The sequence below is a fragment of the Sphingobacterium sp. SYP-B4668 genome, from assembly GCF_027627455.1.
In the GTDB taxonomy this organism is placed as follows: domain Bacteria; phylum Bacteroidota; class Bacteroidia; order Sphingobacteriales; family Sphingobacteriaceae; genus Sphingobacterium.
The window spans coordinates 4,729,059-4,844,401 of record NZ_CP115483.1; the positions used below are offsets into that span (position 1 = coordinate 4,729,059).

Here is a 115,343-nt window from a genome sequence, read left to right on the forward strand (position 1 = left end):
GGGATACCTACTGAAGGGGCTACAGTTATTAAAGAAATCATCCTATCTGTTAATTTATTGTAATAGATAAGGCTGAATTTAATACGTTCATTCCATACATTACTCGTAACTCCGATATTCCAGGACCTAATCTGAGGCCACTTCAGGTTAGGGTTGCCTTCATAATTATATCTATAGGCATTTTCTTTGAAATAAGCCTGCCCCTGAGGAAAGATATACGATGAGGAATTCATATTTGCAATAAACGCTTCTGTACCATTAACTCCTGTATTAACAAAAAATCTTAATTCTTGTATATTTTTTTCTTTCAGAAAAGCTTCTTCGTGAAGATTATAACCTAAACCAACACTCCAAAAATAGCTGTACCTATTATTTTTCCCAAAATTAGAGGCGCCATCAATTCGATAAGAAAAATCACTAATATATTTATTCTTATAAATATAATTGCCCGTAAACAATATTCCGGCAAGGCGGCTAATTCTACTATTCTCTGAGTTTATTTTTGATTTGGCATTTGCTTCAATCCAATCAGGGACTATAGCATTAATACTATCACTAGCAAATCCTTTCCTGAAAAGTACTTTTTCATCAAATTGATCTGACTTAATCTCACCAATTAAATTGGTGTTCCATTTATGGTTGAGACTTTCTTTTTTAAACGACAAATTAATGTTGGAAGAATACCGAAGTCCCTTTTTCCGAAAATGACTATACTCTCCAGCACTATCTGCTTCCATATCTGTAAAGCGTGTATGCTGGGCTGAGGTATATTTCTCATCTATTAATCGATTTCTTTCCAGAATTCCGTTAGCTCTCAAGACGAATTGTTCACTTAAATTCCACTTTAATGAAAGCCTATTTGACCAAAAATTACTTTTCTTTTGATCCCGATGTGTTAAGTCGACATTATATAAGGGGTTGAATTTTACCTCTGCCAAGGCCTCATCAGCATACTCCTTCATTAGGTTTCCATTCCCATCATATAAGGGCTGATAGGGATTCATTTGCGCATAGAACGCAAATGAACCGTACGGGGAATTATAGGATTTAACAGCTTGGACATTTGTATAGTTGGTAAGCAGTAATTTTTCTGAAATACGGTATTGAAGAGTGAGAGCGGCATCCTTACGTTCCCGGCCTGATTTTTTCATCGCTCCTTTGAGATCTGTAAGGTTTCCCTCTAAACTGTAATGTAATCTATTATTCCTTCCTTCAAAGCGTACTGATTGTCCTACGGATAATGAGGTCTGCACGGGTTGTGATAACCAATAGGTGTCAATTCCTTGCAATACTTTGATTCGTTTATTATTATAGAGCTGATCATACAACACTTGCTGTTCTTCTATAAGTTGCTGTTCTTCTATAGTTTGCGGATCAGGATAAAATGTAGAAACATCGTATAATCCTGAGGACTTCTCATAATCCAGTTTTTGTATAGCGTTCATTAAATTATAATCTCTTAAATCTGGCACCGTAATAGCTGCAGTAGTGCTATAAGTGACGGATGCCTTTTGTTGATTGGGCATCCAAGTCTCCACAACCAAAACCCCATTTCCCCCTCTAGAACCATAGAGAACAGTGGAGCTTACATCTTTAAGTAAGGATATACTTTCTATCCGATTAATATCTAAATCATAGAGCCTTTCCAATGGTACTTCAAAACCATCCAGTATGGCCAGTGGTGTGTTTAAGGAATAGGTTCCTATATTGTTGATGCCGCGTAAGTATATTTCAGGAATCACATTTGGATTAGCACCAGAGGCTATATCATAGTCTAAATGCAAGGCCGGATCAAGACTTTGTATAACTGTAAAAATATTCCTATGACTAAATTTTTCCAATTCTCGTCTTGTAATTACAGAGGAAGCACCCGTCATAGAAGGTGCAGGCCTACGGGTATAGCCCGTATTAACTACAACCTCATCGATGAGATTAGCTTGACGCTGTAATGTGATATCAATCCTAGTCCTGCCTTTCACTTCTACGCGCTGCTGACTGTAACCTAACATGCTAACCAAAAGGATTTCATCTCCCCCTGCAGTAATTTCATAACTCCCGTTTTCCTGGGTGCGGACAACAGCTCCTTTGCCTCCCAAAAGCCGAACCGAAACGCCCAAAAGCCCATGGCCCAACTGGTCTTTCACCACCCCCCTTAGCTTAAAAGCTGTTGTTATCTTAGCAGGTTCTTTTAATTTTGGTAACGAGTGAGCAATAGTTTGACCTGAAACGCGGGGTTTAGCGATAATTGTATTTCTTAAAAGGACGAACTCCACCGGCTGTCCCGCCGAGATTAGCTTCAATACATCTTTTAGATCTCTGTTCTTGACACTAATTGTTACTGCTCGCGTATTATTTAGTAAACTGAGATCGCCCACTAAATCCACTTTTGCTTGCGATCGAATCTGCTCCAAGATTTCATACATTGATTTATTTTTAGCCGTCAATGTAATCCGTTGTTGTGCTAAAACAAACGAAACCTGAAACAAAAAACACACTAAAATTGGAACAATTTTTAGTGCAATAAGGAATTTTCTCTCATAGCGTAGTTGGTTCATCGGGACAGGGGTTAGACGTCCCTTAAAAATAGTTAAAATTACTTCAAAAAAAATACGGTAAAAACCGTATTTTTTTTTGAAGTAACTTAACGTCTAATTTTTAGTCTGTAGTTCTTTTCGGATATAAAGGGTATTGTCTTTCCATTCATATTGAATAGGTATAACTTCATCTAATATTTCCAAAACTTGCTTTAAATCTTGATGTCTATTGATCCGCCCAAATAGCTGCTTTTCTGACAACCCCTCCTCCACCTTTACAGCTATACGGTACCAATTACTTATTTCCATTCCAAATTCGTATATATTCAATTTACGAAGGTCGAAATATCCATCTTTCCAATCAATATATCGTTCTATTTCAGTGCTGGTAGTCACCTTATTACTTTCATATACTTGTCCTTCAGTCATCACTATCGGTTTGCTTTGAGCTGCACTTTCTTCTGCTCTGCTCAACGCCACTTTTCCTTCTAAAAGCGCTACCCTATTTTTAGCTGTAAAATCAGCATTAAACTTAGTTCCCAATACTTGAATGGTTTGTTGACTTCCATGAACTGTGAAAGGCGTCTTTTGATCTCCTTCATACATAGTACTTACTTCAAAATATCCTTCTCCTTTTAGCTGCACTTCACGATCATCCGATTTTCCGATTGGATACCTCAGTTCCGAATCTGAGTTTATCCAGATTTTTGTTCCGTCCGTGAGCTGGACAGTGGCCAAGCCACCTTTTTCTGTTTTCAGTATATGTATGGCAACGTCATTTCCAGCTGTGGCTAGATAATTAAGCTCACCGGTTGATAAACGGGTGATTTCATATCCCTTGGCCTTAAGCGTGTCACCAGGGTGAATATCATCCAGCGGATATGCTGAATTGTCTTCCATTATCAATACCGCGTAAGAAGAAACAGGCGCTTTGATACTCTGTATGTTTGCAAATGTATCAAACCTTGAGTTATTTGCATTTTTGTAGAAATAAAATGTCACCCCCACTATCGCTATTGCTGCAGCTACAGATGACCATTTAACAAGTGGCGTTATTTTGGAGGTCCTTTTGATTTTCTTATCCAATAATTCGACGACTGCATCCACTTCGGTTTCGGAAAAAGGCCTGTTGTTTTCATCGCTATCGAACCATTCCTCCACTAGCATGCGCTCCTCTTCCGTGCATTGTTCTTGCGCGTATCTATGCAATATATCTTTATCTACTTTCATGTGACTTTCTTAACTAACCATTACTCAAAAAAACTATTTCATCATGATTAACAGTATGAATAACAACATATAGGGGAACTTCGCTTTGAGAAATTTGAGAATGGAGGAATGTTGATTTCGAATGGTCTTTTCCGAAAGGTTTAACTTTTCGGCGATCTCATGATTATTATACCCTTGCATTCTTAGCCGCACAATAGAATGTGCTTTATCACTATATTTGTTCAGCACTTGTTCAATTTGTTTCATAAACATTTTTTCTCGCAATTGATAATCTGCTTTATCCCCTCCTAAGCTTGATCCTTCTAATTCTACAGAAGCCAAATATCGTTGGGAGTGGGCGGATTTCGCCATAAAATCTATTATCCTATTGCGTACAGCTTTAAACAAATAAGAGACGACTGTTCCTTTGATATCTAAAGTTTCCCGTTTTTCCCAGATTCTTAACCACAAATCATGAATAAGATCATAGGCTTCATCTTCATTCATCTTTTTCAAGGCGTAAGCTACTAATGGTCGCTTATATCTGTCATACAGCTCTTCATATGCTCTACGATCTCCTTCCTTTACAAAATCGAAAAGTTTTTCATCTGAAATCTTTTTTATTGACATTGGCATTGACATAAGTTAAGCTATTCAAAGATAATGTCAACTTCTTACTTTTCCTAATAATCTTTGTCATCTTCATCAACCTGATAGAGAACCGCCAGAACGGGGAGTTCTGGACGGTTCGGCTTACTTATGAAAAAACATCTACCGAATGAAAGAAAAATAAATATCCCTAGTCCCTCCGCTTTATTTCCCTTCAATGGTCAATTATTCATATTAACGAGTGAACGAGACGATTGTCCCGAAAAAAATAAAAAAAGTTTCTCTCCAATTTCAAACAATGATTTTTAACACAATACAAAGTCTATTCTCTTCGGAAAACAATTTTTATTTCGAGAGCTTATATGTTAATCCGAATTGTGTTACACCTATTCCTTCAAATGCTTTACCTCCTCTTTCGCCATCAAAACCATCACCTAAAAGATTTGCCCGTACATCAATCGTAAAAGACAGCCTATCGTGAAGACGAAATGTTTGCAATACACCTACATTAGGACTGATATAGGTTGAAGTAGGTTTATCTAATCCAAGGGCCACACCAACACCGGCAAAAGGAATTAAATGATAAAACCTGTTACTGTTGTACCCATATGCATCATTAGTCCAATTGAATAGAAGATCACTATGTACATATAAATAATTGAAAGACTGATGCTCTAAACTTCGAGAGGCGTCGAAGACTTTACCTGTACTGTGACTTTTATTCTGTGTCAGACCTTTTACATTTAGGCCACTTACTCCGCCGCGTACACCAAAACTTCCTGTAAACCAATTTCCTGCAGCAATCTCAAAATTTGGTGTGATACGCTTCCCAAAAGAGAGCTGCTTGTTGTGATCTCCATAATAGGCCTGTACACCAACTCCTGCTCCGACAAACCAATGCGGTCGAAATTTTGTACCTAAAAAACTTTGGGGTTTAATTGGCGGATTGCCTTCACCGTCTTTTGATGAAGCCATCACTGTCGACCCCAATAAGAGGATTGACAAAAGAACACTTGAAACTCTAGTCATAATAATTATATTTTATTTAATTAATTTTTATTTATTGTTTATCATTACTATTTCTATCTGACGATTACCTCTTAGCGAGCATAGAACCAGCGGGTAAAAATATTCTTCTTCGGTTCTTCGCCGTAGCCGTAGCCTCCATAACTGTAGCCATAGCCACCGTAACCGTAGCCTGACCTGTTTAATGTCACTCCATTAAGTAAAACAGCAAGATTAGTAAGTTTACGGTCTCTATAGATTTTTTCGATTTCCGGCAATTGTCGTCTATCCATTTTCCCTGCTCGCACGACAAATATTGTCATATCTGAAATTCTATCAACAATATTAGCGTCAGCCACGATTCCAACCGGTACTCCGTCTACGATTACATAATCGTACCGCTCCTTTAATTCACGAATCAAATTATCCAATCGCTTACTTAATAATAGCTCTACAGGATTAGGAGCTACCATACCAATAGGGACACAATGCAGGTTATCAAAGTCTGTCACCGGATGCAAGATATCGTCCAACGTTATATTTTCATCTGCAAGATACTGTGTACTTCCTCGTTGGTGTGACAAACCTAAACGAGCGCTCAAAGTCCCCTTGCGGAGATCTAAGTCAACAACCACTACTTTTTTATCTAAAAATGAAAGTGTCGCCGAAAGATTAATGGATGAGAATGTTTTTCCAACACCTGCTGCAAATGAAGTTAACGTAACCACCTTGGGCGGCTTCCCCTCTCTACTCATCAATCCAATGTTGGTCCTTAATATACGGAACGTCTCTGTCAACGGATCTCTACCTATCCTGTTGACTCCGATAGCAGTGGTATTATTTTTATTTTCCTTTGAGAGTGGTATTTCCCCAAGAAAAGGAGCCGTGATTGTATCTTCAATATCTTTTTTACTACGTACCTCTGTATCCAACATAAGTATCAATAGCAGTACAATTGCTGGCAATACCCCCCCAATCCCGGCTCCTGTAATGACTTTACGTACCTTACTCGGATATTTTGGAGAATAGTCTACGGAAGCTGGATCGATGACACGTATATTATCATCAGTCATCGCTTGGTTTAACGCATTTTCCTCTCGCTTATTTAATAGATATAAATAGAGCTCTTCTTTCACTTTCTGCTGACGCTCTACAGAAAGCATAATCCGCTGTTTCTGTGGCATCTGCATAGCCTTTCCTCTTGCAACCCCCTCTTCACGCCGTGCATTTCGCACCTTGACTTCTAATCCACCTAATGCATTTTCGACTGCCCGGTCTATGTTATTACGCATAGAAGTAAGGGAGGCATCTAAATCTCTAACGACAGGATTTGATGTACTACTCCCCTCTATGAGCCTATTTTTCCGTAACAACATAGTATTGTAAGCTTCAATTTGAGACTCCACGTTTACATCTACCAGCCCTGTATTATTCGGAATCAGTTCTCCTTGTTTGTTACTACTATTAAGATGTTGTTGCATCATTTGGGCCAACTTCAAATCCGTTTCGATCTTCGTCCGTTCGGTCTGAAATTGTCGACTATCAGTGAGATACATCTCTCCGGCAACATCAACATTTACACCTTGATTATTTCTTCTTAGCTGCTCTATATCGGTTTCGACTTCTGCCAATTCGCTTTGGATAATACTTAACCTATCTTCAATAAAAGAAGCTGTATTTTTTGCAATTTGACTTTTGCTATCCAAAGACATCTCATTATATACATTGACCATCTCCGTAATCAAGTCTGCACCTCTCTGCGGATTTCGGTCATCGATTTCGATCCTCAATAACGACGCATCCTGCTCCATTTGGGTAATCTTTAAATTTCCCATAAAGTATGATACCAGCGATTCAAGATTACCCCGACGTGCTGTAATTTCCTTACCGTAATAATCTTCCTTGTAATGAATCGTCGACACTACAGTAAGTTTCCCTATCGGTGTACTCACTTCAGTATTCAACTTAGCTTCCGTTGCCTTATTATCCCTCCCGTCCCATGTCAGCATTACGGTCTGTTTATCAACAGGCACAACCTTCACTTCAAACTGTTGTGTGGCATTGTCGTTCGAAAGTCGTATTTGAATGGGACTACTCTTGTATAGCTCAACGTTTCGTAAACCCTTGGTCATGGAGTAGCTTGTCAGTCCATCAATTCGCCGGACTGTTTCCCGCATCAACTCCTTAGTCTTCAGTTGTAATATTTCAGAAGCTACGCTAACAGAATTAAACGATGTAGTAGCTCTATTAAGACGTGCAGTAGTCGGGGTGTTCATCGGCGTCTTGATCATCACCGTTTCGAAACTACTGTATACAAATGGTGCTTTTGCATACTGATAATAATATAAAGCTGAAAAACACAGTATAGAAAGCACAAACCATTTCCAGTGAAATAAAAGATATTTTAGGATATCTAGTATGTTTATGGTCTTTCCTTGCTCAGAACCAGAGCTTGTTCCGGTTATAATACTACGCATAATTGTATTATTTTGTAAGATTTATAACTGAAAGAATAAGGGTGAGCGATCCCAATACCGTCCCTATATAACGCCATTTCCGTTCTTCACGAGGTGTATTTTCTGCGGTTTTAGGTTCCACATACACCACATCATTTTGTTTAAGATGATACACTGGCGAGTCAAATAGTGTTTGGGATTCAATATTGTTAATGATGCGTGATCGCATCCCATTTTCTTCCCGAATGACAGTGACTCGATCCGCTGCAGCATTAACGCCCAGTCCGCCGGCTTTAGCAATTGCTTCTAAAATTGAAATCTTTCCGTCTGGCACCTCTAAAACAACTTCTTGACGTACTGCACCGGATACAATAATTTTAAAATTCAAGATATTTGCTTTTACGATAGGGTCACTGATAAGTTTATCTGCTATTAACCGATTTTTTATCAAGTTTTGGATTTGATCTAAGGTTAGCTTTTCGACGTTGAGTGCACCCAGAATGGGAAACTGAATATTGCCTTGCTGGTCTACTAAGTAATTTTGACCACTCATTTTATCATCATTCGTTAACATTTTACCATCAGCACCTATTACGTAACTTCCGGCATTAAATGGGACTGAAAGCTCAGGATCTTTAGCTGTTACCAAAATATTCAGTCTGTCTCCTTTCTGGATATTCAACTCTGGATTTTCTTTAATTGGCTGCAAAGATTCTGTAGACATATCCTTTACATAGACCGTCTTTTTTGCTACGACACATGCATTGAGCAGCATCAATCCAGCACAACATAGTATTATTGATATTTTTGTTTTCACGGTATTCATTCGATTTTAATTTTTCAACTATTTAACACTATAAACAAAAGGCAAATTTTTGACGTCGATATCCGCCCCTGTTATATTTTCTTTATCAAAAGCATGTTTATACGATATTCTGACAGCCTCTTCATCTGGTTTACAACTAAGTTTGCCCACATTCACGTCTTTAATTATTAACTCTAAACTGCTTAGCATACTTTCGAACAAAATGCTATTCCAACGCAATGCTGAGAAACTGGGCATAAGCCATAGTAGGCTCAATTTAGGAGTCGAGGGCGTCCAATAATTCTTTGCAGCTTGTTCTAAGCGAACTGCGCCTACCAGACGGGCTTTTTCTTGTTTATAACATGCTGTTTTGCCACTCCACGGTGTACCATAAATCCATGTTGTACCATCTTCTTTGATTCGTATCGCTGGATTATCATCATTTAGAAGCGAGCAGTTCTCTATATAGTTGCACCATAGTTTACTATGTGTACTTTTGCCCGTTCCGCTTTTACCTAGAAAAGCTACCGCATTCCGACCTATTTGAACAACCGAAGCGTGGACCAAGAGCGTATGATGAATCAATGCTGCCTGTCCGAAAGCAACCATAAAAAGCCAACTCAATATGTTTGTATTTTCCAGCTCTTTTTCAACACCGTAAATAGTTGAAACTTTGAAGTCTTTGCTACTAAACATTTTCCACTGCTTCAAACCGCCTTCACTTTGTATAGACGTTATATATCCTTGTTCCCATTCTTCAAAACGAAAACGGTCTCCCCATGCTATCGACTGATTATTTAGCAGCTTGACATTTGTCACCTCCGGGAGTATACTATCGAGCTGTAAATCGATTGTTAAAATAGGATCTCTCACTGGAATATTATGGGATAGGAAAGCTCCAAAGCTCGGCAAACAATTTTCTACGACATTATTTCGGGGCATAGTAATCGTACAGTAATGCTCTGCTATTTGAAAGCCATAAACAAACCTTTTGGTCGATTGGTGAGTGTGATTGTTCATAATTACTGTATTAAATAAAAATTGCTTTGCTACACTGTTCTGCCACATAACTATCGTGTGTGACGAAAAGAATTAACTTATCTTTTCCACGCATTAACAACCTATTAACCAAAATTTTACCTGTTTCAACATCTAGACCAGACGTAATCTCGTCCAGCAGCCAAATGCCACTATCACGCATGAGCATCCGTGCCACTGCAAGTCTTTGTACTTGGCCTTCAGATAAGCCATGGCCTCCTTCCCCAATATAAGTATCGATTCCATCAGGCAATTCGTAGACAAACTCTGCACAGGCACAAATCAATGCTTCTCTCATCTCATTATCATCAGCTTCGATTGGATTGACCTGTAGATTTTGGCGTATCGTACCACTAAAAAGTTTTTCTCCTTGTGGCACATATCCGACATTCACCCTATGCTGGGACTGCAACCGTTTAACACCATTATCTGTAAACAATACAATGTTTCCCTTTTTTGGATATACTAGGGCCAATAAAAGCCGAATCAATGTTGTTTTTCCAATTCCGCTTCCCCCCATAATCGCCAGGGGCTCACCCTTTGATACAGTAAGATTAAGATTTTGAAAAACCGGTAACGCATCGTAACTGAATTGCAGATTTTCTACTTCTAATTTTTCAATTTTGACCATCGGCTCTTGCTCTACTTCTGTTTCAATGGCCGCGTTATCCATTTCAATCAACCTGTTAGCTGTTGTTCTAAAGCGAATAAAAGTAGGAGCAAATCCCATCAATGATACCAACGGGCTTTGTATACGTCCGACTAATTGTAAGAAGGCGGTCATAGTTCCGAATGAAATTTCTTGTGTATGTAAACGATAGATTCCCCAGCCAAACGTGATCAAAAAACCTAAGTTGACAACAAGTTGCAATGCGCCCTGTGACAATTTGGAGAAGCCAAGCAATTGCACCTTTAATGTTAATAGATCATTTTGTGCGTCATTTGCTTTACGATGTCTTAACGTTTGTAAACCTAGTCCTCGAATCGACATTCTTAACCTCAGATTTTCGTATAAGATATGTCCAAAAGTACTTTCAGCAGACTTTAAAGCATCATTTATTCGCCTTAATCTCCTATAGTACATCTTTGAAAGAATAAACAAAGGAAGCATAGCTAATAAAACAATAGCTAACATGGGGTCCATGGTCCATAAAAAGACGCTACATGCTAACAATCGAATCCCAGTCAATAAAAAATTAGGAAATATGTTTCCGACAGTCTGAACTACTTCTTGACAGTCGCTACTGAAACGAACCATCAAATCTCCTGTAGCTAATTTATTCCGCTCTGACCAAATAATATTCATCTGCTTTTTTAACAACCTATTTTGCAATTTCGCAAATAGATCAATCACGGTTCGTCCGTTCAGCCAACTTGCCATTAGCCCACATAATAAGGATAGGACAATAGACAATGTAGTCCAACACATGGCTAAAATGATCTGTTGTTTGCTTCCTGCAATTGCAAAATCAATGGTCTGCTTTGTCCAGTAGACAAAGGATATGGACAAACCGATGGACAAAACTTCAATCAGCATATAAAGTACTAGCTTACCACGCTGACGTTCTGTTATCGACCAAGCCCATTTCATTTGATATGACAATTCTGTAACCATATGACATTTATTGATGTAACCCAAAATATTTTCCGTTTTTGGGTAACTATAGATGGATACGGTTGGGACCCTAGAATGTCCCGAATCAAACTAAAAAATATGCGTATATAATGTATTTTGGAGACCTAGCCTATAAGGAGACTAGTGAAACCACCTGGAATATAATTGAAGAAAAGGAAAGCTAATGGCCTCCATTGGAGCATATGGCAAATAAGTAATTAATCTCTTGATTATTGCTGTTGTACTGGCTTCACGCTTTACTGGCTGTTGCTGCTTCATGTTGTTTACATCATCCGTGGTAAAGCCAAAGTTTCCAGATTGCCAGATATCTTCCATGACTGATGTTGCACGCTTAGAATCTGCGTTTGCAAATGGCAATTCCTCTACTGGAAGTCCTATATATTCAACCAAAATCTGGTGCAATGTATTGATCCAATTCAACACGCCTAACTTCCGATAAGTTTTCCTTAACCGTACCCCATCCATATTTTGGGAGTAAGTATAGTATATCCGTGCGGCATCACACAACTGTCGAAGTCCTATTCCAAAAGAAAGCAAATGCTTAAGGATGTGAATATTGACCTGGATAGATTGCAGAATGGGTGCTGAAAGACGGACAGGAACTTCATCAATGAACATGATTTGTTCGGAAGTGGCATACTCCTTTTCTAAATCTTGTAAACACCTCTTTAAAAAGGGATTAGAAATATCAAATTGTCTCTGGTGTTGATCCGTCTCAAAGCCCTTCCATAAGAAGTTTACACTATATCCTGCAGAACGGTGTATCCTTATTCCTATCTTTTCCAAACTCTCAGTTGCCTTTTCATAATCCTGATAATCTTCAAAACACCAATCGATATCTCCACAACTACGTCGCTTTGGGTTAGGATAAGTAGTTGCAACCCCTCGTCCTTTTAGTAGAACAGGGCTTAGATTATATTGGTGAAAGAATTGGACTTGGTCTTTGATAACCTCGTCCATCCGAGCGTTCCTTTGTGCTATTTTTTCCACACGGACTACCCATACTCTTAACATTGATTTAGGCGGCAAAATCTCGTTATCTAATGTTTGTACGGCGTCAAATAGCACACCTTCTACAGTATGCCGGATAGCATGGCTATATATCCTCTTCCATTCAAGATCGGATAATGGGAAACAGTCTAACTGATCTATTGGATGCCTCCACAATCCTGTTCGCAACAATGTAAAAAAGGCTCGAACCTCTCTTTTCCCTAACATAACCTATTTGCAAACAAGCCCTTGTTTATCCAATTCTTCAACTAACACCGACGCGTCTTGAGTTGCTATTTCTTTGTTAACTTCAAAGTGCGACGTCAAGATTTCTACAACCGTATCCAGCTCGAACTCTTTACCTTGTAGAGCTTGCCATACTTGTGCTGCCGTATCGTTGAGGGTATACACTTTAGACATATCGATCATGTCTTGTCCAGGATCGACAATTAAGTATTCATCTCCCAATTTCCGTAATGTTAAATCTGTTCTAAGTCTCATAATCATTTTCTTTATTAAGTTTAGTTTTTAATATTCCACATCGCATGACGACAATTCTTACTGGCCGTAATACATACCAGCAAAGTCCAAAAAGCCGCCATTTCAAATTTGTTCTCTCAATTTCTAGGTTTTCTCGGTATGTACCTACTACCCGAGCCCAGATTTCTGTTTTGCTAACGAACTCAATCTGACCGACATTGCCGTCACCTACTAATCGTACAGCAGACCTATTCCATCCGACTACACGATGTAAGACATAAGTCTTATTATAGGTGGCCAATACAACATCCCCCAACTGAACCTTAGAAACAGGTGCTAAAAGGACTTTATCTCCGTTTTTAAAGGTCGGAAACATACTGTGTCCTACTACCGGAATTTTCACCTTTTTGCTTTGTCTCAACCAGTCTTTCACTTGTTCAAAAAACAAGTCATTCACGACTATCCTGACCCCCTTTTCGTCGCCCATTATCTTAAGGGTTTTTATAAACTTGAAGGCATTTATCGATCATTTTATCCCGCGTAAAGTTTTCTTCGAACCTTTCAAAACTGCCTTTTTTTAATTTATTCTTTGAGTCAGGATACTCACAAACTTCCTTGATTGCATTGGCTAATGCCATTTCATTTTGTGGAGGGACTACTAGCCCGGACTGCCCATGCTTATTTACCCAGCTTACCCCTGATGCCGCAATAGAAGTAGAAACGACGGGTATCCCTAAACTCATCGCTTCGATCTGTACGATGCCGAATGCCTCCGTTTTCCAAATGGAGCTCATGCAGAATACATCGGACGCGGCGAAATGGGACAAAGTTTCTTCATCGGTCAAGAAGCCCAACAAAAAGACTCTGTTCGCTAAGCCTAGAGTATTGATCAGCATATGTAATTCCTCCTTTAGCGGTCCTTTTCCTCCTATCAATACTTGGTAACGCTCATCTAGGTGCTGCGCTGATCGAATTAAGTACTCATACCCTTTATATTCCACTAGACGTCCCAAAGAAAATATAATATACTTTGCAGAATACTTAGCACGAATACATGCGGCATCGATGTCTTTACGCTCCATGGGTAATATGCCGATAGGAATATAATCGATTTTGTACTGTACTTTCTTTAAAAAGGGGGATTGCTCCACATATACAGGCGTTGTACCTACAATCTTATCGGCTCTTTTGATTAACCATCTTTGCAAGGGGCTATATAACTTTAACAAAAGCTTTTGTTTGAGGATATCAGCATGCCAATGCAACACAACAGTACCTTTAAATCCTGACAAAAATAATGCTAAGCAAGCCATTGGATCGGGATGATGAATATGTACAATCTGGTAATCCTTTGCAATTTTACGTAATACGGTAATCATCCTTGGCGCCAACATCGTTGCGGACAGCTTCAACAAAGTAGGCATCACCATCAGCTTTGCGTAAGAATTGAGTACCGTAACACCCGCAGCATGTCCTTCTGTAGCTGCACAAAGCATATCACATTGTATCTTTCTTTCAGATAATCCAAGCATTAACTCGTACATCACTTTCTCCACACCACCTCTGATGGGATAAAATTTGCCTAACTGCAATACCCGAAGTGTCTCTTTATTATCCATGTGAAATGCCTATTATGCTACTACTTACACCTTCTGAACTTCCCAATGCTAAAGCTTGATCTTCCTGTCTTACTCGCCCCTCGCCTATAGATGCGTTGTTTTCCTCTTTCAGTAAAAGTTGAAAAGTTTCCTCCCAATTGTGAGAAACAGGATCGGATATTCGGACCGAAGGTATCGGGGCTAAAAAAGAAGTATCCTTTTCCAACATCCTTCTCATCTGTTCCGCCAATTGAATAGGATTATCAGCATCAAAAAATGAAATGCGATTACTTCCAGCTGCTGTTTCTCTGGCATAAGATGTATCACTAAGCAACATAGGCTTGTCAAAGACGGCGAATTCGGAAATAGGAAGCCCCCAAGTCTCTACCTTTGACGGAAATATCAGGCATTCACTATCTTTATAGTATGAAAAAAGGGATTTTCGATTTTGGAATCCGATGAATTTAAGTGCTTTTACAGAACGTCCCCATTTGCGGTATAACCATCTTGCGTAATTATTTTCATCACCTGAAATCGTCAAGCACACCTCAAAATCTATCGATAAAGCCCGCTGTTCTAAAATTTTCGTAGCTTGGCACAAGCATTCAAAATTCTTATGGCTATTTGCAGAAGAAGCACATATAAAACGAAAGTTCTTTGTACGTTTTTTTTCACTATCGATAGACGACACATCGATTTGAGGCACATCTGGCAAAGCCAAAATCACTCTATCCGCTGATAGTCCATACCGATGAAAAAACTCATCTCTAAGCCACTGTTGTTGTACGATTACGGCCTTATTCTTGCGTATTCCCTTTTTGTATATCCAACTTGAAAACAGCGAAAACATTACAATCTTAGGTGCCAGCAAGCACTCACGCCAACTCCATTTGTAAAAAGGAAAAGGATTATGACAATACACGGCTTGACTCTTTGCGAATACATTAGGCGTAGTATCATGTAATGAAAGCCACAGGGTTATATCACCGATCTGTCTAGACACCTTTTTTAGAGATACATATTCAAACCATAATCGATTTATCCATCGCTTCTTTGGCCACTGGTTTTCGATATATTCAATATAAGGGTAATCTGCTAACTCTTTTTTATGGACAATAGCGATAACACGATAACCTTCCTGCCTAGCCAACAGCGACAAATACTGCAAACAATCTCGCAGAATGGTCAATGTTCCTCCGACATTCAAATTAACTGCTGATACGACAATTGTCTTCATCTTCTTCTATTTTTTGAATTTACGCTGTTAGCTACTATATTATTAAATAAGTCACTCCATCGCAGCATCACCTGCTTTTCTGAAAAACGGGATGACATCATTTTCCCTAACACTCCCATATCCTCTCTTAATAACTCATCATCTATAAGTTGCGCAATACGACTTTCCATTTTTTGTCCATCACGATCTTCAATCAAAAAACCATTCACCCCGTCCACTATGATATCGCGTGGTCCACATTTACAAGCATAAGCTATAACGGGTAGTCCACACACCTGAGCCTCCGTCAGCACCATTCCAAACCCTTCGTATCGAGAAGTCATCACTAGAAAAGAGTATTTCAAATATGTCTTTTTAATATCCTTTTCTGGAGGCCGCAGAAACACAGCATTTTGAAGTCCTAACTTTTCTATCATCAAGCTGTAAGACGCTTCTAAGGGTCCTTCCCCAACGATATCAAGACACCAACCAGGATAGCTATTCTGAATTTTTTGCCAAATTTGAATTAGCTCATCAAATCCCTTTTGATAGTCGAATCGTCCAACAGCAATAGCTCTTTTGTTCTTTAGAACTGCTGTTTCTACTGTCTCAAAGCTATTACTATTAGGTATTACGGCTAGGTTGCGCAATTGTCCCCAATAGTTTCGATCTTCTTCAGTCAATACGACAAATTTGTCATAGCGCTTGGCCAATCGCAAATCCTGCCAACTGCGCCACTTATTGACCAGCGCCCATACCCCCTTCTTATCGTATTGCAAACGCTTAAATCTTGAAAAATGGATTTCCAGCACTTTACTACTACCATCTTCAATCTGATGTAAAAGGGTCACCTCATGATCAAACATGGAGATTACGATATCCGCTTGCCACTCCTTCAAAATAGCGGTTAACTTTTTACGATGTTGTTTTTGTTTGAGTACGTACGAAAGCACTTTCCTCCAGAGCGATTTCCCTTCATTATCACTGTAATTTATTCCTAAATCATGCTGGATAATTCTTGGATCCATAAAAAAGTAAGGTAGCTTTTCCTTTTGGTCCGTCGTGATTACCCCTACGTCATATCCATTATTCGCTAAATAATTGGCCTTATTACTTAGGACTCGTTCCATTCCACCAGAATTGAAGGTTCCTTTAATGCAATACACGATTCTCATTTTCGTTGGCCCTCCTTATCCATACATAAAAACAGCGCATATATTAAAAATAAGTCGGTAGATACCTTGAACCAAATGATAAAACTAAGTGCTAAAAGCATGAAGAAAAACATTCTATATGTAGGAAACTGCTGTATACCTACCCAAGCGTTGTACACAAAAAAAAACGAAAAGGTAAACAGCCCCAAAAGACCGCTGTAAAATACAAACCTACAATAGCCGATATCCGTACCTACGTCATGCCAGTTGGAAAAAAGTGCTTTTCCGATAATCCAGGTTTTATAGTCGTCTGCGTCTGGCCATATCCACATCACTTCGTTAAGTCTTTCTGTCGAGGTGGTGGTCCACTCGCCTTTTTCGAGCCAATTAAAAAAACCTTCGAAGCCAAATCGAAGCTGCTCTCTAATCACTGCATCCGTATGATAATAATACATCGCAATACCTGCTAAAAGACCAGTAACAAGAATAATCGTACGCCATAATCTCAAATTTTCAATAGGCATCTCATTGTACAGGATGTGTGCGTTGCCTAAGATATACACCAAGCCCATGACCATTCCTATCGTTGTGGTTCTGGAAATCATGTTGCCCACGATTGCAATAAAAACAAATGCAGCCCAATATAGCATGACGTAAGTCGCACTATTCGGTCGATCCTTGGCTTTAATCAAGACTGCGGCAAGAGCAATAAGTACGATTGAAAAACGGGTACCGGCTACGTCTACCGCAGCTCCAATACCATACAGTCGATTTACTTTCTCTAGAAACTCGACTTCGATAATGGTTTTTTGGGATATATAAGTATCCACGACGTTTTTTACGGCAGGTATATAATCTATAAGCAGCGCTATCATGCACTGTGCTACACATACAGCGACCAGGTAATCGATGAGCAGGTTAAAATGTACATAGCCGTGCATATATCGAATAAGGGAGATTACGGTATATGCTCCTAAGAGCCAAGTCGAGAAGGATATCCAATAGGATGCATAAGCATCGTCATGAGAATGATTGATGTCCATAGCTATATACCCCCACATACTGAAAAGCAAGGCCAACAGCATGAGCGGTAAAAGTGTGCTTTTTAAAACCAAACTTCTACGCTGTATAACATCAAATCCCAGAAGAGCAATTCCAACCGCAGCCAACATGATCTTCGTATTAAGTCCCTCGGGTAATGCGTAAAGCTCAAAAGGAAAAAAATAGCAGCTTACGATTATTCCAACCAAAAAGCTGGAAAGAATAGAGCTTGATTTTTTACTGGTGTGAAACAAGTCACCAGATTCTACTTTATCTAAATATAATTCCATAAACAAATCTTATTACCAATTGGTTGTATAATTTCACTAGCCAATCCATACGTTTTAATGCGGCATACTGAATAAACTTAGCCCGTAAGGAAAATGCTGGATTGTTTTTTATAAATAGGTTTGCCTCTGGAAACCAATTCCGCCACAGTGCATACATTTTTGTATCTAAAGATATAAGTAAGGGAAGTTTCATATTGAGTTTAAAGTATGCTACCTCTCTGTTTAAATCCATAGCGACATGTTGCTCAATATATCGAACCACATCTTCTAAATTGCGTTGTATCTCCACCAATTGTCGTTCGGAGAAGCGTTTGGTATGAGCATTTGGATTGGTTTGCATATAATGGTAATAACCATTAGGTATATATTTTACCGTATTTGCTTTACAAAAAAGTTTAATAATGGTCATATCTTCGCCCATACTTTGTCCCGTAGGAAATACGATTCCGTGATCTACATAGAGCTTCCTCTTTATTAATTTATTCCATACATTAAATTTCATACTGCCGCACAACATACCTTGAAGACAGTCCATGGGCATTTTAAATTCTGGCTGTCGCATATAACGCTCATTCGTGTGAAAGGATAGATAAAAATCCGTATATATAATATCTACATCTTCTTGTTGGGCAACAGCAATCAGTTCGCTTATCATGCATTCATCTACCCAATCGTCACTATCACAGTGAAAAATATAATCGCCATTAGCCACCCGCAAGCCTGAATTCCGGGCTGTCGGCAGGCCTTTATTTTCATCGTGTGTAATGATTTGGATCGATTCCCTCCTCTCCGGATAGTCTGTCAGTAATTTCTCCAATCGCGCCATACTTTTATCAGGAGAGGCATCGTCTACAAATATGTATTCTATATTCCGATAACTCTGCTCCATAAGGGAGCGCGCACAGCGCTCAATATGCTCTTCTACCCGATATATGGGAACTATGATGGAAACTTTCATCGTATTCATGAATTAACGATTACGGTGATAAAAATAATTAACCAATAATTTGAGCCGGTTTTTGAAGGACATGCTGTCTTGTTCCCTTCCCTTATTCATGTAAAAATCAAAGTAATACCGTGAATCGTAAAAAGGAGATTTACGGTAGTATTCCCACCAAATATCAAGATTAGGACACCACTCCTTCCAAGGCTTTGGACCATTATAATGAACAATTCCGTCTACATCCAACTGGTCTAAGTCTTGTTGCGTATATACGGCAGTCTCTACACGATGTGCTTTTAATTTGAACATCTCGATGGTACCGCAAAATGTTGGGGGAAGATATTTTATAGACCCTCTACACACCAAATTAAGAATATCCATATCTTGGTATCTATACGAAGACTCAGACACCATCTTCCGAAAAAGATGGACGACCCCATCGTCACGCATTTTCTTTACATTCATTATGATATTGCCAGCCAGTACATATGCGACTGGGTTCAATCCCAATCCTTTAATATAGCTCTGCATCTCCAGGTCCATAAAGGAAGGAGCTACTACACCTGCTAAATAACTGTCTGTCAAATCGGTCTGTTCAAATACATGACTGAGGTCTGTTCGAAATATCACATCTACATCATGATACATCAACTTGTCATATCCGGTCACAATATCCGGTATCAGTAAACGGTAATAGGTAGCCTGTGTAATGCCGCGAACCTGAAAGGCCTCTTTAAACTCTGGACCTACGCACCGATACTCGATGGCACAGTTGGGATATACACTAGACAGCAGATCGAGGTAACCTGCCTGTGGAAAAACACAATCGCTATCATGCAAAATGAAAATGTGGTAAAAAGTGTTTTCATGAGCGTGCATCAATAAGGAATTAATACATACACCTGCAGGCATTAACAACTTATCATCAAAACAAAGTACAACCGGAATTCTTTTCATAATCTTCATTTCATTCTTTTGAGTTGCATCCATAATTTCGGTATGAACCATATTTCATTCATGACACAGACTGCTATAAGCTTATAATACCACGGTAGACTTCCTTTCCATATATATCTATTGGATTCTGGAAAAATACTATTCCAAGCTTTGTAGTGTACAATTTTGGTAGCGCGTACCAAGAGGTTTTGCTTTGGTATCAGTTTGAGTAGTTGGATATCTTTCTTCAAGTGATTCATGTGTTTATCCATTATAAAACCTTCAATTGCTGCTATGTTTAAAATCCAGCTTTTATTAACGACGGGTTGAAATTCACTAGATACACTCAGTGAGTCTTCCCTATATTTGGTATAATGGTACGGGGCTTGCTTTAAATAGGCTACTCGATCAGCATAATAGAATAGCTGTACATTCACCCTAAGATCTTCGCACATATTCAATCCTTCTGGAAACTGGATATGGTGCTTGGTAAATAAATCATGAGCAACTAGTTTGGTGCACATCCCGCCTAATATTTTACCTTGTATCAATCCCTGAATACCATCCAAATGCTCTTCTTTAAAATCTTGCTTAACGTAGACCTGCTGCTGTGGATACTCATTAAAATAATCGCACCAAACGATGTCCGCATTGTTTTCTTCTGCCGTTTTAAGCATGTTCTCAAACATATCTAAGTCTGCCCAATCGTCTGGATCTATGGCTCCCAAATACTTTCCTTTTGCTAATGACAAACCGGTATTACGTGTAGCAGCTACACCTTTGTTTTGTTCGTGTCTACTAATTTGGATACGGTTTTGTAGGGTATGATTTCTCTCCAATATATCTAGCAAAAGTTCGTAGCTTCCGTCGGTGCTACAATCGTCCACCAGCACAAACTCCATGTCTTGCAGCGTTTGATTAAATAGACTTTCCAAAGCTCTTTCCAAATATCCCACGACATTGAAAACAGGGACGATGACACTTATTTTAAACTGAAAATTTTTCATAAGCCTTGTGGTCATTTAACAAATTCGCCAGATTTTGCTGCAGAAAAACAGCACACTTTCCTCTCCATTGGGTCAATTTTTCATTAACGTGTTGGTAATTAATATCCAGTTTCCCCGTATTTAGTTTAAAAGTGTCTATACAGGTTATTAACCTATGTTCCAGATCAAACATCTGCAGTAGCGAGTGAAACCGAGCTGCTCCGCGCGCATCATTTACGATAGCGTAAAAAGGTTTGTTAAAGAGGATGGCAAAAACAGTCCCGTGAAAAGAATCGGTAAGGACGAAATCAGCGTCATCAAAAGACTGCAGCCATCCTTCTGGTGCCGGATATTTAAAATCATCCAGGTTATCAAAATCATACACATTCCCACCTTCAATGGGACGATGTGGCTGATGGGTATAGACGGATACATTCAGCTTATTAGCTACCTTTTCTACTAATTCCCGCTTTTTCACATCGGTATCTAATATATAAGTAAAGACTCCTTTTTTGTGTCCATCTTTATGGCTATACAACTTTCGATAGTCTGCCTGCGTAAGCAATAATGTAGGGTCCAGCACCCATTCGGCTTCCACGTTTAGAAACTGCTGACATAAGGAAACAGCCGATTTTTCTCGAACAGATACGGCATCAAAATGCTCTATTAAGGTGCTACATTCCTCCCGCTCCCTTTCCGTAAACTCCCATTCGTCTGTTCCAAAGGATGCTGCATAAGCCATCTTATAAATACGGCTATTATCCACGAGAAAATCTAAAAAATAATTCCCGATAGCAGGTGAGTATTTGGGACGCCAGGTCTGATCACTTCCAACGATGACCGCATCAAAATCTCTATTTTTAAAGTATTGAGCAAGTCCCGCTGTATCGTATAATTTAGGGGAGAGACCAATACGTTCCTGAATGAACCTGGTATTTTCAGCAAAAATAAATTCGGCTTCTTTCTTGGAAAAGATTTTTTTCCTCTTACCTACTACCCAATTGTAGGTGTCATTTTTCAGATGTGCTAAGAATCGTCGAGTTGCAGTCGCGTCCCGCCCGTATTCCCGGGCTATGGTCTCTACTTCAAACCCGCCCCCCCGTAAAACTTCCTGTAATGCATAATTTTGAATTATCCCTCCGTAATTTCCTTTCAATGGCTGTGTCAATATCGCTATCTTCTTCATAGTTCTTTTCTATTTTGTATCTGTATCCACTACAATTAGATTTTCTGAGACGACTCTTCGCTGTGAAAGTGTGGTTTTAAATTGATAAGGGACTACACCTATAGGTACAATACAAATTATCTTTTCAGAAGGTGGTATGGACACAACAGCATTTATGGGTAACTCTTCTTTTATATTTTTACCCCAATTTGCAGGACAGTTACCAATCCTGTAATAGTGTAACGCATAAAGAAGGTTCATCAGGTAAAGACCGCCATCTATATAAAGCTGGTTGCGCTCGCCGATCGTATAATAGTAGCGCCTATCATTGGTAACAATCAAAAGCTGACTGACGTGTTGTTCATACCCTGCAAAACCGCCTTGTACGGCTAGAATACGCTCTATTTGAATTTTATCCTGAATAAGATATACATTGCTGGCCTGACGATTACACACGGAAGGTGCCGTATTTGCCAATTCAACAACTTTACGAATGACTTCTTCGGCAATATACTCACCTGTAAAATTGCGAACGCTCTTACGGGAACGAGCGAAATCTGCAAAATTGGAATCTACATGTGTATAAAACTGATCTTTCGTCCATTCTAAAACACCACGAAACGCTGCTGTATAATCCTCCCCCAATATAGACTTGTAAAAGTTATACTGCGCGTAGGTAAATAAATCTTCTAAATCGTATCCAGCCTGCCTATGGAGCTCATAATATTGGCACATCACCTGATACCCTACCCGCACCTGTGATTTACTTCTATTCAGTATAATCTCTGGATCGGTCAAGATAGCATGTAGCTTTTTGAGGCGATATGCTCCAAATCCGCCTTTCATTTTATTGAAAAGCATTCCCTTCTCTAAGGAATGATAGTGCAATATGAGGTGTGCCTCTTTGTTTTTAAACTTATCTGCGTCAAACGCTGCTGCATATTTCTGATAGAGACGCGCATCTTCTTTAAAATTCCGGAACAGGAATCTGCTTTCCAAAGCTTTTCGAATACTATTAATCTCTAAAATAGGCCGCAGTAATTCCCTCAAATATGTTGTAAATGTCTCCATAACTTATATAACTGGTTACCTCGATTTTTGTCCCTAAAAAATGTACTTTAGCCATATTTTTACGGCATGCATTGGAAAATATGCGCGATTACTGATATAATCAATGGCTTGTCTAAATTGACGGGAGTTAACCAAGGCATGTATTGCAGCTGCATCTTTCTTTTTTTGAAGGAGCCTAATTACTTTTCTGTCAACCTGTAGATTATATTTATCCAATAATGTATATTTTAGATTTAGAATATCATCCAACCGTTTAATAGTCTGCTGACTGGTTCTGCTCCTGTGCGAATGGGAGTCAGTCCGAACCAAGTAAGCAACCAATTGTTCGGACAAAGTGTATAGCTTTCCATAGTAAAATAGCGGCAGGAACAATTGAAAATTTTGGCCTACTCTACTTTCCAAGATTTTGTTGCCCAATATGTCTTGCAATGATTGCGCCGTGAAAAAGTAGCAGATCGGCGAAAACCAAAAATCCGATTCTAACAGGCAATCGTAAAACACGTGTGCATCCGATTTTTTTGCACCATATTCTAAGGGTCTACCCTCGCCATGTTCATTCACCACTAAGGGGTAACAACGTACAATATCTACTGATTGTATTTCCATTGTTTTGACGAACGTAGATATGGCCGTAGCTGTTCGGTAATAATCATCGCTATCTGGCCATGTGACATAGCTTCCGTTATACAGCTGTAGGCCTGCGTTGATAGCGACAGCTTGGCCTTGATTGACCTGATAATGATAATACAGTTTAAACCCTTTCTCGCTAAACCGCTGAAACCATGCTCCCCGCTCTAAAAAGTCAGGCAGTCCATCGGTAGAGCCATCGTCGATTAAAATATGTTCAATACAAGGATAGTCTTGCTGCAGGACGGATTCTAACAACTGAGCGATAAACCCTGTACTATTAAAACAGGGCGTGAGAATAGAGACTAGCTTCGGTACCATGGCCCCTTAATTTTCTTTAAAACTTGAAGTTTGATTTCTCTATCAAAAATGAAGATCCAAGAGAAGACACTCATCAGCAGAGTGGAAACACTCATCAGGACTGCAAACCCAAGAAAACCATTTTGAAAATACCCCTTAACCAATAAAAGGATGACATAAACGATTAAAGATAAAATTACAGGTGGCAATATAGCCTTACTATAGAATTCGCTTATCTTAAACTGAGGCACCTCTGCTTTGAAGTAGAAGCCATTTAAAAGGCCTCCTAACAAAACGAAAACAAAATTTAAAATATAGGGTAATGTTGGACTGCCTCCATTTTTGAAGGATAAATAAGATATGGGTAATACCAAGAGGTATAAGCTTCCATTGACCAGGCTCGATTTTTTGATTTTACCGGTAGCATGGATTCCCATTAAAATGCCTTGTGAAAAATTTGCGCCAATAATGAATAGCAAAAACCACTGAACAAGAGTACCACTATGAGCAGGTAAAACCCCTAGCCAAATATACAGTACGATATCCACATCGACGATCAACGGTAGCGCTACCACACACAATAATAAGGTAGAATATTTAGTAGTCTTGATCATCAAATTCAACATTTGATCAATATCACCTTCTGCATAATATTTTATAACCCGCGGTTTGGAAGCGAAGAGTATATTTGAAGCAAACTGATTCACCACTCCCTGCACTTGATTGGCGATTCCAATTGCTGCGTTGATGGCAACACCAAAAAATAAATTTTGTAATATAGCAATCCCAGATGTGCGTCCAGCTACCGCTAGGTTGCCATAGAGATCCCAAGATGAATAGGTAAGCAAGCTTTTCAACCCCACTCCAAAATTTAGCTTAAAATTGACGGCCCTAAATAGCTTTTTTGAATAAACTATATAAAACAACTGCATAGCACAACTAACTAGAAATAACATACAGGTATATAAGACCGCGAGATTTAAATCCCAAAAACCTTGCTGTAAGAGATAAATAATAACCAACGAACATATCGAGTTCAATACACTAATTCCAGCATACATATTCATGCGCTCATAGGCGATAAGTATGGCGCAAAAAGGAATTCCGAGCATAGATACAAACATATTGGCCACACTGAAATGGAATATCCATAATGCGGTCTCAGCCTTCTCTGCAGGAATATTAACCTTATTCACTATCCACCACAACCCTATGGTTTCGCATGTTAGCAAAAGTAAAAAAGCAACTATAAGCGTAGATGTCCAACATTGTGAAAATGTTTTTTGAACAGCTTTAGTAGACTCATCTGCTAAACTGAAAGCAAGAAAGCGGGTCTGAGAAGAGATGACTGTATTGGATATAAAAGCCAGAACCATAATCACACCCCCTACCAGGTTGTAAATACCAAAATCCTCGACACCTAGCGTCTGTAAAAGTGCTCGAGATGTATAAAACCCGATTGCCATGGTAAATAACATCCTGAGGTAAAGAAATGCCGTATTACGAGCTATTTTTCTATCCATTGCCATTTTATTTTCCAAACTCTGACTCTAACATGCGCCTTAATCCCTCTTCCAGATCATATGGGGCCTCAAATCCGCTGGAAATAGCTTTGTTAGCATCGTACTGGGTGACGGCACAGAATTTTTTTACTCTAACAGAGCTAATACTCAACTTTTTCCGGGTAACGCTGGCCAAGACATCGAAACCATATCCCCCAATCATCCCGATCCAATAGGGTATGCGCAGGGTGGGAATCTTCTTGTTCAAAATAATTCCTGTATGATGGACTAGATCATTCGTACTGAAATCAGGCTTGTCTGCATAATTGTAAACCTGATATCCTTCATTTTCTTTCGCAAGTAGGTACCCGATAAAAGCCACAACATTACCGACATAGGCCATCGATTTTTGATTTTTACCACTACCGATCATCATAAATTTGCCACTGGCTATTTGGTTCAACAAATTGAATACATTCCCTCTATTGCCTTCTCCAAAAATTACTGTTGGGCGTACTATGGAAATATTCCAATCGGAATGATCTTTATACCATTCTTTCAAAACCAGCTCTGCTCTCCATTTACTCTTTCCATAATGATTAAAAGGAGCGGGTATAAATGATTCATCAGGATTAGGTCTATCAAGTCCATAAATCGCTACTGAACTGGTGAATAAGATATTTTTTACTCCATTCACCTCCATGGCCTCGAGCGTATTGCGAATACCCTGTACATTTACTGTGTAATACTGCGATATAGGTGTTACATCGTCTCTGTGTTCTGCAGCAAGCAAGACAACCACATCGGTTCCATGCAGCAATTGGCTGAGCCTTGGCAGATCCAGCACGTCTCCAATCTGTGTAACCTCCGGGTATTTTTCGGACGTAACTTTATCAATATTCATCACACTAGCTATTTCATTGTCGCATAGATAGCTGAGCAGATGTGTGCCGACAAAGCCACTTCCGCCAATTATGGTAACTTTCATTTATTAATTAGTTTTAGGTTTTACGTTTCATTATTTGCCGGGTGTCCCGACAGGATTGACATTTGGATTCTGCTGCTTGGCTATACTTTTTATTTCCCAATTTGCATTGATAAAGATTTGTACTTTACTAAAAAAATTTTTCCTTTTAAGCACGCCACAGCCCCTTATAAATAGGCACCATGAAACAAGGTTTAATAAAACAATAAGGTTGTTGCTCATTAGTCCAGACACCGCTATGTTAAAAAGACAGAAAAAAATCACCAATATAATCATACACACCATTGTAGCCCGATGAGATAATCCTGCGTCCAAAAAGAAGTGATGTAAATGATTTCGATCCGGCTTAAATATCGACTCTCCTTCTCTCCATCGCAGGTACATTACTCTGGCTACGTCCAATATGGGGACAATTAATATGGAGAACGCTACGACAATGGCTCCTTCTGAAAAGGGTTTAATATAATGATTGTTCATAGCAAAGCTGACGACCAGAAAAGCTATGGAAAACCCAAGTGTCATACTCCCTGTATCTCCCATGAATATCTGCCTGCGGCGACGCGTTACGCCATACACATTGATAAAGAAAAAGGGCAAAAGTACTCCTACTGTTATCATGGCAAAAAGAGCATGTAGCCAAGCCCCATAATAAATAAAAAGGATGCCAAGCGCCATACAACCTACACTGACTATACCTGAACAAAGACCGTCTAGACCATCAATCATATTTATAGCGTTGATGATAAGCACTACAAAAAAAACAGTAAGGGGCATTCCTATCCAGGCTGAAATATGAGTCAGTCCAAACAAGCCATACAGGTGATTTATCCAAAGGCCAGATAAAGGCAGTAAACTGGCAACTACAACCTGCAAGATAAATTTCCATTTATAATCCAGCCCCACCAAATCATCACCGATACCCCCTATAAATAACATGACCAATCCGCAGATCAACATCATAAAACTAGGTAGAAGCGCCCATGACTCAACGTTTAGGTCCGCTTTAAAAACCTTGACCAAGACTACTAACGTGACAACATATAGACAGCACTGAATAGGCGCAAACGCCACTCCTCCTAACCGAGGTACAATCCTGGTATGCTGCTTGCGCGCATCAACTGGGTCAAAAAGTCTCTTTTTGTAGCTTACCAATATAATAAAAGGGATCAGCAACCGGCTCAATATAAGCGCTAAAACCGTTGGAATAATAAGGACTAGGATATTCATACTGCTACGTGGTTTCTTCTTTTTTATTACTAACCAAAACACATATTAAATGATGTTCTGCTATTATATGAATGACTACGGCCGAAAGGACTTATTGTCCCTCAAAAAATCACATTGTGTCGTAGCACTATTCCTGAACCTGAAAAAAGAGAAAAACAGCTAGTCCAAATAAAACCTTCAGGATTCGCTAACGGGCGTATTACCAGCGGAGGTGAACCAAACTCGACTATATAAGGTGAGTTCATAAATGCCCATAATAAAGAACAGCTTCATGAAAAAAATGCTTGATGGCCAGTGAACAGAACGAAGTGAGCGCATTGATTGCATAAAAACATACGTTTGTCCATAAAATATACCCTTTCAGAAAAAAAGGCTGTACAAAAATCGTACAGCCTATATCTAAAAATGATTTTTAGTACTTAAAAGCGTTCCTATTTAAAACGATTTTTCTATGGAGCGTACCTCCACTTTTTCGTACCCTTAAATTCAGCAAGCTCAGCAGCCCACAACATGATATTACCCGCGATAATGCCATTGTATGCATTTTGACTTTTATCTGCATACCCATTACCTGCATTACCGTAAGGCTTAGAAAGCGGTCTTCCAGTGCTAGCATCGAAAGCAAATGGACAAATGGTAGAAGATGTTCCTCCATCATAAGATACCAATCCACCGTCTCCCAAATAAAAGAAGTTTTTGGTTTTATGTCTAAACATAGAAACAGCAGCAGCATTCGTAGAATTAAGTGGCCTATTGATAGCCTGACCGTAAGAATAGATAACTACATCATTGACTGGTAAGCCGGTAACTCCTACAGAAGTAGAAGCATCTTCCCCCCAAAGCTTGCTTCGAGCATCACCAAAAGGACCATTTAGGACACGATCGTCAACATTCAGCAGTGGATACATCGACCCTGCACCTGTTAGAGATCTTACATCTATAGCGGTACCCGTACCAAACAGCTTATTGAGGAAAGACGGAACATGTGCGGTTGGAAGAAATTCATTCATCATGATGAATACGCCCCCCCTATTTAAGAAACTAACGAGTTCGTCTTGAAGCGCCGGAGACATGTAATATTGATCATAGCCGAATATAATTATATCGGGGCGTTGATTTACATCTGTTGCTGTTAGTTTTGCAATAATTGCATTTGAGCCAGCTACGGATGCTGTCGCGTTCAGCCAGTTAGCTTTATCATCGGTTGTATTTCCACCAATCCATACGCCCTGCCCAGCAGCCCAGGGCTGCATCCGGACCAAACTAGTTGGTAGTGTACCGAAATTTCTGGTATCATTAACCATTTGCCAACCAGCTCCTCTCTGTAGCGAATAGCCATATGTAGCGTCACTCGAAACGTGAAGTATTCTTTTAGAAGACGGGGTATAAGACAAATGAGACACCCCCGTAAGCCGTTGTCCTATTATTGGTGAGGAGAAATTAAAAGTATCTTCGATATTTGGAGCCACGGGAATCGAGGAATTGGTAAAAGTAGTGATATTCACTGTCGCCACACTGGGATCCACATTTCTAAAAGTGACGGTCAGATCTGTTATCTTTACCTTATACGATGTTAGATTAGATGGATCTGCTGTATAATAGTCTGCCTCCCAGACATTTGTTGGATTGGGCGTTGTAGAATTAAAAATATCGGTAAGAACAACATCCTGAAAATTGTCCATTGTATTGTTCTTGATATCAAAAGTTCCACTTTTGATGACCATTATGTTGGTAAAGCTTGCTTTAAGCGTATTAATATCCGCGTATCTCCCCAGCATCGTTCCATCTATACGTACACGTACCTGAGCCATCTTATGTTTAAAAGTAATGGCCAGCGGATATTCATGATATTGGCCTGGTGTAGTGACAGGTATAGCAATCTCACCGGAAGCATAAAGCAGGTCTTTATTTACCGGAGCATCGACCGTAGGAGTAGCTGTATTAGTAGGAGCATTGATGGTCTCCGTGTTATTGTAAGAATACGCATACCATGTATATGTTTTTCCTTTTGTTGCATCCAATTTGACTTCCGTACCTGCCTTTGCCTCAATTGTCTGCGACAACACTCCTGTCGATTTATCGTAGATAAGAATGCGATATGTAAAGTTGGGCGTCATGCCTGTACTCGATCTAAAAGATGGCCCCACACTCGCTAATTTTTCGGTTGAAGGCGATGGGGAAGAAGCAATCGGACCTTGCTCAGATATAAATTCAAATCCAAAACCGCTCTCATTTGCATTTATCGGTGTACTCCTCCTTGAAGAGCCCCCTAGCACAGAAGACGATTTAGTAGCCAATTTACCATCTACACTGCCTAACTTTTCAATTAATACATCTCCAGTAACACCTTCCACCTTAATAACTATTTTAGCTCCTTCTCCATATCCTGGCTGTTCACTTATATCCTTCTTACAGCCTGTGACCACCAAAATTAACAAAATGATAGCAATCGGGTTCGACAGCCTACCAAATATCCTTTTAGGATTTATAATATTTCTATTCATGACTACTTGATTAAAAATCCCAAAATTTTTCATCCTTCTTTTCCTCCCAATCTTCGATTTGTGGTGTTACGCCATTCTTTTCGAGCACAATTTGAGCTGAAGCAGCCGCCACCGAACTCTCTAGCTCTATAATTGCTAGTTCGATTTTAGGTGGCACGTACTTTTTCTTTTTTTCCATTTTACTTGTTTTAATTGTTTTAATTGTTAATGTTTGACATCCTTCTATCTTTTAGCACTAGCACTCTATCATATAAGAGTATACGATTTTCTAAAACGATTGTCCCAACCTTTTAATAATTAGTTTTAGCTAATCCTTGCGATAGGATTATAATAACATGCTACTCCTTTAACTTTTGAAGCAAGACAGCAAACCCTTGTGAGCGTCCATTGATACTTGTGAGTAAGTCAATTGGAATCACGATTGTGTCCCAGCTTATGCCATATACATGTGCTAGTCCTGTAGAAGCCCAGAGGTGGCTTTCTTCATTAAACTTTCACGCCCCCGGATATTTTACACCTACCGCATTGCCTGTGGTACTAAAGGCTTCCAACCTCAATATGGGATATTGATTTCAGGCTGTCTAGATTAGCTTGCTTTTATTTTGCTGTCAACAGTAATTTTCCGTCATCTTTAAAATACAACGCCTTACAAGAATGTAAATCAATGTACCGCAATTTTAATAAGCGAACCAATTTTCAGAAAGATGATTTACATTAATATTTTTGTATCGCCAAAAATATTATGGAGTAACTGATCTGATACACTTTATGCACATGCCGATATTTTTAGCGTAATCTGTTACCCCATTTACTCCTTGAGCATCTCCATCTATTTCTAAAGTATACCCACGGTTTGCACTTTCGGCCAGAATAGACCAGTACATTCCATCCGAAAGATTAGACACATTACAACCGGAACCAGAAATCCATCCCCCCTGATGAAAACGGACTACTTCGCCATTCGCTGCCTCATAATATATCGCGCCATTTTTTGGAGAATTGAGATGTGCAGAACCCAAAGACATATAATCAGCATTATTAGGTGTTCTCCACGATCCTAGAGGATACACTTTTGAGCATGGATCTCCGGTATTGAAAACAGATTGACCAGTTACACTCCGTGGCGTTAAAGTATTCCAATTCCAATAATAATTACATGGGTGTTCTGTTTCGTCATTAAATGGTTCAGAGATTTTGTAGGGATTAGCCGGATCCGAAGCATCATAATATAGTATACCCTGCGACCATTCATTGGTTCCGATCACCCCACCTTTATATTTCAAATCGACCGCAGCTCTTTTAATAAATTTAGGATCCGTTGAGAATCCACTGACTATCGCATTGCGAGGAGTTCCAGGATCGACTAAAACCACATCCGTTCCAGATTTTTTAATGGTAATACCGGTGAATAATATCGGCATACTAGTGAGTACTGCTGTATAGACCACATTGGTTGATTTTTTTACAGCTGTCGAGCCATCGTCAACGAAATTGAGTACTCCATTAAAGTTTGTTGTGGTAAGGGCTGTGCTTGCTAAAGTTCCTTGCTTCAAACTGAAATTTTTAGTCACCAATGGAAGATTATTGAACCTAGCTGCAAGGGTCACAAAACTGTTTGCAAAAACCTGGAGCCCATCCACCTTGACCTCAACTTTAGCAATTTGATGATCAAATTCAATATCTATCCTAGGGTCAGCTACGGCACCTACAGTGATTGTTCCTTGATCATACAGCAAAGGGGCATCTGTTCTGGATTCAATATCAGGTGAATTTAAATTTGAAGGCAAAGGAATACTTTGGGTATCGTCATAGGAATAAGCGTACCACTTGTAAGTTACGCCAGCAGCAAGTGTATGGAGATATCGTTGACTAGCTACCGTGATCTCTACAGATTCCCTAAAAATCTCATTTGCATTAGCGACTTCATAAAATAGTATTCTGAATTTCTTACCAATGCCCATTTTAGTTTTTGTAGCTGCCGCCCCCTTTAACTTAAGACTACTAGCATGGAGCTGTGTTGATGCTACATCTGGGGATAGACTCCATGAAAACTCATCAAAATCTTCTTCTTGTATTGCTGATGTTGTGCTTCCCGATTTCATCGGCACTATTGAGCTCTGCTGAACTCTAGTACTCACAAAATTTTGTAAGGGTTGGTCTGCGATTCCGCCTACGTTGATTTCCACCTCAGTGGGAAGACGATTCCCTGTCTTATTGCCCTCCTTTGTACAGCCCGAAAAGAATAAAGTGAATACAATAACCGTCATAGTAACATGACGAGATAATATGTGATTTACCATAATAGTATACTTTAAATTTTGTGTTGGTTTAAAATTCGAGGTCATATTTTTTTTCTTCTACCTCCTGATCAAAAATATCGGGTTGTCCCAGATTGTCTGTCCCCCCTATAGACACCACAGAGCCTGCGGCAATCCCCTCTTCAGTTTCGATAAAGCAGACTTCGATAACTGGAGGTACGTAATTTCTCTTTTTCATTTTTTACTTATTAAATAGTCATGTATTTGTTAATACGGTTAACTTTCGGAATTGTCCCGAAATAAGTCTATATTTTTGTAGAAGAAACTTTTTTTGAAAGGGATGCTCTTAAAAGAGGAAAATAGAAAAAGAGGATATACAAGGAATTATAGTTTGGAGGGACAAAATTGAAGCACGGGCAATACTAAAACTATAAGCGTCAATTTCGGGGATCTTAGATAAAGGTAACGGCAAGAAAAAGCCCTATTAAGTTGAGAGATTGCTCACTGATATGTCCAAGCTGCACGTCAACATCATTCATATATATCAAATATATCAAAGTTGCATCGTTACGTGAAAATTACTTCTTCTTCATTCGTGCTAACTTTTCTTGCTCACGACAATACTTTTTCAACCACGCGACCACTGTTGCCCTAATTGGAACATTATATTTTTCCATAGCTTCAACCAGTAACAATTCACCAGTCACGATTGCATGTACCACTTTTTCCTTTACTTCTTTGGGGTATCGAATGCCTGAATACTGCTTCAATCTGCTTTTCTCCATTATTATTTCATCTACTAAAAATTTTATGAGCATTTCGAGTATCGACATTCGCTAGTACAATGAAATGCCAACAAAATTGACGTTGAAAAACAATATCCGTAACACCCACTATTGGTAATACGACCAATGGATTCAATTGTCCTGAAAAAAAACGATTATTTAAATTTTTTTTGATAGATATAACGATGGTTCTTAAGATCCTCTATACCATCAGCTTTATCCATCCTTTTCGGATTATGTTTTTGGAATTCTATCCTAGTATTGAAGCAAAGCGCGCCTACTCCTGTGTAGACACGCTTTTTCTAATAAACAATGATTAACGTTCATTTGTATAGACGTCGTCATTTACGTAGATACTTGGCTAGCAGATAGCTCACCACGAAACTTATCGCAGCACCTAAGCTGCTCATCACAATTGTATGAAGGATGTCTCCGATGGATAAATTGACGTATATGGAGCAAAATGTACCACCCAAAGTCCCGATGCGAATCTCATTGAGTTTCATCTCGACCCTCCTCCGCTTGTCCTTTATCTTCACGTTTTACTCCATCTGCTTCTTTTTCTGAATCCAACGCTTCTAGGAGACCGATAACCAACGCTACATAGCGCGCTACAGCCACAACTTTTACTGGCAACTTAACCGGTGCGATGATTATGATTTGAGCTGCATCTCGCAATCCTTGTCTGATTTTCCTGAGTATGTTCATTTTTTTAGTACTTAGATATTAGTATTTAGTATGGAGGTCTGCGAATTAGGTTTTTTATTTTTTATGCACTCGAGTCGTGCTGGCTCTTCCTTTTTTTTCCGCAAAAAAAGGAAGCAAAAAAACTCGTCGCTTAGAATTTTTGCTACAAAGGATTTACGTTACTTACCTCCCGCAAAATTCTGTAGGCGACATTAGCGCATATGTATGTGATTGCCCCCCTGCTCTTGGCACTATTCCCAAGGGCGATATAGCATTTCGACTACACACCCATCCTGCATTATCCCCAAACACGGCCTAGGCTGCGCAGACGTTAAGAATTGTCGAGGATTTCCGGTTGCAGTCGGACTTGTCTGATCCGCCCACTGGCGGAGAGTTTGTCCGATTGTGGGCAATCCGAAGACAATTTAGCCGAGCAGCCAAGCCTTGATTTTTGGGTTCCTTTTGTATCAAGACAAAATTGTCCAGCAATCATCCATTCCTTAGAATTCAACTCATTCATGGATAACTAAAGAGGCCGTCCGCCGATGAGGACAATATCACAATCATACACGCCACGCCGGCGATTGAGCCACAATAAGAAACCAGAATCGCCACGCCGGCGACAGAGGCGCATAAAAAATCACCCCTTAATCAACACAAACACCTCTCCCCCTTGATCCCACAGCGAGTACACCAGTGCCTTTAGCTTCGCAAGTGCAAGCGCACTATTATCTCCTCGCCCGTCACCCGTAAGCGTCATCAGAGGCGCGATACACCCTTGCAATTCTCCCTTTGCATAGTTCGCAGTATGGAAGAGGATACCCGATCTGTTTGGCACTCCCGATATGCCGATTTCGTTCGGATATTTTAGGGAGTGATACCTCCTCAGCCTGTACGTTCCCTTGGGTATGCAACTCGCTTTCTTCTCGTTGTTTTTATCTGGCAGCTCGATGGTATGGCATATTAGCTCACCAGCGTAATAGATTGTTCCGTTGGTTCCTTCCGCTCCGTACTTCCGCCGGAGTATCAGGATATGTTTGTTGTTCATTTTTTTGATGTTAGTAGTTATCGACAAAAGAACGACTACCTCCTCCCTTCTTACCTCACCAAAATAGTCGCCATTTGGCTCCAGTCTCCCGGCCCTTGTGTATTCACCGCCCTTACCCTAAACTCATACCATTCTCCTACTTCCAGTGGTGCGATGATATTCCCCCGGGAGGATGTCGTCACCATACGTTCGCCCCAAGCCTGGGTTGGCACCGTCACTTTACGGTAGCTATATTCGTAGAGTAGCACTCGCTTCTGCGCCAAGAAATCTATCCGTACCTGCCCAGACTGCCTGCCGTCAGAGGCTTTCAACCCTTGTACAGGAAGCGGTACCAAGCTTGCGGTTGCTGGTGCTGTCGTCGCAAATCCCGAGCTCAGCAATACCGACAGCTTTCCTTGGGCCACGGAGTTGACGTAGTATGCCAGCTGTTGCAAGGCCAATGTAAGCGGCTCCTTGCTTTCATCCTTTATTGCCGTATCCTCTGGCGACCCTCGTTTGCGCGCAGCCGCTAGTTTTGCTGTAAAATCGTCCAGTAGACCCTGTACATCATCCAAGGCCGGTGTTGGCGTTGTAAAATGTGGGTTGGTCGTCATTGCGCCGATTATTGTCGTCGCCGCTACCATTAGCTCATCGTCCTTCATCCGTGCAAATCCGATAAGCGCTTTTGCTTTTGTTGCCATATTGATATATTTTGAAGTATCTCGGTCTGGTAGGTCATGCTCCCAAAACCTATCTTTAACCGAACAGCACAAACATACCCCACCCTTAAAAAATGAGCAATTTATGGACATATAAGGACACATTTGGACGTTATTGGCGCCATTTGGGCCGAAAGACCGTCATTTTGCACACCTTCACGTTGCTATCGTACGCATGCAGCAGCATCTTGTATGTGCTCCACCACCCCGACTCTCCATAGCCGGACCACATATAGGGGCACTTGCTCTATCTGCATCCCTACAGACAGAAAATATCAAGGCACTACCCCTAATGGAGCAGGCACATACACCTCCAAATAAGAAAAATCTAAGAAGTATCCCTACAAATATGTAGCAGACAAGGGACAACAAATACTATCCTCCCCGTTTCCCTGAACTGTCAGCAGATCAGAAGAGCATGTACAGGCACGATCGCCCTCGGCCCCCTTGCAAAAACCACCTGTACATGTCCAATATCCAGCAGTTCGGTCGCCTATAGACGTCCTTTGCGCTTGCTTTCTTGGAGCGCCTCTTCTATATCCTGCTCGTAGTACATATCGATACCGTGCAACGTCATTGGGGTGAGGATCCCCTTTTTGACATATCGGCGATACGTCGTATCTGATATCCGTAGGCGTGCAATTACCTCCAATTTGTTCAATAATGGCTTCGGTCGGACCGCCGCATGCCGTTCTCCTGATGCCTCGATCGCCAGCAATACGATATATATGTCCTTCAAGAGCTGAAGGAGCAGTTGAAATGAATTGTTCATAATAAGGGTATTTATAGGGTATTCAAATCCTGTTATCCAATCTCATTGGTATCCGCTCCCCAATAACTTATCATCTATCATCATTACAGGCCCTGCACGATCCGCCCCGGTATCTTAATCCAGTATATACCACTTTTTGAATGTCCGGGTCATCTCGCGGCTCAGGTGTGTATCTACATCCCCGGCTGGTTTTAACCTCAGGCACACCTGCCCCCTTCCCGTTCGCTTTACACCCACTACCGCCGCTCGGTGCACGATCAAGCGCCGCCCCACTTTACAAAAGGCATCCCTATCCATATAATTTTTCAGAAAATTGAGCGAACAGTCCGTCATGTGCGAATCACCGTTCCAGGTCACATAATAGGTAGATTCCTTCGCGGAAAATAAGTAGGCAATATCAGGCCAAGGCAGTTTGCCCACCAGCTTTGTGTACGTGGTGTGCCTTCTGCTCGTACCCAGCAAGAGCAGTGTGGGTTCTCCCCCCTCTTGGGCCATAGTCCCCCCTTCTGGTCCATCGACATCTCCTACACCTTCACGTTCCGCATGTGCCAGTAGTCCTATGATGGCCTTGTAGTGCGGCAAGTCTCGGATTTCCCCTTTTCGGCTATCCGTCCTATACCGCACTACGCTGTACTCCTCTACCAGCATTACCTCCTCAAATTGGTCCTTTGTCCAAGCATAGTGGATAAAAGCCAATATGATCTGCAGGAACAATAAGCACGCGACCACCACATAGATATCGAACTTGAAGTAGGAAGTCTCCTGTATCCGTTGTCCCTGCACCAGTACGATCAGTATCCAGGCAAAGCCAAATGCCACTAAAAAAGTAGGCAATGCGCTCATCAATCCCTGTACAGCATATCGACGTACAAAATAGCTACGAGATCTCCTCTTGAAAGGGTACAATCGATCTACCCGACGTATCGTCACATGCTGTACCTTCAATACGAGGAATATCGAAAGTACTGCCCCAAAATAGTTCAGAAAGAAATCGTCATCAAATACGATATCCCATGGGTAATCCTCCTCTGCAGCGAAAATCAAAAATAGTCCCCCCACCAATGAAATAATACCCTTCCACGATGTGTTTAGATAAATTGGTCTCATACAGTTGATACTTAGCATTTAACTATAGAGCCTTTAAGATAATGAAAAACAATATAATAAGCACAATTATTACAAATATTGAAAATATAAGCACTTTTATTAATATTTCAGTAACAACCCCAAGACCATTTTCTCGCCGATCGCCCTCCCCTGACCGTACAAAAAATATCTCTTCCGTCCCTCGCTAACAAAAAAAAACCGGACACAAATAACCAAAGGTGTCAGTTCACTGAGAAAAAGGGTCAGTTCACTGCGAAAATGCCCTTCACGGCACCTATTTATCGGAAAAAGCTATAGAGATTTGTAAGGACGAAACCACAGAACAAGCAATGGCGGGTAGGCCGTCCATTGATTTTTTCACCCTTAAAACTATATCGATGATGAAAAGATTTCCATTTACTACCGCAGGTGTGCAAGACGCCAACACTTATTTCTACGGTCTATCGGATGATGCACTCTGGGCAGAGGTATATGCGGTACAGCAGGACCTCAAGCTCTGGATCGTCACCTATTTTGATATCCATGGCCAAGACCTCGGTTGCCTCCAGGGCTTCAATGCCCATACCCTCTTTGTATTGGGCAATCAACTTGCGGTGACCCTTAGCCTACGCTTGCCTTTCCGATTGGAGCGACGTGCGATCCATCCCGACATCTCCCAGTTAGGTGCCAAGCGCGGCAAGAACCACAATCCTATCGGTGTCCAGACTACAGGACCCAATGCACCTTTGGGCGAGGGCGAATTGGTGTATATCATTGGATAGCTTCCTATGCAGCTCCCACAATATACTATACCCATCGGTCGACAATGGCGCTGGCACATGCATGGACAAGGCAACACATGGAGTAAGCTACCCCGGTGGTCACCACCCTATCTTATCGGCTACCATTACGGATTATTACCGTCGGGCCGCTTCCCTTTTTGGGGCAGGTGGATGTCCCGGGGTGGCAGTACGATCTTTGTGGCCTTGGCATCGAGCTTGCTGATAAAGCGTTATCGACGCAAGTTTGCCCTATTCCCCGTGAGGCGGTACGGGGAAGAATGGTCTGGCAAATAAGGAGTCCCACCGCCAAGAACCAAAAGGCCCTCTAAGTGAGGGCCGGGGCCAATGCAGTATCCGATCATCTGACCAAGACAGATACTAGCATTGTGATCGATTCATAAATCTAAGTTACCTAATTATTACGATTATGGCACTACAATGGTTTAGATATACAGGTTCAAATCCGGCATCACCGTCGAGTTTCACAAAGCATGGTTCGTCAGCACCATCAAATTGTGGAACCCCTACACAGCAGCTCTGTGCGATCCAGGCAGACGACAATAGCGGAAGCCCAGAACCTGTTTTGGATGTTGATATTGCTCTTGAGATGGCGCAAGCCCTGCAAAATCAAACAAATACCGGCAACGTGTTACTTAAGGCCCGTTAAGCTAGGTTAGGCATGAATGCCGATGGAATGAGTATCAAGGGTATGGTCATGTGCCATACCCTTTTGCTGGTCCCTTAGTCTACCTCTTCGATGACAAGGACATCGACATCCCGTTCTTTTATCTCCCCTTTGATACCGTAGGCGGCCAACTGTCGATTCAGCTCTTCCAAGGTGCCATACGGTTCCAATCGTATCATACCCTCCTTCTTTGCCTCGTCTATCGCTGGCGGAAATTTGCCGCCATAATCCAAGAAGATGGATAAAGCCGTGGTTCCTTTATAGGTCATTACCTCTGTACCCTTTTTATCAAAAGGTATGGCCTCAACTGGCCCGAGGACCAGACAAGGCATTGCTTTGCTCCCTATATACACCCTCACGCCGTACAATCGCTCAAAGTCGTCCATAACGATACGTGCCTGTATAGAATCTGGGCGTCCTTTCCGATCATAGCGTTCATAGGATATCGCATGGTCTATCAGCCAGACATCGGCAGGACTGCCAAAATTCTCATACCGGGTAGAGTCTGCGACCTTCCAGACTACGCGGTCCATCCTTGGAAAAAACAAGGGATCCAACATCTTTGCTTTGGAAGACAGGCTCAATAGCGTACCGTACATGCTGGCATTATATAGCGAACTCTTGTACAGGCCAGTCAAGCTATCCTGTTCAAATCTCCAAGGTTGATAATCTACCCCATCCTGATAACCGGAGAAAATAACACCTGCTTTTACTCCACCTCGATCTACCCTGATCGCGGCCGCAAGGTCCCCTCTGCCAAAATCATCTTTCAACGGTAGGTTTATCGCTCCCTCTCGATATAAGCTGAGGATATTATCACTATTGACAAATCCCGATGAAGTAATGGCCTGGACTTTGCCCCTGTATAGCAGTATCGCTTGGGGAATACTCTTATACGGAAATAGCTTTCGTATATAGGTATCACTATAGATGACGGGTAGGTTGACCTGATGCTCCTCCAAGTACTTGTTCTTATTAAAAAAGTCGGTCATTGTCTGCTTGTCCTGGGGCGTAACGACGAGCACTTTAAAGATATCGCTGTGCTTCTTTTCCAATTCTTGTAGATGCGGCATGATCTGTATGCACGTGCCGCACGTGGTCTCGAACAGATCCAACAGGACCACCTTGTCTTCCAAGGCCTTCCAATCGATCTTGCTATCCGTACCCCGCATCAGTAGCACCGATGCCGGAGGGACGAAAGCATCCCCCACCATCAGTCGTTGGGACAGGTCGGGGATCTTTGGCTGTTGGGCGATCGAGGTCAAATGACCCAATGCAAATAAAACAACTGCAACTATCTTAAAACTTCTCATATCCTTCATTTTAATACTTTCTAAAAAATCGATTATCTTTTATTCTGTTGGATCCCACTCAACTCCAATACGGTTTCTGATATCCGGTAAGCATAGCGGAGGTCATTGGGTGCCAATGTGTAGGTTTTATCTCCTATCGTACGTTTTAAGGTGGTCTGGAAACGGGGCTCCAGGTTCAACCGTTTCAGGTCTGCCCATCTCCTTCCCCGAAATACCAGTTCTTTCCGCCGTTCGTCCAATATGGACCGTAGCAGTTGCTCCCCATCAAGCTCGGAGATGGGTGCGTACACCGCATCCTTGTCCCAACGTGAGCGGAGCAACTTATCGATGGCATCTTTGGCTTCTCCCAACTTACCTATCCTACATGCGGTCTCTGCTTTGATGAGATATACTTCACTTGTCGTGATACCAAAGAACAGGGTATTGCTCTGGTCGTAGCTCCCTTTGTAGTATTGCGTGTTCAGGGGATTATTGTTGGGCCTGAAAAAGGCTTTCTTGCGCAGGTCGTCATTTGAATAGGAAGCATATAGCAGGGTGTCCATCAAGGCCACCGCTGCTCCCATCGGAGCCGCGCCGGTAGCCAATGCCGGAAACAGCACCTCCACGTTGAACCTCGTCATGGGAAAATTGGCCGTGACCGAGAGATTATTAAAATCCAACAATTCCGGTCGTAACACCAAGCATGAATCCGCATAGCGGTACGCCTGCTCGAAATCTCCCTTATCCAAATAAACCCGTGCCAATGCGGCATAAGCACTGGCCTTATGCGGACGTCCTCTGACCACCTCCACCACTGGAAGGTCGGCCACGGCTACCCCAAGGTCTGCAACGATACGCTCGTAGGTATCTTCGAGCGATGCGCGCACCGATTTTCCATCCACCTCAGGTGTCAAGCGCAGCGGTATACCTAGCTCATGCCCTGCAGTAGTGGCGCTGTAGGCCGGTGAATAGATTTCGGTAAGTTGATGGAATGCGAATGCACGGTAAAAATGAGCGGTACCCCGCACACGCCTATATCCCTCACTGTTATCCTGCAGTTTTCGCAAGATATCCAATACCTGATTGGCTATGTATACTACTTTATAGGGGCGTTGCCATTGCAGGATATCCATATAGGGTTCGTCCGCCCAGATATAGGCCATCCGTTGCTCATAGTTCGATACACCTCCCCAACGCTGCTCGGTCAGGTAATAATCATCGGTCCCGATCTCTCCGAACACAGGATAGTTACCGTTCATCGTACCATAATCGTTGAGCAGTAGGTCTGCATCTGCCAATGTCTTGGGGACGACCAGTTTGATATCGGGCTTCTTATCCAAAAAATCGGCACATGAGCTGGCCAGTACTAGCATAGCTATGCCGAATGCATGTAAATATTTCATAACTATTGGTTGTTAAAGGTTAAAATTGAGACCAAATGAGGCCATGAACGGATCGGGATACCATGTGCCATACTCCGGATCTATCCCGTTCTTGTTTGCACGCCAGATGGTCCCCAGGTTTTGTAGATAAGCATATATGCGCATATTTTTCAGCCCGTACCTCGCCAAAGCAGGTAACTGCACGCCCATCTGGATATCCCTGAGCTTGATCTGCCCGGCATCCTCGACCAACGCGGACGATGCCCTGTACATATCGCTCCCTGTGGCGTTGTTGGGATAGGTAAACGCGGGGACGTCTGTCCAGAGCTCATCTCCGGGTTTCTGCCAGCGGTGTTGGTAGTCCGTATGACCGTATCTTTGGGTCAGGAACTCCGAGTTTATAAAAGATGTCCGGAGAAACTTATGCCCCAATTGGTAAGATATATTCCAGGACACGTCGACACTTTTGTAACGGATGCCATTGCGCCAAGAACCAAAGTATACCGGGACCTGTGAACCATGATTGTCCAAGGTCTCTACTTTGGCCCCGGTAATAGCCGAGTAATCCTTAGAAACCCCGCCGTCCAAATAGCCCCTGGGTGTGCCATCCTCTGGATCCAGACCTGCCCACTTGTATGTCCGCAGGCTATGCAGGTTCTCTCCTTCTACCGGTACGGTCTGGGCGCCGGCCAGCAACCATGCTATATCCGTCGCCAAAAAGGCCTTGGTGACCATTGTCCGTGAGTGGGCGAAGACCAAGTTGGAATTCCATTCCCCATCTTTTCTCGACAGGGGCTTGGCGTTAAAGGAGATATCCCAACCTTTGGTATGCAGATTAGCAAAGTTCGTTCGCATAGAAGCGAAGCCTGTCGTGGGGTCGATCTGCCCTGCAGCGATCAGGTCTTTGGCTTTCTTTTCGTAATATTCGATGCTGCCGCCCAAAAAATTTCCCTTAAGGGCAAAATCCAGACCAAGGTTGAGGTTCCCGACCCGTTCCCAACGTAGTCTGGGATTGGGGGGCGTATTCATCTGGGCGTAGTTACTGCCCGTTATGGTGTTGGGCCTGGGCGAGAGGTAGATTATGGGGTAGGCCGATGTTTCCGTGCTTACATTGCCATTGTACCCATATGTGGCCCGGAGCTTCAGTAAAGGAAAGCGCCGATCGTCGATAAAACCTTCCTTCGAGAGCAACCACGCCCCTCCTATGGACCAGAAAGGCTGCCCTTTGTCATTGGTCTTTACCCCGAATAGATTGGATGCATCCTTGCGCACACTGGCACTCAGGATATAGCGCTTGCTATACGAGTAGGCCCCGTTGGCATAATACGAAACGTAACGATTGACGCTCCCATCGTAAAAATTATTGTCGGGCAGGGCCATAGTGCCCAAAAGACCGTTCAATACCGGTACGGCCCGACCATGGGCCAAGGATTGGAAAGAGCCGGTCTGGGGGTCGAATCCATCATACTGCACCGTCCGGAAATCCCTGTCCACGGTCCGGACCTCAAAACCTGCAAAGAGATCCAGATCGTGCCTGTCCCAACTACCATTGTAAGTACCTGCCAACCTCCCCTGCTGGACTTTGCTGTTCCAGGTGCGCTCTCCATAATAATCGCCGATCGGGAGGTTCCAGACCACCTGCTTGGCATCCCAGCTCGCAAAATCGTTCAATCTCCTGCGCTGGACATAGCTTCCGGCACCGTAGCTATCATAAGCCGGGTTTTGGTTATGTTGGTAGGCATAGCGTCCGGTAATGGCCAAGCCAAACGGAAAGCTATAGGTCGCCGAGATATTGGCCATCAGGTCCCTATTTACCTGCGTCTGCCGGGTCTGGTGTATATCCCGCAATGGGATGTAATCCCACCCCATCAAGCGTCCACCTGCAACGGTATCGCGGAACGTCTCGCTAAATCCAGCAATGTCAACGAAAAGTGGGATGCCGCTCCCATCGGCCAGCTGCATATATGGCCAATTGGAGATCCCCTTGCCCAATCCATTATAGCCGACAGGTTCGAAACTATCTACTTTCTTTGATTCGGTATAGGTAATGCCCAGATCGAGCAAAAGATATTTCGTGGCCTTTACCTGTGTATTGGACTGTAGGTTCCAACGGCTATAGGTAGAGGTGACCAACTCCTCCAGGTTCTTATCGTACCCTATACCGATCGACGTATTGACCTTGTCCCCACCTGCGTCGAGCCGCGCACTATACTGCCGATCGACACCTGTGCGATAAATGTATTTCAGGAAGTCATCCCGCATATCGACACCCCGAAGCTCATCCAATCGTGCATCCAGCTCCCGTTCCGAGATCAGGCCCCTCCTTTGTCGATCCATCAATTTGACGATAGGCTCAGGATTGCTTGTCCAATCGTTCAGGTCCCAATCGAAGCGCCCCTTATCGAACAGCATGCGGATGGCATCGATGTGGTCCGTGGTCCGCATCTGGGGAAGATAGTAGAGGTCGGGCTTTTGCTTGATACCGATATTACTGTTGACCGACAGATTGGCCTTCTCGTTGAACCTGGCCCGCTTGGTCGTAATGACGATCACGCCGTTACCTGCCCTTGCCCCCCATATCGATGAAGCGGCAGCATCTTTCAGGATGGTGACATTCTCGATATCATTGGGATTGATATTGTTGAATGTCCCGTACCCCACATTGTTGAGCTTGCTCTCGTAAGGTACCCCATCGATCACGATCAACGGCCAGCTATCCCCACGTAGTGTGCTCAGGCCACGTATATTCGTATTCATATAGTCTCCTCGAGCATCCGGACGGTATTTATTGGTAGATAGCCCAGGAACCACATCTTCTAGCCTACTCAAGAAGTCGGTGGATACCTTACGGTTGAAGAGTGCAGAATCGATGAATTCGAAGCTCCCCGTCGCTCTTTCCTTGGGTATCTTTTGGTATCCGGTGGATACCACTTCTACCTCTTGGATGGTGTTCTCGATAGGTGTCAGGCGGATGGTGATAGGGGTAGATGCAGGGCCGTAGCCTACTTTTTGGGCCTGGTAGCTCAGGTGGCGTACCTCGAGGCTCCCCTGTTGCTCTTGTACGGCGATGGCGAATTTCCCTTCTTTATCGCTACTGCTTTGTTGCTTGCCTATCCGGATGGATGCCCCTTCGACGGGGCGCCCATCGACAGCCGAGCGTACTTCACCATGGAGTACGGTCCTCGGCTGCTGGACGTACCCTTTCGCTACCCCTTGGTTGCCGGGCAGCTCCCGGGCAGATAAACTAAACATACTAGCCAATATAAAAATGGCTAGTATGTTCTTCAATGCCTTTGCAAAAAAATTAAGGTGATTGAAAAACATATTGAAACACAAAATCGTTGCCAGCAGCAACAAGCCATCGGCTATCCGCCATTTGCCATCTGCCATAAACTTTAATTTCATAACATGCCATAGGCTATAGGCCATCAGCGATACCATATAGATCACGAGCTTGGCCCGAAAATACACGTGCAGGCATTGGAGAAAAAAAGAATGGTCATCAGCCGTCAACTTATCGGTATCGTACCTTCTGGCGTCATTGCGAGGAAAGGATTGACGAAGCAACCCCGAAGGGCTCATCGTAGATAATCTATCGGCTACGTTCCTATCTTCATTTTTTATCGAGCGCGGTGGCTCCTCGCTTGGACTTCGCTCCCGGGATTTCTGCCGTTTAATAACTTCGCAGTCTTGACTTGTGGGGTTACCCTTTGTGTCAAGACAAAGGGTAACAGCCCGTCGCGGCTTGAGCGACATAAAAAACAATGATATTAAGGTTTTAGAAGACCGTACAAACGTATTTAGTCTTGAACTAAATGCTTCAGCACAGCGCATACTCCTCCCCTTAGCATAAAAATGCTTCATAATAGTTGGTTTAATTGGTTATGGAGCCGTACTCCAAATTCGCTACCGGTCACCAATCAGCAGTGACCAATAACTAATCACTTAAATAAAAAAAACCAAACCTCCCTTTTTAAGAAAATACAGAAAATAATATGTAACGCCCTTGCTTAACTGGAAAAATCAATCTAACTTTAGAATGCAAATAAAAAAGTATGTTGACCACTGGATAAGACAGGGCACCTCTGGTTGTTTCTATAAAGACAGGAGGTTGGCATTCTACAGACATATTAATTAAAGAAAGGAACTTGCTTTTATTACACCCTACATACTACCTATGAGCGTCATTCTGTCCGCTACCTGGCGGACAGAATCGCCGATGTCGTATGTATATGCACTGATGCCGTCAAAGCGCACAGCTTTCCCCTTTTCTATGTTCTGTAACGAGAGCTCGGATTTATTCAGGCGCTCGGATGACGTTCTTTTTCAACTGTAAATAGAGGAACCATTGACCACGATCGTAAATCGGGTCTGCGGAGGTTCTTTTGGTGGTTAGTTCACATCTTTTCATAATCTATAAATTGGTTATAAACGATGTCTACTCTGAAAGCTTGGAGGAAAGCGAATTGGCAAAAAACCAACAGGGCGTCTCCCATGCTTTTGCTCGTGGCTCCGCCAGAAGCCTACTCTTTACAGAGGTACCCACAAAAGTCTGACAGGAAGACGCCCTACTGGAGTATCTACAAAGATATAAAAATCCAGTAATGAGGGCGACTTCAAGGTCATCTCGTGGGTAATCTGGCGGATTTCGAACGAGTGACATCGTTGAGACAGGAGAATTCCCCTGCTTAGTGTCGCTATAATTTAAAACAAATATACAAATAAAAGATGACTTTAAAAAGTTTTTCAAATAAAAGTCATATTAAAAACTATAATATGCCAACATTATTGGGGGAGTATTTGAACGGATTGCCGATAGTAAAGGAAAAAGTCAGAGACTTGGCTAGCATCAAAAAGCCAAGAATGAACGATTTAAACAATAAAAAAACAGCCAAGCCGTCTCCAGAAGAATTTTATAGGATAGTTTATATTGCGATTAAACTGGCGAATCTGGAAGATGCTGAATTTCAAAGAGCGATAGAAGCGATTTTCCCTAATAGACCCAAAGAGGGACTATTAGAAGAATTTAAACATCTACCAGTTGAAGTAAGGTTTTTGAAAAGGCACACTCTTACACAAAGTGAAGTTGAGAACAAAATTGGAATGGCAGAAAATAAAATCAGCAGACTTGCTAATGAAAAGACTAAAGATCTATTAGCAGTCGAATTAATCTGCTTTACAGAAGGATTGGGGCTAGACGTGTTGGAAACTTTCAAAGACATTTATGGAGAGATCAATTTCAATGGAAGACAATAAAGCTAAAAATGATAAAACTAAATAACTAGCATTCATCCATTTCTAATAAAGTAAAAAGAAAAACCAATACTAATAACCATAAAAACCAAGCATTATGAACTTATTGTTTCTGAACATAGGCACACAGGATTTATTTGTGATTATAGTCCCATTATTCTACTGTTGTTTACTTGCGGCTATTTTTTGGGGGCTATATAAGGTATTATCCATCTTGTTGAATCGCTATCTAGTAGCAAAACGCGAACATACAGCAGCTCTCCTCCTACAAAGCGAAGCACTGAAAGAAATAGCTTCGGCTATTAGAGAATCGAACGACAAAAGCGGTACGCCACCAGAGATAATCTAATATGAAAACACTAGTAACAACTGTATTTCCTCTTTCGGTGACGACATTAGTCTTCGGACAAGAAGTGATCAACATAACCCCAAAAACCGTCACCCTCGAGCTGGCCCCTCAAAAAACAAGTGCCATTGATTATTCTAGAGTCACAAACTCAATAGAAATGAATTAGTTATGAAATTTTTTAGTGGTTATTTTGTTAGTAATACACGCGGCACGCGTGCATTTGCTGGGGTCTACTTGTAAACTTTGGTATTTAAAACAGGCCCCTCTGCCCCCCTACCCTCCTGGCCTAGATGTCCAGCGTCCTATTTGCCACCTGTTGATTGTCGGGCAGCTCTTGGGCCGAAACATTGCACATAGAAACTATACGGACAAATCAATCGACAACCTTACCTTGTCCATCGTCTAATAAATAATAGATTTAATTACAAAATCAACCAGCGTAGCTACTAAAGCCTCCCATTATTTGCAATACACAGAAAAAGAGGTTATTTTTATGGTGATTAAGAATAATTGATAGCCGATTATGCAGTCTATGTACCCCATAAAGAGCGAGTCTTTCGATGGTGCTTGATGCTGGACGGTGGCGGATAGCGGCCACAGAACAACCCTTAATGTGATTCGTAAGAGTGCTTTGTTGTATACAGGTCGCATTTTCCCTTGCTGACTTGTAGGCTGCTGTCCGCTTTTTCTATTAATATACTTGCTCTATTCAGGTGGCGAACAAATATTCTTAATCAAGAATGCAAGGCATAACATGCTGTCCAATAAAGAGAGCTGGAATAGCTATGTTTAGAAATTGGTAATGTATCCATAATTCTACGCTTAATTGGTTTCAGAAAAAGGAGTCAGATGGAAGAGGAAGGGCAAGAATGAAACTGATACAGTCCCTATATGTAATGAGTGACCAAACTCATTCACTGGTTTTCTATATATTTTCGATCAAGCATTCGATAGTATTTATTCTTTGTCGCTTCTCCAAATAATCTCAGGAAACTATTCTTATAATCGGTAAAACTATCTGAGTTATAGACTTCTCTAAACACGATATAAGTTGACACTGGACTGTTCAAATTTGCTTCGATAAGTCGGTTTATTTGTTCTTTAAGTTCTGCCTGAATTGAGGTTTGCCAAGTATTTGAATTGATCAATGAATCCATCTTCTTCACCTCAGAAAGATTTCCACTATTTAGCCACTCATATTGTTGGGCTTTCAGGTCAGAAAGCTTTTGTCGCTTTACTTTTTCATTTTGAAGGAGTAGATGACTATAGATCTCAAACAAATTGAAGTCTTTACCTTTGCTTTCAGCAATTAGATTATTGTCTACTGGATTATTATAATACCGTTGCTCGACTTCCTCTTGGGATAGTGAATCTTTCAAGCTAATTTCTAAGTCCCCTGATTGCTTAGTATTGATATATACCTCCTTTTGCATCATAAATTCGTCTGAAAAATCCCCAAAAGTTTCTTCATGCTTACGCAATCCTTTATAGATACTGTGCGGGACATAGCTACGACGCCAAAATACATTTATACTGACTGCATCATCAATAATAGTATCCAATACAATCTTTCTTTTATTTACAAGCATTGCATTATATAGCTTTTCCCCTGTGACAGCCTGATAGATTTCGACCCGAAATGTATCCACTAATGGCAAATTAATAGTGAGTTCTATTCTATTTGATTTCTTACAACTAAAGGGTAAGATTAATATTGGAATTAAGATATATAACAATAATCCTCTCATAATTAGGAAGCCCTTAAGGTTCAACATTACTAATGTCGAACCTTAAGGGGAGACTATAATGTGTTTCTATTTTCCTTTATAAACTGCGGTAATTACAACTTCGCCGCTTTTATTATACGCATTAAACGTGATTGACTGTGTATTTCCGATTTTTTCAGATTTATTAGCAACCAAATAAAAGGTTTGAAATTGGTCTCGTAGTGCTTTATAAGCTGCTGCAATCCCAGCATTTGTGGTACTATAATACGGCAGGAAGCTCATTGCATTATGACCCTGCGATATATAATTAGCTATCTGTGCATTAGATTTATTAACATAGACAAATTGGAAGGGATAAAAATCTGTAATACCCCCTATTGCAGATATATTATTAAATGGGTGCCAGCTATATAGTGCATTAACGTTTCCAGCACTTTGCGCAACGTACTTCACAGGAATATTGAAGTCTTCGTTGGTTAAAGCGGAATGTACTTCCATTGTTTGGAATTCGCCTTCTCCAACCGGCCTATTGGCAACGGTAGTCATATCAAATAGTACTTCACTATCTGCCCATTTCCAATCTGCAGGTCTTTTGAACAATTTATAGACAACACCACCTTCGGGTTTGTACACTCCCCCGCTCCTATAGCCCCTTATCTCGATAGTATCTTGACTATAACTCACCACATTAAAGATATGATCTGTAATGTCGGACATTTGAGCCCCAACTTTGAAAAGGGCAGAAATCACCGAACCAGTCGAAAATTCAAGTTGGGGAGCGCCCAGACCGCTTGTAATTTGATAAAAAGATTTCACGCCTTCTGACTCGCCGTAAACAGTCTTTACATCGACCGAATTGTCTGTAGTATCAAATTTCATTACCACCGGAGCATAGATCGTATTACTCAAATTGGACTTCACCATCATCACCCAACCATGCTCAGAACTTTGGAGCACTTTGTTCAATCCTGCAGCAAGTTTCTCTGCTCGGTCTGGATTGCTGTCAATATAATCATTGGTAATGATATCCTTTTCACAGGATGAAAGCCAAAAGGCTAACAAGACACCAACAATACTAAACTTAATCAATTTCATATATATATAATTTGATTGTTATCATCATACAAAATATCCAATCGCATTCATGCATGAGCCGTCTGTACAATATGGATATTTCATAACTTAATAATTTACCTTATTAACTACAGAGTCTACCACTTTTTGTAGCTCGTGAAGATCAACCCCCATATCTGAGTATTTCTGAAGGACTAACTTATACTTTGTATTAAGCTTTGCATTCCTAGCAACCATTACTTCGATTTCATTTTTAGGGTATTTAACCATGTATTCTACCGATGTGGCAAAATCTTCTTCTCTTGCATAGCCACCATATGGCTTGAAAAAGCCGTCCTTTTGAGCTTCTTCATCGGTACGTAAATTCCCATCCGGTTTTCTGAAATAACCAGCCAATCCGTAGTAATCCCCTTGTGATGTGCGATCATAGATTACTCCTCTACCATATTTTTGATCTATTTGATGGGCATGCTCATGATATAAGGTCACCAAATGATCTTTTAACCACTCTTTGTTCGTCTTACTAAACGCATTAACACCTCCCATACCCAACCTATAGTATTGGGCATTCAGACCTGCTCCAGCGGCAGCACCCACTGTGGTAATATCATTGAAGTGCACAAAACCGCCTACAATTATAAACTCTGTCGGAGTTTGTTCCTTATAAAACTTAGGGAATCTTTCTTTCAATGGATTGAGCCACATCTTAACAAGCATAACCCGTGTATATTGTAGAGCTAAATCGTACTCCGCTGGCACAAAAAATGTTGTACCTGCTATTATACGAGGAGAAAACTCATAAATAATCTCTACACCGAATTCCTTTTGCACGGAATCACATAAATAGTCGAGCTCATTCCATTTCTCTTTTGGCTTATTTGTTCTTTTGGAAAAGTAATCTAGATTTTCATCTATTTCTACAGCCTTCTCTTTATTGCAAGAATTATATATAAAGAGACCAAAAACAGTTAGTACTAATACTAATAATCTTTTCATCTTATCTAGGATTTAATTGATTTTCTAAAACAGGATTACCAATTCTGGCAGGCAACGGAATCTGGATAGCCGTTCTTTTGTCATTTGGAACCAATACTTCATCAGGTGTAGCAGATAATCGATTGAGACGATGCTCAATTTGAATACCTAAACGCTTGATATCATACCATCTAAAACCTTGGCCCAAAAGCTCCAATCGACGTTCTTTCATCACAACTTCTAAAGCAGCATCCCCATTAGTAGGAACAGGCAAGGCTGCATATGGGACAATACGCTCTCTTCTAATGGCTTCGATATCAGCCATAGCTTTAGAAATATTAGGTGCGCTAATCTTTAATTGGGCCTCAGCTCTATTCAATAAAACCTCTTCCATAGTAAAACAATCATAACGAGCCTGTGCTGCATTTGGATTGTTGGGTTGGTTTGCATATTTCACCACTAAAGCCACACTATCAATAACCGTTCCTCCGGAAGAGAATAATTTACTTCTTAAATCTGTCGTTGGGGTAGTATAGAAAAGACTATGTGATAAGTAAAATCCCCCCAATCTAAACCCAAATGGTCTACACAAGAATCGTGTTGTCTGACAAACCAACAACAAATTGGAATGTAGGGTGGGATTCATTATTTCCTGAGCGAAAAACTTCTCATCAGTTGTACGTTGACGCTCAATATCTTCAGAAAGTTTACGTACAATGGTTCCCTTATCTTGTACTACTAAATCAGCGTACTTAATAACTTCATCCCAATTACCTTTGTACAGATTGACACGAGAGAAAAATGCATAAACACTGGCTAATGAAAAACGATAGGGGGTCCTGGGTATAGCTGCTTCACCTTCTTTTAACAGCTTTAACCCTTGTTCCATGTCTTTATCGATTTGGTCATAAACTTCCTTAACTGTGGCTCGACCAAAATAAGGACGATTTTCTTTAGGAACTCCGACAATTAAAGGGACACCTAAATCGGTTGTATAAGTAGTAGGATTATAATGCATACTGAAAAGATTCACCAAGCTAAAATAATTATAAGCTCTGAGCATCAACGCTTCTCCAAGAATTGCCTTCCTTCTTGTTTCATCCCCCCCAATCTTTTCAATTTCTTCAATGACAGTATTCGCTTCATATATCTTATTGTAATAATGCGCGTATGCTGCTTGAGGAGTGGCTGTTGCATTGTCCTGATATTCATCCTTCCATAAATAAAGAGGGATATAAATGGGTCCCATACTTGCTTGCATGGTTGTAGCATAATGATGGAAATTATCGGTCATTATCTCTGTGAAGACATCTTGGCGCTCGGGATAAGCCGCAGCCAAGCCATCATCCAAATCATCCAACGTCTTTATTTCCAAACGATTATCATAAGGCTCATCTAGAAACTTTTCGCAAGAAGAGTTTAATACTAGGCTTATAGTCAATAATATAAAAAATATCTTTTTCATGTGATCTACTATTTAAAAACTTGCTGTTAAACGTATACTATATGACCTCGGATTGGGCATGGCAGTACCTCCAGTTAACAATAACTCAGGATCTACTCCTCTTAATTTTTTACTCGCCCAATAATGGATATTGTTGGCCGAGAACATTAATCTAGCCGTTCTAATCGCAGGTATATGTCTCGTCAGCATCCTACCAATCTCATAAGAGAACATTATCTCATTGATTCGCAATGAACCAGCATCAGCAACTCTAAAATCACTTCGATTATAGGCCATCTCGTCATTATTCGATATTGTTGCCAAATACGTACGTTGAATAGTACTTAGTAAGCCCGGTATATTTGTATAACCTTCGTCACCAATAGTTTGCCATCTGTAGTTGAGATCCGCAGATTTAGAACTATTGTCGTCATACGTTCTACTAGATATAGGTGTCATAAACACCTTATGGCCTAAAGCATACGTCAGAAATACCCTAAGTTCGAAGTCCTTATATTGAAACGTATTGGAAAATGAACCTGTGCTTAACGGCTGTCGGGACCCCATATAACTTACTAATGAGCGATCTTTGGATGCAGTTATTATGCCGTTCGTCAATGTAGGCATACCATTTTCACTATTTCCATTAGAATAAAACAGCGGACGGCCTTCTGAATTTAAATTAGCATAGTTAAATGCATAAAGTCCTTCTATCGGATTACCGATTAATGGATAACCATTAGACCGAGTAATCTCTGTCAACAATGCAGATTCCAATTCGCCCTTTGTTACTTTGTTCTTCACATAGCCATATATAAAATTCATATCCCATCTAACATTTTGGCTATTCAGGACATTCCGGACACCAAGTGTTAGATCCACACCGTTATTTTCCATACTAGCGTAGTTGATATTTTTGGTCGTAAAGCCTTCCTCCTGTGCAATGTTTATAGAAGATATCAAATCATTGTTGTGTCGGTTATAGTACTCTCCGACAAATGTAAACTTGTTAAATAAACCAAATTCCAAACCTACATTCGTAATATAATCCTTCTCCCAATTCAAGTTATAAAGCTCAGGCGATGTAACTCGAATACCGATGTCACTATTAGACGCGTCCAATCGGGTAAGATTGACGTATTGCGCATTACGTAATGGGGAAGTTTCTAATGTATTTCCACGAAGAGCATAACTACCTCTAACCTTTAGGTAATCAACTACCTTAGAAAGGTTAGATTCTTTAAAGAAGTTCTCTCTATCCACATTCCACGATAGACCAAAATTGTAATTTGGCAAGAATTTAGATCGGGTCAACCTTCCAAACATATTACTACCATCAAGACGTCCTCCAGCTTCAACATTATATCTATCAAAAAGTGAGTATTGAAACGTAGCAAACATGCCTAACTCATTTTTACGCTCAAATGATTCAATATACAATCTGTCGTCAAGGTTGACCGAACGAATCATTCCCAACCGGCTAGGGGAAACAATCTTTCCTCCATAGTACATGTATCCAAACGCCTTCGTGTATTCCCTCTGGATATGTTCACTTTGAACAACCATACCTGCTAGCGCATCGAGACTATGATTTGTCCAAGCCTTTTTAAAGTTAAATTGATTCCGGATATAGTAAGAACTACCTTTATTACTTCTTGAATATAAAAAACCTCCTGTAGGCAGCCACGTCTGTCTAAAGCCAAGTGGGTCGGCAGGGTCTTGATACAACAGGGAGTTATCATTACGAAGAACATCATTATAATCAACCCTATGGGCGTTCGAAACATTTGAACGTTCAGTGATTGTATGATTGTAGCTGTTGTTTGTCTTTCTTATATTTAAGGTGAGCTCATATTTCAAAGTTGGAAGAATCTGAAAAGAGGGCATTAAACTTAACCGAACATCTTGTGAAGTTATCTCATTAAAGTTTTCATTCAACTCTTCAATGATATTGAATGGGGCGAGATTTTCAGTATAATATTTATAAGACCCATCAGCTTTGTAAGGATACATAGCTCGACTTGTATTCATAGCGTACACAAACGGATTAATTTCAAATTGTCTAGATACATCCGAGTTGGTCGTACCTGCATTAAAACTACCAGGTGTAAATTGATTTCTATAATTCCAATTTAGGTTCGCATCAAGCTTTAATCTTTTACTAATATTAAAAACGGTTCTAAAATCAGTCGTCACACGATCCATGTTAAATCCAATGGCTTGTCCATCATCGTGGGCATAATTTCCGGATACGTAATAGGTATGCTTCTCCCCTCCTCCAGAAAATGAAAGATTATGTTCTTGTACAACGTTATTTCGGAAAAGCACGTCAAACCAGTCTGTATTTGCACGTGCCGACCGGTTCAATTCTTCATATGCTTGATCCAATGATATATCCCTTAACGCCAATTGTTTATAAGTTTCTGTATATGCACCTGTGGAATTGGGCCAATTAGCATTTGACAAGTAGCCTTTGTCAAACATCTCTTTATACAAAGAGATTTCTTCCTTGGAATTCATGAGGTTAAATTTCGCAACATCTGGTTTTAGTCCAATTGTATATGCCGTACTGACGTTAATATTTCTACTATTCAGGGCTCCTGTCTTTGTGGTAATCGAAACGACCCCATTAGCAGCTCTAGTTCCATAAAGTGAAGTGGCTGCACCATCCTTAAGGATTTGGATGTCTTCGATATCATTAGCATTTAAACCTGCGATTGCAGATCCTAACACCGATGCGGGATCTCCCGAATAAAGTTGACTTACGGATACGTTACTAGGGGAAGAAATCGGCACACCATTCACCACATACAATGGCTCTTGATTCGCACTAATGGAAGAATTACCTCTAATTCTAATCTTAGGTGTTGAACCAAAAGTTCCAGAAACATTCTGTACACTCACACCAGCCGCAGCTCCTTGTAGCATTCTGGAAACATCTATAGCTCCCGAACGATTTATTAGATTCTTGTCAACACTACTTACTGATCCTGTAAATTTTCGTTTGTCAATTTTCTGAAAACCAGTGGCGATTACTTCCACTGCATCTAACGTTTGTTCAATGGGATTTAACGAAACATTGATGGAGGTTTGTCCTTTAGCTACAATCTCTTTGGTTGCAAATCCCACAAAACGTATTATTAATATCGAATTAGCTGGTGCATTAAGCGTGAATTGTCCCTGTTCATTGGTACTCGTTGACATTGAACTTCCTTTTACTGAAACAGTAGCCCCGGCCAATCCTCGTCCATTCGCATCCTTGACAACTCCAGTAATGGGGACTTGAAGAGAATAATCGCGGACAATCACGTCAGTTCTATTTGTATTGACTGTTACAGTACCTGCGATAATTTTAAAGGTATAATTTTCCTTGTCCAAGACATTGGCCAAAGCATCTTTAAGAGAAACGTTTTCAAGCGTCACATTGACCCGTTCGGCATTGCGAACCACATTCTCTTCATACAGGAAACGATGATTCGTCTGCTTGGATATAGACGAAAATACATCTACCAATTTAGCGTTTTTGACGGAGAGAGAGACCTTTTGAGCTACTCCATCTGCATGTACGCAGGTTATAAAAACCAAAGACAGGAAAACCGTAATTTTCATGGTGAGTAATAATTGGCGCAAACTGGCCTTTCGCTCATCTTCAGCGAGGCCTTTGCGAAATAATAAGTTATTCATACATTTGAGTAATTGGGTTAATTGATTTTTGTGCAATTAAATTTCAGTTCCTAATTGTCTACTGAACAGGGATGCTGCAACATTCCTGTTCTTCTTTTCATTCTTCATTGTATTAATTTTCCATATTCTTTTTGTTTTGTTGTCTATTAATGATTGTTAGTTTCTTTCCTTCGATATCAAAATCCAGGTGACTGACATAGCTTAGCATATCCAGTACTTGGCTCAGATTGACATCCCGCTCTATACTTCCGGAATACACTTTATCAAAAGATATCTGCCCGATAAAGGATACATCAAGGTCGTACCATCGTGATAATTCAGCCGCTATCTGTGCTATATTATCTCCTGCGAAATAGAACTCGTTGTTCTTCCAAGCCATCTCACGCTTAATATCTGCTTTCCCCTTCTTAATCCCGTCTTCTGATGACGCCGAATACTCTCCAGGTAGCAAAATCATCTTCTGATCACCAACGGCTACCTCTACTTTACCCTCCAATAACGTAGTACGGACCGAGCGCAGATAAGAGTTGACATTAAAATGTGTACCTAAGACCTTTATTGAGCTTCCGTTGCTCTCGACAATAAAGGGACGATTAGTGTCTTTGGTTACCTCGAAATAAGCCTCACCTTCCAAGAAGACCCGTCTCTCCTGTTGTGAAAATTGAACTGGAAATTTTAGTTGGGAGAGCGCATTGACCCATACCTTAGTACCATCAGAAAGTTCGATCTTAAAAAAATTGGCTTTGGGCACCACCAATGTGTTGTAGACTACTTGCTTTGGTGTAACAGCCGACTCTTCCTTATACTTAAGTGCTTTACCGTCACCCTCTATAGTCGCATCTGCGATGCTTGTTCCAGAGTCGATATCTTTTAGATCTACACTACTCCCATCCGGGAGGATAAGCTGTGCACCTGCTGTGCCTGGAGAGACATCATTTTTGTATTTTGTAGTGGTAATAGCTAAAGTTGTTTTTTCGTTTGAGATGTCAGGAGAGTTCATCCAAAACCAGCTCGCACAAAAGCAGACCAACAACACGGCCACGATGGAGGCGTATCGATAGTAGCGTGTTCTTGATTTCTTAAATTCCTTTTTTTGAAACTGCTCCCAAGCGTTATCGGAATCTATAGCATGTATGAAATTCAAATCACCCTCGAGATGCTTTGCATTTCTGAATTGGTGAACCAATGCTTGGTTCTTGGCATCTTCTAGCAACCAAGTATCGAATGCGCGAGCTTCTTCCTGGGTCAGTTGCCCCTGCAAGTATCGCTGAATCAATACACTGATATAAAACTTATCTCTTTCCATAAATGTCGGTTATATATAAAGTAACGTTGACTTGCCAATAGGGTGACAAGGAATTAACGATTTTTTAACATTTTAATAAAAAAAATGAAATACAGGCTTTTAAATGGATGAAAAGCCCATGAAATAGAGAGAATGCTATCCCTTTAAGAATAAAATAAAAAGTGCTAAAAACTCAGGATTCAGCTTCGCCAAAAGAGTTTTCATCCCGCGTTGCTTTTGTGTCTTGACGGTATTGACACTGATTTGCAATTCTTTGGCAATCTCTAAATTAGAAAGTCCATCAAGATAGCCGAGTCTGAATATATGTTGACAGGAACTTGGCATCTCTGCCACAACACGATAAACATCAGCAATGACTTCAGAAAAGATAATGTCGTGCTCCACCTTGCTATCTTCACCTTCTATGATTGGATTCAACAACCAATACCGCTCCTCAACTTTCTCCTTACGATAGAGATTGTAACAAGTGAAACGTACAGATGTATAAAGAAAATTTTTGATGGCCAATTCTTCACTACACAGCTCATCTTTTTGATCAAAGTAAGCACAAAAAGCATCTTGAACGATATCCTCGGCTACCGATTTATCCCCTACCAATTTCCAGGCAAAGTGACAAAGCCGAGGATAGTATTTTTTAAACAGCAGCTCATCGATTGACTTCTTCATTCCATAACTCCCTCTTGATAAACGGTCTTAGTTAGTATTTGCAAGAGCAAGCTAAGAAATTATTCTCAAAAGACGATACAAACGGGCGAAAAAACATTTAAAGTAGAGAGCACATCTTTAAGCTTTCCACTCTTGGTATCCCGCTGGAACACGGTCACATTGTCGGTCAACTGGTTTGCGACAAGCAGCAGTTTCCCATTTGGTGAAAAATTAAAATTACGAGGGCCTTTCCCCTTTACATCATAGGTATCCAAGAGCACTAGCGTCCCATCAGCCTTTACTTGATAGGCCGATATTACATTGGCATCCACTCTATTGCTTGCATATAGAAAATGACCATCTGGCGAAAGCTTGATATCTGCGGCTCCGTCTTTACCTTGAAAACCAGTTCTATTGATTGTAATTTCTTGAAGTTGCTTCCAATTGTCTGCCTCCTTTTGATACACCACCACCTTGGCAGTCATTTCCAAAACCACATATAGATATTTACCATCTCGACTTAAAGTGATGTGTCGAGGGCCACCACCCGCAGGTGTTGAAACAACAGAAGGCTCACCTAGTTGATAATGACCATCTTTGGACTGAATGGGATAAATCGTAATCTTATCGGTACCTAGATCTTGGACATATAGGGCGCTAAAGTCATTGGAAAAAAAAGCAGAATGTACATGGGGTTTTTCCTGTCTTGCCTTATCTACCCCACTTCCTGAATGCTGGACAAATGCTTCTTGACTTGCGATACTTCCATCTTTATGGAGCTTATAGAGGGTAAATGATCCTCCTGAGTAATTTGACACGACTGCAATAGGGTCACGTTCGCTCAATGCCACATGGCAGGGATCGGCACCACCTGTAGGCATACTGTTCAACAGACGAAGTTGCTTCCCGTCAAAGGCAAAAGCCGACAGCGACTCCGTACCATCATGCATTTCGTTCACAGCATATATAACACGTCCATCGGATCGCTTTGCCAAGTAAGAAGGATTATTGGTCTTGATGGAGGTAATCAGTTCCGCCCCCCCTGTTTTTTGGTTGAAATTATAGACATATATGCCCTCGCTTTTCCCTGGCTGGGTATAGGTACCCACAAAAAGGGGCACGTGGGTTTGGGCTAATAATGTAGCCGGTATTGATAAACATGTAACCATTACCATATAAGATACTACCTTCTTAAGTTTTATTGTTGTCATCTAATTATTTTCGTTTATTTATTCAGCCTATGAACCCAAAGATGTAAATAAGCTCGTTACAAGCGAATTAATTACTGATGAGCGCTAAACTTTGGTCAAAAGAGGTTGAGGATATCCTATTACAGACTTGATTAAAAACACCTTTCAACCACCTCTACTTTTGTTAAAATTGGTTAAATGACTGTGCGTCCTACTAACCAAATCCGTAATTTAGCTTTTTCTAAAATACGAATGTCGATTTAAAGATAAATTTTAAGCATGTGATTCCATAATTATTTTGGGGAAAACATCAAAAAGTAAATATAATCTGATATTTTTGCGTTAGGTTTAGAAGAGTGTAAGATTTTGATAGTCAAACAAAGATACCATTCCTGTAGTGGAGGGTTGATGAGACTATCCTATAAATGAAATTTATCGATATCTCCTCCCCTATCGAAAGATAGTTTTTTAGAGAAGATACCATATTCAAAAAACGTAATTCAATTTTGCTAAGAATGATCAAACAGTTATGCGTGTTCCTATTTTGTGTACTAGGTAGTATCAATCTAACCTATGCACAGGGAAAAATAGTGGACAGAGTGGTGGCGACAGTGGGTTCTAATATTATTTTGCAGTCGGATGTCGACATGCAATATTCCCAGAATCTCGTGCAAGGCATGAGCCCTAACGAAGATTTCAAATGCTATATCCTTCAACAGTTGTTAACCCAGAAACTTCTTGCGCAACAGGCAGTATTGGATTCTATTGAAGTCTCGGAGTCTGAAGTGGATGACAACCTCAACAGTCGTCTTAGTCATATGTCCAGACAGGCAGGTGGTAAAGAACGGTTAGAGAGCTTTCTAAACAGGTCTTTGCTTCAATACAAAGAGGAGATGCGCACAAGTGTTGCTGAACAATTGAAAGCGCAGAAAATGCAGCAGAATATCGTCCAGAAAATTGATGTCACTCCTCTTGAGGTAAAAAGATATTTTGAAGGACTTGATAAAGATAGTCTTCCATATTTCGACACAGAAGTAGAGATAGGCGAAATCGTAATGTACCCGGTAATGACCAAGGAAGAAAAAGAATCTTTTCGGAAGCGTGCAGAAGATCTACGGAAGCAGGTTGTTGACGGCTCGGACTTCGGAACGATAGCACGTCTTTATTCTGAAGACAAAGGATCGGCAATGGCAGGCGGAGATTTAGGTTTTTCTACTCGTGACAACTATGTAAAAGAATTTTCGGCCATTGCATTCAAACTAAAAGCGGGAGAGATATCGCAGGTATTCGAGACAGAGTACGGCTTTCACTTCCTGCAAGTATTGGAAAGAAGAGGAGAAGAAGTCAAGGCACGCCATATCTTGATTTCAGTCAAACCTACAGCAGCAAGCTTAGAACGTACCCGCCTAAAACTGGACACAGTATATCAAAAATTGGTAGACAAAAAACTAGATTTTCACACGGCCGCGACCCATTATTCGGATAATAAGGAGACAAAATTCAACGGTGGTATGGTGACCGACCAAAATCGTTCAACAATGATACCCGTCAACCAGTTAGAAGCGAGTGTATTTAAAGCAATAGATCCACTAAAAGCTGGCGAGTATTCACAACCAACACTATTCCAGGATGAAGGACCGGGTGGTAAAAGTGGATACCGGATTAGTTTTCTAAAAACAAGGATACCTCCACATAAAGCCAACTTAGAGCAAGATTTTGCAAAAATAAAAGAGGCCGCCTCAGAAGATAAAACCCGTCGAAAACTTAGCGAATGGTTCGAAAGTAGAAGGAACAGTACATTTATTGCAATCAATGAAGACTTTCATAAATGTGAGGACCTACAGATTTGGTTCAAACCACTAAATGAAGATAGTATCGCAGCGACCAACGCATCCAAGTAATAGGAGATGCTAATCATAAAAAAGGCTAGGAATCACAGGATTCCTAGCCTTTTTTATGATTTTATTCTTGGCGCATATATCTATCTTTCAAACATCATCTCAATCATTACTTTCCACTGATAGTCATCCTTCAATTGCCATATACGGATATAGTTATACTTGACCGTCTTATCTTTTGAGATAACATCGGCCGTACCATAGGTATAAGCGTATTCACCACTATAGGCTCTTCCCACATTCGTAGGATTAGTATGGATTTCGACACGTTGCTTTTTCAAAAAAGCCATAACATCTTTCTTGCCCTCAATAGGCTCTTGCCATGGGTATAAGAATTTGACATCATCAGTCAAAAATTCGCCGTAGGCTGTCGGATTATTAGCCTTTAATACAGTAGAAAACAACTTGTCACTCTGCATGACCACCTCCTCACGCTGCCCAAGTCTTACCTTAGATCGATGCTTTAAATACCAGTTGTCATCAGGCTCGTAGAAGATCAAATCTGAAGCTTGTTGCTTTCCATAGTTTTCGACCTCTGCCCTGAAATCTACTTTCCAAACGCCTTTTTTATTCCGTTTCCAAACAATCAGATACTGACCATAACGCTTGACTGCTCCAACCTTTTGAAACTCCATAGGTCCACTCGTGACTCCCCAATCTTGGCTACGGGATACCAGTACAAAATTTGCATCCCAAGTCATTATATCGGCGATATTGGGCCTATTCGTCAAATAATTAAAGGCATTGACGGCGGATGGTGTAAAAAAAATAGACTCTTTGTCTACAATAGACAAAAATGCCTGATGCGGAGTGGTAGACTTTGAAAGCTTTGCAGCCTCCCGATCTACCGTTATCAAACTTCCGACCTTATCCGGAAGTTGTGCCTGACTATAGTACGTTTGAAAAGTAAATACTGCTGATATAGCTGCTGTTGTCCAAAACTTCATTGGAATAGTGTTATTTCATGAGCCCTCCCGAATGCAACCGAGAGCGATTTTGCTTATAATGGTAATATACCCTTACCTAATATAGGGTAGTATTATGGGTATATTCACACCATTTATGAGCGATATACCCATGATGATTCATTAAAATTTATTTTTGCAACACTCTTATATCAAATCTTATTCCAAAGTGTACCTTCTTTACTATCTTTTAGTTGAATACCTAAAGACGAAAGCTCTTCTCGTATACGATCTGATGTTGCAAAGTCTTTATTTTGCTTAGCTGTATTTCTAATATTGATAATCACATCCATCAAAGCATCCATGCTATCGGAAGCTCCAGCGCCATTGTCATCTTTCAATCCCAACACATCTTCAACAAAAGTTGTCATAAATGACTTCAAATCATCCAATCCACTTTGATTTATCGCAGCCTTCCCGTCATAAATGGAATTGATGGCACGCACAACTTCAAATAGCTCGGCAATCAACACTGGGCTATTAAAATCATCGTCCATAGCTGCATAGCAACGTTGACGAATACCCGCTATATCTATTCCGTTATTTGCTTTGGAGGGCACGATTTTGTCCAACAATGCGATGGCATTCATTAACCTCTTAAATCCTTTATCTGCCGCATCCAAAGCTTCATTAGAGAAATCCAATGTGCTCCGATAGTGCGCCTGCAGCATAAAGAATCGAACGGACATAGGTGAATATCCTCTTTCTAACAAGGGATGGCTACCGGTAAAAAGCTCTTGCGGCAAGAATCCATTGCCAGAAGACTTCGACATGCGCGCACCGTTAACCGTCAACATATTGGTATGCATCCAGTATTTAGCTGGACTAGTATGATTACATGCCTCTGATTGGGCTATTTCATTAGTATGATGGGTAGCGGCTAAATCCATACCACCGCCATGAATATCAAACTGAGCACCCAAATACTTGTTGCTCATAGCCGAACATTCGATATGCCATCCCGGGAAACCTACACTCCACGGCGAAGGCCAACGCATGATGTGCTCTGGCTTTGCCTTTATCCACAATGCGAAATCCAAACGGCCTTTCTTTTCGTCCTGCCCACCAAGTTCGCGTGTATTGTTCAATAAATCCTCGAGCTTACGATTGGTCAAAATAGTATAATCATACTTCTTGACATATTTTTCTACATCAAAGTAAACCGTCCCGTTGACTTCATAGGCATATCCATTGTCTATGATTTGGTTGATCATTTCGATTTGCTCGGAGATGTGCCCAGTAGCAGTGGGCTCGATGCTTGGTGGCAAAGTATTGAACAACCTTAAGACGTCGTGAAAACCAATCGTATATTTCTGTACAATCTCCATTGGCTCGAGTTGCTCCAATTTTGCCTTCTTCGCAAATTTGTCATCCCCTTCGTCACGATCGCCCTCTAAATGTCCCGCATCTGTGATATTACGAACGTAGCGCACTTTGTACCCTAAATGCAATAAATACCGAAAAATAAGATCAAAAGACACAAATGTGCGACAATTACCCAAATGGACGTCGCTATATACCGTAGGACCACAAACATACATCCCAACCATAGTGGGATGTATCGGGTCAAATTTTTCTTTCTTTCTGGTTATTGTATTATAAAGAACTAAATTGTTTTCCATAAAAAAGTATGAACAGAAATCTATTTTTGTCTAAAAAATATTTGGATTGGCACTCCTTCGAAATCGAATTTCTCACGTAACTTATTCTCCACGTAGCGCTTATAAGGATCTTTAACATATTGAGGTAGATTACAGAAAAATGCAAACATAGGTGCTCTTCCTGGAATCTGTGTTACGTATTTAACTTTGATATATTTTCCCTTTAATGCTGGCGGAGGATAGTTTTCGATTACTTCCAACATCACCTCATTCAGTTTTGAAGTTGGTATTTTCTTGGTCTTATTCTCGTATACTTTGGCCGCAACCTCCAAGATCTTGTGTATGCGTTGTTTTTCAGTTACTGATGTAAATACAATAGGGACATCGGTAAATGGAGCAATCTTTTCCCGGATACGGGCTTCAAACTCTTTCATTGTTTTATTGTCCTTCTCGATCAAGTCCCACTTATTGACCACTATTACCACTCCCTTTTTATTCTTTTCGGCTAGATGGAAGATATTGATATCTTGCCCTTCAATGCCTTCCTGTGCATCCAGCATTAAGATGACGATGTCGGAATCCTCTAACGCCTTTATGGTACGCATGACCGAGTAAAACTCGATATCTTCATTGACCTTAGATTTCTTACGAAGTCCAGCAGTGTCGATCAACAAGAAGTTATGTCCGAACTGATTGTAATGAATACGAATGGAATCACGAGTAGTTCCTGCAATAGGTGTAACGATGTTACGATCAATACCCAATAAAGCATTGGTCAACGACGATTTACCGACATTAGGACGTCCCACAATCGTATATTTAGGTAAAGAGGACTCTTCCTCTTCCTCGATTTCAAAATGCGACACTACAGCATCCAAAAGTTCACCTGTACCTGAGCCTGTAGCAGAGGATATGTTGTAGATTTCGCCTAAGCCAAAAGCATAAAACTCTGCCGAATCATGGTGCAACTTTGCATGGTCCACTTTATTGGCGACCACATATACCGGTTTGGTACTTCTTCTTAGGATATCCGCAATTTCGTCATCCAAATCCGTGATCCCAGTAGTCACATCTACCATAAAAATAATAACAGACGCTTCTTCGATGGCTATATATACCTGATCGCGGATAGCTTCTTCGAAGATATCATCCGATCCGTGAACAAAACCGCCGGTATCAATGACCGTAAATTTCTTTCCTATCCATTCGGCAGTCTCATAGTGACGATCGCGGGTCACCCCACTAAAGTCATCCACAATAGCCTTTCTACTTTCAGTCAGACGATTAAAAAGAGTTGATTTTCCAACATTTGGACGACCTACGATTGCAACAATATTTGCCATATTTTACTAACAATTGAATTGAGTTACCTCACGGCAACTTATTCTGGTGAATTTTATGATATAAGTGGACAAAGTTACGGATAATTGATGGCATTTCCTTATTAGTGAACGGATATGGTGAACAAAACGCACAAGTAGCTCCACCTTTTACAGGCAACAATGAGGATGATTTAGCCTTTTTGATAATCATCGATTACCCCGTCCTTTCATAAAAAAGACGGACTACCTTGTGAAGATAGTCCGTCTGATGTGCCTATATACTCGTTAAAGCAAGAGAATTAGTTGTATCCAGTATTCTGCTTCAAGACTCCGTAAGACAAATCAATCTCTTGTTGGGGGACAGGCATGAGATAAAGCCTATCATCCCAAACTCTTTCCTGGGCCAGGGTATTGTTAATCTTATTGATACTCTTCATTACATCCGGTGCAGTCTTCCAGCGTCTGATATCGTCATAACGTAGACCTTCTAACACCAACTCCACTGCACGTTCATTGCGAATGAATTCACGCAATTTGGGCTGAGATGCAAATTCAACTCGATCCACTTTTGGCATGCCTGCACGCACACGAATTTGATCAAGAACATCGTAAATAGCAGTACTTGGACCAGCTAACTCATTTTGTGCTTCAGCAAAGGTCAATAACACCTCTGCGTATCGAATCAAAATAATATTGGCGTGATTGTCAATACCTGCACGACTCGCAGTTGGGTCTACCATTTTTCTAAAATTGTAACCCGTTTGCGACATATTGGAAGAACCATTTACCCACTTGAAAGCATAACCACCATCCGAAGTAAGCGCATTCCATGGTGCCGTTTCAAAAAGGATGGAGGCATAAAAACGAGGATCTCTATTCTTAAACTCGGCAACAAAATCCGTCTTATCAGCCTTAGCGTAATTCTCAGCACGTTTGGCGCCAGTGACCGGAGTGATAGCCTTACCTGTTTTATAGCTTCCGTAAGCATCTACAATATGCTGAGTAGGTGCCAATGAGCTCCAACCGCCAACGCCACCTTCCAAAAAAAGCGTATTTAATGACTGTGCAAGCGTCTGCTCTGCATATCCATGATCCAATATAACTTCACTATTTCCTTCGTTCTTTTGGTGAAACAAACCTTCGTAGCTACGTAAACCAGCGCGGAAACGCTTTTGATCAGCCTCATTATCGAAGTCTACCAATTTAGTGTAATCATCTGCGCGATCTAAATCAGATTCCTCTGTCGTCGAAAACAACTGATAGCCCAGTGTCATCACATCTTGAGCGGCCTTGGAAGCCATCTCCCAATTAGATTCAAACAGATGGACACGAGCTTTAAGTGCCAAAGCGGCTCCCTTAGTAATCCGACCTTTCTCTTTGTACAAACCGCCTTCATATTGCGCTGGCAAAACATCTGCAGCCGCCTGTAATTCGGTCAGCACAAAATTCAACACCTCCGCTCTTGGAGTACGCGGCACATTGGCCTCATCTCTATCCAAGACTTTTGTAATCAACGGCACATCTCCAAAGCGTCTAAACATCTTGATGTACAGGTAAGCGCGTACAAAACGTACTTCCGCAATATATCGCGCCCTCAATCCCTCATCCATTACTGCTTTATCTACGTTTTCCAAAAAATAATTGGTAACACGAATGGGAACATAATCCCACCCTGCATTTATCGCTGTACTGAATTCGCCGGATGTAATCTCCGTAGATGGGCTTTCCCAAGGATACTGGGCATGTACCAAATCACTAGCACCATCATCATAAGCGATGCTTTCACCTGGAAGTTTTCCGTATATCGAATTGACGGCTAAATAAACATCATTCTCCGTCTTCCAAAATTGCTCTTCTGGAACTTTATTGGCAGGAATACGCTCTAAGAAATCTTTCGAACATGCGCTTAACGTTAAAGCTCCTGCTACTATAAAAAATAATATATTCTTCTTCATTATGTCTTTTCTTTAAATGTTAGAACTTGGCCGAAAGCCCTAATGATATCGTCTTAACCCCTGGGTAACTTGCTCTCCCCGACCCTGTCTCTGGATCGTAGTCACTCAAGCGCTTGTCTGCCATGAATGTAAAGGGATTGTTAGAAGAGGCGAAGACGCGTAACTGGGACATACCAATCCGAGAAATCGCTTCTTTCTCGAAAGTATAACCCAACGTGATGGCACGAATACGGAAATAACTCCCGCTGAACAACCAAAAATCAGAATTAACATAATTTCGGGCAGCATCGCCTGTCAAAGTAATCCGTGGAAAATCAGCATTTGCCACATTATGTTCCTCTGTCCAACCGTTCATCCACTGGCGCTTGATATTAGCTCCATTGAAGAATGGCGCTGATGCCTCTTCACTTAAATTGGTTTTCACACCGCTTACTCCATATGTTAATACATCAATATCAAAATTTTTGTACGCCGCTTTTACATTGAATCCATAGTTCAACCAAGGCACATCATTGCCTAAAATTGTACGATCGTTAGCATTTACGACATTATCACCATTGACATCGACATATTTGATATCACCAACCTTCGGTGCTCCTCCCAAAGATGTCTGGTCTGGGTGATTCTGGATTTCAGCCTCAGAAGTAAACAATCCGTCTGACTTGTAACCATAGAAATCACCCACTTTATTGCCTACCCTACTGATCCAACGACCGTCAACAATCTCATTCACATCACCCAGAGAAAGTATTTCGTTCTTGATGTAAGAGAAATTTCCCGACACCGAATATTGGAACTCATCCCCAATCTTGCCATTATAGGTGGCCGAAATCTCTATCCCTTTGTTGCGGGTAGTCCCTTGGTTGTAAAAAGGGGTTTCATCTTTACCAAAACCGTATGTATTAAGAGATACAGGACGTAATAGAATATCTTGAGATTCCTTCACGAAATAATCGGCTGTAACATTGATTTTTCCTCCTAAAATTGTCGCGTCAACCCCAACATTGGCCATCGATACACGCTCCCATAAAGCCAGTCGATTAGCTCCAAATTTTTGAAATAGGCCATCCAGAGCATTACCTTCAAAACTGTAAGCTAACTCACGATCTAATAAGGTATAGTAGTTGCCTATTTCGACAGCATCTTGATTACCCAAAGAACCGTATGAACCTCGCAATTTCAACAAATCAATCCAAGTGACATCTTGCATAAAGGACTCTTTATTGATATTCCAACCAGCAGAGAAAGAAGGAAAAGTCGCTTTTCGTAGTTCAGGTGCAAACCTAGAAGAATAATCAATTCGCAAATTGGCCTCTAAAAGATATTTGTCGAGATAAGAATAGTTAAAACGTCCGAAGTAGGAACGGATAGACCACTCCTCTTGTGTCGTACGGTTGGCCAATCCTTTGTCATCCGAACTCATGTCTGAACTAGATGACGAACCATTTATAATAGTTGAAAGATCATTGCTCACGAAATTCTTACGACCCAAGAAAGCTTCTCTATACACATTAGACTCTTCTGATGCACCTACGGTCACCTTACCATAATGATTATTGAATCTTCTTTCATAATTGATGGTTCCTTGCACCAACAATTCCTGTCTTTTGCCCCAATACTCTTTCAATTCATTGATTGGTGTATTGGATGAGGCCATAGGCGCCTTGGTCAAGAAATTGATAACTGGATCCGTCCTGTTAATGAAATCGAAGGAATTGGTATTGGTATATTTCAAAGAAACCGCTCCATCAATCGATAGCCCTTTTAATGGTGTCAACGAGGCATTAGCAGCCGCTTGGAAATAGTTATCTCTATTATTCCCCTTTCCCCCCTCAGTAATCGCCCGAAGTTGATTGTTCTTAGCAATAGTTGCATTTGCAGCCCCATTAGAGACCGAACCCCAAGTACCATCACTATGTTTAATCACAGTACCTGGCAACGCACGCCCCATTTCTGTCCAATTAATGGCACTACCCTCACGATCATAGTCCTGCTTCAAGAAAGAAAAATTAGTTCCGAATCGAAGTAAATTTTCAACAATGCGACTATCCGTATTCAACTTGATATTGATACGATCTTGAGTTCTGCCCGGAACAAGTGATTCTTGATCGAAGTAATTCAATCCCAGGTAGTAATTTGTTATTTTTCCGGGTGTATTCACATTGAGACTCAAATCACGCTGAGGAGCAGTTTTATTCAACACCTCTTTGTACCAATCACTGTTTGGATACAAATCAGGCTGTGAACCATTTTTATACAACTCTATGACTTCCGGGGTGTATATTTCCTCTTTTCCAGCATTTTTCATCGCCCGATTATGTAAAGTAGCGTAAGTCGCAGCATCCGCATAATCTGGCAAACGCGTGGCACTTTGCAAACCATAATTGGCACTGAAACCAATAACAGCGCGGTCTCCACCTCCATTTTTGGTAGTCACCAAAATAACTCCATTAGCTGCTCTGGACCCGTAGAGTGAGGCTGACGCAGCATCTTTTAGAATAGACATGCTGTTGATATCCGCGGGGCTCAAAGCCGCAAACTCAGCTCCAGTTGCAGGAATCCCGTCAATGATAAACATAGGCGATGGTGAGCCTAGATTTGTACGACCCCTCACCGTAATAGTACCCGCATTTGATGCTGGCCCAGTAGTACTTTTCCCGACTTCTCCTGGTCTACTCAATACCGTAACACCTGGGGAAAGCCCTTGCAATGCATTCTGAACAGAAGTCACAGGCCTCTCCGCCAATTGTTTAGGCGTGATTGTGGCAACAGCTCCAGTAAGATTACTCTTCTTTTGTGTACCATATGCTACGACAACGACTTCTTCCAATTGAGAAGAATCATCTTTCAAAACAACGGTCATCGTTTCGCCAGTAACTACCTGCTCAACAGCTAAAAAACCAATACTTGTAAAAATCAAAGTATCACCATTTTTAGCATCAATACTAAAATTACCTGTAGCATCCGTAGACGTAGCTTTAGCACTCCCTTTTACTGTAACGGTCACCCCACTTAATGGAGTGATTCCATCGGTCACCTTACCTTTGACACCTGTTTGTAGTGTGCTCATCCTGTAGTAAGCGTCTACCCCTCTATTCTCAGCTTTTACCATAAAAGCCGAAGAGCCCGTCCCAACTAGCAGCAAGGAAAGAAAAAGTGGTTTGACTGGAGTTTTAATCGTAAACTTCTTAATCATATTTTTCTTAGTTTATTCTCATATCCATCCGTTTTTAAAAGCACAGGATATGTGGTATGCAAATTTAGTCCACAATTATAGTGCAATTGAAACTGTTAAGAAAATGTTAACTAAACGAAAACGATTGCGTAAAATGTACACTCTTGATTTTTAGCTTAAAATGCTTAATTATTTTAAATACAACAGAAATGAAAATTAGCAAAATAGATTGTTAATCAATGTGTTATAACATATTTTAGAAATAAAATCCGTTGTTACAATATAATTGCCATTATAAAGTCTACTAAATAAACTGAAATACCACGTTTATTCAAAACAATATATTGACATAATATAAATTCACGTTTACTAAACCGTCTTAGGGTAAGAAATGTAGCCTTTCGAAAAAGACGAGGTCATGAAAACAAAAAAAGACTCCGTTCGTAAACTGAAGCGTTGACTAAGTAGCGGGAGCCAGACTCGAACTGATGTCATGCAGTTCGATTTTACTGGTTTTTAGCTTTTGTAATCCAAAGTAATCACTAACTTGGTAGCTGCGCAAGCTCAGACGGCCGTTAACTAGTGCTCGCTCGGCTTCAAGCTACCGCAAAGCAGGTGATTGCACCAATTAGCTACATATTGGTTTAATATCAAGTGGAATACAACCGGTGCAAATACACATGTACATTCCGCAAGACCGTTAAAAATCAAATGAATACAAAAATGATATATGGACATAGTTATTAGCATTATTTCGGGTCTATTGATTTTATTTAGTCTATTGCCGTTCATACAGCACCAGCATTGGATATTTCGTGTTCCTGAATTCCTGAAATTTCAGATTTTGGTGCTGCAATTCTTCATAATCCCTGCGGCCTTTTTCTTCGTATCGGACCACCCATGGTTATGGTGGCTTCAAGTAGCACAAATTACTCTTCTTGGCTATCACGTATTTATCTTAATGCGATACACCAAATTCTGGAGGACACCACAGAAAGGCGGAAGTAAACAGGATTCAGGCAGTATCAAGCTCATTTCATGCAACATCTACCAGCACAACAGGGAATACGACCGCTTCATCCAACTTATACAAGATGAACAGCCAGACATCTTCATCACCATGGAAAGCAACAGCGATTGGGAAAAAGCGATGCGGATACTCGAAAAAGATTATCCAAATCAAATGAAGGTGACACTTGAAAACACATACGGCATGCATTTCTATACCAAGTTAAAGGTATTGGATATTAAAACGCATTATTTCGTTGCCGACGACCTGCCCAGCATAGAGGCTGAACTGGAGACACCGGACGGCCAACGTTTTGTATTTTTCGGAGTACACCCTCCACCGCCTAGCCCTACCGAAGAGGAAAATTCAAAGGAGCGAGATGGCGACCTACTATGTGTTGCCAAACGTGTGAGGAAAAGTACGCTTCCGGTTATAGTTGCAGGAGACTTCAACAATGTCGCCTGGGCAAATGCCTCCATCCTGTTCAGAAAGACCAGCGAACTCCTAGATGCCCGCATCGGTCGGGGAATACTCTCAACCTTCCACGCTAAATACTGGCTTTTCAGGATTCCGCTTGATTTGCTGTTCCACAGTCCCGACATTTTCATCAATAAGCTTTTCATTTATCCCGCTATCGGATCGGACCATTTTCCCGTCGGCTGCACCTTCCATATCGATACCCAGTCAGACGTCCAGGAAGGGGAAGTCAAAAAATTGGAACATGGGGAAATGGAAGAGGTAGATGATCGGATCCGGGAGGGTAAGGCGGAAAAAAGTGACAATCGAGACAACACCTGATCAACCTCCATAGGTTAACTTGTAACGAAATTCACAAACACCAGAAGATGACTTGCTCAATCACTAGGCTTCTAAGCACATATACCGTGAACATGATGGAAAAATTGGTTAAAAAAAAAGCCTCAGTTCGTAAACTGAAGCTTTGACTAAGTAGCGGGGACCAGACTCGAACTGATGTCCGCCAGCTGGCGGATATGAGCCCGACCAACTGGCTATTGTATCAAACTCCGGATGAACATCCGCCCACGATAACTCTTCAATGATTTCTCTCGCTGAAGGGCCGAAGACTTGTCTTCGTACTCTTCTTGATATAACAAACGCCAAGGGCGATAACGAACGGTCCAACCTTTCACCCCTAGCTCGTTGTGCGACAAGAGACGCCCCTCAAGATCGGAGGTCATACCTATATAGATCTTGTCATAGGCAGCCGAATAAAGCACATATACCGTGAACATGATGGAAAAATCGGTTAAAAAAAAGCCTCAGTTCGTAAACTGAAGCTTTGACTAAGTAGCGGGGACCAGACTCGAACTGATGTCCGCCAGCTGGCGGATATGAGCCCGACCAACTGGCTATTGTATCAAACTCCGGATGAACATCCGCCCACGATAACTCTTCAATGATTTCTCTCGCTGAAGGGCCGAAGACTTGTCTTCGTACTCTTCTTGATATAACAAACGCCAAGGGCGATAACGAACGGTCCAACCTTTCACCCCTAGCTCGTTGTGCGACAAGAGACGCCCCTCAAGATCGGAGGTCATACCTATATAGATCTTGTCATAGGCAGCCGAATAAAGCACATATACCGTGAACATGATGGAAAAATTGGTTAAAAAAAAAGCTTCAGTTCGTAAACTGAAGCTTTGAATAAGTAGCGGGGACCAGACTCGAACTGATGACCTTCGGGTTATGAGCCCGACGAGCTACCACTGCTCCACCCCGCAATATGCGATAAATTTCTTTGGGTTAGCACTATTCGCTAACCCTTTTAGTAGCGGGAATCAGACTCGAACTGATGACCTTCGGGTTATGAGCCCGACGAGCTACCACTGCTCCATCCCGCAATATATTTTTTATTTCAAAATTGGCTTTTTACTTAGCTAAAACCAATATAACTTCCTTCCTTATTGGAGCACAAAGATATATTTTGTTTCTTTGTATTCCTAATTTAATTTAAAAAAAATGTCGCACAAAGCAGGTTTTGTAAGTATCATTGGTAAGCCAAACGCAGGTAAGTCCACGCTAATGAACGCTTTAGTAGGTGAAAAAATGTCAATCATTACACCGAAAGCTCAAACAACGAGACACCGAATCATTGGTATTGTTAACGATGAAGACCACCAAATTGTCTTTTCGGACACCCCGGGAGTCATAAAACCCAACTATTCACTTCAAGAATCCATGATGAACTTCGTTCAAGGATCCTTGATCGATGCCGATATTATTCTTTTCGTTACAGACATCAATGAAAAATATGATGAAAATGATGTCATCGAAAAACTTAAAAAAACATCCTCTCCTGTAGCTGTATTAATTAACAAAATAGACAAATCAACCGAGGAAGATGTTAAAAATAAGATTGAGTTTTGGAAAGAGACACTTAATCCCGAAGCAATTTTTGCTATCTCAGCTTTACTCAATCACAATGTAATGGCCATCATGCAATATATTAAAGATAGGTTGCCAGAACATGCCCCTTACTATGAAAAAGACGAACTCACGGACAAGTCTATGCGATTCTTTGTTTCAGAAATGATTCGTGAAAAAATCTTTAAGCTATACGATAAAGAAATCCCATACAGTACAGAAGTAATTATCACTTCTTATAAAGAAGAGCCTAAGATCACCCGAATAGCTGCAGAAATAATTGTAGAACGTGATTCCCAAAAAAACATCCTTATAGGCACAGCAGGCTCCATGATCAAAAAAGTGGGAACCTATGCGCGAAAGGATATTGAAGAATTTATTGATGGAAAAGTTTTCTTGGAAATATTTGTCAAAGTAATCCCCGATTGGAGAAGCAAGAAAAACTACTTGAAACGATTTGGATACGACGATTAGGGTTAGAGGAGAGGTTTTTGGCTATATAAAAATTTTTAGAAATACATCTCGATACCGCTATCGAAACACCTTATATTAACTAAAATACTCACGAAGTGCTTTTACCTGTTTAAGGTTGAGCACTTTTTTTAGGTCTTCATCACTCGCCTCTTTGACTTTCTTCACCGATTTAAATGTCTGCAACAACTTATCTACAGATGTCTTTCCTATCCCCGGAATATTTTCCAACTCGGACACGAATGTCTTTCTACTTCGCTGGTTACGGTGAAAGGTGATCCCAAAACGATGGGCTTCATCGCGCAAATGTTGGATAATCTTGAGGGTCTCTGATTTTTTATCCAAATAAAGAGGGTACTGATCACCAGGGTAGTAGAGTTCCTCTAAGCGTTTGGCAATACCGATGACGGTTACATTTTTTTCGATGCCGAGCAATCGAAGACTCTTCAACGCAGCCCCCAATTGTCCCTTACCCCCATCTATAACAATCAGCTGAGGCAACGGTTGATCCTCGTCCAAAAGTCGCCTATATCGCCTGAAAACAGCCTCCTCCATCGTCGCAAAATCGTTAGGCCCCACCACAGTCTTTACATTGAAGTGGCGATAATCCTTCTTGGAAGGCTTAGCATCTTTAAACACTACAATAGCAGATACGGGATAGTTACCCTGAATATTGGAGTTATCAAAACATTCAATATGCTGGGGAGGTACATTCATCCGTAAATCCTTCTGCATTTGGGACAATATACGTTCGGTCTTAAGGTCCGGATTCAGACGCTCATAGTGCAAGAGACGCTCTTTCTTGAAGTACGCCACATTCTTAAGGGACAAATCCAATAGCTTGCGCTTCTCCCCTAATTTAGGGACTGTGAAGCGCATATTCTCATTCCCTTCTATATCCATATCGAATGGAACGATAAGCTCTTTGGAAGTACTGTTAAAGCGTCCTCTAATCTCAGGAATAGCCAAAGCAAGCAATTCGGCCTCTGTCTCGTCTAGCCTGCGCTTCATCTCCAATGTCTGGGTCTGGATGATGACACCATTCATGACTTTCAAGAAATTAACAAAGGCATAATTATCATCTGAAGCGATGCTGAATACATCCACATTACTAATCGATGAACTGACGACTGTAGACTTACTTTGATAATAATCCAACTTATCCAACTTGGACTTAAGCGCATGTGCTACTTCAAAGTTCAATGCCTGGACTGCTCCACTGATTTGTTCCTTCAGTCGATTGGTTACCACAGCGATCTTACCATTCAAGATATCTTTGATATCGCTCAGATTCTGATCGTAATCTTCTTCTGACTGATAACCTTCACAAGGTCCCTTACAATTACCAATCTGATATTCTAGACACACTTTAAATTTACCTGTTCGGATATTCTCAGGTGTCAAAGACAGATTACATGTACGTAAGGGGAAGAGTTCACGGATAACATCCAAAACCGTATGCATCATCCCGACTGACGCATAGGGACCAAAATAGCGGGAACCGTCCTTAATATACTTTCGAGTCCAAAACACACGTGGAAAGCGCTCATGCTTAATCACAATCCAAGGATAGGTCTTGTCATCTTTAAGCATGACATTATACTTGGGCTTGTGTTTTTTAATCAGGTTATTTTCCAGCAGCCAAGCATCGATTTCGGTGTCAACTATGGTGAATTGGATACGGTTGATCTTACGAACGAGCACCCTCGTCTTTCCGCTCAACTGATTATCGTTGACAAAATAGGACCCAACGCGATTGCGCAAATCTTTGGCCTTACCAATATAGATAAGCTCACCCTCCTTATCAAAATATTGATAGACTCCCGGCTTGTGCGGGATTCGTTTCAATTCCTGTTTATAATCAAAAGTATCCATTGAAAACAACTGTGCCAGTCATTAAATTGCTAAATGAATTTAATGACTGGCATCTTGCATATTCTTTTATTCTAAAACCCTAATCTATCATCATCCAAATTCTCGTCCGTTGCCGGCCCAGTCCCATTGAATGGTGCATATTTACTACAATCAATTTCTTTGGTCAATCCTCCAGATGGCAATGGAAAATCTTCCTTGGTATAATTCAGCTGGCTATCGCCATAAATTTTTTGCATATAATAAGCAAATACAGGCATAGCAGCACGAGCCCCTTGACCTTCATTGGTACTGTAAAAGCTAATGCCTCGATCCTCTGCACCTGTCCATACACCTGTTACCAATTGCGGAGTCACACCGATAAACCACGCATCAGAGTTATCATTTGTCGTACCAGTCTTTCCTCCTATCGGATAGTTCAATTTATAAAACCATTTGATACGCGTAGCCGTACCCCCATCTACCACCCCTTTCAACATATTCACCATGATATAGGCCGTTTCACTGTTTAGCGCTTTAACAACCTTTGGTGCTCTTTCATAGATAGTTGTGCCATTCTTATCCTCTATCCGCATAATCATTGTAGGCTCTACCCAAGTCCCGCTGTTCACGAAAGCTGAATAAGCTCCAACCATATCAAATACCGAAGCATCATACGCCCCTAATGAAATGGATGGGTAGGCTGGGATATTGGTCGTGACGCCCATTTTTTTTGTCAAATTGGCTACAGATGTAGCTCCGACTTCATTTATCAAATAGGCTGTAGCATAATTTTGTGAGTAAGCCAATGCCTTTTTCAACGTAATAGGATCTCCTCCTTGCACGGTCCCTCTAGGTGTCCAATTACCATAGGTCTGTTGATGATTGGGCACGGTATAACAAGGAGAATACCCGTTATCGATGGCCACAGCATAGGTAAATGGCTTGGCAGTAGACCCCACCTGACGTGTCCCGAGCTTAACCTGATCATACTTAAAGTGCTCAAAATCTATCCCTCCTACCCAAGCTTTAATATGTCCTGTCTGTGGCTCCATGGACATCATCGCATTGCGTAAGAAGAGCTTGTTGTATTTAATAGAATCCATCGGGGTCATCACGGTATCTACACTACCTTTCCAGGTAAATACATTCATCGGAACTTTGGTATTAAAAGCTTTTTTGATATCGTCTTCGGAGGCCCCTTGCTCTTTCATCACCCTGTAACGATCTGAGCGCTTCATTCCTGACACCAATAATTGTGCATTCTTACCCGAGAACGGCGTGCGCCCCTTCCATTGTCGATCAAAACTGGTCTGCAATTCGCGCATGGCTTTCTTTTGTGCATCCTCGGCATACTGTTGCATCGTATAGTTGAGGGTCGAATAAATTTTTAGACCATCACGATCCAAATCATATGGTGTACCATCGGCTTTGGTGATGGACAATCTGGCAAACTCCTTTTTTATCTCCTCTTTGAGCACAGCTCTAAAGTAAGGAGCCAATCCTTCACCATAATTAGAGATTCTTAATTTCAACCCCAATGGCTTAGCGGCGCTTTCGGCTTCCTCTGCTTGGGTGATGAAATTTTCGTTGTACATATTATCCAAGACCGTATTTCGCCTAGAGATGGCACGCTCTGGATATCGAATAGGCGAATATGCTCCTGGCCCTTTCAGCATGCCCACCAACAAGGCTGCCTGCTCAGCAGTCAACTTATCAGGAGTAGTATTGAAATAAGTCCGAGCCGCTGATTTGATACCAAAGGTATTGTAGGCACCAAAGTCTACGGTATTGAAATACATCGTGATGATTTCTTCTTTGGTATAATTTCGTTCGAGACGAACCGCCGTGACCCATTCTTGAAACTTTTGGAAGATTCGCTTAGAGAAGCTTTTAGCTCGTCCATCAGAGAATAGGTTCAATGCCAATTGTTGTGTAATGGTACTTCCGCCCTGCTTATTGCCCGTCATGGTGTGAAAAATCACGGTCATAGTACGCCAATAGTCAATACCCGAGTGTTTATAGAATCGCTTGTCTTCGGTAGATACCAAAGCCTGTACTAAATAGGGGGACAATTCACTATACTTGACATTTGAACGATTTTGCACATAATATGTACCTAACACCTTGTTGTCCTCAGTCAATACTTCCGAAGCGAGGTTGCTCTTAGGATTTTCGAGGTCTTGAAACGACGGCAGCTTTCCGAACACCCCAAGCCTCACACTTAAGATAAACAAAAAACCGAACAGTACACACGCGATAATGATTTTCCAAAAATTGACCGTATACCGTTTAATATCCTCCTCTGTCAGTTTACTTTGTTTTGATACTCTCTTCATTTTAATATTTCAATAGTTGACACCTATTGCTCAGAATAAACCTTTTGATAATTTTTAATCTGAATACCATCAGTTAACGTGCCAATTGTCTCTTTTGTCGCTACAAAAGTATTATAAATTTCGGCAGGTACCTTCATAATATCGCTCATCAACGGTGAAATTCTAGCTTCGTAGGTCTTAACTTCTTCATATGTATGGAATGGACCCACAAAAATCAGTTGGTTTTCACCGTTTATATTTCTAAGGATGTGTTCTATTTTTGCCTGTGCATATCGAGTTCTGTTGAACTGACCTATTCCGTATCGGGTAGGCGCAAGGTTAACAGAAGGACTTTCAACATTGATCACATAGAAATAAACACCTTTATCTGGAAGCAGTTCCTTGTCACGATAATCGTTGGGTCCCAAGTCTATCTTTGCTTGACCCGGTGTAATATTCAATCCTTTAAGCTCCACATTGGCATTCACGTTGCCGTTTACACCTATGTTGGATTTGGCATCACCTTGTGTCAACTCGCCAGCCTGTAGCTTCTCAATCTCCTTCACCTTCTCTTCGACTTTAGCAACAACCTCCTCCTTTTTTACCGGCTCTTCCTTTTTTATAGGTTCCACTTTCTCTACAACTTTCTTCTCTTCCACTTTCGCAACGACCTTTTCTTTAGGCTTCTCCTTTTCTGGTATCTTCTTGGTAGGCAGAGCAATTCCAGTCCGATAATCTCCATTAATGGACAATGCTGGCCACTCAGTCATCGAAGGTTCATCAACAAAGGCAATCCGATCACTTTTAATATCCTGTAACGCATTTACACGGGTATCAAACATAGTTGGATTGTTTTGGACAAAGAGTAGATTCTCTTTAGCAAGTGGTGTAACGAGACTATCTTTAGGAAAATCCAACACGATTTTATCTAAAGATTTCACAAAATCATCCACCCGCCCCACGCGGCCTACCGCAAGGGATTGGAGGTATCTCAACTGCGCGACGATACTTTGTTTATCCTCTGTATGTTGGAGTTCTTCATCCACCTGTTGAATCACGGCAACATGGTCACCGTTGGCGTACAATTCGAAAATCCTTGCATACGCCTTGTCCAGTGTTTCCTTATCACGTTTCACTTTGTCCAAATAATAAGGGTCCTGAGCGACGTGTGCATGTATGGTATTTGGAAACATTTGTATCAATTTTTCCTTATATGCCAATGATTTGGACTTATCAATACCATCGTACATCCGATACAGCGAAAAATAAACTTCTGCAGCTGCAGCTGAACTTGGGTATCGGGCTAGAAAATTTTCATAAGCTATAATCGCCTCCGTTGGATCTTGGGTATAATCCCTGTAGATATTTCCTATTTTAATCAAGTCGTCATGAACAATCTGGTGGATGGAATCGTAAGCGATTTGATTTTGGGGGATTGCTATCTCATATCTTTCTTTTGCCTGAGCTAGCCACGCCTCTTGATCAAACTCTTCAATCTTCTTATCTTTTTTATCTTTCGCGATAGAGGAATCTTGCGCTATCTGCTCCGTATTGGCGGCTACTTCCAAGGCAGATGATTGACTATAACGCCAATTGTCGTTCAATTGCCGATTACCCCACCTTCTTTTGAATTCGGCATTCCCCAACAATATGGCATCCTGATTATTGAAATAGAATTTATTATCAGCGTAGCTGGCATTATTGACCTGAAAATCATTCAGATTGGTCCTTCTGTAAGCGTTATCAACCACCTTCTTTCCTTTTTTCTCCTGCTTCTTTTGTTGCTCGATCTCCAACAATTTCGCCTGAAGACTTTTATCCCCATATTCATGGAGTTTGAGCTCCAGGTCAGATGCATTTAATGCAGCCAGCCCTAAGATAGTATCCTGCCAAGCAACTTCCTCAAATACCTGCGTAAGATCCTTCATATAGATTAGCTTCCGCCTCAAGTGATCGACATTCGTATAGTCGGCAGGCAAAACAGTAGCGACACTATCATAATAATTTTGGGCCATTCGATATTCTTTATTATGAAAATAATGATCGGCCATGGTCAAATAGGTCTCTGTAGTCTGATATTGACTCGGTGTCAACTGTTGTAATGATTTCCGATAATAGGCAAGAGCCTCGTCAATCTTACCTTCGGCATAATAGATATTCCCAATTTCATAGTATATCTGATCCTTATAATCGACATTCTTACCGTCTTTCAACATTTTTTTCAACGGTTTGATTCGAGCATCTATCCCCGTTCCTTTCTCTCCTTGTAAAAAAGCTGCCTGCAAATCTGCCTCAAAGGCCATGTCATAAGAAACGTTACTTTTTGCAATCTTTGAAAAATACTTATAGGATTTCTCCTTTTCTCCACTTTCCTTATACAACTGCGCCAGTAAGAACGTCCACCTCAATCTATCGACTCTACTTTTCGTTGATTCTGAAGACAACTCTAAATAAGGAATCGCTTCTAGGGCCTTACCATTGCGGACAAGAAAATTGGCCTTTGCGGCATTGACCAGTGCTCGGTTGGCCTCACTATCGTCCAAGAACATAAAGGCTGAATCTACGGCAGCAGATGCTTGCGGAAGTCGGCCTATCTGCAAAAGAGCTCTCGACTTCCATGCATAAGCTACGGGCTTATATTCGGGCTGAGTCTCCGAACTTTTCTTTAAATATTCGAAATATTCAGCAGCGGTGTAATATGATCCTTTGAAATAATTGGCTTTACCAACGATGAGATATGCCTCGTTAATATATTTACTTTCCTGCTTATTGTTGATAATCTTATACGCTTTTTGAACAAGAGAATCCATCAATTGGTGTGGATCGCCCTGTGCAGTAGGCTCATCAAATACCGTAAGCTGAACTTGATAGTTTTCCTTCTTCAGTTTGGCAATAGCTCGCTGCTCATCCTCCATCATACGCTTGGAATTATAGAGAATGTTGTATTTGGCGGTGAAGTTCTCCAACTTGTTATAAGTCAACTCTTGGCCGTCTTTATCCTTTTGGGTTTTCTTCTGTTTCATTGACTTACAGCCATACAACATGCCACTGCAAATAAATACAGTAAGAACAACACGAACATAAGATTTCAATTCGAAGCTTTTATTATTGATAATCATCTAGCTAACTAAAAATTTTGGTGATTAAATTTATAGAAAACACATTGCTGCTATATTTAGCAAAAATATCATTATTTCCCCACTTTAAGTCTTTTACTTTTTCATAAATCTAAAAATTAAATATTTAAGTAGAAAGAACACGACATTTCTTGGCTCCGCCCAGTCCAAACGCGTAGGAGTTTGATTTTGTGATTCTAATAAAAGTCTTACCTTTATTTAATCAACATATGCAACAACAAAAAAACTCCGGACTACTCTTCATTTTCATTACAGTGGCCATTGATGTTATTGGCTTGGGAATTATTATACCTGTATTACCGACATTGATTAAGCAATTAACTGGAGGTACACTTAGCGAAGCCTCAGAATATGGCGGATGGCTGATGTTCAGCTATGCTGTTACGCAATTTGTATTTGCATCGGTATTGGGCAACCTGAGCGATCGCTATGGTAGACGCCCCGTCTTATTGCTTTCCTTATTAGGTTTCTGCATCAATTACCTACTCATGGGATTGGCCACATCTATCTTATGGCTGTTTATTGGACGACTTGTAGCTGGCATCACAGGTGCAAGCATGACAGTAGCAGCTGCCTATACCGCGGATATTAGTACGCCTGATCGAAAGGCTCAAAATTTCGGATTATTAAGTGCTGCATTCGGAATAGGCTTTATCATTGGACCTGTATTGGGTGGATTATTGGGTCAGTATGGCCCACGAGTACCGTTCTTTGCTGCAGCGGTGATTAGCTTCCTTAATTTCGCATATGGATACCTCCTCGTTCCAGAATCATTAAAAAAAGAGAACAGAAGACCCTTCGTGCTGAAAAATGCAAATCCAATTGGAGCATTCAAACATTTTGCCAAGTACCCGTTGATAAAACCACTAATTGTATGCATATTTCTCATTAATGTGGCTGCACATGCTGTTCAAAGCACTTGGTCATACTATACAATGGAAAGATATGGCTGGGATGAAAGAATGGTCGGTATATCTATGGGATTTATTGGCGTATTGTTGGCCGTAGTACAGGCAGGCCTACTTCGCATCATAATTCCTAAATTAGGATTGCCAAAAAGTATTGTGATTGGGTTTGGTCTTTATGTATTTGCATTTCCAATGATGGCATTCTCTTACGAGCCTTGGATGCTATTCGTAGCGAGTGTCCCTTTTGTATTTGCAGGCATTGGTGGTCCAGCAGTGCAGAGTTTTATCTCCAACCATACGCCCGATAATGAACAAGGTCAGATTCAAGGCGGGATTACCAGTATTGTAAGCCTAACAGCAATCATCGGACCTCCCTTGATGAGTAATATTTTTGCTTTTTTCACCAACCACAAGCACCCAACCTATTTTCCGGGGGCTCCATTTCTGATGGCTTCAGTATTGTGCCTTGTGGCTACCATTATTGCAATTATCTATTTTAAAAAAAGAAATCAATCCTCTGAATTCTAGCATCAAAAGTCATTTCTTTCAAAATAAAGCCGGTATTGCACATATAGTCCAATATCGGCTCTGATTTTTTTAAGGCTATTTTTGAATCAGACAGACCGCGTAAGCCACGACACCCTCTTGACGACCTATAAAACCCATTGTTTCGTTGGTGGTCGCTTTTATAGAAATATCATCCACTTCGATGCCTGCAGCAGCTGCAATCTTTTCCTTCATCTGCGGGATAAACGGCTTTATTTTAGGCGCTTCTAGACAGAGCATAGCATCAATATTCCCTAAAGTCCATCCTTTGTTTTTCAAAAGGGCGACACACTCCTCCAACAACACCAGACTACTGATACCTTTCCATTTCTCATCTGTGTTAGGAAAATGGTACCCAATATCCTCTAGATTGGCGGCCCCCAATATGGAATCACAAATGGCATGGACCAATACATCCGCATCCGAATGTCCAAATGCTCCTGCATGATGCTCCAAATCTACTCCACCAACGATAAAAGGGTGCCCCTCTTTTATTTGGTGTACATCAAAACCAAAACCTACTTTAATCTTCATCCGTATATAATTATTTATCAACAGTATGTTTTAACACAGTATACATGCGTTCATATTACTCACTCTCGCACCATATTCGAACGAAAGTACGACAAGCTTTGTGAATAATAAAACTCATTACAAGAATAATTGTTATACTTGGGTATGGTGCAGAATGGACATTGATGATTAGAAATTGGCATTTAGTAGATAAAAAGCTACTTCCCAATCATTTTCCCACGCCCATTTAAAAAAAATTATTAGTACTTTTGAAAGATATATATTGATTACAGATACCTTGAAAATGAACATTTCAAATTTTAGTATATCTACGCTTTTGCTTGTAGCGACCAGTATGGCTTTGATTTCGTCTTGTAGCTCAAAAAAAGGCAATAAAGATGTTTCTTCAAAAACGGGTGTAGCTTATAACGACCCTTACAACGGTGGCCTTCACATCAATAGACAGGTCAAGGAATCACCAGGACCAGGTCTTGTCGCCATAGAAGGAGGTACTTTCGTAATGGGGGGCAGTTTAAATGAAGACTTGGGCTATGCGCATGATAATCTAAAGAGAAGGGTGACGGTCGCTTCATTCTACATGGATGAGACAGAAGTCTCAAATGCGGATTGGCTTGAATATCTCCACTGGATTGCTCAAAATTTTCCAGAGGACGGAGAGATGTACTACAATGCACTCCCAGACTCATTAGTCTGGAGAAACCCACTATCTTATAATGAGCCCTATGTAAATCTTTACCTCAGACATCCTGCTTTTCAAGATTACCCTGTAGTGGGGGTCACATGGGATCAAGCAAATGAGTACTGTACTTGGAGAACAGACCGTGTAAATGAAAATATACTACGTCAAAGTGGCGTATTGGTAGATTATCAAGCCAACTCTCAGAACAACAATGCTGGCGGTAAATTCAATACAGACATGTATCTGAATGGCCAGTTGAAAGGTGATGGAATCGATGGACAAAATATGCCAAATGACGCTCGTCCAGGTGCTCCTGCCGGTGCAAAACGAACAGTAAGAATGGAAGATGGGATATTGAAACAACCCTATCGCCTTCCTACTGAAGCAGAATGGGAATATGCGGCATTGGGGTTGATTGGCAACACGGAAGAAGGAAATATCAACACCAGCAAAATATACCCTTGGAATGGCTTGGGCGTCCGCTCGGCAAATCGTAAGGACCAAGGTCAGATGGTTGCCAACTTTAAGATAACAAGTGGTAATAACATGGGAGTAGCAGGCAATTTAAATGATGGTGGGGATATTACGGTACCTGTTACAAGCTATGCTGCTAACGACTTCGGCCTTTACAATATGGGCGGAAACGTCAATGAATGGGTTGGAGATGTATACCGACAACTTTCTTTTGAAGATTTTGAAGATTTTAATCCTTTTCGTGGAAATGTCTTCACCAACAATAAATATGAAGACGCCGAAAATCGTATCCTTGCAAAGGACAAGTATGGCAGACCTGTAAAAGTACCTGCTAAAGCTCCAAGAAAACAATCTTGGGCAGAGCTTCAGGCGGCTAAAAACGGTGGAGACAGCGCAGCCGTTGGAACAGGTTATAATAATGATGCTAGAGGATTTGATGACGAAATAGACCCAAAACTATACGGAAACACCACATTGGTCAACAACAACTCTCGTGTGTACAAAGGAGGATCCTGGAATGATAGAGCATATTGGTTAAATCCAGCAACAAGAAGGTTTATGCAACAAAACCAATCGAATGCAATGACTGGATTCAGATGTGCCATGACAATGGTTGGCAATGTTTTTGGTCCCGCGTCTAATCAACGGATTAAAAGTGGCAAAAAGGCTAAGAGTAACAAAAAGTCCAAATCAAACGCTGGAGATTCAAGAGTATAAAAAAAATGTAAAACAAAAAAAGGTCATGTTGCTTTTGAACATGACCTTTTTTGTTTTACTACTGGGATACAACCTATCTTACGACAATTTGTATCCATTATGATATTTGGCCTTCATGAGTGCATTGGCGCCTTGATCGTCGAATCGCCTCTTTTTAGCATCCCAATGAATTTTCTTTCCTACTCGATAAGCAATATTCCCCATTTGCGAGAAGACCGCAATATGTGCCCCAGCCTCGATAGGTGTATTTAACATTCCGGCCTCTCTTCGTTGAATGGCCTGGACAAAGTTTGTCGTGTGCATATCCAATCCATTGTCTGTCGGTTTCTGAAGCGCAATAGCCTCCATTTTCTTCCCCTCAGGAATGACTTCCCATCCCCCTCTATTCAGCACCAATGTTCCGTTTTCCCCAATAAAAGCGACACCGTGATCTTTGCCATATGGTCCCAGCACAATACCCTTAGTATGCTCCCAAATGATATTAAATCCGTCAAATTCGTACACCGTATTCAACGTATCGGGAGTTTCAGAGGCGTCTGTCGGATACGCGAATTTTCCGCCAGACGAGACGACCGATTTTGGCTCTGAGACTTTCATCCCAAGAAGCGCATAATCTAACATATGAACGCCCCAATCGGTCATTAGCCCACCAGCATAATCCCAAAACCATCGAAATTCGAAATGGAAACGATTTGCATTAAATGGCCTAGTTTTCGCAGGACCAAGCCACATCGCATAGTTGACACCCGCTGGCGGTTGACTATCTGGCACGACAGGCACTTCACTCTTCCAACCCACGTATGACCAAGCCTTCACCAATCTAATCTTTCCAAGCTTTCCCGAGTGTACAAGCTGCATTGCATCCGCAAAGTGCTTCTGACTCCTTTGCCATTGTCCAACCTGAACAATACTATTGTACCTTTTGGCAGCGGCTACCATCGCATCACATTCCTCTATACTGTTACCAAGAGGCTTCTCCACATACACATGTTTTCCGGCCTTACAAGCATCAATCATCTGTAAAGCATGCCAGTGATCTGGTGTCCCAATAATCACGGCATCTACATCATCTGATTTGAGCAATTCGCGGTAATCTTCATAGGTCCTAACCGTTATACCTTTTTGAGCCAGTTCGCCCACTCTTTTTTTCAACACATTTGCATCTACATCACAAATGGCGGTACATACCACATCGGGATGTTTGATGATGGAACTCAGATTGGACCAGCCCATGCCATTGACACCAATAGCAGCCACACGCACCTTTTGCCCTTGAAATGCAAATGAGGACAGCACTGGTGAAAGTATAGCAGCGGTACCTAATATAGATGAGTTCTTCAGAAATATTCTTCTTTTCACGAGTTTATTATAAGGTTTAGTAAGATAATAAATACAAGATAGTCAGTAAGAAGAACAAAAGAGGAAAGAAATCGGTAAAAAAATGGAGACAAAAGTTGACAATGCTCATTAAACCGAACAAACGAGCTTATTGAAATCACAATACAAGTTAAAAACTCGTTCGTTTAGAAAGGTGCTTTTATAATAAAAAAGGTTGCAGATCTGCAACCTTTTTTATTCTTTATTTGAATGTAAGCAACGAATGGCTATACGGTCGTCTCCTCTTCTATAGGGGCAAACTGATCGAATAAATCATTAAATGCTTCATAATCCTCATCTCCATCGGGTTGGAATATTTGAATATCCAAACTTTTAGCATGATCGATAATTTCCGTCGAAACCCCTTCATCTGCAACCACTACCACATCAGTAAACGCCAATGCCCCTTTGTATACATCGACATAGCTTCCTGACCCATAATGTGCTGCGTCTTGAGCAGTCATAGCACCCTCAGGTGCAATACCTGCGTATTTCTCACCAAGAGACCCTGTACCAAATCCTTCTTCATTATAAAGCGAATACATGACCTTAGCGCCTTTGAATGCAGGGTCATCTTTGTAAGTCGTCTTAAGATAGGCAGGTACCAAAGCTGAGAACCAACCATGGCAATGTACTACATCCGGCGACCATCCCAACTTCTTAACAGTCTCCAACACACCTTTACAGAAAAATACGGAACGTTCGTGATTATCTTCGAAAAAGTCGCCATTTTCATTGCTGAAAATCTTCTTACGTTGAAAATAATCCTCGTTGTCCAAAAAGTAGACCTGCATACGCGCGGCTGGCAATGATGCCACCTTAATAATCAATGGATTGTCGTCATTATCCACCACAATATTCATTCCTGACAATCGAATTACTTCATGAAGACGATTTCTACGCTCATTGATATTACCAAAGCGAGGCATTAAGATTCTGATTTCAAAACCTTTTTCTTGCATTGCTTGAGGTAGTTGGCGTGTTATTTCAGAAATTTTACTTAATTCGAGGAAAGGCGACATCTCGTGGGTTACAAACAATATCTTCGTTTTTGCCATCTCCAGTTATTTAGTTATTTAATAGAACAGTAAAATCGGTCCACAAAGATACAGATTATTTATGACTTTCACAATTCACTCGAAATCCTCGCTTTAGAATAACAAAATAATTCCCCAATTTTGCTTCCCAAAAAAGTTTTAAAACGTGAATATATTTAAGACCAAAAAAGAGCTTCAAGAATACCTATCCAGCTCTCAACAGAGAGAAAAAAAGGTAGCATTAATTCCTACAATGGGAGCCCTACACGAAGGCCACATATCACTCATTGAATATGCTAAACCATTAGCAGACATACTGGTGTGCAGTATTTTTGTCAATCCAACCCAATTTAACGACCCACAAGATCTTGAAAAATATCCCCGTCCCATCGAATCGGATATTAAACTCCTAGAGGCAGCTTCTTGCGACATTCTTTTCATGCCCTCGGTAGCAGAAATGTACACTCCCCAAGAGCAGTGGCATGTTGATTTAGGTGAGCTCGACCGAATCTGGGAGGGTGCCCATCGTCCAGGCCACTTTCAAGGAGTGACTCAAATTGTCTACAAACTATTCACATTGGTACAACCAGATATCGCTTGCTTTGGTCAAAAGGACTTTCAGCAAGTCATGGTAATCAACCGGATGATCCAAGAAAAAAAACTTGATATAGAGCTGGTTATTTGCCCAATAGTAAGAGATGAGTATGGATTGGCATTGAGCTCCCGAAATGCCCGACTATCTTCGCAGGGTAAACTTACCGCACTTGCTCTCTCAAGGTCATTGGAGTATGTGCGCAGTCACTTTGAGAACAAACCATTGGAAACTCTTAAAGAGGACGCACAAAATATTCTAGAAAGCACGGAGGGAGTTGAACTGGAATATTTTACCATATGTGAAACAACATCCTTATCCGAAGCTACTGAAATAGAAGTAGGAAAAAAATATGTTGCACTGGTAACTGCCTGGGTGGAAGGAGTGCGCCTCATTGATAATATGATTTTGAATTAATTGTCATAAAAACACCGTCAAAGCGAATTTATTTATTTAAAAATCTAACTTTGTATTATGATAATTGAGGTAATGAAGTCCAAGATTCATCGAGTACGAGTGACGCAAGCCGAACTCAACTATGTTGGTAGCATCACAATCGATGAAGATTTAATGGATGCGGCAAATATTATTGCCAATGAAAAAGTGCAGATTGTAAACAATAATAACGGGGCACGATTGGAGACATATGTCATCCCCGGCAAAAGAGGATCAGGTACCATTTGTCTCAATGGAGCTGCAGCACGATTGGTGCAAGTCGGAGATGTTGTCATCATCATCTCCTATGCACAGATGGACATGGATGAAGCTAAAAAGCATATTCCTACATTGGTATTCCCAGACGACCACAATAGATTAATAAAGTAGACTAGCTCCACGCGGCTACTCGTATACGATAGTTTTCACTTATTTTTTTAAAGATTTCATCGACCTCTCTAATGAATGAATTAGAGAGGTTCTTTGTGTTATCCTGAATTACTACAATTGGGGTATTGATAGAGACCAAATTTATATCTAATCAGGACTTTATAGGGCTTTTATACGGACTTCATTCGGACATTATTCGGATAAGCCCCTATAAAATCCCTATTATATTCCAATTAATCCCCTATTATTATCTTGCTAAATAGAAATTTGCCCTCTAGTCATTCCCCATTTGCCCATATCCCTATCCATAACGTACCGAGAAACTCCGGACCAAATTTCAACAAACTGACAATGAATCTTTTACGACAATTCGTTAACTATTTTTAACACTATGTGTAGCGAAATTTATTTATCTTGCGTTCTATCTCTCAGATAAGACCAACAATATCTTATTCAAAAGAAAAAATGACAAAAAGAAAAATCGGAAACGTGTGGATTATTGGAATAGCAATCATTGGGCTACTTTCTTCCTGTATGAAAGATGGCGACGTGTTCAATGATTACGAACAATATGAAAGAGACGTACTTGTCATCGAAAATTACGTCAAGGTTAACCTGCCCAAAGCTGTAAAGGACTCTACAGGAATATGGTTTGAATTGATTAAAGAAGGGGAAGGGGAAAATTTCCAGTACAAGACAGAAACAGTGACAGACCCTAGAACAGGACAGAAAGTGGTACGAGCATTGGCCCCTATCATAACTGTTCGTTATACGACAAAACTCCTTGATGGTACCGTGGCACAAAGTGAGCAAAAACCGGAGGGTATCACGGTTCCATTTATCGAACAGCCCGCTTCATGGCAATTGGCTTTTTTGCCATATGAAATCCCTGGAGTTACTACACAAATAAAGGGGTTGACTCCGAATGGATTAAAACCGGGCAGCATTATCCGATTCGTAACTCCATCTTTCTATGCTTATGGTAACGTAACGATAGGTAAAATACCAGCCAACTCTCCTTTAGACTATACAATCGAAGTATTGAAGATGGAGAATAAAACAGATAACAAATAGCTAACACAAATTATAATTAAATAAAAAAAATGAAAAACGTATTAAGACTTATTGCAATCGGACTAGTGGGTACTTTTATTTTCACTTCTTGTAATAAAGGTGATGATTTTGATTGGAATAAATATGAGGAAGAACAGCGGAGGGAGCAAGCCAGGATAGATTCAACGCTAAATGCTCAAAAAAAGGTCCTTAAGGATTTTGTGGAAGACCCTGATAATGGATTTACCAATCCGCAGCTTGATGATTCAACAGGAATTTGGTACCAAGTTATTACGGAAGGTGAAGCATCGTCCTATACTTATGCCTTCAATTCTCAAGGAACAGGGATAGTTGCGCCAAATGTAACTGTTAAATTCAAGGGTACATTCTTAGACGGGAAAGTAGCTGAGCAGACAGAAGCAGACAAGACAACCGTATTTCAACTAGGTAGCCGTCCTCTTGCATGGCACAAAGCATTCTTGCCACGTGCTATATCATTCAACAATCAGGAAGTAAAAGTTGGTGGCCTGACAGTTAACGGGTTAAAGAAAAATTCAAAAATCAGATTTGTAGCCCCATCTATATATTGTTTTGACAAAGGAACAACATTGAATGGCGTTACTATACCAAAGGACTCACCTCTTGTCTACGTAATAGAAGTGACAGATATTAAGAATACAAACTAAATTAACTTCTTTTTTCCATGAGAATAAAAATTGCTCACTATATCTTACTTCTTATTGTAACCGCTTTTTCTTTGTCATCATGCTCAGATAATGGAGACTTCTTTGACCCCAAACAACGATTTGAGGAAGAAAAACCGATTATCAAAGCATATGTAGACCAACATATTCCGGAAGCAATATTAGACACCAACCTCGGCATCTGGTATGAAATCATTAGTCCAGGCACACCTGGTAGCTATATATACAAAGTCGAGGATACCCAAAATGCGAAGGTAATTGAGGCAAATACAAAAGTGAAATACTCGGTTACATTAATGAATGGTACTGTTGTTGAAAAAAATGATACAGGAATAGAATTCATGGTTGCAGCAAATCTCAATACAGGAGCGAAATCTGTCATCAGCGCTTGGCTATATGCTTTTTTCCCTGCGAAAATTGGTGAGTATAACCTAGGAGGATTGACCATTAACGGTCTCCAAAAAGGTGCCAAAATTAGATTTGTAACGCCTTCACTCCACGCCTATGGACATCAAGCTGTTGGCAAGATTCCGAGTGACTCACCGCTAGATTTTACGATAGAAGTCCTTGACATCAAGGAGTAAGCATATTTTATCTACCGAAAAGAAAGGTTATCAGGCTGAGCTTGGTAACCTTTTCTTTTTTTGTAATAGACTACTCCGTAATCAGACAAAATAACTATTTACCTCTTTCCTTTGTATTTGGCGTCATTCAGAATCAATTGGGCATCCTCTATCGCAAATAACTCTGGAAGGCTCATGTCAGGATGTTTATCCATATATCGGCTCACAATCTGCCAACCTATATAACTACCTAGTTTAGGTGCAGATTCGTTATGCTCACCCAGCTCAGGCGTGAAAGGCGCTTCAGCAAAATATTTCTGTATCCGCAAATAATCCGTATTATACAGCAGATCTTCCTGCAAGAACCAAGACCAAATATCCTTCTCATAGGCTTGCGCCCATAATATCTGCTCTGTACTATAGCCAATCTTAAGACTATCTGCAACCTCAGGCATAAATATATCCATGGCATACAACACTTTGCCATGGTATATCATGTGCTGCAAAGTATTGACATCACCATTTGGCTGTGGATAAAGTTCTTGCCTAACAAAACTCTCGGTGATACGTGGTACGATATTCTCGGGAGTGAATCGCCGAGAAATATACCGAGGTACAGTAGATACCAAAGAGGGATAGAACTTAGCGTTGGCCCCCAAAAACATATCAAGTCCAATTCCCATATAGTCCTCTCCAATTGGCGTCTGAACTTCAAATCCAGAATAAAACGACACCATCCTGGGTACTTGGATAGTAGGAAAATAATATTTGATTCGCTTAAAAGCATCGGTGAGACCTTGCTCTTGTTCCTTTAAATCTGGAAATACATGCTGGACCTCTGCCTTTAGGGCCTGGAAGTCTGGCTGTCGAGCTATGGTTTCCAGGTTCTTTTTCACTTGGACGCTATTGTCCGGGTTCCCGGCATGCAGCATCAATTGTACAAAATCAATATAAAACTGTCCATATTTTTGTTGCCATGCCGCATTCTGTTCGAGTACCTTTGTCGAGTCCAATTGACTAAAATCTTGATCAAAACGCTCTATCTTGATAGATAAATCGATTTTTGAGGTATCGACATCACTATCTCTCTTTTCTTTACATGAAATAAAAACAAGTATGAAAAAAAAGAGATAGATTTGTATAGTATGCAGGGACTTCATGATAATTCTCATTTTGTTTCAAAATAAAGCATAAATAATTACAAAATCTATTCTGTATCAAATATGGCACGTTTATTCCGCTACCTCTTTTTAGGCATTGCTCTCCTCACAACAGTTTCAGGATTCGCACAAAGCTATGAAGATAAAAACATTTCATTGGGCCTTACTGTCAACCCCAATATTGGATGGTTCAACTTTGATGATGATAGTGATGTTAAAGGAGAGTCCAAAGCTGGCTTTTCTTATGGTCTAATTGCGGATATTGGTTTTGCCCGTAACTACTACTTTTCAACAGGATTGTTAATCAATACCCTTAAAGGTAGAATGGAATACCCTCAAAACGCATCTTCTGTAAGTAGGGACATACGTTTACAATATGCTGAAATTCCATTGGCGATCAAGATGAAAACCTCATCCATGAACACTGCTCGCTATTACGGACAATTTGGACTGACAACGGGTATTAAAGTTTCGAGCAAAGAGACACTGGATGATGGAGAGAAATCGAGGGGTATTGATGGCGCCAGCTTACTGAGATTAGGACTACAGATTGGCGGAGGTGTAGAATGGCGGTTGGACAATAATCTTGCTGTCTTGACGGGGATTTCTTACAATAATGGATTCACCAAAGCCTTCGACGAAGGAAAACCAAAGGTTTCTTATTTCGGGTTGAACATTGGATTGCTTTTTTAACCTGAACAGCTATCACATTAAATTGTCTGGTTACAATCGGGGACCTTTTAAATTAATTATACTCTAATGAAAGTAGCATTAGCACAGCTAAATTATCATATCGGAAATTTTGAAAAGAACAATGCTTCCATTCTTGAAGCCATACAGCAGGCAAAGGCTCAAAATGCAGCATTAATAATATTTGCGGAGCTGGCTATCGGAGGATATCCCGCAAAAGATTTACTTCGTAATGCAGCCTATCTACAAGCATGTAACCACTCTATTCAATTGATTGCAGATCAATGTATGGATATCGCTTGTATCATCGGAGCACCTATACACAATACAGATGCCGAAGGCAAAGCGCTTCATAATGCTGCACTCTTCATCCAAAATGGAGAAGTCATGCACATTAGTAAAAAAGGACTGCTCCCAGATTATGATGTTTTTGACGAATACCGCTATTTCGAACCCTCCAGACATTTTTCTTGCTTCGAATTCCAAGGAACAAAGATTGCACTAACCGTCTGTGAGGATCTTTGGGATGATGATAGTTCCAACTCCTATGTAGGAGATCCTATGGCCGAACTGCTGAAAGAAGACCCGGAGCTGATTATCAACATTGCAGCTTCTCCTTTTTCTTATACACACTTTGAAAACAGATTACACATCCTAAAAAAGCAAGTATCTCGTGCTAAATGTCCACTTATATATGTTAATCAGATAGGTGCTCATATGGACATCATATTTGATGGACGTTCACTTGCACTTGATAAACAAAGCGACATCTGTTGCGAGCTAGCCAAGTTCGAAGAAGACATTCGCTATATTGAATATATCAATGGAGATATCTGTTCCAGCAGTCCAACCCCGAAGGCTGCATCATCTGAAATCGCTTTAATTCATGAGGCACTGATTTTGGGACTTCGGGACTATTTCAGCAAATCCGGTTTCTCAAAAGCCACCTTAGGCTTGTCTGGGGGACTAGATTCAGCAATAGTAGCCGCTCTAGCCTGCGAAGCACTTGGGGCAGAAAATGTAATGGGCGTCCTTATGCCATCCATATATTCTTCTGACCATTCTTTAAAAGACGCTTTAGATCTTGTGAAAAACACCGGGTGCAAACACCAAATTATTCCGATTAAAGATGTAGCTTCAGCTTTCGAACACACACTCCAAGATACTTTTCAAGGGCTGAGGACCGACATTACAGAAGAGAATATCCAAGCTAGGACAAGAGGAACATTACTCATGGCCATCTCCAACAAGCTAGGTTACATTGTGCTCAATACGTCGAACAAAAGTGAGGCAGCTGTAGGATACGGTACACTATATGGTGATATGGCGGGTTCAATCAGTGTCATCGGTGACGTTTACAAAACCCAAGCTTACGAACTCGCGAAATACATCAACAGGAATCGGGAGATTATCCCCATCAATACCATTGTCAAGCCGCCATCGGCCGAACTACGCCCCGATCAAAAGGATTCGGATTCACTGCCGCCTTATGAATTGCTTGATGGAATACTGTACCTACTAATCGAAATGGAAAAACCTGGTTCGGAAATTATCCATCTGGGCTATGACATGGAGGTGGTACAACGGATAACCAAGCTGGTCAACAATGCAGAGTTCAAAAGATTTCAAGCCCCACCAATACTAAGGGTGAGTCCAAAGGCTTTCGGAAGCGGGCGTTCCATGCCGCTTGTAGCAAAATATACTTTTTAACCGTTTTGTAATTAAACCTTTAAAGGAGAATGGTGTCTTAATATTACTTAAGGAAAAAAGATAAATTAATCATAATTTTGAAAGATCAGTTGACTGTATCATTAAGATTAGGATGTTATTATTAACTTAGTACAACAAACGGATTCACCATCTAGTGAATCATAAAGTAAAATTATACAGAGATGAAAAAGATAATATATTTCCTCGCACTTGGACTTATGCTCGTATTGGCATCATCCTGCTCATCGTATAAATATAATACGACGCGAGTACAAGAGTTAGATTTTAGTCAATATAAAACCTATGGATGGCTTCCACCTATAGATTCTTTATCGAAGGACTATTTCAACAATGATATTGCTAGACACAATATCATGAGTACCGCAAATAAGGAAATTGAAGCTAGAGGGCTGACATATAGTAAAGAAAATCCAGACCTACTCTTCAGATACGTTAGTATTGTCAACAATAAGAGCCGTCTTGTATATGGTAATACATACTGGGGATGGGGTGGTCCTTGGGGATTTTATAGACCTTGGGGCTTCTATGGCGGATTCTACGGTGGTTACTCTTACCCTGTTGGAAAAGAGCGCTATCGCTACAGCCACCTGATCATTGAAGCCATTGACAGAAAAACGAATTCTGTTGTATGGCAGGCAAGAGGATCACACGAAATAGACAACCCAGAAAAGGCCATCAATAATCTGCCAAAAGTTGTCTCAGGTATTTTGAAAAAATATCCGATTCAGATAAAAAAATAAAAATAGGAGCAATTGCTCCTATTTTTATTTTTATTAGAGGTCTTGTAGCATGTCTACCAAAAAAGTTCTATTGTTGGCCTGTACATGTCTTTATTCTTTATGGACAAGAGACTTATCTCAATAGCGACAATGGAAAATCTTCAACACGTTCACATGATAATTGCTCCATCATTTGTTTGAGATGTGCCTTAAACATGGATATGGTGTGATCGCCGCCTTGCTCTCCCAAAGCACCTACTCCATACATAAATGGTCTCCCCATAAACGCAAAGTCAGCTCCCACTGCCATGGCTCGTCCAATATCAACACCTGATCGCATACCACCATCAACCATGATTTTAATTTTTTCTTTGTATAGCGGGTTGGATACCAAACGTTGAAGCGATGCTATTGAAGACTCGCCGGCATCGATTTGTCTGCCTCCGTGATTGGATACAATCACTCCATCGACACCGATATCAATGCACTGTTGCATATCTTCCTCTGTCACGATTCCTTTGAGTACTAATACTCCTTTCCACTGCTCACGGATGGCCTTAATCTTGTCCACATCAACACGTCCTGTAAAAGTACGATTCATAAATTTTCCGAGTTGGGTCATATCCAAGCCCTTTTCCATATAAGGTTTAAGTGTTGCAAAGGATGGTATGCCGTGTTTCAATGTCTGGATTCCCCAACGTGGACGTATAGCTGCTTGGAATATATTGGCAATATTCATCTTGGGAGGCATAGACAAGCCGCTTTTAATCTCACGATAACGTAAGCCAAATGACGGAACGTCGACCAATACCACCAATACAGGACACTCTACATCGCGTAGCCTACGTAGGATATCATCTCGCAAAGAGTTTTCAGTTGGATGGTACAACTGAAACCAAGCCTTTCCGTCTGACACCTCAGCGATACGTTCAATGCTACTAGTGGATACTGTACTAAGAATATACGGTACATTATGTTTGGCCGCAGCCTTGGCCAATATTTCTGGAGCATTGGGCCACATGAGCCCTTGAAGGCCTACAGGAGAAATACCAAAAGGGGCTGCATAACGTGTTCCAAACAAATCAATACCCATATCAATACCCTTGTATGCCTTTAAATAATGGGGCTTTAAGAGGATTTTTTCATAATCGGATTTATTTAGACGAAGATTGACTTCTTCATTGCATCCACCTTCTAAATAATCGAAGGCAAATTTAGGCATCCGTGATTTTGCCTTTTTCTTTAGATCCAATATAGATGGATATTTGGGATTATATTGAATGATATTCTCACTCATTTCATGTATGGTTTAGGATTGTAAAAACGCTTGCTAATGTAGGGATTATTCATATAAAATCCCTGATTATCTTTAGACTGTTGCTTATACTGATGCCCTCAGCGTCAAGTAAAAAGGAACTTCTATCTTATCATTTTTCTTTTTCTTAATGAGATTGGCTGCATATTTTCCCATCAACTCAAAATCCGTAGAAATAGTTGTGATTCCATTGAGGATAAATTTCTTAAGTGGTGTCTCATTATACGAAATAACACCAACCTCACTTCCAATTTGTAATTTTTTCTTAATAATCTTATCCAGCAATTGTACCAAATCATCCTCCGCAAGATTAATATAGCAAACACACTTGTCTATTTTTTCCTGATTCAAATCACTTACCAATATATGATTGAATGCATATTGCTGACAAAATTTGTAAAAACCTTTTATAATGGCCTTGGGATAATCGCTATTATCCGGAAAAATCAATTTTAAGGTTTCGTACTTACTCAGTGACGGAAGGGCCTCCTCCAACGCTCCGTAGATATCTTTTTCATAATTCTCAAAAACAGCTGGAAATTCATAGTGGATATCATCTATATATGTGCCTAAAAGAACTAGTTTACCGGTAGGAATCAGCTTATTGATAACTTCTGCCGCTTGATCCCGTCCTTCTTTAAAATGTGGAAAAAGAACATAATAATCATATGTCTTGGTCAGATTGCCTAATAATGTACGTAGATAAGAGAGATCGCTATTATATACAAAGAGGTCTAATGCTGCATCATCCCCTAATTCCTTTGCGAAGGAATCATATACTATTTTCTTGTGAGCGCTCAGCTTATTGAGCAACAATGCAATTTTTTGCCGTTGCTTGACATCTGAGGTAGCAACATAATACCCCTTTCCCGGGATGGAAGCAATGACCCCTTTCACCTTCAAAAATTTATATGCCTTTTCTACCGTATCACGTGATATATCGACGTATACACTCAGTTCATTAATGGAGGGAAGTGTATCATCTTTCACTAAACTGCCATTCTTAACCGCATCGGTAATGGCAAACGCAAGCTGCTGATATTTGGGTGTGGCTGAAAAATCACTGATTTGTATCGTATGTAAAAAGTCTATTGTAGATTTAGTCATGGTTTATGGTTTAGTTTGCGCGCTAAAGCTCAGCGTTCCGATTTCTTATCTGGTTCTTTCAAAAATAACACATTGCATTTAAAAAATGATGCATTTGGCTTAGATTTGATTCGCACCGCTTACAGTATGTCCATAAAAGAACCGATTATTTCTCCATACTGACTTGATAATTTCCTGAGCCAAGCTTAATTTTAAAGTATTTTCCTTCTTGTGCTACACTTTTCACCAATTGACTTTTCGAAATCAATTCACCATTCAGGTAAGCTTTTGCCAATGAAGGGATTTCTAAATAAAAATAGACGGTGGTATTCACCGGAACTTCAAAGAAATGTGATTTTTTCTGACCTGAATAATCCCACCCACTCTTGATGACTCCGGCAATAGAGCGATAAGAGCCACTGACCTTACTAACGTCCATATCTTTACTGGGTATTTCGGGCTTAATGATGAAAGATTGAAAACCTCTTTCGAGGGGCTTAATACCAAGCATATTCTCAAACATCCATTCATTGACAGCGCCAAATGCATAGTGACTAAAGGAGTTCATAGCCGCATTGTGGACAAAACCCTTATCCTTAATATAACTATCCCAGCGCTCCCAAATGGAGGTGGCACCATTCAGCACTTCATATCCTAAAGAAGGATATTCTGTACTTAGCAAGAGGCCATAGGCTTTGTCCGAAGATCCAGTCATGGACAATGCAGGCAACAGGGGTTTGAATCCCAAAAAACCGGTTGTCAATTTGTTGCCATTGCGCTCGACCAACTCCCGCAGATGTCCACCTGCTTTCTGAAAATCAACCGAATCCAACACACCCATATAAAGCGCGTTTGCATAGGCTGTCTGGGTATGACCCGAAAATCCATTTTGCCCTTCTACATAGCCTGCTCCGTCCCCATATGATGCTTGGTTGACCTTAAACTGACCGTCCTGAGTATAATAGTTAACAAAAGCTTTTTTAATAGCTAGTGCTGTATTACTATATTTTGTAGCCAAATTCTTTTCACCAATCCCCAAGCACATTTCCTCCATTAGCTTCGCACAGTAGAAATAGTATAGTGTCGCCAAAAGGTCTGGTCCTGTTTTAGCTCCCACAGAAAGCCAATCTCCAAACCCTCCCTTTGGTTCAATTTCTTCAAAACTGCCCTCACGGAGTAATCCGTCGGCATTGGATTTGCTTTCTAGAAAGTCCATAAATTTGTTCATGTAGGGCAGGGACTCCCTTACGACCCGGGTATCATTATAGGCCCTAAATAACTCATATGTACAGATAATACCAGCCTCTGACCATCCAGGTGAATAGGTATCAGACTGTCTTATGGCTGCCTTTCCATCTACACCGACGGGCATAGGTGCATAGATAGGGAACGCACCATTTGACCATTGTGCGTCATTCAAATCCCGAATCCACTTTTTGTGAAAGACTGCTATATCACTATTGTAAGCTGCTGATCGGATATACACTTGTGCATCTCCTGTCCACCCCAAGCGTTCGTCGCGCTGAGGACAATCAGTAGGGATGTCCAAATAATTGGCTCTTTGTGTCCAGACAATGTTGCTGTAAAGCTGATTCAAAAGACTATTATCTGTCTCCAAATGTCCAGCGGTATCCAAATCAGAGCTCATCACCAAGCCCATTAAAAAATCTTTGTCTGGAGCTGAGGTCAATCCAGACACTTCAACAAATTGAAACCCATGGAACGTAAAACTGGGACTCCACTCCTCAGCACGACTATCTCCTCTAAGAATATAGGTGTCGGTAGCGCGGGCACTTCTAAGATTCTCCGTGACCAATCGTCCATCTGGATGTAGCATCTCTCCATATCTAAATACGAGAGAATCATTGGCTTTGCCCTTCACTTTCAGCTTTACAATCCCGGCAAAATTTTGTCCAAAATCCACAATGTATTTCCCATCATCTAATCTGTTAATCGTTTTTATGGGTAGCTCCTTGACTACTCGCACCGGATGACTCGGATAGAGTTGTATTTCACGTTGTTCTTTATCTGCAAATACCTGTATAGGATCCCAATCCGAGTCATTGAAATTAGTATTATTCCATCCAACCTTCTCTTTTCGTGCATCATATTTCTCTCCTTGCAAAAAATCGGACTCACGGACAGCACCAGTGGATGCCTTCCAGCTTTCATCGGTAATGATGACTTGCCTACTTCCATCTTCAAACATAATCTCCACTTGTGCTTTTAAAAGTGGCACATCTCCATAAAATGCCCGCACTTGCTTACTGCCAACAAGCAAGGCATAACCGAGGTATCCTGCATACCAACCATCGGAAAGGATTGCCGCAAATGCATTTTCACCGTTTTGGATATAAGGAGTTACATCGTAAATATTGTAGTACACCCTCTTATTGTAGTCCGTCCATCCAGGAGCAAAATAATCCTGACCAATTTTGGTTCCGTTGACGAAAAATTCATGAATCCCAAGAGAAGACACATACAATCGAGCGGATTTGACTTTCTTTGCTATTCGTTCCTTTTTTCTCAAGTATGGAGAAGGGGGTAAATGGTAAGTACCCTTCGACGCTAGCTGATTCAAATCATATCCGACCCACTTGGCTTTCCAATCACCTTTGTTCAATAGCCCCATTTCCCAGGAACTAGCGCTGCTCCAACTGCCGACTTTACCATCGGTACCCCAAACCCTCACTTTCCACCAAACCTGTTGACGGGAATTAAGTTGCTTTCCTCCGAATTCTATATGGTTGGTCTGTGACTGCTTTACTTTTTTCGTATCCCAGATATCGCCTATATCTTTTTGTAATTTGTCTAAAGAGGAAGAAACGATTAATTGATATGCAGACTGATACTGTCCGTATCCCTTTGAGGAGAGCTCCCAACTCAATCGCGGAATCCGATCGTCCAAAAAAGGTGTCTTTTTATATTCCGCTCTCAGATTTACCGGCAGCATATCTGCGGCTAGCAAGGGAATAGTGAACTGCAATAGAATAAATAAAATACAATGTCTCATCTCTATAATTTAAAAACCAAAGTCAATTGTCCAATGTCCTAGCGGTAGCACTATACTTTTGCTTTCCTTATCGTACACTACACCCAGCTTTTTGACAGCCTTTTCTAGGTCATTATTATTAATTAATATCTTTTTGATAAAATCCGAGGGGGTTAAGACTACAGCTTTAGTCCCTGCTGGCACCGTCAAGTCTATGGAGCGTCTCTCCGCAGTATTGTTGACAGATACTTCTATTACTCCTTTCACTGTCGATACCTTAGCTTTCGCAAAGGAAACATCTCCCATTTGAGGAGCGACTTGAAAGAGTGAATACCCGGGTTGAAGTGGCTTGATGCCACATAATTCACTGGATAGAATAGTGAGTCCGCCACCACTCCATGCATGGTTTACTGTACCACCACCATACCCCTCATTGCCAATTCCCCAACCTTCAAACAGTGTGGAGAAATACGCATTGTTGACCATGGGTGCAAATCGCTTTTTATGTCTTCTGTTGGCTAAAATGGGTTCATTCATTTTGTACATCGCTTCGAAAACATATTTCTCCATATAGGGGCTCGCGTGTTCCTGATTTGCAAAGACTTTTAAGATTGGAACATATTTATTTCTATCTGCAATGCCGGCTAGAACCGCTAGTGCATGTACCCTGTCGTCTGTACTCTTTTTATACAATGGATCCCGATACTCACTTCCATTCCAGAAACGCGTATTGAACACCTCCTTGAAATGTTGCATCTCTTCTAAAAGTTTCTTGGATTCGGAGGTGTATCCCAACTCTTTTGTCGTCAAGTAACTTCCCTTGAGTGCTAAATAGTACCAGAGATTATACAATAACAACATATCTTTATTCTCGCCCCAATCGCCCCATTGCCAACCGCCTTCCCGCAGCAATACTAAACCGTCTTTATCTTTCTCCCATAAGGATATGTATTTTCGAATACCAGGATACAAATCCACAAGGATTTGTCGATCTGCGGTATGCATATAGTATGTCCACAAACCGTAGTAACCAATACTAGCCAAAATCTGATCTGGAAGTTCTTTATCCCAATTACCCGCAGGAATCGGAGCGAACAAGGTACCATCTTCTTTTTGCCAATGGATAAGTTCGTAAAGCCATTTCTTTGCCAAGGCATGCGACTTAGGACACAAAGCGTAAAAAGCCTCTTGCGCTTCCAGTACCGCATCTCCAGTCCACTGTGCTCGCTCGCGATCTGGACAATCCATATAGGTGTCGCGCATCGTAACATATAGGGTCCGATTTGCTTTCTTCCACAAGTTATTGAAAAAGGGATCTGAAGATTCAAAGGCTCCTGCAAAATCAGTATCATATCCTGTTTCCCTATATTTCAAACTATGGATTCTAGCATTTGCCGGAAGTACAAAGTACATAAGGTGTCCATTCATCCAGCCTAAGCTCTCATATTGTTGACGTCCCCCCTTTGTGATATATGTTGCTCGAATATTTTCCGTAGAGCCATTGTAGGTTGAATAATTGTCTGTAAAGAGCTTAATCAAAATACCCGCTTCACTCTCTATATCGAAATAGGGCGTAAACTGCATATTATAGGGCAGCTTACAAATAACAGTATCTCCCTTTCGAATGATGGAGGAAGGCGCAAACTCTTTGAGCCCAAAGTCCTTCCAAAGCGGGATTGGCCTTTTTACAAGATGGTTCCATGGAGCTATCCCTGGAGCACCGTAACTGACAGCCTTACCAAAGCCGGCAGGATTAGCGGTGGTCAGATGCCAAGATGTATCTGCTTGGCGAGCATCAAATAAAATATTAGACTCGGCAAGTCTAAAATTTGGGACAGCCCCTGCAGCTGTTTGGTATTCTTTGAGCTTTTGGACTAGCCATGTACTATCACTGACAATCGTAGTAGCATCGGTTTGCAAATCAAATAAGAGACCCAACTTGCCGCTACTATTGTGGGAGAATCCATGCTTACCAAAGTACCAAACTTTGACAGCTATTGTATTCGCCCCCTTTATAAGATAGTTTGACAAATCTACTTCATCAAAATATGTATCGTTCTTATTCGGTCCTCTTTTTAGGCCTCCTTCGAAAACAACAAGTTTGTCATTAATGTACAACCAGTATTTACTATCCACAGCAATTCGGGCGACTGCTTTTTTGGGTACGGCTTTCATTTGAAAATCCTTCCGAAAAGCAACCCAAGAATTCGCAGTATCGGCCTCATTGGTTCCCAAACCAATCCATTTAGCTTTCCAATTTTGTCCAAATAAGGGATTGTTGTGGGTAAGCACAAGTATCAGGCACCATGCGAAAACTTTGATCTTTGTCATGAAAAGGTTCTTACTTTATTATCCGAACTTCTTTAGGAGCTTTAATCTCCGAAACGATTTTCCCATCCTTATTTCGCGTATGCTTTACACGAATAACACCGTATTTAGTGGGATACGTTCCTTCTGCATAGGTGAGGTTCCCAAGATGAGGTTCAATTTTATATTCTCGACCTCCCGGTTTGAGTAATTTTATACCCAATATATGTTCGGATAACCAGACAGTAGGCCCAGAGGCCCAACCATGACAAAAGCTATGGCGATGTCCTACATAACAATATGCACCAAAATCACCATGGATATCTACCTTACCTGCTGGTACCAACTCATCGATACGAGAAGCATTGGGCAACCAATCCATGTTAAAGTCTTCCCAAAAAGTAGTCGCTCCTATATCAAGCATCGCTCCCCAATACTCCGAAATGATATCCATGGCTTCCTGATATTTGCCTGCCTTGGCCATGGCCTCTAACATGTAGTAACCATAGAATGTCGAGAAATTCTTTGCTCCACCGACCTTCAAGACATCGTGATAGGCCTTATCAGCATCCATCAAACCTGTTAGAGATAAAAGGGCAGCTGCTTGTTTAGAATTATGATGATCGGGAACATATTTTCGCATCTCTTTAACGGTAGACTCACATATTGCTTTTGTCTCCATGTCTTTTAAGATTTCGCTAATAGCAGCGGCTCTTTCGAGTGCGAGAATGGTCATCGCCTGCAATCCCGCATGGACGGCTACTGAGTCTTCGCTTGATGGCCAATCCAAAAACCGGGTTCCATCCATTTGTTCTTTTCCGTCTTTAACTTTGTTTACAATCTGCTTCACAAGTCCTTGCAAATAGGATTTCTGTTCTGTGAGGTATGCTAAGTCACCATGGTGCATATACCAATCGTGATGCAAGACAATCCACCACATTGAATACGTGCTAATTCCACACATCCATCCTGGCAATGCAGTAGCATCTCTCGCTAAATCTAGACTTTTAGGAACGACTTCATTGTATCCAAATACCGTATTTATGGTGGCTACTTCCGGATGTAAATCCCCGACCCATACTAGACGATCTCTTTTGATGGCATCCCATAAGTAATCTTGCATATTAAGATGAACGGTATAGGCTCCTACATCCCATATTTTATTCAATCGTTCGTCACTACTCTTGAACGACCCTAAATATGGGATATCTCTATAGGTAAATACAGCCCTCACTTCACGGAGATGCAGCTCTGCATTTGGATCCAAGAAATCTATCCGTACAAAACGGAAGCCCGACTCCCCTGTTTGATTTTTCCCCAACCAAGGCAGCTGCATCTTAAAATCGCGCATCGCATGATCATTGGTAGCCCCTTTCTCGCCAATTTCAGACATCGCCTCACTGACGGACTCTCCAAGTCTTATGCGTACATTTCTAGGCGTATTGCCACCTCCCCACATTCCAGTGACCAACTCGACCGAGCCACTCAGCTCTTTGCCAAAATCTAAGAGGATACTACTTGTCGATTTATCACCATTCTTCAATATGACTATTTTTTCATTGGTCAAACTGGCCTGACCATCGCCCGCTATGAGAAGATTTTCAACACGTCCCACCTGTCCTTCAGACCAAATAATACGAGTCGGATAGACATACTCGCGCGTCAGTGGGCTGATGTGCTTCTTATCATCACTTAATTTCATCTGCGCTAAACAGGGGACTGTTAGCAATGTAAAAGACAACAGGTGCAATAGTATCTTGGGCATAACGTTCATAAAAAGAGCTTAAGGTTTATCAATTGATATCTGAACGTTAAATATATGAATTAGGAGATCGATTACTATCCTGCCCTTACATGCAAATGGCAGTGAAGCCCTTGAACTTCACTGCCATTATTGTTAGCTTTTTCTTTTTTTAAAAGGAATAGTTCCCCGATTGCAATTCATAGACAATCTTGCCCTCTTCGGTTGGCAACTTTGCAATTACCCCTTCCCTTTCTACGATATTCACCGCATCGATAGCAGATAGCTTGAGGAGACAGCTTGTATTAGGCGGGACTACGAGCGATAATGTAAGTTTACCATTTTCTCGCTTCCAATGGTGTTTAATTAATCCAACAGGGGAATCAAAACTAGCTTTGACCCACTTGATATTAGCCTCTCCAGCGATAGGAGGTTCGATAATAAATTGAGCGTACCCTGGTTTCTCCAATTTGATTCCAGCCAATCCATCCATATACCAAGCCCCAGGATATAAGTACGAACTGTGCAATAGGGAATGTCCGGGTAAGTCTTTCTCCCACATTTCCCAAATGGTGGTAGCGCCATTATCTTTCATGAATCCCCAACTCGGGTAGGAGGTCTGGGAGGTCATGCTGTAAATTAAATCATTTCGTCCTTCGTTTCTTAGCCACTTGAACAATAAAGCGCCTCCTGTTATCCCACTATGGATGTGTCCATTTCGATTGATAAGAATCTCGTTTTCTAAGCTCTTGATTACCTTGCGCTTCTCGGCAGGTGGCACGACATCAGCCAATAAGGCAGCGGCCAGATTGGCCATAGACCCATCAGCATATATTCCTTTTTCTTTGTTATAAAACTTGTTGTTGATGGCAGTGCTGGCCCGATTTGCTTTCTCTTCCCAATTTCGCGCTTGACTATCATCCCCTATGACATGCGCAATCTTGGCAGCCGTCCTCAGGTTGAAAACTCTATATGCGTTATTTAGACAGAGTGTCTCTGGTTTATCATTGTTCATGCCTTCGGCGGTAGCATTGGGCCACAACCAATCACCCAAGAAATCCCACGTACCGCCAAATCTTTTCATTAAGTCCTCTTCGACATTCGAATCCAAAAATTCAAGCCAATTCTTAATCAATCCGTAATTTTCGACCAGCGCATTCTTATCTCCATAGTGCTGATACATAAACCATGGTAAAGTGACTACAATCCCTCCCCAAGCCGGACCTCCTCCACCCCAATAAGTGGGTGCTGTATGTGGTAAAATCCCATTGTTGAATATTCGTCCGCTCGTCACTCCTTTTCGCGCATAGTTCTTGTCTCGCATATTTCCCACCATGGGTTCTGTTCCCTGCACATCACGCCAATCCTGCATCCATTTCGTGTAAAAGGCTCCCAATTGATAATTTAATATTCCAGTCTCACTCGTGGCGTGTGCATCACCACCGTATCCCATACGCTCACGTTGTGGACAATCAACAATGAAGCCGCCTAAAGAAAGATTTTCATAGGTCCATTTAATCTTATTGTACATCCAGTTTTGTAAACTATCCGAACATTCAAAATTTCCTGCATCAGCGTAATCGGTACGTACCAACCATCCCTTTATATCTGCCAAAGTAGGCTTATTGCGCAGCCCTTTAATGGTAATCCACCTACCCGAGCTATAATTAAATCTATTTTTGAAAACGCCTGTTCCCTGCTGTCCCATGATAAACATGCTTCGCATATTAAAGGTCATTTCCTGTTGCTCCCGCTCCGAATAATAAAACCTAATCGTATCGCCAGGTTCTCCCTTCATTTTCACCTCCGTCCACCCCGCAAAATTAACGCCCATATCTACCCGGTAAGTACCGTCAGCTTTTTCCTCTATAGCAATTGGGCGTATCTCGGCTTTCCTACGATTGCCCATAACGTTCTGCGCTGAAAATATCAGATTCAACGGATAGACGCTAACCGCATCCCAATGGCTATCGTCATACAATAGGGTATTCCAATTGTCTTCGCGCTTTCGATCGTCCCATAATTCACCACCCATTTGCCCAAAGTCCCACACACCCAACAACTTGTTAGGTGATTGTTTTATTTTCCAACTTGAATCTGTCAATAGGGTATGGATAGGTTGGCTATTGTCATTCAACATTCCTTCTCCATATATTTTCATTTGTGCAGAGACAAGGGGGAGCATAGGCCGCGAGCCATCAATATCATACCCTGCAAATATAGACCAAGAAGTCCCCAACCAAATACCAATCACATTTTTGCCCTTAGTTAGATATGGGGCAATATCATATACTACATATCGTGCGCGTTTGGTATGATCTGAAACAACAGGGGCCATGACCTCGTCACCGATTCGCTTTCCATTGACATAAACCTCGTGAAATCCGATAGATGCAACATATAGATTGGCCTGTTGTGGCTTTTGGGAGATTTCGAAGACCTGACGTAGCCACGGATCCCAAATATTACAATCACGTTGAGTGGGATCAAAGACCTCATCCCCGCCTATCCATTCAGCTTCCCATTCGTTGGGATCGAATAATCCCGAGCTCCAATGCGCCACATCGCTCCAATCGGACACAAGACCTTTTTCATCCTTTACCGCGACTTTCCAATAGTAGGACCGATCTGAAATCAGTGCCTTACCCTCATAAAGGATTTGATTCATCGCGGAAGATGGTATCCAGCCCGAGTCCCAGATGTCACTGACATCTTGATGAAGCTTCTTCTCTGCACTTGCTACAAGTATCCGATAGGCTTTTTGTTTTTTCGCAAATACATCTTCCTTTTTTGTTTCTAATACCCAACTAAACCTAGGCTTCTTGATATCGATACCAATAGGAGCCTGAAGATACTCCACTTGGAGCCGAGTCGGAATTAAGGGTGATTTTTTCTTTGCAAAAGCAAGGGTAGGAATAAACAAAAGTAGGAAAAGACAAAGCTTCGCGACGTTGCTTAATGTTAATGAAATCTTATCTAACTGCATAAATATAAAATTAATAAATCGAATTGTCATTTCTTAAAGGGACGGATAATTAACAATATGTGTTGTAGTGAGTAGGAGACAAGAACGGGAATCTTCAATTTCCTCAAAAGGACCTTGAAAATTCCCGTTCAGATCAATAGACCCAGATAGGTATTCCTTATTTCTTTGTAAATCGAAGTGCACGAAGGTTAAATCCAGAGACTTCGATATAAAACTTAATCTTATGTTTTCCCTCAGTAAGGTTTAGAACCAAGGGTGTACTGGGGGTCCATTGCCAATTTGACCAACTGCCATTACTTGGCACGGATACGGTACCGGTCTCATTTTTACCATCTACTTCAATCCTGTAGCTGCTCGCCGCTGTAGCTGATAAAGAAACATTGACGAGATATTCGCCTGCATCTTTTACTTCTACAGTGTATTGTAGCCACTCTCCTGCATTGATGTAGCCGAGATTTATTCCATCGCCTTCTATTTCTACAGGTAAACTTTTGGTATCCCCGTTTGCCTTTCTGTAGTTATCCTGACCTAAAGGATTACCTACATCATCATGAAAAGCATAACCCAATCCACCAAAATCAAAATTGGCGGCGGGCAATTCATAGGGTTGGCTCGCTTGGAGAACATGTGGCCCCTTAAAAGGACTGGTAAACGAGACATCTACCCGTACCTTCCGCTCAAAAGCACCTATGCGATAGACAATGTTAGTGGCTCCTTCGCTAACAGCAACAATCTCCCCCTTCTCATTCACAGTCGCAATTTTACTGTCTTCGGAGGTCCAGTTTCCTACTGTCACATCATTGGCATCATCTGGAATACGTGTGATAATAATATTTTTTCTGTTTTCTGGCATCATTTCCAAAGAATGTTCGCTCAGCTGTACATCTTGAAGCGGGATACGAACTATTGATGTGACCGGAACCCTCAATTTAATATCACCACTGCTCACTACTATATCGGTAGTACCTGCTCCAACAAGCTTCACAAGGCCATTATTTGCAACCGTGGCCACGGATAGGTCTTCACTTGTCCATGCAAATTGATAGGTTCCGTCGGTGGGGCTTGCTGCCAGCTGTATCTCTTCTCCCACAAAAGCTGATATCGATGGCTTATTGACATAAATATTACGTTCAACTTCCGTCCGACTATAATCGTCGCATCCGACAAATAAAAGAAACAAAAGTATACAGCATGTGTATTTTATGATTTTAGGCTTCATATTCTTTATTTTTATAATAAGTATATTAATGGAAGTGACTATTGTTTTTCATCTTCCTCCTTAAACTCCAATCTCAGTTCCTCTTTCATTTCATAAGTGGTATTTCCAGAAACGAAGTTGTAACGCAATAAGAATGTTTTGTAGGTTTTAAAGCCGTCATCTTCTATTCTAAATGTATTGGGAAAATCTACATCACCATCCACTTGGTTTACCTGCATATTTTTATACGATGTAATCTTTACTTTGTTATCCTCTCCAATGGTGAGAACAATCGCCGATTTATTAAATACATTGACATCTGAAGCATAAGCTTCACTACCCGCCATGATGCGAACGCTATTCTTGGTAAGGGGATGCATCACTTTTGTACCCGGCATCTCCAGTTCATAGGAAGCTCCCTGAACCCTATACTTCCCTCTCATATTATATATCGTGTTGCCATCGGCCTGGGCCCATTGATTTTTGGTCCTCACCTGATACAGAATAAAGCTCTTTTCGGGGTTGGATTCATAGGAAGAATAGGACTCGACACGAAGTGGTATGAAGTAGGATGAATCAGGTGAAAGACCATCCGGCCTGATGCGTATTGGTAGTCTACCACTGATATCTCCTGCGGCAATAGTGAATTGATAACTTTCGATGTCAAACTTGCTAGTAGGCAAAGGCCGTACATACTTCGAGACATCGGTATCATAGTTAATCCTATTAAATGCATCGATTAAAGAAGGGTCCTGTACGAGCTTGACAATAATATCTTTCTCCGTTGGTTCCGTACCGCCGAGTGAAGCTGCTACATACCCAGTAGACTCCTCTCCTAGCTTGTGAAACTTTCGAGAGACATTGTCAGAAGCACTAATTAAAGCAAAGACATTCTTATACTGCTCTTTTTCGAAAACTTCGTCATTTTTACACGACTGCATACTAATGGTCAACATTATAGCACACCACACCCTATTTTGACGGGATAGTGTGGACCAATATCTGGATTTCAAGATGTTTCTCATGATATATAAATATTTTTTTTAACCATTAATCTTCCCACCCTGGATTCTGATCTAAAGATGGTAGTATCCTCACTTCTTTAAGAGGTAGAGGTAACAGGGCTAACTTTTTGCTCACAATCCGAGCTCCTATTCTAGAGGTATTAGGGATGACTTTGTTAAAAAACACTTCCTTAGACCCCTCTACGTTCATGCCTCTAATAGGTTCGCTTTCGACTTGTTCCATGATGCCCCATCTCCGAACATCATAGTATCTTCTATTTTCAAAAAGAAACTCTGTCATTCGTTCTTTTTCGATAATGTTTTGAAAACTCTTTGCGTCCTCATTGCCGTTGATACCTGGTAATCCTGCACGGTAACGAATAGGATTAAATGCCTTTCTTATTTGGGCCATGTCGCGCGAAAAGGTCTGTTGTTGGCCGTCAACTTCTATCGTGTGGCTTCCAGTAAGGTTGTTCAAAGCCTCTGCATAAGACAACAGAATCTCTGAATAACGAATGATTGGGAACGCTTTTTCCATACGCCTTGCATTGGTACCACCCCAAGCATCAGTTGGATGAATGAATTTTTTAATAACGTAACCTGTAATGGGGAAGTCAGTAGGAGTACTCACGCCTCCTTTACCGTTGGGGGAATCAAAATAGTATTCAATGGTCTGATTATAATAGCCAGACGACGTAGAGGAGCTCATCGGCCAAAAACAGCCACTAAACCCTACACTTGCATAAAATCTGGGCTCTCGATTTCTATACATATTACTCACGTTGGCATTCAGGCGATAACCAGAGAATACTTTGACCTCATTGGTAAATCCACTTTCTTGATAAGGATACGCTGCACTTGAATTGTTGATCTCGCGACCGTCTATCATCAAATAATTGTCAATAACCTTCTGTGTCAAGCTCGTTCCATTCCATCCGTCTACTTTTTGCGGAAACGACATTCGAGTACTTTCCACGATGCCATTGCTACGTCTTGCCCACACATATTCAGGATTAACGGGGATGACCGCCTCTCCGTTGAACATTTCTGAATATGACCGATAGGGATCGATACCGTTGGCTCCTAACGGCCATTGTTCATAATAATCGGGATCGGATGTGACTCCTTGTGGTAAGGCTGGGGTTTCTCCATCGGCAGGCACCGTATGTAGTCTATACAACCCAGTTTCTCCAAGATCAATCAATCGCTTAGCTGCTGCCGCTGCAAGCGCCCAACGTCTCTCATCATATACCTGGGAGACATATTGCTTGTTGTCTGTCGATCTTCTCCAATTTCCAAAGTAAGCGCGCGCTACTTCACCGCCATTGTAAAGTGGGCTGGCATGAAGCAAACGAATCCTGGTGATTAGGCCATATGCCGCTCCTTTTGTAGGAAGACCAAATTCAACCAAAGAAACAGAGTTCGGCAAAAAGACAGAAGCCTCCTCCAATTCTTTGCAGATATACTCGACAGCTTCGTCATAAGTACTGCGTGGACGATCATATGCATCAAGAGTAGCATTGGATTCGATAATTTCATCTTCGAGCAAAATGGGAGGGCCAAAGTCCACAAGAATATTGTAATAGGCATAGGCCCGTATAAAACGTGCATTGGCCAAGATGTCGAACCGATCTTTGGTGGTCATATCTTTTGCTTCATCGATTCGGGTAAGGATGGTATTGCATTTACGGATAATCCGATAATAAAGCCCCCAGGTATTGAGTGAATACAAACTGCTAGCATTGATTTCACCAATCGCAAAGCGCATCCCATTGTAGCCATGAGTGGTGAGGAAGGCTGTAAATGCCTCATCAGTAGCAAACGGCCCCGGTGTATGACTATTATTTTGTAAGTTACCTTCATCCGGAAACATCCCTGCAGTTCCCCAGAGATAGGCTTTCACATAACGCGTTTCTGCAAAGACAGAATCTAATTTCAACTCATCACTGAAATAATCGTCTACACTGAGGAAATCTTTACATGATGAAACCAGGAGTATGCTCACCAAGATGATTGGAAACCACACTTTTCTATATAATAATCCGAATACTTTCATAGCTATTTTCATTTTTACAGATTAATGTAGAGTTGCAAAATATAGGTAGTTGGAATAGGATATACTTCCCCATTCCTATAGGCCAATTCTGGATCGAACAATTTCACTTTGTCCCATAAAAACAGGTTATTTGCGACAAACTGCAAGTCGATAGAGGATATCTTCAATCGCTGTAATATCGGTGCCTTCAAATTATAATTAACATTCACCTCTTGAAGGCGAAGGTACCGAGCATCCCCTTTCCAAAAATCGGACAATTGTGCATTGTTTTCATTGTACCCGTATGCCAATCGAGGAAAGCGTGCATTGGGATTTTCGGCTAGTGCCGGATCCATACCATTTGCAACCGCATACTCTCGAGGTATCCATCGATTAGTGGGATCGTTCGCAATATCTAACACATTACCATTGACTCCGCTAAAAAACGGGACATAACCTGTTCCTATTCCATTACCGGCATAGAAGAAATCCGTCTTTCCAGTTCCTTTAAACAGTACGCCGACCGTGAATTTTTTGTAGTTAAACTCACCACCAAATCCATACATTAATAATGGATATGTGCGATGAGTTAGGGGCACCCTATCATCGGTATTGACAATTCCATCGCCATTGATATCCCGATATTTGATATCTCCTGGCATTACTTTACCAAACTGTGCAGGACTGTTGTCTACATCATCCCAATCTTTGAAGAGCCCGATAGATTGATAGCCTCGTATAGCACCATAAGGATATCCCGAAATCTCTTGATAAGGATACTTCGGGTTAGCTTCTTCCCAATTCTGGATATTATTTTTCGAAAAAGTGAAATTACCGCGTACAGTAAAACTCATATCGTCTGTTAGCTTTTGCTTAAATGACCCAGTACCATCTGCTCCGTAACTTTTCATCCGACCCACATTTCCAAAGGGCATGGTCACCAAACCTGCATAGTCAGGGACCTGCACCCGCTGCATAAAAATACCGTTGCGCTGATCGTTAAAAAAATCCACAATGAAGCTTAGCTTATCATTGAAAAAGTTCACTTCCATCCCGATATTAGATTTGACGGCCTTTTCCCACTGAAGGTTATCAGCCCCAATAACCCCCTCGTTAACAGCCTCCAACAAAGCAGAAGACCCCCAAGGACTGCTAATATATCGATTCACCATGGTGAGGTATGGGAATCTGCGATCGTTGGTAATGCGGTCATTACCAACGGACCCATACGAACCTCTAAACTTAAGGAAGCTGATCCACGGCATATGGTCTTTGACAAATTCATAATTGGAGGGAACCCACCCTGCAGCTACCGATGGGAAAAAGCCGTATTGCTTGCCCGGTTGAAAATTCTCGGAGCCCGTATATCCAAAGTTTACATCCACCATATAAGTATCCTTGTAACCATAGGTCAATCGGCTTGACACTCCTTGGTAACGGATTGGAATGGCGCTCAAATTATTATTTCCCTCACTTACTTTCTTTTGATCACTTAAATAGTAGTATACCAATGCTGATGTACGATGGTCATCCCCTATTTTCTTATCATAGTTCAAGGTACTTTCAAAATGGTATTTCCGATATTGGTCTGTACCTTTTCCATACGACACGGTACCTGCTTGTACACGTTCAATGGTAATGAGCTCGCCTTCTTGATCACGACCAACAGCTTGAAACAATGCCGGAGATATTAAACGGCTCTCATTAAACCAACTCACCAAGTCATAGGCTCCTTGTGCGCGAATCTTCAGACCATCTAAAATGAACGAAAGCTTCTGATCCAATGCCAATGTGAACTTACCTCTATATTCTTGACTTGTCCTGCGTCCCATATGATTGATCATCACCAAAGGCGATCTCAAGGACCCCGTAGTTGATGTAGCGGGAAGTTGTCCATTGGAATATTTTATGGGAAGCAGTAAAGGGTTTAGATTGGACTGCGCATACCATATCAAGTCGGTATTGGCCACTCCTGGATTGTTATTAACCGCTAAAAAACCATCTGTTCCAAAGTAAAGGGTAGATGTTGGGGATAGCTCCAAATCGATGTTTGCACGATAATTGTATGTTTTGTATCCCGTGTTGGCAGCATATACACTACTTTTATCATATTTATAGGCTGCAGTTTCGTTGCTTCCTCCAAGACTGAGGAAATAGCGGGCCACTTGGGCGCCCCCGCGTGCACTGGCATAGTAACTCTGTCTAAAGCCATTTGGGCGCAATACTTCATTTTGCCAGCTAACATCGGGATACATATCCCGATCAGTCCCATCTTGAATGATATCCAACTCCACGTCCGAATATATGGGAGATTCACCTCGTACGACTCTAGCCTCGTTGGCCAAAGCTGCATAATCGCGAGCGCGAAGGTAGTTGGGTAGCCTGGTTAAATGAGACAGTGTAAAATTACCTCTCCCTGTAATACTAAGCTTACCCGCTTGTCCACGTTTGGTGGTAATCAATACCACGCCATTCGCTCCGCGGACACCATAGACCGCAGTAGCGGATGCATCTTTTAGGATGGAGAAACTCTCGATATCGGCGGGGTCTATTGAATTGATATTTCCTTCCAATCCATCGATCAACACCAAGGCACTAGAATTTGCACCAAATGTACCTATTCCTCTCACCCAGAATTCGGATATATTTTTGCCTGGTTCACCACTAGATTGTAAGGAAATCACCCCAGCTGCTCGCCCTCCCAACAAATTTGCGATAGAGACAGCTGGGGTCTGTAAATCCTTAACATCGACACTGGTTACAGCTGCCACATTTGAAATCTTGCGCTGCTGCCCAAGGCCGACTACCATTACCTCCTCTATCTCTTGGGCTTTTACAATGAGTCTAATTTGAA

At 41.1% G+C, this 115,343-nt stretch carries 86 protein-coding genes and 2 tRNA genes (2 of these 88 cut by a window edge); 17 read left to right on the forward strand and 71 right to left on the reverse strand.

The features are described from left to right. From OQ289_RS19390 to OQ289_RS19545, 32 genes are all read right to left on the reverse strand, one after another. A protein-coding gene (locus OQ289_RS19390) for a SusC/RagA family TonB-linked outer membrane protein (RefSeq protein ID WP_270088401.1) crosses the window boundary here: on the reverse strand, positions 1-2,423 show its 5' portion. Its footprint begins 826 nt before the window's first position; the window shows 2,423 of its 3,249 coding nt (coding positions 1-2,423); its start codon is at positions 2,421-2,423; its stop codon lies beyond the left edge, outside the window. A gap of 225 nt (positions 2,424-2,648) precedes the next feature. Next, a complete protein-coding gene (locus tag OQ289_RS19395) occupies positions 2,649-3,764 on the reverse strand; it encodes a FecR family protein (protein ID WP_270088402.1) in 1,116 nt (371 codons plus the stop codon). Positions 3,765-3,797: 33 nt separating this feature from the next. After that, positions 3,798-4,373, reverse strand: a complete 576-nt coding sequence (locus tag OQ289_RS19400; RefSeq protein WP_270088403.1) for an RNA polymerase sigma factor — start codon at positions 4,371-4,373, stop codon at positions 3,798-3,800. A gap of 324 nt (positions 4,374-4,697) precedes the next feature. Next, complete coding sequence (locus OQ289_RS19405) at positions 4,698-5,381, reverse strand: hypothetical protein (protein ID WP_270088404.1); 684 nt, start codon at positions 5,379-5,381, stop codon at positions 4,698-4,700. Positions 5,382-5,452: 71 nt separating this feature from the next. Then, the gene (locus OQ289_RS19410; protein WP_270088405.1) at positions 5,453-7,834 is read right to left on the reverse strand and encodes a GumC family protein; all 2,382 of its coding nucleotides are present in this window, start codon (positions 7,832-7,834) and stop codon (positions 5,453-5,455) included. Between the two features lie 7 nt (positions 7,835-7,841). After that, entirely contained in the window at positions 7,842-8,630 is a 789-nt protein-coding gene (locus OQ289_RS19415) for a polysaccharide biosynthesis/export family protein (RefSeq protein ID WP_270088406.1), read from the reverse strand. 27 nt (positions 8,631-8,657) lie between these two features. Then, positions 8,658-9,638: a hypothetical protein gene (locus OQ289_RS19420; protein WP_270088407.1), complete on the reverse strand. Its 981-nt coding sequence runs from the start codon at positions 9,636-9,638 to the stop codon at positions 8,658-8,660. A gap of 10 nt (positions 9,639-9,648) precedes the next feature. Further along, positions 9,649-11,271 (reverse strand): ABC transporter ATP-binding protein, encoded by a 1,623-nt coding sequence (locus tag OQ289_RS19425; RefSeq protein ID WP_270088408.1) that lies wholly within the window; start codon positions 11,269-11,271, stop codon positions 9,649-9,651. A 141-nt stretch (positions 11,272-11,412) separates the two neighbouring features. Continuing rightward, positions 11,413-12,510, reverse strand: a complete 1,098-nt coding sequence (locus OQ289_RS19430; protein ID WP_270088409.1) for a nucleotidyltransferase family protein — start codon at positions 12,508-12,510, stop codon at positions 11,413-11,415. A gap of 3 nt (positions 12,511-12,513) precedes the next feature. Then, on the reverse strand, positions 12,514-12,783 hold the full coding sequence (locus tag OQ289_RS19435; protein WP_270088410.1) for a PqqD family protein: 270 nt from the start codon (positions 12,781-12,783) through the stop codon (positions 12,514-12,516). Beyond that, positions 12,773-13,249 carry a S24/S26 family peptidase gene (locus tag OQ289_RS19440; RefSeq protein WP_270088411.1) on the reverse strand — a complete coding sequence of 159 codons (477 nt, stop codon included), beginning with the start codon at positions 13,247-13,249 and terminating at the stop codon, positions 12,773-12,775. Before OQ289_RS19440 ends, OQ289_RS19435 begins: the two co-directional genes overlap by 11 nt. A gap of 4 nt (positions 13,250-13,253) precedes the next feature. Continuing rightward, entirely contained in the window at positions 13,254-14,381 is a 1,128-nt protein-coding gene (locus OQ289_RS19445; protein WP_270088412.1) for a glycosyltransferase, read from the reverse strand. Next, on the reverse strand, positions 14,374-15,597 hold the full coding sequence (locus OQ289_RS19450; RefSeq protein WP_270088413.1) for a glycosyltransferase family 4 protein: 1,224 nt from the start codon (positions 15,595-15,597) through the stop codon (positions 14,374-14,376). Before OQ289_RS19450 ends, OQ289_RS19445 begins: the two co-directional genes overlap by 8 nt. Next, complete coding sequence (locus OQ289_RS19455) at positions 15,594-16,706, reverse strand: glycosyltransferase family 4 protein (protein WP_270088414.1); 1,113 nt, start codon at positions 16,704-16,706, stop codon at positions 15,594-15,596. Before OQ289_RS19455 ends, OQ289_RS19450 begins: the two co-directional genes overlap by 4 nt. A gap of 41 nt (positions 16,707-16,747) precedes the next feature. After that, on the reverse strand, positions 16,748-18,061 hold the full coding sequence (locus OQ289_RS19460) for a hypothetical protein (protein ID WP_270088415.1): 1,314 nt from the start codon (positions 18,059-18,061) through the stop codon (positions 16,748-16,750). Then, positions 18,042-19,028, reverse strand: coding sequence for a glycosyltransferase family 2 protein (locus OQ289_RS19465; protein ID WP_270088416.1), 987 nt, complete (start codon positions 19,026-19,028; stop codon positions 18,042-18,044). Before OQ289_RS19465 ends, OQ289_RS19460 begins: the two co-directional genes overlap by 20 nt. Positions 19,029-19,031: 3 nt before the next feature. Next, a complete protein-coding gene (locus tag OQ289_RS19470) occupies positions 19,032-19,961 on the reverse strand; it encodes a glycosyltransferase family 8 protein (RefSeq protein ID WP_270088417.1) in 930 nt (309 codons plus the stop codon). Positions 19,962-19,966: 5 nt separating this feature from the next. Beyond that, positions 19,967-20,947: a glycosyltransferase family 2 protein gene (locus OQ289_RS19475; RefSeq protein WP_270088418.1), complete on the reverse strand. Its 981-nt coding sequence runs from the start codon at positions 20,945-20,947 to the stop codon at positions 19,967-19,969. Beyond that, a complete protein-coding gene (locus OQ289_RS19480; RefSeq protein WP_270088419.1) occupies positions 20,928-22,112 on the reverse strand; it encodes a polysaccharide pyruvyl transferase family protein in 1,185 nt (394 codons plus the stop codon). Before OQ289_RS19480 ends, OQ289_RS19475 begins: the two co-directional genes overlap by 20 nt. A 9-nt stretch (positions 22,113-22,121) precedes the next feature. Then, on the reverse strand, positions 22,122-23,162 hold the full coding sequence (locus OQ289_RS19485; protein ID WP_270088420.1) for a nitroreductase family protein: 1,041 nt from the start codon (positions 23,160-23,162) through the stop codon (positions 22,122-22,124). A gap of 33 nt (positions 23,163-23,195) precedes the next feature. Continuing rightward, positions 23,196-24,110 carry a glycosyltransferase family 2 protein gene (locus tag OQ289_RS19490; RefSeq protein ID WP_270088421.1) on the reverse strand — a complete coding sequence of 305 codons (915 nt, stop codon included), beginning with the start codon at positions 24,108-24,110 and terminating at the stop codon, positions 23,196-23,198. Next, positions 24,095-25,612: a lipopolysaccharide biosynthesis protein gene (locus tag OQ289_RS19495; RefSeq protein WP_270088422.1), complete on the reverse strand. Its 1,518-nt coding sequence runs from the start codon at positions 25,610-25,612 to the stop codon at positions 24,095-24,097. The genes OQ289_RS19490 and OQ289_RS19495 overlap by 16 nt, the downstream gene beginning before the upstream one ends. 7 nt (positions 25,613-25,619) lie before the next feature. Beyond that, the gene (locus OQ289_RS19500) at positions 25,620-26,579 is read right to left on the reverse strand and encodes an NAD-dependent epimerase/dehydratase family protein (protein WP_270088423.1); all 960 of its coding nucleotides are present in this window, start codon (positions 26,577-26,579) and stop codon (positions 25,620-25,622) included. 30 nt (positions 26,580-26,609) lie between these two features. Continuing rightward, positions 26,610-27,803 carry an MraY family glycosyltransferase gene (locus OQ289_RS19505; protein WP_270088424.1) on the reverse strand — a complete coding sequence of 398 codons (1,194 nt, stop codon included), beginning with the start codon at positions 27,801-27,803 and terminating at the stop codon, positions 26,610-26,612. Positions 27,804-28,252: 449 nt separating this feature from the next. Next, complete coding sequence (locus OQ289_RS19510; RefSeq protein WP_270088425.1) at positions 28,253-30,307, reverse strand: fimbrillin family protein; 2,055 nt, start codon at positions 30,305-30,307, stop codon at positions 28,253-28,255. Between the two features lie 10 nt (positions 30,308-30,317). Then, a complete protein-coding gene (locus tag OQ289_RS19515; RefSeq protein ID WP_270088426.1) occupies positions 30,318-30,485 on the reverse strand; it encodes a hypothetical protein in 168 nt (55 codons plus the stop codon). A gap of 562 nt (positions 30,486-31,047) precedes the next feature. Further along, complete coding sequence (locus tag OQ289_RS19520) at positions 31,048-32,607, reverse strand: hypothetical protein (RefSeq protein ID WP_270088427.1); 1,560 nt, start codon at positions 32,605-32,607, stop codon at positions 31,048-31,050. Between the two features lie 28 nt (positions 32,608-32,635). Further along, entirely contained in the window at positions 32,636-32,803 is a 168-nt protein-coding gene (locus OQ289_RS19525; protein WP_270088428.1) for a hypothetical protein, read from the reverse strand. A gap of 340 nt (positions 32,804-33,143) precedes the next feature. Then, a complete protein-coding gene (locus OQ289_RS19530; protein WP_270088429.1) occupies positions 33,144-33,350 on the reverse strand; it encodes a hypothetical protein in 207 nt (68 codons plus the stop codon). Positions 33,351-33,842: 492 nt separating this feature from the next. After that, a complete protein-coding gene (locus OQ289_RS19535; RefSeq protein ID WP_270088430.1) occupies positions 33,843-34,058 on the reverse strand; it encodes a hypothetical protein in 216 nt (71 codons plus the stop codon). 619 nt (positions 34,059-34,677) lie between these two features. Beyond that, a complete protein-coding gene (locus OQ289_RS19540) occupies positions 34,678-35,112 on the reverse strand; it encodes a DUF5675 family protein (RefSeq protein WP_270088431.1) in 435 nt (144 codons plus the stop codon). 23 nt (positions 35,113-35,135) lie between these two features. Then, on the reverse strand, positions 35,136-35,765 hold the full coding sequence (locus tag OQ289_RS19545; RefSeq protein WP_270088432.1) for a hypothetical protein: 630 nt from the start codon (positions 35,763-35,765) through the stop codon (positions 35,136-35,138). A gap of 193 nt (positions 35,766-35,958) precedes the next feature. Between OQ289_RS19545 and OQ289_RS19550 the strand changes: the two genes are divergently transcribed. After that, positions 35,959-36,138 carry a hypothetical protein gene (locus OQ289_RS19550; protein WP_270088433.1) on the forward strand — a complete coding sequence of 60 codons (180 nt, stop codon included), beginning with the start codon at positions 35,959-35,961 and terminating at the stop codon, positions 36,136-36,138. A gap of 138 nt (positions 36,139-36,276) precedes the next feature. On the opposite strand, the gene OQ289_RS19555 is transcribed toward OQ289_RS19550, so the two are convergent. Together OQ289_RS19555 and OQ289_RS19560 are read right to left on the reverse strand one after the other, a co-directional pair. Beyond that, complete coding sequence (locus tag OQ289_RS19555; RefSeq protein ID WP_270088434.1) at positions 36,277-36,555, reverse strand: hypothetical protein; 279 nt, start codon at positions 36,553-36,555, stop codon at positions 36,277-36,279. A 114-nt stretch (positions 36,556-36,669) separates the two neighbouring features. Continuing rightward, positions 36,670-37,662: a LytTR family transcriptional regulator DNA-binding domain-containing protein gene (locus OQ289_RS19560; protein ID WP_270088435.1), complete on the reverse strand. Its 993-nt coding sequence runs from the start codon at positions 37,660-37,662 to the stop codon at positions 36,670-36,672. Positions 37,663-38,039: 377 nt separating this feature from the next. On the opposite strand from OQ289_RS19560, the gene OQ289_RS19565 reads away from it, so the two are divergent. Further along, positions 38,040-38,423: a hypothetical protein gene (locus OQ289_RS19565; protein WP_270088436.1), complete on the forward strand. Its 384-nt coding sequence runs from the start codon at positions 38,040-38,042 to the stop codon at positions 38,421-38,423. A 741-nt stretch (positions 38,424-39,164) separates the two neighbouring features. Here OQ289_RS19565 and OQ289_RS19570 read toward each other — a convergent pair. The 3 genes from OQ289_RS19570 to OQ289_RS19580 are packed head-to-tail and all read right to left on the reverse strand — an operon-like array spanning position 39,165 to position 45,646. Continuing rightward, a complete protein-coding gene (locus OQ289_RS19570) occupies positions 39,165-40,421 on the reverse strand; it encodes a TlpA family protein disulfide reductase (protein WP_270088438.1) in 1,257 nt (418 codons plus the stop codon). A 32-nt stretch (positions 40,422-40,453) separates the two neighbouring features. After that, complete coding sequence (locus tag OQ289_RS19575; protein ID WP_270088439.1) at positions 40,454-41,803, reverse strand: RagB/SusD family nutrient uptake outer membrane protein; 1,350 nt, start codon at positions 41,801-41,803, stop codon at positions 40,454-40,456. 12 nt (positions 41,804-41,815) lie between these two features. Next, on the reverse strand, positions 41,816-45,646 hold the full coding sequence (locus OQ289_RS19580; protein WP_270088440.1) for a SusC/RagA family TonB-linked outer membrane protein: 3,831 nt from the start codon (positions 45,644-45,646) through the stop codon (positions 41,816-41,818). 864 nt (positions 45,647-46,510) lie between these two features. Here OQ289_RS19580 and OQ289_RS19585 point away from each other — a divergent pair. Together OQ289_RS19585 and OQ289_RS19590 are read left to right on the forward strand one after the other, a co-directional pair. Continuing rightward, a complete protein-coding gene (locus OQ289_RS19585) occupies positions 46,511-47,038 on the forward strand; it encodes a hypothetical protein (protein WP_270088441.1) in 528 nt (175 codons plus the stop codon). Positions 47,039-47,132: 94 nt separating this feature from the next. Continuing rightward, positions 47,133-47,384: a hypothetical protein gene (locus tag OQ289_RS19590; RefSeq protein WP_270088442.1), complete on the forward strand. Its 252-nt coding sequence runs from the start codon at positions 47,133-47,135 to the stop codon at positions 47,382-47,384. A gap of 914 nt (positions 47,385-48,298) precedes the next feature. On the opposite strand, the gene OQ289_RS19595 is transcribed toward OQ289_RS19590, so the two are convergent. From OQ289_RS19595 to OQ289_RS19630, 8 genes are all read right to left on the reverse strand, one after another. Further along, the gene (locus OQ289_RS19595) at positions 48,299-49,033 is read right to left on the reverse strand and encodes a hypothetical protein (RefSeq protein ID WP_270088443.1); all 735 of its coding nucleotides are present in this window, start codon (positions 49,031-49,033) and stop codon (positions 48,299-48,301) included. A gap of 165 nt (positions 49,034-49,198) precedes the next feature. Then, a complete protein-coding gene (locus OQ289_RS19600; RefSeq protein ID WP_270088444.1) occupies positions 49,199-50,206 on the reverse strand; it encodes a DUF4302 domain-containing protein in 1,008 nt (335 codons plus the stop codon). A gap of 87 nt (positions 50,207-50,293) precedes the next feature. Further along, a complete protein-coding gene (locus tag OQ289_RS19605) occupies positions 50,294-51,181 on the reverse strand; it encodes a substrate import-associated zinc metallohydrolase lipoprotein (RefSeq protein ID WP_270088445.1) in 888 nt (295 codons plus the stop codon). Between the two features lies 1 nt (position 51,182). Beyond that, entirely contained in the window at positions 51,183-52,625 is a 1,443-nt protein-coding gene (locus OQ289_RS19610) for a RagB/SusD family nutrient uptake outer membrane protein (protein WP_270088446.1), read from the reverse strand. A gap of 12 nt (positions 52,626-52,637) precedes the next feature. Further along, the gene (locus OQ289_RS19615) at positions 52,638-56,288 is read right to left on the reverse strand and encodes a SusC/RagA family TonB-linked outer membrane protein (protein ID WP_270088447.1); all 3,651 of its coding nucleotides are present in this window, start codon (positions 56,286-56,288) and stop codon (positions 52,638-52,640) included. 112 nt (positions 56,289-56,400) lie between these two features. Then, positions 56,401-57,594: a FecR family protein gene (locus tag OQ289_RS19620; RefSeq protein WP_270088448.1), complete on the reverse strand. Its 1,194-nt coding sequence runs from the start codon at positions 57,592-57,594 to the stop codon at positions 56,401-56,403. A gap of 135 nt (positions 57,595-57,729) precedes the next feature. Continuing rightward, positions 57,730-58,260, reverse strand: a complete 531-nt coding sequence (locus OQ289_RS19625; RefSeq protein ID WP_270088449.1) for an RNA polymerase sigma-70 factor — start codon at positions 58,258-58,260, stop codon at positions 57,730-57,732. Positions 58,261-58,325: 65 nt separating this feature from the next. Next, positions 58,326-59,450, reverse strand: a complete 1,125-nt coding sequence (locus OQ289_RS19630; protein WP_270088450.1) for a lactonase family protein — start codon at positions 59,448-59,450, stop codon at positions 58,326-58,328. A 461-nt stretch (positions 59,451-59,911) separates the two neighbouring features. On the opposite strand from OQ289_RS19630, the gene OQ289_RS19635 reads away from it, so the two are divergent. Beyond that, the gene (locus OQ289_RS19635) at positions 59,912-61,330 is read left to right on the forward strand and encodes a peptidylprolyl isomerase (protein ID WP_270090882.1); all 1,419 of its coding nucleotides are present in this window, start codon (positions 59,912-59,914) and stop codon (positions 61,328-61,330) included. An 80-nt stretch (positions 61,331-61,410) separates the two neighbouring features. Here OQ289_RS19635 and OQ289_RS19640 read toward each other — a convergent pair whose 3' ends face one another. The 5 genes from OQ289_RS19640 to OQ289_RS19660 all read right to left on the reverse strand — a co-directional run bounded on the left by OQ289_RS19640 (position 61,411) and on the right by OQ289_RS19660 (position 70,366). After that, on the reverse strand, positions 61,411-62,274 hold the full coding sequence (locus tag OQ289_RS19640) for a DUF4440 domain-containing protein (RefSeq protein WP_270088451.1): 864 nt from the start codon (positions 62,272-62,274) through the stop codon (positions 61,411-61,413). A gap of 170 nt (positions 62,275-62,444) precedes the next feature. Then, positions 62,445-63,914: a cysteine--tRNA ligase gene (gene cysS / locus OQ289_RS19645; protein WP_270088452.1), complete on the reverse strand. Its 1,470-nt coding sequence runs from the start codon at positions 63,912-63,914 to the stop codon at positions 62,445-62,447. Positions 63,915-63,934: 20 nt separating this feature from the next. Beyond that, positions 63,935-65,236: a ribosome biogenesis GTPase Der gene (gene der, locus OQ289_RS19650; protein ID WP_270088453.1), complete on the reverse strand. Its 1,302-nt coding sequence runs from the start codon at positions 65,234-65,236 to the stop codon at positions 63,935-63,937. Between the two features lie 278 nt (positions 65,237-65,514). Beyond that, positions 65,515-67,170, reverse strand: a complete 1,656-nt coding sequence (locus OQ289_RS19655; RefSeq protein ID WP_270088454.1) for a RagB/SusD family nutrient uptake outer membrane protein — start codon at positions 67,168-67,170, stop codon at positions 65,515-65,517. 19 nt (positions 67,171-67,189) lie between these two features. Then, positions 67,190-70,366 carry a SusC/RagA family TonB-linked outer membrane protein gene (locus OQ289_RS19660; protein ID WP_270088455.1) on the reverse strand — a complete coding sequence of 1,059 codons (3,177 nt, stop codon included), beginning with the start codon at positions 70,364-70,366 and terminating at the stop codon, positions 67,190-67,192. Between the two features lie 709 nt (positions 70,367-71,075). Here OQ289_RS19660 and OQ289_RS19665 point away from each other — a divergent pair. After that, positions 71,076-72,152, forward strand: a complete 1,077-nt coding sequence (locus OQ289_RS19665) for an endonuclease/exonuclease/phosphatase family protein (protein WP_270088456.1) — start codon at positions 71,076-71,078, stop codon at positions 72,150-72,152. 212 nt (positions 72,153-72,364) lie between these two features. On the opposite strand, the gene OQ289_RS19670 is transcribed toward OQ289_RS19665, so the two are convergent. The 4 genes from OQ289_RS19670 to OQ289_RS19685 form a co-directional block, all read right to left on the reverse strand. Continuing rightward, positions 72,365-72,607 (reverse strand): GIY-YIG nuclease family protein, encoded by a 243-nt coding sequence (locus OQ289_RS19670; RefSeq protein ID WP_270088457.1) that lies wholly within the window; start codon positions 72,605-72,607, stop codon positions 72,365-72,367. A gap of 117 nt (positions 72,608-72,724) precedes the next feature. Continuing rightward, on the reverse strand, positions 72,725-72,967 hold the full coding sequence (locus OQ289_RS19675) for a GIY-YIG nuclease family protein (RefSeq protein WP_270088457.1): 243 nt from the start codon (positions 72,965-72,967) through the stop codon (positions 72,725-72,727). 57 nt (positions 72,968-73,024) lie between these two features. Continuing rightward, a tRNA-Met gene (locus OQ289_RS19680) sits at positions 73,025-73,096 on the reverse strand. A 48-nt stretch (positions 73,097-73,144) separates the two neighbouring features. Then, positions 73,145-73,216: transfer RNA gene (locus OQ289_RS19685), tRNA-Met, on the reverse strand. Between the two features lie 118 nt (positions 73,217-73,334). Between OQ289_RS19685 and era the strand changes: the two genes are divergently transcribed. Beyond that, positions 73,335-74,213, forward strand: coding sequence for a GTPase Era (era, locus tag OQ289_RS19690; RefSeq protein ID WP_033565463.1), 879 nt, complete (start codon positions 73,335-73,337; stop codon positions 74,211-74,213). A 75-nt stretch (positions 74,214-74,288) separates the two neighbouring features. Here the strand turns inward: era and uvrC are convergent, their stop codons facing one another. The 3 genes from uvrC to porW all read right to left on the reverse strand — a co-directional run bounded on the left by uvrC (position 74,289) and on the right by porW (position 81,402). Next, on the reverse strand, positions 74,289-76,085 hold the full coding sequence (gene uvrC / locus OQ289_RS19695; protein ID WP_270088458.1) for an excinuclease ABC subunit UvrC: 1,797 nt from the start codon (positions 76,083-76,085) through the stop codon (positions 74,289-74,291). Positions 76,086-76,156: 71 nt separating this feature from the next. After that, the gene (locus OQ289_RS19700; RefSeq protein ID WP_270088459.1) at positions 76,157-78,400 is read right to left on the reverse strand and encodes a penicillin-binding protein 1A; all 2,244 of its coding nucleotides are present in this window, start codon (positions 78,398-78,400) and stop codon (positions 76,157-76,159) included. Between the two features lie 23 nt (positions 78,401-78,423). After that, on the reverse strand, positions 78,424-81,402 hold the full coding sequence (gene porW, locus OQ289_RS19705; RefSeq protein WP_270088460.1) for a type IX secretion system periplasmic lipoprotein PorW/SprE: 2,979 nt from the start codon (positions 81,400-81,402) through the stop codon (positions 78,424-78,426). 323 nt (positions 81,403-81,725) lie between these two features. Here porW and OQ289_RS19710 point away from each other — a divergent pair, with 323 nt between their 5' ends. Beyond that, positions 81,726-82,952 carry a TCR/Tet family MFS transporter gene (locus OQ289_RS19710; RefSeq protein ID WP_270088461.1) on the forward strand — a complete coding sequence of 409 codons (1,227 nt, stop codon included), beginning with the start codon at positions 81,726-81,728 and terminating at the stop codon, positions 82,950-82,952. A 75-nt stretch (positions 82,953-83,027) separates the two neighbouring features. Here the strand turns inward: OQ289_RS19710 and ispF are convergent, their stop codons facing one another. Next, positions 83,028-83,504, reverse strand: a complete 477-nt coding sequence (gene ispF, locus OQ289_RS19715) for a 2-C-methyl-D-erythritol 2,4-cyclodiphosphate synthase (RefSeq protein ID WP_270088462.1) — start codon at positions 83,502-83,504, stop codon at positions 83,028-83,030. A 283-nt stretch (positions 83,505-83,787) separates the two neighbouring features. On the opposite strand from ispF, the gene OQ289_RS19720 reads away from it, so the two are divergent. Further along, positions 83,788-85,374 (forward strand): SUMF1/EgtB/PvdO family nonheme iron enzyme, encoded by a 1,587-nt coding sequence (locus tag OQ289_RS19720; RefSeq protein WP_270088463.1) that lies wholly within the window; start codon positions 83,788-83,790, stop codon positions 85,372-85,374. A 78-nt stretch (positions 85,375-85,452) separates the two neighbouring features. Here the strand turns inward: OQ289_RS19720 and OQ289_RS19725 are convergent, their stop codons facing one another. Beyond that, positions 85,453-86,733 (reverse strand): Gfo/Idh/MocA family protein, encoded by a 1,281-nt coding sequence (locus OQ289_RS19725; protein WP_270088464.1) that lies wholly within the window; start codon positions 86,731-86,733, stop codon positions 85,453-85,455. A gap of 245 nt (positions 86,734-86,978) precedes the next feature. Further along, entirely contained in the window at positions 86,979-87,809 is an 831-nt protein-coding gene (locus tag OQ289_RS19730; RefSeq protein ID WP_270088465.1) for a glycogen/starch synthase, read from the reverse strand. A 145-nt stretch (positions 87,810-87,954) separates the two neighbouring features. Here OQ289_RS19730 and panC point away from each other — a divergent pair, with 145 nt between their 5' ends. From panC to OQ289_RS19755, 5 genes are all read left to right on the forward strand, one after another. Next, a complete protein-coding gene (panC, locus tag OQ289_RS19735) occupies positions 87,955-88,797 on the forward strand; it encodes a pantoate--beta-alanine ligase (protein ID WP_270088466.1) in 843 nt (280 codons plus the stop codon). Positions 88,798-88,854: 57 nt separating this feature from the next. Beyond that, positions 88,855-89,205, forward strand: a complete 351-nt coding sequence (gene panD, locus OQ289_RS19740; RefSeq protein WP_270088467.1) for an aspartate 1-decarboxylase — start codon at positions 88,855-88,857, stop codon at positions 89,203-89,205. 465 nt (positions 89,206-89,670) lie between these two features. Then, positions 89,671-90,279 carry an FKBP-type peptidyl-prolyl cis-trans isomerase gene (locus OQ289_RS19745; RefSeq protein WP_270088468.1) on the forward strand — a complete coding sequence of 203 codons (609 nt, stop codon included), beginning with the start codon at positions 89,671-89,673 and terminating at the stop codon, positions 90,277-90,279. A 29-nt stretch (positions 90,280-90,308) separates the two neighbouring features. Next, a complete protein-coding gene (locus OQ289_RS19750) occupies positions 90,309-90,944 on the forward strand; it encodes an FKBP-type peptidyl-prolyl cis-trans isomerase (RefSeq protein ID WP_270088469.1) in 636 nt (211 codons plus the stop codon). Positions 90,945-90,961: 17 nt separating this feature from the next. Continuing rightward, positions 90,962-91,546 (forward strand): FKBP-type peptidyl-prolyl cis-trans isomerase, encoded by a 585-nt coding sequence (locus OQ289_RS19755; RefSeq protein WP_270088470.1) that lies wholly within the window; start codon positions 90,962-90,964, stop codon positions 91,544-91,546. A gap of 98 nt (positions 91,547-91,644) precedes the next feature. Here OQ289_RS19755 and gldB read toward each other — a convergent pair whose 3' ends face one another. Continuing rightward, complete coding sequence (gldB, locus tag OQ289_RS19760) at positions 91,645-92,685, reverse strand: gliding motility lipoprotein GldB (RefSeq protein ID WP_270088471.1); 1,041 nt, start codon at positions 92,683-92,685, stop codon at positions 91,645-91,647. A 63-nt stretch (positions 92,686-92,748) separates the two neighbouring features. Here gldB and OQ289_RS19765 point away from each other — a divergent pair, with 63 nt between their 5' ends. The 3 genes from OQ289_RS19765 to OQ289_RS19775 all read left to right on the forward strand — a co-directional run bounded on the left by OQ289_RS19765 (position 92,749) and on the right by OQ289_RS19775 (position 95,846). Beyond that, a complete protein-coding gene (locus OQ289_RS19765; RefSeq protein WP_033565476.1) occupies positions 92,749-93,378 on the forward strand; it encodes a porin family protein in 630 nt (209 codons plus the stop codon). A 66-nt stretch (positions 93,379-93,444) separates the two neighbouring features. Beyond that, the gene (locus OQ289_RS19770) at positions 93,445-95,085 is read left to right on the forward strand and encodes an NAD+ synthase (RefSeq protein WP_270088472.1); all 1,641 of its coding nucleotides are present in this window, start codon (positions 93,445-93,447) and stop codon (positions 95,083-95,085) included. Between the two features lie 182 nt (positions 95,086-95,267). Further along, positions 95,268-95,846 (forward strand): DUF4136 domain-containing protein, encoded by a 579-nt coding sequence (locus OQ289_RS19775; RefSeq protein WP_270088473.1) that lies wholly within the window; start codon positions 95,268-95,270, stop codon positions 95,844-95,846. 112 nt (positions 95,847-95,958) lie between these two features. Here the strand turns inward: OQ289_RS19775 and OQ289_RS19780 are convergent, their stop codons facing one another. The 10 genes from OQ289_RS19780 to OQ289_RS19825 all read right to left on the reverse strand — a co-directional run. Beyond that, positions 95,959-97,122, reverse strand: a complete 1,164-nt coding sequence (locus tag OQ289_RS19780) for an alpha-hydroxy acid oxidase (protein WP_270088474.1) — start codon at positions 97,120-97,122, stop codon at positions 95,959-95,961. Between the two features lie 84 nt (positions 97,123-97,206). Beyond that, entirely contained in the window at positions 97,207-98,247 is a 1,041-nt protein-coding gene (locus tag OQ289_RS19785; RefSeq protein ID WP_033565480.1) for a GntR family transcriptional regulator, read from the reverse strand. A 145-nt stretch (positions 98,248-98,392) separates the two neighbouring features. Then, positions 98,393-101,239, reverse strand: a complete 2,847-nt coding sequence (locus OQ289_RS19790; protein WP_270088475.1) for an alpha-L-rhamnosidase — start codon at positions 101,237-101,239, stop codon at positions 98,393-98,395. A 9-nt stretch (positions 101,240-101,248) separates the two neighbouring features. Next, positions 101,249-103,549, reverse strand: coding sequence for an alpha-L-rhamnosidase-related protein (locus OQ289_RS19795; protein ID WP_270088476.1), 2,301 nt, complete (start codon positions 103,547-103,549; stop codon positions 101,249-101,251). 10 nt (positions 103,550-103,559) lie between these two features. Next, entirely contained in the window at positions 103,560-105,290 is a 1,731-nt protein-coding gene (locus tag OQ289_RS19800; protein ID WP_270088477.1) for an alpha-L-rhamnosidase-related protein, read from the reverse strand. Positions 105,291-105,438: 148 nt separating this feature from the next. Continuing rightward, complete coding sequence (locus OQ289_RS19805) at positions 105,439-108,252, reverse strand: family 78 glycoside hydrolase catalytic domain (protein ID WP_270088479.1); 2,814 nt, start codon at positions 108,250-108,252, stop codon at positions 105,439-105,441. Between the two features lie 157 nt (positions 108,253-108,409). Continuing rightward, the gene (locus tag OQ289_RS19810) at positions 108,410-109,471 is read right to left on the reverse strand and encodes a carbohydrate-binding protein (protein ID WP_270088480.1); all 1,062 of its coding nucleotides are present in this window, start codon (positions 109,469-109,471) and stop codon (positions 108,410-108,412) included. Positions 109,472-109,509: 38 nt separating this feature from the next. Continuing rightward, the gene (locus OQ289_RS19815; RefSeq protein WP_270088481.1) at positions 109,510-110,475 is read right to left on the reverse strand and encodes a DUF1735 domain-containing protein; all 966 of its coding nucleotides are present in this window, start codon (positions 110,473-110,475) and stop codon (positions 109,510-109,512) included. 25 nt (positions 110,476-110,500) lie between these two features. Then, positions 110,501-112,510, reverse strand: coding sequence for a RagB/SusD family nutrient uptake outer membrane protein (locus OQ289_RS19820; protein ID WP_270088482.1), 2,010 nt, complete (start codon positions 112,508-112,510; stop codon positions 110,501-110,503). Positions 112,511-112,524: 14 nt separating this feature from the next. Then, on the reverse strand, positions 112,525-115,343 hold the 3' portion of the coding sequence (locus tag OQ289_RS19825) for a SusC/RagA family TonB-linked outer membrane protein (protein ID WP_270088483.1). The gene runs 280 nt beyond the window's last position; the window shows 2,819 of its 3,099 coding nt (coding positions 281-3,099); its start codon lies off the right edge, out of view; the stop codon is at positions 112,525-112,527.

Bases quoted from the DNA above. Each gene is read 5' to 3' on its own strand.
- OQ289_RS19395 (WP_270088402.1), bottom strand. From the start codon at position 3,764: ATGAAAGTAGATAAAGATATATTGCATAGATACGCGCAAGAACAATGC.
- OQ289_RS19400 (WP_270088403.1), bottom strand. From the start codon at position 4,373: ATGTCAATAAAAAAGATTTCAGATGAAAAACTTTTCGATTTTGTAAAG.
- OQ289_RS19405 (WP_270088404.1), bottom strand. From the start codon at position 5,381: ATGACTAGAGTTTCAAGTGTTCTTTTGTCAATCCTCTTATTGGGGTCG.
- OQ289_RS19410 (WP_270088405.1), bottom strand. From the start codon at position 7,834: ATGCGTAGTATTATAACCGGAACAAGCTCTGGTTCTGAGCAAGGAAAG.
- OQ289_RS19420 (WP_270088407.1), bottom strand. From the start codon at position 9,638: ATGAACAATCACACTCACCAATCGACCAAAAGGTTTGTTTATGGCTTT.
- OQ289_RS19425 (WP_270088408.1), bottom strand. From the start codon at position 11,271: ATGGTTACAGAATTGTCATATCAAATGAAATGGGCTTGGTCGATAACA.
- OQ289_RS19430 (WP_270088409.1), bottom strand. From the start codon at position 12,510: ATGTTAGGGAAAAGAGAGGTTCGAGCCTTTTTTACATTGTTGCGAACA.
- OQ289_RS19435 (WP_270088410.1), bottom strand. From the start codon at position 12,783: ATGAGACTTAGAACAGATTTAACATTACGGAAATTGGGAGATGAATAC.
- OQ289_RS19440 (WP_270088411.1), bottom strand. From the start codon at position 13,249: ATGGGCGACGAAAAGGGGGTCAGGATAGTCGTGAATGACTTGTTTTTT.
- OQ289_RS19445 (WP_270088412.1), bottom strand. From the start codon at position 14,381: ATGGATAATAAAGAGACACTTCGGGTATTGCAGTTAGGCAAATTTTAT.
- OQ289_RS19450 (WP_270088413.1), bottom strand. From the start codon at position 15,597: ATGAAGACAATTGTCGTATCAGCAGTTAATTTGAATGTCGGAGGAACA.
- OQ289_RS19455 (WP_270088414.1), bottom strand. From the start codon at position 16,706: ATGGAACGAGTCCTAAGTAATAAGGCCAATTATTTAGCGAATAATGGA.
- OQ289_RS19460 (WP_270088415.1), bottom strand. From the start codon at position 18,061: ATGGAATTATATTTAGATAAAGTAGAATCTGGTGACTTGTTTCACACC.
- OQ289_RS19465 (WP_270088416.1), bottom strand. From the start codon at position 19,028: ATGAATACGATGAAAGTTTCCATCATAGTTCCCATATATCGGGTAGAA.
- OQ289_RS19470 (WP_270088417.1), bottom strand. From the start codon at position 19,961: ATGAAAAGAATTCCGGTTGTACTTTGTTTTGATGATAAGTTGTTAATG.
- OQ289_RS19475 (WP_270088418.1), bottom strand. From the start codon at position 20,947: ATGAAAAATTTTCAGTTTAAAATAAGTGTCATCGTCCCTGTTTTCAAT.
- OQ289_RS19480 (WP_270088419.1), bottom strand. From the start codon at position 22,112: ATGAAGAAGATAGCGATATTGACACAGCCATTGAAAGGAAATTACGGA.
- OQ289_RS19485 (WP_270088420.1), bottom strand. From the start codon at position 23,162: ATGGAGACATTTACAACATATTTGAGGGAATTACTGCGGCCTATTTTA.
- OQ289_RS19490 (WP_270088421.1), bottom strand. From the start codon at position 24,110: ATGGTACCGAAGCTAGTCTCTATTCTCACGCCCTGTTTTAATAGTACA.
- OQ289_RS19495 (WP_270088422.1), bottom strand. From the start codon at position 25,612: ATGGATAGAAAAATAGCTCGTAATACGGCATTTCTTTACCTCAGGATG.
- OQ289_RS19500 (WP_270088423.1), bottom strand. From the start codon at position 26,579: ATGAAAGTTACCATAATTGGCGGAAGTGGCTTTGTCGGCACACATCTG.
- OQ289_RS19505 (WP_270088424.1), bottom strand. From the start codon at position 27,803: ATGAATATCCTAGTCCTTATTATTCCAACGGTTTTAGCGCTTATATTG.
- OQ289_RS19510 (WP_270088425.1), bottom strand. From the start codon at position 30,307: ATGAATAGAAATATTATAAATCCTAAAAGGATATTTGGTAGGCTGTCG.
- OQ289_RS19515 (WP_270088426.1), bottom strand. From the start codon at position 30,485: ATGGAAAAAAAGAAAAAGTACGTGCCACCTAAAATCGAACTAGCAATT.
- OQ289_RS19520 (WP_270088427.1), bottom strand. From the start codon at position 32,607: ATGGTAAATCACATATTATCTCGTCATGTTACTATGACGGTTATTGTA.
- OQ289_RS19525 (WP_270088428.1), bottom strand. From the start codon at position 32,803: ATGAAAAAGAGAAATTACGTACCTCCAGTTATCGAAGTCTGCTTTATC.
- OQ289_RS19530 (WP_270088429.1), bottom strand. From the start codon at position 33,350: ATGGAGAAAAGCAGATTGAAGCAGTATTCAGGCATTCGATACCCCAAA.
- OQ289_RS19535 (WP_270088430.1), bottom strand. From the start codon at position 34,058: ATGAACATACTCAGGAAAATCAGACAAGGATTGCGAGATGCAGCTCAA.
- OQ289_RS19545 (WP_270088432.1), bottom strand. From the start codon at position 35,765: ATGGCAACAAAAGCAAAAGCGCTTATCGGATTTGCACGGATGAAGGAC.
- OQ289_RS19550 (WP_270088433.1), top strand. From the start codon at position 35,959: ATGCAGCAGCATCTTGTATGTGCTCCACCACCCCGACTCTCCATAGCC.
- OQ289_RS19555 (WP_270088434.1), bottom strand. From the start codon at position 36,555: ATGAACAATTCATTTCAACTGCTCCTTCAGCTCTTGAAGGACATATAT.
- OQ289_RS19560 (WP_270088435.1), bottom strand. From the start codon at position 37,662: ATGAGACCAATTTATCTAAACACATCGTGGAAGGGTATTATTTCATTG.
- OQ289_RS19565 (WP_270088436.1), top strand. From the start codon at position 38,040: ATGATGAAAAGATTTCCATTTACTACCGCAGGTGTGCAAGACGCCAAC.
- OQ289_RS19570 (WP_270088438.1), bottom strand. From the start codon at position 40,421: ATGAGAAGTTTTAAGATAGTTGCAGTTGTTTTATTTGCATTGGGTCAT.
- OQ289_RS19575 (WP_270088439.1), bottom strand. From the start codon at position 41,803: ATGAAATATTTACATGCATTCGGCATAGCTATGCTAGTACTGGCCAGC.
- OQ289_RS19580 (WP_270088440.1), bottom strand. From the start codon at position 45,646: ATGAAGCATTTTTATGCTAAGGGGAGGAGTATGCGCTGTGCTGAAGCA.
- OQ289_RS19585 (WP_270088441.1), top strand. From the start codon at position 46,511: ATGACTTTAAAAAGTTTTTCAAATAAAAGTCATATTAAAAACTATAAT.
- OQ289_RS19590 (WP_270088442.1), top strand. From the start codon at position 47,133: ATGAACTTATTGTTTCTGAACATAGGCACACAGGATTTATTTGTGATT.
- OQ289_RS19600 (WP_270088444.1), bottom strand. From the start codon at position 50,206: ATGAAATTGATTAAGTTTAGTATTGTTGGTGTCTTGTTAGCCTTTTGG.
- OQ289_RS19605 (WP_270088445.1), bottom strand. From the start codon at position 51,181: ATGAAAAGATTATTAGTATTAGTACTAACTGTTTTTGGTCTCTTTATA.
- OQ289_RS19610 (WP_270088446.1), bottom strand. From the start codon at position 52,625: ATGAAAAAGATATTTTTTATATTATTGACTATAAGCCTAGTATTAAAC.
- OQ289_RS19615 (WP_270088447.1), bottom strand. From the start codon at position 56,288: ATGAATAACTTATTATTTCGCAAAGGCCTCGCTGAAGATGAGCGAAAG.
- OQ289_RS19620 (WP_270088448.1), bottom strand. From the start codon at position 57,594: ATGGAAAGAGATAAGTTTTATATCAGTGTATTGATTCAGCGATACTTG.
- OQ289_RS19625 (WP_270088449.1), bottom strand. From the start codon at position 58,260: ATGAAGAAGTCAATCGATGAGCTGCTGTTTAAAAAATACTATCCTCGG.
- OQ289_RS19630 (WP_270088450.1), bottom strand. From the start codon at position 59,450: ATGACAACAATAAAACTTAAGAAGGTAGTATCTTATATGGTAATGGTT.
- OQ289_RS19640 (WP_270088451.1), bottom strand. From the start codon at position 62,274: ATGAAGTTTTGGACAACAGCAGCTATATCAGCAGTATTTACTTTTCAA.
- cysS (WP_270088452.1), bottom strand. From the start codon at position 63,914: ATGGAAAACAATTTAGTTCTTTATAATACAATAACCAGAAAGAAAGAA.
- der (WP_270088453.1), bottom strand. From the start codon at position 65,236: ATGGCAAATATTGTTGCAATCGTAGGTCGTCCAAATGTTGGAAAATCA.
- OQ289_RS19655 (WP_270088454.1), bottom strand. From the start codon at position 67,170: ATGAAGAAGAATATATTATTTTTTATAGTAGCAGGAGCTTTAACGTTA.
- OQ289_RS19660 (WP_270088455.1), bottom strand. From the start codon at position 70,366: ATGATTAAGAAGTTTACGATTAAAACTCCAGTCAAACCACTTTTTCTT.
- OQ289_RS19665 (WP_270088456.1), top strand. From the start codon at position 71,076: ATGGACATAGTTATTAGCATTATTTCGGGTCTATTGATTTTATTTAGT.
- OQ289_RS19670 (WP_270088457.1), bottom strand. From the start codon at position 72,607: ATGTTCACGGTATATGTGCTTTATTCGGCTGCCTATGACAAGATCTAT.
- OQ289_RS19675 (WP_270088457.1), bottom strand. From the start codon at position 72,967: ATGTTCACGGTATATGTGCTTTATTCGGCTGCCTATGACAAGATCTAT.
- era (WP_033565463.1), top strand. From the start codon at position 73,335: ATGTCGCACAAAGCAGGTTTTGTAAGTATCATTGGTAAGCCAAACGCA.
- uvrC (WP_270088458.1), bottom strand. From the start codon at position 76,085: ATGGATACTTTTGATTATAAACAGGAATTGAAACGAATCCCGCACAAG.
- OQ289_RS19700 (WP_270088459.1), bottom strand. From the start codon at position 78,400: ATGAAGAGAGTATCAAAACAAAGTAAACTGACAGAGGAGGATATTAAA.
- porW (WP_270088460.1), bottom strand. From the start codon at position 81,402: ATGAAACAGAAGAAAACCCAAAAGGATAAAGACGGCCAAGAGTTGACT.
- OQ289_RS19710 (WP_270088461.1), top strand. From the start codon at position 81,726: ATGCAACAACAAAAAAACTCCGGACTACTCTTCATTTTCATTACAGTG.
- ispF (WP_270088462.1), bottom strand. From the start codon at position 83,504: ATGAAGATTAAAGTAGGTTTTGGTTTTGATGTACACCAAATAAAAGAG.
- OQ289_RS19720 (WP_270088463.1), top strand. From the start codon at position 83,788: ATGAACATTTCAAATTTTAGTATATCTACGCTTTTGCTTGTAGCGACC.
- OQ289_RS19730 (WP_270088465.1), bottom strand. From the start codon at position 87,809: ATGGCAAAAACGAAGATATTGTTTGTAACCCACGAGATGTCGCCTTTC.
- panD (WP_270088467.1), top strand. From the start codon at position 88,855: ATGATAATTGAGGTAATGAAGTCCAAGATTCATCGAGTACGAGTGACG.
- OQ289_RS19745 (WP_270088468.1), top strand. From the start codon at position 89,671: ATGACAAAAAGAAAAATCGGAAACGTGTGGATTATTGGAATAGCAATC.
- OQ289_RS19750 (WP_270088469.1), top strand. From the start codon at position 90,309: ATGAAAAACGTATTAAGACTTATTGCAATCGGACTAGTGGGTACTTTT.
- OQ289_RS19755 (WP_270088470.1), top strand. From the start codon at position 90,962: ATGAGAATAAAAATTGCTCACTATATCTTACTTCTTATTGTAACCGCT.
- gldB (WP_270088471.1), bottom strand. From the start codon at position 92,685: ATGAAGTCCCTGCATACTATACAAATCTATCTCTTTTTTTTCATACTT.
- OQ289_RS19765 (WP_033565476.1), top strand. From the start codon at position 92,749: ATGGCACGTTTATTCCGCTACCTCTTTTTAGGCATTGCTCTCCTCACA.
- OQ289_RS19770 (WP_270088472.1), top strand. From the start codon at position 93,445: ATGAAAGTAGCATTAGCACAGCTAAATTATCATATCGGAAATTTTGAA.
- OQ289_RS19775 (WP_270088473.1), top strand. From the start codon at position 95,268: ATGAAAAAGATAATATATTTCCTCGCACTTGGACTTATGCTCGTATTG.
- OQ289_RS19780 (WP_270088474.1), bottom strand. From the start codon at position 97,122: ATGAGTGAGAATATCATTCAATATAATCCCAAATATCCATCTATATTG.
- OQ289_RS19785 (WP_033565480.1), bottom strand. From the start codon at position 98,247: ATGACTAAATCTACAATAGACTTTTTACATACGATACAAATCAGTGAT.
- OQ289_RS19790 (WP_270088475.1), bottom strand. From the start codon at position 101,239: ATGAGACATTGTATTTTATTTATTCTATTGCAGTTCACTATTCCCTTG.
- OQ289_RS19795 (WP_270088476.1), bottom strand. From the start codon at position 103,549: ATGACAAAGATCAAAGTTTTCGCATGGTGCCTGATACTTGTGCTTACC.
- OQ289_RS19800 (WP_270088477.1), bottom strand. From the start codon at position 105,290: ATGCCCAAGATACTATTGCACCTGTTGTCTTTTACATTGCTAACAGTC.
- OQ289_RS19805 (WP_270088479.1), bottom strand. From the start codon at position 108,252: ATGCAGTTAGATAAGATTTCATTAACATTAAGCAACGTCGCGAAGCTT.
- OQ289_RS19810 (WP_270088480.1), bottom strand. From the start codon at position 109,471: ATGAAGCCTAAAATCATAAAATACACATGCTGTATACTTTTGTTTCTT.
- OQ289_RS19815 (WP_270088481.1), bottom strand. From the start codon at position 110,475: ATGAGAAACATCTTGAAATCCAGATATTGGTCCACACTATCCCGTCAA.
- OQ289_RS19820 (WP_270088482.1), bottom strand. From the start codon at position 112,510: ATGAAAGTATTCGGATTATTATATAGAAAAGTGTGGTTTCCAATCATC.